The organism is uncultured Dysgonomonas sp., assembly GCF_900079725.1.
Taxonomy (GTDB): Bacteria; Bacteroidota; Bacteroidia; order Bacteroidales; family Dysgonomonadaceae; genus Dysgonomonas.
Genome location: NZ_LT599032.1, coordinates 4,754,098 through 4,869,440 on the forward strand (window position 1 = coordinate 4,754,098; position 115,343 = coordinate 4,869,440).

At 39.3% G+C, this 115,343-nt stretch carries 63 protein-coding genes (2 of these 63 only partly in view); 51 read left to right on the forward strand and 12 right to left on the reverse strand.

Annotated elements, in window-relative coordinates; translation table 11 throughout:
- The 6 genes from QZL88_RS19385 to QZL88_RS19410 all read left to right on the forward strand — a co-directional run.
- On the forward strand, positions 1 to 182 hold the end of the coding sequence (locus tag QZL88_RS19385; RefSeq protein ID WP_296944191.1) for a histidine kinase. Its footprint begins 502 nt before the window's first position; 182 of the gene's 684 nt are visible here — the last part of the coding sequence; its start codon lies beyond the left edge, outside the window; it ends in the stop codon at positions 180 to 182.
- Entirely contained in the window at positions 183 to 1,256 is a 1,074-nt protein-coding gene (locus QZL88_RS19390) for a histidine kinase (RefSeq protein WP_296944193.1), read from the forward strand.
- Positions 1,257 to 1,276: 20 nt separating this feature from the next.
- Entirely contained in the window at positions 1,277 to 1,990 is a 714-nt protein-coding gene (locus QZL88_RS19395; protein WP_296944195.1) for a LytTR family DNA-binding domain-containing protein, read from the forward strand.
- Positions 1,991 to 2,288: 298 nt separating this feature from the next.
- Positions 2,289 to 4,706: a TonB-dependent receptor gene (locus QZL88_RS19400; RefSeq protein ID WP_296944198.1), complete on the forward strand. Its 2,418-nt coding sequence runs from the start codon at positions 2,289 to 2,291 to the stop codon at positions 4,704 to 4,706.
- 34 nt (positions 4,707 to 4,740) lie between these two features.
- Entirely contained in the window at positions 4,741 to 5,964 is a 1,224-nt protein-coding gene (locus tag QZL88_RS19405; RefSeq protein WP_296944200.1) for a DUF4374 domain-containing protein, read from the forward strand.
- Between the two features lie 200 nt (positions 5,965 to 6,164).
- Positions 6,165 to 7,280 carry a DEAD/DEAH box helicase gene (locus QZL88_RS19410; RefSeq protein ID WP_296944202.1) on the forward strand — a complete coding sequence of 372 codons (1,116 nt, stop codon included), beginning with the start codon at positions 6,165 to 6,167 and terminating at the stop codon, positions 7,278 to 7,280.
- A gap of 76 nt (positions 7,281 to 7,356) precedes the next feature.
- Here QZL88_RS19410 and QZL88_RS19415 read toward each other — a convergent pair whose 3' ends face one another.
- Entirely contained in the window at positions 7,357 to 9,522 is a 2,166-nt protein-coding gene (locus QZL88_RS19415) for a bifunctional alpha,alpha-trehalose-phosphate synthase (UDP-forming)/trehalose-phosphatase (RefSeq protein WP_296944204.1), read from the reverse strand.
- A gap of 205 nt (positions 9,523 to 9,727) precedes the next feature.
- Between QZL88_RS19415 and QZL88_RS19420 the strand changes: the two genes are divergently transcribed.
- The 3 genes from QZL88_RS19420 (at position 9,728) to QZL88_RS19430 (ending at position 15,337) form a co-directional block, all read left to right on the forward strand.
- Positions 9,728 to 11,521 carry a glycoside hydrolase family 15 protein gene (locus tag QZL88_RS19420; protein WP_006797887.1) on the forward strand — a complete coding sequence of 598 codons (1,794 nt, stop codon included), beginning with the start codon at positions 9,728 to 9,730 and terminating at the stop codon, positions 11,519 to 11,521.
- 259 nt (positions 11,522 to 11,780) lie between these two features.
- On the forward strand, positions 11,781 to 14,162 hold the full coding sequence (locus QZL88_RS19425; RefSeq protein ID WP_296944207.1) for a TonB-dependent receptor: 2,382 nt from the start codon (positions 11,781 to 11,783) through the stop codon (positions 14,160 to 14,162).
- Positions 14,162 to 15,337, forward strand: coding sequence for a PepSY-associated TM helix domain-containing protein (locus tag QZL88_RS19430; RefSeq protein WP_296944210.1), 1,176 nt, complete (start codon positions 14,162 to 14,164; stop codon positions 15,335 to 15,337). Before QZL88_RS19425 ends, QZL88_RS19430 begins: the two co-directional genes overlap by 1 nt.
- Before the next feature lie 77 nt (positions 15,338 to 15,414).
- Here the strand turns inward: QZL88_RS19430 and QZL88_RS19435 are convergent, their stop codons facing one another.
- Positions 15,415 to 16,299, reverse strand: a complete 885-nt coding sequence (locus QZL88_RS19435) for a helix-turn-helix transcriptional regulator (protein WP_296944212.1) — start codon at positions 16,297 to 16,299, stop codon at positions 15,415 to 15,417.
- A 471-nt stretch (positions 16,300 to 16,770) separates the two neighbouring features.
- On the opposite strand from QZL88_RS19435, the gene QZL88_RS19440 reads away from it, so the two are divergent.
- From QZL88_RS19440 to QZL88_RS19495, 12 genes are all read left to right on the forward strand, one after another.
- Complete coding sequence (locus QZL88_RS19440; RefSeq protein WP_296944215.1) at positions 16,771 to 17,226, forward strand: MarR family transcriptional regulator; 456 nt, start codon at positions 16,771 to 16,773, stop codon at positions 17,224 to 17,226.
- 4 nt (positions 17,227 to 17,230) lie between these two features.
- Positions 17,231 to 18,337, forward strand: coding sequence for an efflux RND transporter periplasmic adaptor subunit (locus QZL88_RS19445; protein ID WP_296944218.1), 1,107 nt, complete (start codon positions 17,231 to 17,233; stop codon positions 18,335 to 18,337).
- Positions 18,338 to 18,378: 41 nt separating this feature from the next.
- Positions 18,379 to 21,549 (forward strand): efflux RND transporter permease subunit, encoded by a 3,171-nt coding sequence (locus QZL88_RS19450; RefSeq protein ID WP_296944221.1) that lies wholly within the window; start codon positions 18,379 to 18,381, stop codon positions 21,547 to 21,549.
- 2 nt (positions 21,550 to 21,551) lie between these two features.
- A complete protein-coding gene (locus QZL88_RS19455; RefSeq protein WP_296944226.1) occupies positions 21,552 to 22,976 on the forward strand; it encodes an efflux transporter outer membrane subunit in 1,425 nt (474 codons plus the stop codon).
- 693 nt (positions 22,977 to 23,669) lie between these two features.
- Positions 23,670 to 24,566 (forward strand): hypothetical protein, encoded by an 897-nt coding sequence (locus QZL88_RS19460; protein ID WP_296944229.1) that lies wholly within the window; start codon positions 23,670 to 23,672, stop codon positions 24,564 to 24,566.
- Complete coding sequence (locus tag QZL88_RS19465; protein WP_296944232.1) at positions 24,566 to 24,925, forward strand: DUF418 domain-containing protein; 360 nt, start codon at positions 24,566 to 24,568, stop codon at positions 24,923 to 24,925. The genes QZL88_RS19460 and QZL88_RS19465 overlap by 1 nt, the downstream gene beginning before the upstream one ends.
- A gap of 130 nt (positions 24,926 to 25,055) precedes the next feature.
- On the forward strand, positions 25,056 to 26,069 hold the full coding sequence (locus QZL88_RS19470) for a histidine kinase (protein WP_296944235.1): 1,014 nt from the start codon (positions 25,056 to 25,058) through the stop codon (positions 26,067 to 26,069).
- Between the two features lie 5 nt (positions 26,070 to 26,074).
- Entirely contained in the window at positions 26,075 to 26,827 is a 753-nt protein-coding gene (locus QZL88_RS19475; RefSeq protein WP_296944237.1) for a LytTR family DNA-binding domain-containing protein, read from the forward strand.
- A 302-nt stretch (positions 26,828 to 27,129) separates the two neighbouring features.
- Complete coding sequence (locus tag QZL88_RS19480; protein WP_296944239.1) at positions 27,130 to 27,771, forward strand: hypothetical protein; 642 nt, start codon at positions 27,130 to 27,132, stop codon at positions 27,769 to 27,771.
- 6 nt (positions 27,772 to 27,777) lie between these two features.
- Positions 27,778 to 29,652: a TonB-dependent receptor gene (locus QZL88_RS19485; RefSeq protein ID WP_296944242.1), complete on the forward strand. Its 1,875-nt coding sequence runs from the start codon at positions 27,778 to 27,780 to the stop codon at positions 29,650 to 29,652.
- Positions 29,653 to 29,672: 20 nt separating this feature from the next.
- Positions 29,673 to 30,665 carry a DUF362 domain-containing protein gene (locus QZL88_RS19490; RefSeq protein WP_296944245.1) on the forward strand — a complete coding sequence of 331 codons (993 nt, stop codon included), beginning with the start codon at positions 29,673 to 29,675 and terminating at the stop codon, positions 30,663 to 30,665.
- 245 nt (positions 30,666 to 30,910) lie between these two features.
- A complete protein-coding gene (locus QZL88_RS19495; RefSeq protein WP_296944247.1) occupies positions 30,911 to 31,855 on the forward strand; it encodes a DMT family transporter in 945 nt (314 codons plus the stop codon).
- Between the two features lie 55 nt (positions 31,856 to 31,910).
- On the opposite strand, the gene QZL88_RS19500 is transcribed toward QZL88_RS19495, so the two are convergent.
- From QZL88_RS19500 to QZL88_RS19530, 7 genes are all read right to left on the reverse strand, one after another.
- Complete coding sequence (locus QZL88_RS19500) at positions 31,911 to 33,296, reverse strand: family 16 glycoside hydrolase (RefSeq protein WP_296944250.1); 1,386 nt, start codon at positions 33,294 to 33,296, stop codon at positions 31,911 to 31,913.
- Between the two features lie 44 nt (positions 33,297 to 33,340).
- A complete protein-coding gene (locus tag QZL88_RS19505) occupies positions 33,341 to 34,255 on the reverse strand; it encodes a sugar phosphate isomerase/epimerase (protein ID WP_296944252.1) in 915 nt (304 codons plus the stop codon).
- Positions 34,256 to 34,348: 93 nt separating this feature from the next.
- Positions 34,349 to 35,236: a DUF1080 domain-containing protein gene (locus QZL88_RS19510; protein ID WP_296944255.1), complete on the reverse strand. Its 888-nt coding sequence runs from the start codon at positions 35,234 to 35,236 to the stop codon at positions 34,349 to 34,351.
- A 34-nt stretch (positions 35,237 to 35,270) separates the two neighbouring features.
- Positions 35,271 to 36,740, reverse strand: coding sequence for a Gfo/Idh/MocA family oxidoreductase (locus QZL88_RS19515; protein WP_296944258.1), 1,470 nt, complete (start codon positions 36,738 to 36,740; stop codon positions 35,271 to 35,273).
- 34 nt (positions 36,741 to 36,774) lie between these two features.
- Positions 36,775 to 37,848 carry a Gfo/Idh/MocA family oxidoreductase gene (locus tag QZL88_RS19520; RefSeq protein WP_296944260.1) on the reverse strand — a complete coding sequence of 358 codons (1,074 nt, stop codon included), beginning with the start codon at positions 37,846 to 37,848 and terminating at the stop codon, positions 36,775 to 36,777.
- A 244-nt stretch (positions 37,849 to 38,092) separates the two neighbouring features.
- Positions 38,093 to 39,766 (reverse strand): DUF6377 domain-containing protein, encoded by a 1,674-nt coding sequence (locus QZL88_RS19525; RefSeq protein ID WP_296944262.1) that lies wholly within the window; start codon positions 39,764 to 39,766, stop codon positions 38,093 to 38,095.
- Between the two features lie 149 nt (positions 39,767 to 39,915).
- The gene (locus tag QZL88_RS19530; RefSeq protein WP_296944265.1) at positions 39,916 to 40,305 is read right to left on the reverse strand and encodes a VOC family protein; all 390 of its coding nucleotides are present in this window, start codon (positions 40,303 to 40,305) and stop codon (positions 39,916 to 39,918) included.
- Between the two features lie 126 nt (positions 40,306 to 40,431).
- Between QZL88_RS19530 and QZL88_RS19535 the strand changes: the two genes are divergently transcribed.
- Positions 40,432 to 41,004 (forward strand): Crp/Fnr family transcriptional regulator, encoded by a 573-nt coding sequence (locus QZL88_RS19535; RefSeq protein ID WP_296944268.1) that lies wholly within the window; start codon positions 40,432 to 40,434, stop codon positions 41,002 to 41,004.
- A gap of 127 nt (positions 41,005 to 41,131) precedes the next feature.
- Here the strand turns inward: QZL88_RS19535 and QZL88_RS19540 are convergent, their stop codons facing one another.
- Positions 41,132 to 44,461: a sugar-binding domain-containing protein gene (locus QZL88_RS19540; protein ID WP_296944271.1), complete on the reverse strand. Its 3,330-nt coding sequence runs from the start codon at positions 44,459 to 44,461 to the stop codon at positions 41,132 to 41,134.
- Between the two features lie 237 nt (positions 44,462 to 44,698).
- A complete protein-coding gene (locus QZL88_RS19545) occupies positions 44,699 to 47,281 on the reverse strand; it encodes a hypothetical protein (RefSeq protein WP_296944273.1) in 2,583 nt (860 codons plus the stop codon).
- Positions 47,282 to 47,880: 599 nt separating this feature from the next.
- Here QZL88_RS19545 and QZL88_RS19550 point away from each other — a divergent pair.
- The 17 genes from QZL88_RS19550 to QZL88_RS19630 all read left to right on the forward strand — a co-directional run bounded on the left by QZL88_RS19550 (position 47,881) and on the right by QZL88_RS19630 (position 82,380).
- Positions 47,881 to 49,164 (forward strand): carbohydrate-binding protein, encoded by a 1,284-nt coding sequence (locus QZL88_RS19550; RefSeq protein WP_296944276.1) that lies wholly within the window; start codon positions 47,881 to 47,883, stop codon positions 49,162 to 49,164.
- 14 nt (positions 49,165 to 49,178) lie between these two features.
- Positions 49,179 to 52,184 (forward strand): TonB-dependent receptor, encoded by a 3,006-nt coding sequence (locus tag QZL88_RS19555; protein WP_296944278.1) that lies wholly within the window; start codon positions 49,179 to 49,181, stop codon positions 52,182 to 52,184.
- Between the two features lie 20 nt (positions 52,185 to 52,204).
- Complete coding sequence (locus tag QZL88_RS19560; protein WP_006797909.1) at positions 52,205 to 53,932, forward strand: RagB/SusD family nutrient uptake outer membrane protein; 1,728 nt, start codon at positions 52,205 to 52,207, stop codon at positions 53,930 to 53,932.
- Positions 53,933 to 53,949: 17 nt separating this feature from the next.
- Positions 53,950 to 54,333, forward strand: coding sequence for a hypothetical protein (locus tag QZL88_RS19565; protein WP_296944280.1), 384 nt, complete (start codon positions 53,950 to 53,952; stop codon positions 54,331 to 54,333).
- A 5-nt stretch (positions 54,334 to 54,338) separates the two neighbouring features.
- Positions 54,339 to 55,175, forward strand: coding sequence for a hypothetical protein (locus QZL88_RS19570; RefSeq protein ID WP_194223041.1), 837 nt, complete (start codon positions 54,339 to 54,341; stop codon positions 55,173 to 55,175).
- Between the two features lie 130 nt (positions 55,176 to 55,305).
- Complete coding sequence (locus tag QZL88_RS19575; RefSeq protein WP_296944286.1) at positions 55,306 to 59,817, forward strand: discoidin domain-containing protein; 4,512 nt, start codon at positions 55,306 to 55,308, stop codon at positions 59,815 to 59,817.
- Positions 59,818 to 59,909: 92 nt separating this feature from the next.
- Positions 59,910 to 62,423 carry a glycoside hydrolase family 3 C-terminal domain-containing protein gene (locus QZL88_RS19580; RefSeq protein ID WP_296945144.1) on the forward strand — a complete coding sequence of 838 codons (2,514 nt, stop codon included), beginning with the start codon at positions 59,910 to 59,912 and terminating at the stop codon, positions 62,421 to 62,423.
- 10 nt (positions 62,424 to 62,433) lie between these two features.
- A complete protein-coding gene (porV, locus tag QZL88_RS19585) occupies positions 62,434 to 63,600 on the forward strand; it encodes a type IX secretion system outer membrane channel protein PorV (protein ID WP_296944289.1) in 1,167 nt (388 codons plus the stop codon).
- Between the two features lie 473 nt (positions 63,601 to 64,073).
- The gene (locus QZL88_RS19590) at positions 64,074 to 66,947 is read left to right on the forward strand and encodes a glycoside hydrolase family 3 C-terminal domain-containing protein (protein WP_296944291.1); all 2,874 of its coding nucleotides are present in this window, start codon (positions 64,074 to 64,076) and stop codon (positions 66,945 to 66,947) included.
- 830 nt (positions 66,948 to 67,777) lie between these two features.
- Positions 67,778 to 68,797 carry a helix-turn-helix domain-containing protein gene (locus tag QZL88_RS19595; RefSeq protein ID WP_296944293.1) on the forward strand — a complete coding sequence of 340 codons (1,020 nt, stop codon included), beginning with the start codon at positions 67,778 to 67,780 and terminating at the stop codon, positions 68,795 to 68,797.
- Positions 68,798 to 70,294: 1,497 nt separating this feature from the next.
- Positions 70,295 to 70,882: a DUF3575 domain-containing protein gene (locus QZL88_RS19600; RefSeq protein WP_296944296.1), complete on the forward strand. Its 588-nt coding sequence runs from the start codon at positions 70,295 to 70,297 to the stop codon at positions 70,880 to 70,882.
- A 6-nt stretch (positions 70,883 to 70,888) separates the two neighbouring features.
- The gene (locus tag QZL88_RS19605; RefSeq protein ID WP_296944299.1) at positions 70,889 to 72,358 is read left to right on the forward strand and encodes a DUF3868 domain-containing protein; all 1,470 of its coding nucleotides are present in this window, start codon (positions 70,889 to 70,891) and stop codon (positions 72,356 to 72,358) included.
- A 50-nt stretch (positions 72,359 to 72,408) separates the two neighbouring features.
- Positions 72,409 to 73,992, forward strand: coding sequence for an Mfa1 family fimbria major subunit (locus QZL88_RS19610; RefSeq protein WP_296944302.1), 1,584 nt, complete (start codon positions 72,409 to 72,411; stop codon positions 73,990 to 73,992).
- A 99-nt stretch (positions 73,993 to 74,091) separates the two neighbouring features.
- Positions 74,092 to 75,072 (forward strand): FimB/Mfa2 family fimbrial subunit, encoded by a 981-nt coding sequence (locus QZL88_RS19615; protein ID WP_296944305.1) that lies wholly within the window; start codon positions 74,092 to 74,094, stop codon positions 75,070 to 75,072.
- Between the two features lie 35 nt (positions 75,073 to 75,107).
- Positions 75,108 to 76,409: a fimbrial protein gene (locus QZL88_RS19620; RefSeq protein ID WP_296944309.1), complete on the forward strand. Its 1,302-nt coding sequence runs from the start codon at positions 75,108 to 75,110 to the stop codon at positions 76,407 to 76,409.
- A 12-nt stretch (positions 76,410 to 76,421) separates the two neighbouring features.
- Positions 76,422 to 77,360, forward strand: coding sequence for a fimbrial protein (locus tag QZL88_RS19625; RefSeq protein ID WP_296944311.1), 939 nt, complete (start codon positions 76,422 to 76,424; stop codon positions 77,358 to 77,360).
- 82 nt (positions 77,361 to 77,442) lie between these two features.
- A complete protein-coding gene (locus QZL88_RS19630; protein WP_296944313.1) occupies positions 77,443 to 82,380 on the forward strand; it encodes a T9SS type A sorting domain-containing protein in 4,938 nt (1,645 codons plus the stop codon).
- Positions 82,381 to 82,575: 195 nt separating this feature from the next.
- Here the strand turns inward: QZL88_RS19630 and QZL88_RS19635 are convergent, their stop codons facing one another.
- Entirely contained in the window at positions 82,576 to 86,529 is a 3,954-nt protein-coding gene (locus QZL88_RS19635; RefSeq protein WP_296944316.1) for a hybrid sensor histidine kinase/response regulator transcription factor, read from the reverse strand.
- A gap of 426 nt (positions 86,530 to 86,955) precedes the next feature.
- On the opposite strand from QZL88_RS19635, the gene QZL88_RS19640 reads away from it, so the two are divergent.
- From QZL88_RS19640 to QZL88_RS19695, 12 genes are all read left to right on the forward strand, one after another.
- Positions 86,956 to 90,126: a TonB-dependent receptor gene (locus QZL88_RS19640; RefSeq protein WP_296944318.1), complete on the forward strand. Its 3,171-nt coding sequence runs from the start codon at positions 86,956 to 86,958 to the stop codon at positions 90,124 to 90,126.
- A gap of 147 nt (positions 90,127 to 90,273) precedes the next feature.
- Positions 90,274 to 92,181, forward strand: a complete 1,908-nt coding sequence (locus QZL88_RS19645; RefSeq protein ID WP_296944320.1) for a RagB/SusD family nutrient uptake outer membrane protein — start codon at positions 90,274 to 90,276, stop codon at positions 92,179 to 92,181.
- A 35-nt stretch (positions 92,182 to 92,216) separates the two neighbouring features.
- Positions 92,217 to 95,288, forward strand: coding sequence for a SusC/RagA family TonB-linked outer membrane protein (locus tag QZL88_RS19650; protein ID WP_296944324.1), 3,072 nt, complete (start codon positions 92,217 to 92,219; stop codon positions 95,286 to 95,288).
- Between the two features lie 17 nt (positions 95,289 to 95,305).
- Positions 95,306 to 97,534 (forward strand): RagB/SusD family nutrient uptake outer membrane protein, encoded by a 2,229-nt coding sequence (locus QZL88_RS19655; protein WP_296944327.1) that lies wholly within the window; start codon positions 95,306 to 95,308, stop codon positions 97,532 to 97,534.
- A 95-nt stretch (positions 97,535 to 97,629) separates the two neighbouring features.
- The gene (gene galB, locus QZL88_RS19660) at positions 97,630 to 100,113 is read left to right on the forward strand and encodes a beta-galactosidase GalB (RefSeq protein WP_296944332.1); all 2,484 of its coding nucleotides are present in this window, start codon (positions 97,630 to 97,632) and stop codon (positions 100,111 to 100,113) included.
- Between the two features lie 107 nt (positions 100,114 to 100,220).
- Positions 100,221 to 103,382: a glycosyl hydrolase gene (locus tag QZL88_RS19665; protein WP_296944335.1), complete on the forward strand. Its 3,162-nt coding sequence runs from the start codon at positions 100,221 to 100,223 to the stop codon at positions 103,380 to 103,382.
- Between the two features lie 29 nt (positions 103,383 to 103,411).
- A complete protein-coding gene (locus QZL88_RS19670) occupies positions 103,412 to 105,070 on the forward strand; it encodes a right-handed parallel beta-helix repeat-containing protein (protein WP_296944339.1) in 1,659 nt (552 codons plus the stop codon).
- 26 nt (positions 105,071 to 105,096) lie between these two features.
- Positions 105,097 to 107,406 carry a beta-glucosidase BglX gene (gene bglX, locus QZL88_RS19675; protein WP_296944341.1) on the forward strand — a complete coding sequence of 770 codons (2,310 nt, stop codon included), beginning with the start codon at positions 105,097 to 105,099 and terminating at the stop codon, positions 107,404 to 107,406.
- 17 nt (positions 107,407 to 107,423) lie between these two features.
- Positions 107,424 to 109,733, forward strand: coding sequence for an alpha-L-rhamnosidase C-terminal domain-containing protein (locus tag QZL88_RS19680; RefSeq protein ID WP_296944343.1), 2,310 nt, complete (start codon positions 107,424 to 107,426; stop codon positions 109,731 to 109,733).
- An 18-nt stretch (positions 109,734 to 109,751) separates the two neighbouring features.
- Positions 109,752 to 112,436, forward strand: a complete 2,685-nt coding sequence (locus QZL88_RS19685; RefSeq protein ID WP_296944345.1) for a hypothetical protein — start codon at positions 109,752 to 109,754, stop codon at positions 112,434 to 112,436.
- 58 nt (positions 112,437 to 112,494) lie between these two features.
- On the forward strand, positions 112,495 to 114,159 hold the full coding sequence (locus QZL88_RS19690; protein WP_296944348.1) for a DUF5722 domain-containing protein: 1,665 nt from the start codon (positions 112,495 to 112,497) through the stop codon (positions 114,157 to 114,159).
- A 29-nt stretch (positions 114,160 to 114,188) separates the two neighbouring features.
- Positions 114,189 to 115,343 carry the beginning of a hypothetical protein gene (locus tag QZL88_RS19695; protein WP_296944351.1) on the forward strand. Its footprint extends 2,295 nt past the window's final position, so 1,155 of the gene's 3,450 nt are visible here — the first part of the coding sequence; the start codon lies at positions 114,189 to 114,191; its stop codon lies beyond the right edge, outside the window.

Below are 115,343 nucleotides of genomic sequence, written 5' to 3' on the forward strand. Positions count from 1 at the left end.
AGGTAATTAATAATACTATTTACTTTTGGTGTAACAGTACTAATGAAGTATCAGTAAATAATCCTGATTTGTCAAATATCAGACAACGTCTGGATCTTTTATTCCCTGACAAATATTCTTTAAATATTATCGCCACCGGAAGCGAAAGTAGCATGATAAAACTAGAATTGAATTTAGAATAAATGAAGATATTCAAAATCACGAATGACATAGTGCCTGCACTTCTGGTAGATTCTCGTTTCAGAATTTGCAGGCATATATTATTATTCATTATCATATCGGTAATTACACTCAATTTTGTTTGGTATATACCTAAAGAGTATACAACTCATTTCAGCGTGTTCCAGGGTTGGATAATCTACATGCTGGTGTTTGCCTGTGCAATATATGCTAACTTATATATTTTTGTTCCTTATTTACTCTTGAAAAACAGGTTCCTATTATATCTGCTTTCGCTAATATTTATGGTATTCCTTACTTTATTTTGTATATTATTTGTGCAGCAATATTTTTTTAAAATAGACAACCTGGTGGAAACAGAAAATCAAGTGCTTTCTATTGATATACTTAATATTTCATCGGCAATAGTAGCTTTCGCTCTGTTATTTATGGGTACGACAGCATTTTATCTACTAAAAAATTGGATAATCTATAATAAGCATATAGATGAGCTGGAATCTGCCACTCTCGATTCTGAACTGAAAATACTCAAGAGTCAAATCAATCCGCATTTTTTGTTTAATATGCTTAATAATGCCAATATTATGGTGGATGAAGATCCCGATACGGCATCGGAAATACTAACAAAGCTAGAAGACATGTTACGTTACCAGATAGATGACAGTTCGAAAGATAAAGTGTCTCTGAGTGTTGATATCCAATTTCTTACACGATTTCTTGATTTGGAAAAAACACGTCGCGATTACTTTGATTATACAATATCGGAAGAAGGGGATATAGGTGCAATAGAAGTTCCGCCGTTATTATTTATCCCGTTTGTGGAAAATGCAGTGAAGCATAATTCGGATAGCGATAACGCTTCCTATGTGCATTTACACTTCAATGTAGATCATAACTATTTATACTTTATTTGTGAAAACTCAAAACCGAAGAAACCGGAGGAGAGGGCAGTCGGAGGATTGGGACTAATAAATATTCGCCGTCGCTTAGATCTTTTGTATGCTAAAAATTATACATTGGAAATAAACATTACAGACACAACATATACTGTAAACCTTCAACTGAATTTATTGTAAATATTAAAATTACACGGAATATGAAATGTATTATAGTCGATGATGAGCCGATAGCTCGCAAAGGAATGAAAAATCTGGTAGAGCAAGTCCCGCAACTGGAACTCCTGGATAGTTTCAATAGCGCTGAAGCTGCCTCTCTATTTTTGTTGAACAATCCGGTTGATTTGATTTTCCTTGATATACAGATGTCCGGAATTACCGGAATAGAATTTGCGAAGAATGTAAGTAAAAGTACATTAATTATTTTCACAACAGCCTATTCGGAATATGCGCTGGATAGTTATGAAGTCGAGGCCATTGATTACTTAGTTAAACCAATCGAGGGCGCGCGGTTCAGGAAAGCTGTTGATAAGGCTATTGCATATCACATACTATTAATTTCGGAAGAAAAGAAGAGTATGGAAAACGTTGAAGATGAATATATATTTGTGAAATCCGACAGGAAGTATTTTAAGGTAAATCTTTCGGATATTCTTTTTATAGAAGGATTGAAGGATTATGTAATCATCCAGCTTGACGGACAACGTATAATCACGAAACTTAACCTGAAGACTATGCATGAACTATTACCTAAAGCGATATTTCTGAGAGTGAACAGATCATATATCGTAAATATCAACAAAATTGACTCTTTTGATAATAACGATGTTTTCCTCAAAACATATGAAATTGCAATCGGAAATATTTACAGAGATTCTTTTTTTAACGATTTTATTTCAAAAAAGAGTAAGTAAAATTCCGTCAGAAGAATATTCAATGTAATAACTATTAATTAGTATAATATTTAGATAAATCCCCCAAATAGGTCTATTTTTTTTGATTGGAGTTAACTTATTATGAAATCAATGCTGGTGTTGTGACTTATTCATAATTAACACTCATACTATTTAGGTATTAAATTTACTATAAATACCTATTTATGGCGATTGTGCAGAGAGAGGCTGTATATTACTTTTACGCGTTCTAAAATGAGAGACAAGTTCTTTTAAGAATAATATTTGTACATAATTAAAACAGACTCTAAAAACGACAATGAGTAACAAACTGTCCGGAGCTAACCTTTTCTGCTCCTTGCTTTTATTGTTTTTGATAAGCAATACATTAAATATATCGGCCCAGCAATCAAAAAGTGGAACTATCATCGGACGTGTCGCGGACGCACAGAAAAAAGCTGCTTACTCAATAGCTGTATCAGTAGAAGGAACTTCTATTGGTGAATATACAGATGAGAAAGGAGAATTTAAGTTGGTCAATGTACCTTCAGGAAATCAAACTATTGTAGTATCTGGTGTGGGGGCTAAGACGACCAGAGTAAAGGTTTTGGTAGAGGTAAATAGAACAACCCGTATTCCTGATATCGAAATAGATAATTCTGTCGAATTAACAGAAGTGGCTATAGAAGGGAAAACCGAAGCCCGTCAGAAACAGGAGCAGGCTTATGCTATAACTGTGGTCGACCTGAAAAAATCGTACAATACTGTGGCTCCCTTGAGTAAGATGCTGAGTAATATCTCAAGTGTTCGTATCCGGGAAGATGGAGGTGTAGGATCTAACTACAATTTCAGTCTCAATGGTTTTTCAGGAAATCAAGTGAAATTCTTTTTGGATGGGGTTCCGATGGATAACTTCGGCTCATCATTCAATTTGAGTAATATCTCTGTGAATATGGCTGAGCGTATCGAGGTCTACAAAGGAGTTTTGCCTGTAAGCTTAGGCGCCGATGCCTTGGGTGGAGCGGTGAATATTATCAGTCGTAAAGATGCCAACTATCTGGACGCGTCATACTCTATCGGGTCATTTAATACGCACCGGATATCTCTGAATGGAGCTTATACTGACCTGAAAACAGGCTTTACTGTCCGCGCCAATACATTCTTCAATTACTCGGATAACGACTATAAGGTATTTGCACCTATTAAGGATTTGAGTAACGGAAAAACAATTGAAGAACGATGGGTGAAGCGTTTTCATGACGATTACCAGTCGATGGGAATAAAATTTGAAACAGGGATAACCAATAAATCATATGCTGATTATTTATTAGCAGGAGTAATACTTTCCAAGAACGATAAAGATGTACAAACCGGTGCTGTGATAGATGCTGTATATGGTGGTGTAAAATCGAAAAGTGAGTCGATGATACCGTCTATCCGCTACAAAAAGGATGATCTGTTTGTTGAAGGCTTATCCGCTTCATTCTATGGAGCATACAGTATGGTCAACTCATTAAGTATAGACACTCTGGCGCGCAACTATAATTGGCTGGGCGAATGGGAGCCTTCCGATACAAAGGGCGAACGGGGAACTAATTCCTATACCGATTCTAAAATAAGGAATAGGGAATGGGTAGCCAATGCCAATATCAGCTATATGATAGATAATCATCAGTCCGTTACGCTGAATCATGTGTTTTCTTCTTTAAATCGGAAAATTCATGACAAAGTGGATCCTGACAATGAATCGAACAAGATACCTCAAAAGTTGACGAAGAATATAACCGGTCTGGGCTGGCAGGTAAAATATGACAAATGGAATGCCAATGTCTTCACTAAACTATACAGTACAAACAGTTCTACTTATAAGATAGTGAATCAGTATATGACAGATGAAAGGCTTGATAAGGTAGATGATGATAAAACAAATGTTGGCTACGGAGCGGCATTTACTTATTTTATTTTACCCAAATTACAGGCTAAACTCTCTTATGAAAAGGCTTACCGCCTGCCGGAAAGTACCGAAATGTTTGGTGACGGACTTAATCAGTTGCGTAATCCCGATCTGAAACCGGAGAGTAGTAATAATGCGAATCTAGGTTTCATCTTCGAACAAAATCTAAAAGAACATACTATCTTCCTCGAAGGTAACTTTATATACAGGGATACAAAAGACTTTATATTAAAAGACCTGACAGAGGCTTCTGCCGTAACCGGTTATAAGAATATGGGAAAGGTGCTTACCAAAGGTATAGAGGGCGGAATAAAGTATCAATGGAAAAACCGCCTCCATGCAGGTGCTAATGTTACTTATCAGGACATAAAGGATAATCAGAAGTATGAAGAGAACACAGGTACTTATGTAGGAAACGGAAAATCCGAGAATCTCAATTATAAGCGCCGCCTGCCTAATATTCCGTATTTTTTCGGTCATGGAGATATAGGCGTGCAGTTTCAGAATATAGGGCTAAAAGATTCGGAGTTGTCATTAGACTATTCGATCAATTATGTATGGAAATATTATCTGTCTTTTCCCGGTCTTGGGGCAAAGTCGACCAAGGATGTGATCCCCGAACAGACTTCACATGATATTTCCCTGGGATATACTATGCAAAACGGACGTTATAGCGTTATGTTGGAGTGTACGAATTTCACGGATGAAAAATTATATGATAACTACAGATTGCAGAAGCCGGGTAGGGCATTTAATCTGAAATTCCGTTATTTCCTGAAATAAACTATACAATCAGATTTACTTAATGAAAACGAGGATGAAATATATAAATAAAATTACAGCATATATAATCGTAGGATGCATCGTCTTATTTACTTCGGCATGTGACGACGATGAATTTGGCACTGAAGAAATTCCTTTTGCTCCTTATGTCTTGAGTCTGGGTATTACATCCGGAGGGACAACCGCCTATTATCTTGTTACTGCAGAAGACCTTATGTCGGGGAACATCAATGCAGTAGGGAAAGGAATAGAGCAAAGCGGATTCCATGATTATGAGCAGGGTAACCAAACTATTTTTTGTGTAGGCGGTCTTGGTGTTACCAATACTACCGGAGTAGTGAGGGGAGGAGACGGCTACTTATTTGAAAAAGGTGAATTTACCTTCAATCAGTCTCTTGCTGCATTTACACAGATTGACAATAATAGTATGATGGGGGTAGAAATTCCCGGTAATGCTGAAGAAGGAAGTAATATAACGTTTTATAATGTTGATATTAACAGTGTTGCTATTACGAGCCGTAAGACTGCTTCGATAGCGCCCATATCACAATTCGAATGGCCGAGTATTACAGGACTGTGTATGACTGGTAATAAGATTTATATGACTTATTTCCATATGAATCCGAAGACCTATGAGACCAAATATACCGATACCACTTATGTTGCTGTATATTCTTATCCCGAAATGACCTTAGACAAGGTTATGAAAGATACGCGTACTGGCCCGGCCGGATCGTGGTATGCTCATAACGGTATATTCAAGGTAGAATCGGGTGACATGTACATCATGTCTAATTCTGCCATTGCCAACGGATATTCACAGAGCACGAAGAAAGCCGGATTCTTGCGTATACCGGAAGGTACGACAGAATTCGATGATTATTTCTTCGATTTCGAGACTAAGTCGGGAGGATTGAAACCAGCCCATGTAAAGTATATTGGCGAGGGTCTGGTATTTGCCGAGGTTAGTACTATCAATCCGCAGACTGCAAACGATAGATGGGGAGATAAATCGCTGGCATGCTATATAATAGATCTCAATAACCAGTCGTTTAAACAGATACCGGAAATCCCTGTGCATGATGGAGATGGAGGACGCCGTTTTTCTGTCTTGGTTGATGGCGGATACGTTTATTTCCCTGTAAAGATAAAGGATGAAGGCGTTTATATTTATCGTATTGATCCTAAAACGGCGACAGCGGAGCGGGGTGCTAAAGTATCTACTAATTTTGTTGGTGGTTTTTTCAAACTTAATTGAAATATTATTTAATTTTTTCTGATCCGGCAAGCCTGAGGTATTAGTGAATAAGTCAGGTTTATATTGCTAAATCGATTATTAGTCTTATCTTTGTGGCGCAAAAACAATTTTTGTGTTGGTTCTACCCTATAGTTATTTCCCCCACGATTTTGTAAATTATAAATTAAAGATGACTGCTAGAAGAGCAGACTGAATATTAGATGACATTTCAAGAATTAAATATCATAGAGCCGATATTAAGGGCTCTACAAGAAAAAGGATATACAAATCCTACTCCTATACAAGAAGATGCAATTCCCGTAGTTCTCAAAAATCAAGATATGCTTGGCCTGGCACAAACCGGAACGGGTAAAACGGCAGCATTCTCAATTCCGATTATACAACATTTGTATCAGAATAAAATAAGCGGCAGAAAAAGAGAAATAAGGGCATTGATTATCACCCCCACGCGTGAACTTGCAATTCAGATTAACGATTGCATCAAAGAATATACCCTGTATACAGGATTACGCCATTGTGTGATATTCGGCGGAGTGAAGCAAAAGGCTCAAACAGATGAACTGCATAAAGGAATTGATATCCTCGTTGCTACACCCGGACGATTACTGGACTTAATGAATCAGGGCTTTATTAGCCTGAATGCTATAACTCACTTTGTACTCGATGAAGCTGACCGTATGCTCGATATGGGTTTTATACATGATATAAAGCGTTTATTGCCCAAACTGCCAAAAGATAAGCAGACTTTATTTTTCTCGGCAACAATGCCTCCGGCCATAGCTGCACTTTCGCGTTCTATATTAAGAAATCCTGTAAGGGTGGAAGTTGCTCCGGTTTCGTCCGTAGTGGATGTGATCGAGCAAAGTGTTTACTTTGTAGAAAAGCAGGATAAGAAAGATTTGCTTATCAGTTTACTGAAAAAAGATAAGAAACAATCGGTTCTGGTATTTTCCCGTACGAAGCACGGAGCCGATAAGATAGCACGTTTGCTTTGTAAAGCGGGGATTGGCAGTGAAGCCATTCACGGGAACAAATCTCAGAATGCCCGTCAAAGAGCTTTGGCAAATTTCAAATCGCATAAGACCCGTGTACTTATTGCCACCGATATTGCTGCCCGCGGAATAGACGTCAATCAGTTAGAATTGGTTATCAATTACGATTTGCCGGATGTTCCTGAAACCTATGTGCACCGTATAGGACGTACAGGGAGGGCCGGTCATAGTGGTACGGCTCTTACATTTTGTGCTGAGGATGAGCGTCCGATGCTTAAAGATATTCAAAAGCTGACAGGTAAAGTATTGCCTGTAGCTATTTAAAATGGATTTCCGGACAGGAGTCCGAAGATAAAAAAAAGATCAGGGGGCGGATACTTAGATGTAGCCGGTCCTTTTTTTATTTCATCAGTTTATTCAAAAATAATACGGTTTGTTCTTGTGTCGGCAGGTTGTATAATGCTGCATTAGAACTCTGGCCAACTTTAATTGTTATCGCATCTTGCGGTAATGCCAGAAACATTTCTTCATCGGTGGTATCATCTCCTATAGCCATTATGAAATCGTAGCTTCCTTTCTCGATCAACCTTCTTGCCTCCGAACCTTTGCTGATATCTCCGTATTTTACTTCTACTATCTTATTTCCTTTCATTATCTGTAAATTGCGACGGGCGCAAGGGTTCAGTAAAGCATTAATGAGCTGGGTGACACGCAGGTCGGCAAGCCAGATGTCTACATTCCGGTAGTGCCACACCAGTGCCGTGTCTTTTACCTCCATTTTCGAACGTGGGGTCCTTTTTACAGTTTGTTTGATTATGTTTGGTATCTCCTCATCCCATTCTACTTTCTGGGCAGATTGATACCATACCCCGCCTTCTCGATAAAAGGCGCCATGTTCGGCAGCTAGTCCTATTGAGAGATGTCCAAGCCATTTATCGAGAGTTTGTTTGTCGCGTCCACTACTTATAACTACATGATTTCCCTGATAGGTACTTAATTCTTCCAATATTTTGAGCAAATCGGGTGTCGGATATGCTTGCATCGGCTCTTTTCTGAATGGCGATAATGTTCCGTCATAGTCAAGTATAATCAGCCTGTTTTGAGCTTTATCATATGCTTGTTTAATAATATCAAAGTTTGTTTTTTCAACTATCTTTTGTTGCAATGCGTCGTTTTTAGACTTTATGTCGGCCAGTTCTTCTATAAAATCCTTAGCCCATTGATTGACTGTTTGAGTAGATATGACTTCCTGCATAGATGCTATCGTTTCCAGCTGTTCATCCACAGGCATCTCCAAGGCTTGTACTATTGCATTCTCGATCTCTTTGGTATCTGTAGGGTTCACTATAATAGCATCTGACAATTCTATGGAAGCGCCTGCCATCTCACTCAGAATAAGAACGCCCGGCTCATTTCTTTTAGTCGCCAGGTATTCTTTGGCAACCAGGTTCATTCCATCCCGTAGCGGGGTCACCAGAGCTATGTCTGCTATATGATAAAGGGCAGCCAGTTCTTCGAAATTGAATGCCCGGTAAAAATAATAGACAGGAGTCCAGTCGATCGTTGAATGTTTCCCGTTGATTGCTCCCACTTTCATATCTATATCCTTCTTTAGTTCGGCATAAATATCCACATTGTCGCGGGAAGGGGCTACAATCATTACCAATGAAACTTTACCTGCATATTCAGGATGATTGTCCAGAAACTCTTCAAAGCTTTTGAGACGGATCATAATTCCCTTACTGTAGTCTAATCTGTCTACAGATAGGATTAGTTTGCCTGTGCCGAAGCTCGCCCTGAGCTCTTCTGCATTTTTGTTTATATCGGGATTCAATAGAGCATTGTGGAACATATCATAGTTGATACCCATTGGGAAAGCATCCACATCTACTACACGCCTGTCCATTTGTATTTCATCCAGATTACAATCCAGTTTCAATACCCGGTAAACAGCACTTATGAAGTGACGCATGTAACTGTGAGTATGGAACGCCACTAAATCTGCGCCTAATAGTCCGTTCAGTATTTCAGCTCTTTCGGGTAAACCACGAAACAGTTCGTAAGAGGGGAAAGGAATATGATGAAAATACCCGATGCTGATATCGGATACTTTATCCCGTATCATTTTGGGCAATAACATCAACTGATAATCCTGTATCCATACAATATCTCCAGGTTCTATAATATTCAGAGCTGCTTCACAAAATAAATTATTGACCTCTTTGTAAGCTTCCCAGTATTTGTTTTCGTAGTGCATATAGTTGGAGAAATAATGACAGAGCGGCCAAAGTACACTATTGCTGTATCCTTCGTAGTAGTTTTCTATTTGTTCCGGGGATAAATAGACCGGATGAAAGTTTTGCCCTTCTAGCTGGTTATCTATAATTTCTTTTTCTTTACAATCATCGAGGTACATTCCCGGCCAGCCGATCCAGTGTTTTTCCATCTTCATATTCAAAGAATCGAGGCCTGTAGACAATCCTCCCGGACTGGATATTACTTTATATATGTTATTTTTTTCAACTATTTTGAGTGGTAACCTGTTAGATATAATAATAAGCTTCATCTTTTTGATTTTTAATAATTAAAAGTTGCTGGAGTATCCGGAGATATTCCTGACAATGTATTTCTTCCGGAACAAGGGAAGAAATAGTAATAGCAAAAATGTGAATTAATACTAATTAGAACAGAAAAATAACGTATTTGGTTCAAACAAGGGCTATATTGTATCATAAAGAACGGCATAAACACTGAACAAAAAAAATAAAAACATGAATAATCTGAATTACGGAGTTATAGGAAATTGTAAATCGGCGGCATTAGTATCTGAAAACGGAAGCATAGATTGGTTATGCGTACCTAATTTTGATTCACCATCGGTATTTTCTAAAATTCTGGATGAAAAATCGGGAGGAAGTCTAGCTTTCATTGTATCAGAAGATTATAAATGTTCCCAGCAATATCTGAGAGGAACTAATATTCTTTGTACAAGATTCGTCTCCGAAGAAGGAAGTTTCGAAGTACTTGATTTCATGCCCAGGTACAGGACTATGCAAATGGATTACTTTTTTCCTGCTGAGGTTTACCGTTATATCCGCTTAATTGGAGGCAAGCCGCGTTTCCGAGTCAAATATGAACCTGTAATGAATTATGCAAAAGAAACAGCCGTTCATCGTAAATTTGAGGATTGCATAAAAACATCTTCATGCGAGAATGTAAAGGATAATATGTATCTGTATTCGAGTATTGATTTTGATACGATACTTAATGAAGAAGAAATGATACTCGAAAAAGAGGAGTTTCTGATGTTATCATACAGTCAAAAACTTGTCTCCATAGATATCGACCGGGTTTATCTCGAATACCAGCGGACCAAAGTCTACTGGCTCAACTGGAATAGCCGGTCCCGTAAATTTGTTCAGTACAATGATGTTATATCCCGTAGTTTATTGATATTGAAATTGATGTCTACTCAGGATTCAGGGGCGGTAATCGCCGCTCTGACGACCAGTATGCCCGAAACGATTGGTGAGGTGCGCAACTGGGACTATCGCTTTTGTTGGATAAGGGATGCTTCCATGTCGATAGAAACCTTGCTGAAAATGGGACATCAGGCTTCCGCAAAGCGATTTATGGGATTCATAAAAAGAATATTGAAATCCAAATCTGATTCTTTCCAGATTATGTACGCGATAGATGGCAACCGCATTCTCCGGGAAGAAATACTGGAGCATTTGTCAGGATATGAGAATTCTCAGCCTGTAAGGATAGGAAATGCGGCTTATAATCAGCGGCAAAACGATTCGTTAGGATATCTTATGGATGTTATCTACAACTATTATATCCATTTTCCGGGTACTTTGGACGAAATTGAGGAGATGTGGGAAGTCGTGAAAACTATCGTTAAAACGGTAACTGTAGAATGGCGGAATACCGACCAGAGTATCTGGGAATTCCGGAATACGGAAAAGCATTTCGTGTTTTCGAAAGTAATGTGCTGGGTAGCACTGGATAGGGCTGTTAGTATTGCCACCTTCCTGAATATGCCTGAGTATGAGATGGAATGGAAAGAGCAGGCTGAGCTGATAAAAAACGATGTTTTAACAAATGGATGGAATGAAGATATACAGAGTTTTACGCAGGCTTACGATAATTGTGATGTAGATTCTTCTCTTTTGCTAATGGAACAGTACGGATTTATTGAACCGGATAATGAGAAATTTATCAAAACCGTGAAGAAAATAAAAGAAGAGCTTTTTCACAACGGGTTGATGTACCGTTATAAGAATAAGGACGATTTTGGTTTACCGTCTTCTTCTTTCACTATTTGTACATTCTGGCTGATACGTGCATTGTATGTTACAGGAGAGAAAGATGAAGCGTTGAAGATATTCAATGAATTACTTACATATTCAAATCACTTGGGTTTATTCAGTGAAGATTTGGATTTTGATACGAAGAGGCAGTTGGGTAATTTTCCACAGGCTTATTCGCATCTGGCATTAATAAACACGGCATTGTTGTTCTCAGATGAGCGTCCATTCTCTAAATTTGTCAGGGCGTGATTTATAATAATTGTATAAGAGATAATTTCGTATGCGATAAGATCAGGTCAATGTTCTTGCTGTTATTATATACGCTATTTTCTTTGTTATATATGTTATTGCCACATTTATCCCTTTAATTTAATTTTTCGTTTTTGGTATCACTATAATTTGGTATTAAATGGTATATATATAATTATATATGGTGATTGTATGGAATGTGTCATTATCGTAGGTTTGTGTCAATTTTATTTCACAAATTGACATTTTAAATTAAGCGATGAAAACTTTGCGATTTTGTTTCATGGTTATGCTATTTATAACCAGTATATCTATACATGCCCAGAATATCCGTTCTACTGTATCGGGCACAGTTGTATCTCCTGATAAGATACCCTTGGAGAATGTATCCGTTTCGATTGAAGGTACTCATTATGGGGCTTTAAGTGATGAGAATGGAAAATTCCGTTTCAGCGGGCCAATAGGCCAATATATGCTTGTTGTATCTTCATTGGATCATAAGCCGTATAAATCGGCCGTAAACCTAAAACGGGGAGAAAATACGTTCAATATTGTATTGACCGAAAAGGCGCATGAATTAACCGAAGTAGTTGTTGAAGCTGCGGTGAACAGATTCTCGAACAAGGAATCTGAATACATAGCCAGACTCCCGCTCAAAAATCTGGAAAATCCGCAGGTATATTCTGCAATTGGTAAGGACCTGATAAAAGAGCAGATAATTGTCAATTTTGATGATGCTCTTAAAAATAGCTCGGGAATTGATAAGCTCTGGTCCTCTACAGGACGCGGTGGCGATGGCGCTGCCTATTTCTCGTTAAGGGGATTTGCTGTTCAGCCCACAATGGTAAATGGTCTGGGCGGACAAACAAACGGAGGGTTGGACCCTGCCAATATAGAACGTATAGAAGTCTTGAAAGGGCCTTCGGGTACACTGTTTGGCAGTAGCTTGGTTTCTTTTGGCGGATTAATAAATATTGTAACCAAAAAGCCATTTGAGAATTTTGCCGGTGATATATCATATACTATGGGCAGCTACGGGCTAAGCCGTATAGCAGCCGATATAAATACACCGATAGACAAGGACAAGAAATTGTTGTTAAGGACAAGTGCGGCCTATCAGACAGAAAATAGTTTTCAGGATGCCGGTTTTAAAAAGTCTGTATTTCTTGCTCCGTCTTTGCTGTATAAAGCAAGCGATAGATTGTCATTCACCGTCAATACTGAATTTTATACTTCGGAAAGTACAAATCCATTGATGGTATTCCTTAACAGAAGCCGGGAATTGGAATATAAGACACCTGATGAATTGGGGATGGATTATAAACGTTCATTTACAAGTAATGACATAACAATAAAAACACCTACCACTAAGTTGTTTGGTATGATGGAATATAAATTATCTGATAAATGGACGTCGCAAACATCTGTTTCATACAGCAACCGTCAGTCGAAAGGTTTATACTCGTATGTGATGTTTCTCCAACCTCTTAGAGACGATACATTGAGCAGGTATGTCGGTTCGCAGAATACAACAGGAACAACAGTCGATATCCAGCAAAATTTTATAGGAGACTTCAAAATAGGAAATATGAGAAACCGCCTGGTGGTTGGATTCGATTATTTCAACAGTAAATCGAAGGGTAGTAGCAACTATATATTGTTTGATAAAATAAGTAGTACCGGAGCCGATCCAAACTATACAAATCTGAGTGAGGCTGCTGTAAATGCCAAGCTATCAGGGAGCACCCCATCCAAATCAAATTCGAACGCAAATACATATAGCGTGTATTTCTCTGATGTATTGAATGTTACCGACCGGCTTCTATTGATGGCGAGTTTACGGCTCGATTATTTTGACGACAAAGGTTATTATGATGTTAGTAGCGGGGAAACATCAGGCGATTACAATCAGACAGCTTTCTCTCCTAAGTTTGGGGCCGTTTATCAGATATTACCGGAAAAACTTTCTATTTTTGCCAACTATATGAATGGTTTTGAAAATGTGGGTTCTTCGGTTCAGCCGGACGGTTCAGTCCGTACGTTCAAACCAAAACAGGCAAACCAAATAGAGGGAGGTATTAAAACATCATTGTTTGATGGAAAACTGGTAGGTACAGCGAGTTATTATGATATATATGTGACTAATGTAACTCGTCCTGACCCCGATCAAGTCGGTTTTACGATTCAGAACGGAGATGTTTATAGCCGTGGTGTGGAATTTGATCTTACAGTTAATCCCATAGCTGGTCTTAGTATTATCGCCGGATACAGTTACAACGAAAGCGTAAACAAAAAGACAAGTCCATCTGTTGATGGTCGCAGGGAGATAAGCGCAGGCCCCAGAAATTTAGTAAACGGATGGGTAAGTTACACAATACAAAATGGTGCAGCTAAAGGCCTTGGATTCGGATTCGGTGGTAATTATGCCAGTGAGAATGCAATAACTAATACTGCAGAAACAGGCAGATTCGTTATCCCTGCATATACGATATTGAATGCCACCGCTTTTTATGCGACAGGTGCATTCCGTTTTGGTTTGAAGGTGGATAACCTGACCGATAAAAAATATTGGAAGGGCTGGAGCACTGTTGAACCTCAAAAATTAAGACAGGTAATCGGAAATATTTCATTTCACTTTTAATGAACACAAAACAAAAGAAAAGATTTTCATTCCGTAAGGTATGCCATTGGGCGCACCTTTGGCTTGGTTTAATATCCGGAATCATTGTTTTTATTATAGCCATCACCGGCTGCATTTATACATTTCAGGAAGAACTTCGTGGCATATTTCAGCCACAGCAATCTGTAGTAAAGGAAGATAAGCCGTTTTTGTCACCCCATCAGCTCAAAGAGAAGGCAGAGCCATATGTTTTCAAAATCCCCGGAGATAGTCTTAATACAATCTACGGAGTAAGTTACAATAAAGGAGACAAGCCCGTTACAGTGGCATATAACCATAGCGAAAAAGGATATACCCTTCTGCTGTTAAACCCTTATTCGGGTGAATATATTGGAGAACAAACTTATAGTGGCGACTTTTTCGGTTTTATTCTTTCCGGTCACCGCAATCTTTGGCTACCTTATGCAATAGGGCATCAGATAGTGGGCTGGGCAGTTGTTGTATTTGCAATAGTGACAATAACCGGAATTGTGCTGTGGATTCCCCGCAAATGGAAGAAAAAGGCTGTAAAGGCGGGATTGGCTATAAAGCGGAAAAGCAGATCATTTATGTTATTCTACGAATTACATAAAGTATTGGGGTTTTATACGGTTCTGTTCGCTCTTATTTTCGCTCTAACAGGGCTGACATGGAGTTTCAAATGGTATTCAAATGCATATTATAATGTAATCTCCGGAGGAGAAGAACTCAAAGAGTGGACTCCGGCTTTGTCCGATACTACTTTGTTATCCTCATTTTCAAATCCGGACGAAGTATTATGGGAACGTGTTAAGCAGGAGTATAAAATAGGTGAACAGGGTATATTTATCTTTGATTTCCCTATCGGGGAAACAGGAGCTTACCGTATTTGTTTCAATTCGGCTGATAATAATGAGACTTATTATAAACGGTATTTCCGCTTTTTTGACCGTAACTCATTGCAGGAACTTGAAGGTGGCGGTATATATGGCATAAGTTATGAGGAGTCTTCCAATGCCGATAAGTTTTACCGTATGACTTATGATATCCATGTCGGTGCAATCGGCGGTTTACCGGGCAAAATAATCATGTTTCTGGCAAGTTTTATCATTGCCAGTTTGCCTGTAACCGGTTTTATAATATGGCTTAAGAAAAAGAAGCCGAAAGTGGAAAAATAAATTGGAATAACCAGTATTAAATATATAAATGAGGCTGTTTGCATTGTAGCAGGCAGCCTTTGTTTTTATATTTGAAGTTAGCTTTCACGGTATTGCAATGGTGTCATTCCCGTATGTTTCTTGAAATAACGTCCGAAGAACGAAGGATTCGGGAAATTCAGTTCTTCCGATATTTGAAGAATAGTCATTGTTGATGTTTTCAGCATTGCTTTAATGGTCACAATGGTAAGTTCATTTATCCATTCCATAATTGACCTGCCACTTATTTCTTTAATAAGTTGCGATAAATATTTGGCCGACAAGCACATTTTGTCTGCGTAGAATTGAACTGTTCTTTCACTTTTTATATGAACCAATAGAAGTTTTCCTAATTGCTGATATATCTCTCCTTTACGTCCTGTTATAGAAACTCCCTTGCTTTCCGATTCAATATAGATATAGCACATCTCGGTCAAAAAAGAGGATAACAGGTTTTTTGCAAGTAATTCTCTATAAAGGTGATTATCCCTTTTATATTGTTTTATCATGAATGAATGGAATTCCAGCAAACCTCTGAATTGATCATCCCTCAATTGCAGAATAGGGTACAGAGATATTTTTTCTATGATATCCATATCACTTGGAACGTGTAAATCGTATGTAAAATCAATAGAGAAGAATAAGAACTCGAAAAGTGCATTTTCACTATGTTCCACAACTTCGAAAATACTACCGGGCAGGATGGTTAATAACATGTTCTGACCCACATCATATCCTTTTGTATTTATCTTTATCTTACCTTCACCTCTTATGCAAAGCACAAAGACAATTCCATCTACAACCGTGGGATGGTCGAAAGAGACTATCGTATTCTCTATCATACCGTCAGAAATGATATAATTCTTGATAATCGAATAGTTTATAGCCTCCGAGGCACTATCGATAGAGAGAGTTGCAAGCTTATTGATCCTTTCACTTTCCATATCGTGAATATTAATAGCTTAAGATAACAAATTAAGAAAATCTGTAGTAAATCACCAAATAAAACCTGCAAAATAGAACATTTATCAGGTTGTTTTGATCTTTAGAATATTTATTCAGGATACAATCTTTGTATTTTATCGTGAAGACTTCTTTATGCCCGGGTGTCTTTACGAAAATAATTTAACTTTTAATCCACAGACTTATTAATGTAGGTATTTATAATAAGTATCTGTATACTATCATAACTTATATTATAAATGAATTATTTTTCGTCATTTAGTCCAAAACCTGTAATATGGGACATTTATAGAGAAAAATGGGAATAAACTTATCATTCTATTTATCAGATATTTGTAAGGTAAAATGAATCAGGAACGAAGCTATAGCTGAAAATGAATCATATAGTTTCGGATACGATGTCTTCCATTGTAAGCAAACTTATAGTATAAAATATAACAATAAGTAGTAGTATGGAACAAGTACCTATCCCTAATGACTCTCTAGTCAAAGTAAACAATCTGATGTGGCAGGTTATTAAACAATTAACCAAAAGCAAGAAACAGATTCTGGAACAATTCGGATTGACATGTTCACAGTTTGAAATTCTGTCTGCTTTATTTCATGTCTCACGAACCAAAGAGGAAATCATACAAATCGATCTGGCTGAGAAAACTCAAATCGATCCCATGACAACTTCCACTATCTTAAGAAACCTCCAAAAGAAAGGTTTAATAACAAGAGTACGCAGCCTGATAAATACAAGGACTGTCATTGTTCAACTAACCGATAAAGGCGAAGTCCTTTACCTGAAAACTATGCATGAAGTAAACCTGAAAACCAAGCTAATCTATCAGAATGTCAATGAAAAACTTCTCATGTCGCAACTATTAATATTATCTGATAAATTAAATAAACTAAATTCTTAAAAGTATGAAATTAAGTAAGATTGTTTTAGGAACAGCAGTTTTTGTGTTGTTCAATTTGTCATCGTGTGGGAAAAAGCAAGAAGCGGAACAAACTGAAAAGCAAATGTATCCGACAATGATTGTGAATGAACAGAGTACAGAATTGTTATCTGTATATCCGGCTACCATAAAGGGAAAAGAAGATATTGATATTCGTCCGCGTATCGATGGTTTTATCGATGCTATTTATGTGGACGAGGGTTCTATCGTAAGAAAAGGGCAGCAACTTTTCAAGATAAATTCTCCACAGGCGGAGCAAGCACTCACAACTGCCGAAGCAAATATAAGAAGCGCCAAAGCGCAGGTGAATACTGCAAAAATAAATGTAGACCGTATGCGTCCACTTGCCGAAAAAGAAATTGTGGGTAATGTGCAGTTGCTGACAGCAGAAGATTCTTATCAGTCTGCGATAGCAGTTTTGGCACAAGCTGAAGCCGCATTGAAAAATGCACAGGCAACAATAAGCTGGACGAATGTTGCTAGTCCTGTAGACGGTATTGTAGGGGCTATCCCTTTTCGTCTGGGAAGTCTTGTAAATTCAGCCAATGTATTGACTACCGTGGCCAATACCAGTAATGTGTTTGCTTATTTTTCCCTGAATGAAAAAGAACTCGCTGTGTTTCTGAATACAATAGACGGTAAGACACAGGCAGAGAAGATAAAAAATATGCCAGAGGTTATCCTTACCCTTGCCGATGGAACTGTATATACGGAAAAAGGACGTGTGGAAACAATAACAGGCACAATAAATGTAACTACCGGTTCGGCAAATTTCAGAGCTGAATTCCCGAATAAGCAGGGTCTGCTGAGAAGCGGAACAAGCGGAAAAGTCTCTATTCCAAGAAGCATGGAAAATGTATTCTTGATTCCTCAGAAAGCTACATTTGCACAGCAAGATAAGATACTTGTATTCTCTGTTCAAGGAGATTCTGTGATGCAAAAGGTAATTTCGGTGATATCTACTCCGGATGGGAAAAATTATGCTGTGACCGGAGGATTAAGTAATGGAGAACGTATTGTTCTTGATGGAGTTGCAACATTAAGCAATGGAAAGAAAATCAGCTTTGAATAAACCGGATAGTCGATTATTAAAACAACTAAAAGAGAAAAACGATGCTAAAAACTTTTATAGAAAGACCCGTTTTGTCTACCGTAATATCGATTATTATAGTAGTGCTCGGTATTATAGGAATTTCAACCTTGCCGATTGAACAGTATCCGGATATAGCCCCTCCAACAGTAATGGTTTCGGCCACTTATCCCGGAGCAAATGCGGATGTGGTAATGAATAGTGTGGTAATACCCATCGAAGAACAAGTAAATGGGGTAGAAGGAATGACATATATGACTTCATCTGCCGCCAATAATGGTATGGCAATGACTTTTATATATTTCAAACAAGGTACAAACCCCGATATTGCAGCTGTTAATGTACAAAACCTTGTAGCACGTGCAACCCCGTTGTTGCCTCAGGAGGTAACTCAGATAGGGGTTACAGTGCAAAAACAGCAGAATAGTACAATATTGGGGATTGCATTGTCTACGGATAATGATGAATACGACGGAGAGTTTTTGCAGAACTATGCAAACATTAATATGCTGCCACAGATCAAACGTGTATATGGTGTCGGTGATGCGACCGTATATGGGTCTAAAGACTACTCGATGCGTATATGGCTAAAACCGGATGTAATGGCTTCTTACAAATTATCGGCACAGGAGGTAATTGCTGCTTTGCAAGACCAGAATATAGAAGCGGCACCCGGAGAGTTGGGGCAAAACAGTGACCAGTCGTTCCAATATACGCTAAAATACACAGGAAGATTGAAAACGGCAGAAGAGTTTGGCGATATAATCATCCGCTCAGAAGATGGACATATATTAAAAATAAAGGATATTGCAGACGTAAAGTTAGGGTCTCTTAACTATACTGTAAACTCTATGACGAACAAGACCGAAGAATCAGTATTTATAGCTATCAGCCAAACTGCAGGATCGAATGCCCAGGAGGTAATTAACGGGGTGAAAGCCGTTTTAAATGAAGCTGAGAAATCTTTCCCGGAAGGAGTGAAAATCAATTACCTGATGGATTCCAGTGAATTTTTGGATGCATCAATCGAAAAAGTGATTCATACACTTTTAGAAGCATTTATCCTGGTGTTTATTGTTGTGTTTATATTCTTACAGGATTTCAGGTCTACATTGATACCTGCCATTGCAGTTCCGGTGGCTATCATTGGTACATTCTTCTTCTTGCAGGTATTGGGCTTCTCTATCAATTTGCTTACATTGTTTGCATTGGTTCTGGCTATCGGTATAGTTGTCGATGATGCTATTGTGGTTGTTGAAGCAGTACATGCCCAACTGGAAGCTGGCGAGAAAGATCCTAAGCAAGCCACGCTAAAAGCAATGAAGGAAATAGCTCCGGCTATCGTATCCATTACATTGGTTATGTCGGCCGTATTTATACCTGTGAGCTTTATTGGCGGTACATCCGGTGTTTTCTTCAGGCAATTCGGGCTGACACTGGCTATCGCGATATTGATATCAGCAGTAAATGCATTGACATTAAGTCCTGCATTATGTGCTATGTTTTTAAGATCTCACGAAGAGGGGCATCAGAAGAAAGGATTTGTACAACGTTTCTTTACCAACTTTAATATTGCTTTTAATGCAGCAACACAGAAATATAAATCGTCATTGCAGTTTTTAGGAAAAAAGAATCATCGTTGGATAACAATCGGGATAATAGGCGTGTTCTCTGCTATTCTGGTACTGTTGATGAAACTTATACCTACAGGTTTTGTGCCACAAGAAGATAGTGGTGTCGTTGTAGGATTCGTCACATTACCGCCATCCGCATCACTAGAAAGATCGGACAGTGTGGTTAACAAAGTGGTAGATCTCGCAATGGAAATAGAAGGTGTGAAAACCGTAACCAATATTACCGGAGCAAATTTTATGAGTGGAATAGGAAGTTCGTATGGAACTGTCGTTATCAAGATGGATTCGTGGAATGACCGGAAATTATCGACTAATGAAGTTGCTGCGATGCTGACCGAAAAAACAAATAAAATGCAGGAGGCTACATTCTTCTTTATGGCTACACCTACATTACAGGGATTCGGTATCGGTGCCGGGGTAGAAATGCAGTTGCAGGATAGGATGGGGGATGACATTCATAAATTCTATGATATCACCACCAGTTATGTTGCAAAGTTAAATGCACGGGAAGAGGTGATGATGGCTATGACCAATTTCAATCCTAATTTCCCCCAAAAGCAGATTGAAGCCGATATGCCTAAAATAAAAGCCGCCGGATTGACACTAAATCAGGTGATGGGCACATTGCAGGCGTATATTGGAAGTTATTATGCTTCTAATTTTAACCTGTATGGCAAGCAATTCCGCGTGATGGTTCAGGCCAGCCCGGAATATCGGACTAAACTCGAAGATCTTAGTGGTATGTTTGTGCAAACAGCTAGTGGTGAAATGGCTCCTATCACCGAGTTTATTTCAGTGACAGATGTGACCGCCCCTCAGACATTAACCCGTTTTAATATGTTCCAGGCAATGGATGTTACTATTATCCCTAACATGCTCGACGGCTATAGTACAGGGGATGTTATCCGCATAGTAGAAGAAATGGCTCTTGATAAAACGGTACTGCCCGAAGGTTATAGCCATGAATATGCCGGTATGACCCGTGAAGAGGCAAACAGTAGTGATCAGACTATAATCATATTTGGTATTTGCTTGATATTCGTATATCTTTTACTTGCCGCACTTTATGAAAGTTATATTCTGCCACTGGCTGTATTGTTTTCATTGCCTATCGGATTGGCGGGAGTATTTATCTTCCTGATGATTTTTGGTGTATCGCAAGGTATTGTGAACAATATTTATGTGCAGATATCTATGGTCATGCTGATCGGTTTGCTAGCGAAGAATGCTATTCTTATTGTAGAATACGCCATACAGCGTCGTCAGCAAGGACAGAGTATTGTTGAGGCTGCCATTAATGGAGCTGTAGCCCGTTTGCGTCCAATCCTGATGACATCATTCGCCTTCATCTTTGGATTGATGCCGCTGGCATTTGCAACGGGGGCGGGTGCTGTAGGTAATGCTTCTATCGGTATCAGTGCGATTGGCGGAATGTTGATCGGAACAATAATCGGGGTCTTGGTTATCCCTACACTTTATATAGTGTTCCAAAGCCTGCAAGAACGCTTTAGTGGTAAAGACCCGAGAATAAGTAATACACAACAACTAACTGAAGAATAATTATGAAGATCAATAATATAAAAGGAATCGCTCTATTGGGGCTTATAGCCTTGCTCGGACTTTCATCCTGCCAGATAATGAATAAATACCAGTCCCCTGATGCAGATAGTGAGAACCTCTTCAGAGACGAAAACCCTGCTGATACGACAACAATAGCTTCCATTCCGTGGCGGGACTATTTCAAAGATCCATTTCTGCAATCATATATAGATGAGGCATTAAACAATAATTTCGATATGCTGATTGTTCAGGAACGTATCAAACAAGCAGAAGCTGCTTTAGGTATGGCGCGTGCTGCTTATTTTCCTGATGTTGCATTAACAGCACAGGTAAACCAGACTCGTTTGAGCAATGCAGACCCGTTGACAGGAGTAGCCAAAGACAGGAATAATCTGGCTTATCATACCGAAAAATATACATTGGGTATTGTCGCTAGTTGGGAACTTGATCTGTGGGGCAAAATGAATCGCCAATCCAGGGCTAAGTACGCTCAGATGCTAAATAGTTATGCCGGACGAAATCTGATACAGACATCTTTGGTTTCTAATATGGCGAATACTTATTATTCTTTATTGGCCTTGGATGAGCAACTGAAGGTTACGAATGATATGATAGCATTAATGAGTGAAAACCTGATAACGATGGAGGCCTTAAAAGAAGCAGGTATGGCCAATGGCGCCGCCGTAGAGCAAACCAGAGCAGCCCTTGCCAGTGCCAGAACATCTGTCCCGGAACTGGAAAGCAGTATCCGCCAACTGGAAAATACGATTTGTACAATGCTCGGACGTAAGCCCGGCCCGATAACCCGCTCGTCGATTGAACTACAGAATGTACCGGCTAACTTAGCGCATGGTATTCCTGCTCAGATGCTTGCCAGACGTCCTGATGTAAATCAGGCGGAATTGGAGTTTCGTTCAGCTTTCGAATTGACTTATGCTGCTAAAGCCAGTTTTTATCCTTCTATTACATTAAGTTCTGGATTGATTGGCTATTCAACTACGAATGGATTGAGCCAGTTTTTCAAGCCGGAGAATCTGTTTGCCAGTATAGCAGGGGGATTGACTCAACCGATTTTTGCACGGAAGCAATTGATGACTCAATATAAAGTTGCTAAATCGGAACAACAGATAGCATTGCTGAACTTCGAAAAAACGGTTTTAAGTGCAGGCCAGGAAGTGTCGGACATTTTGTATACATATGAGTCTTCTCTCCGGAAGAACTATGATAGGGAAATCCAGGTGTTGTCACAGACCAAATCTGTTGAGTTTACCCGTGAATTGTTAAAAGCCGGAGAAGCTACTTATCTGGAAGTATTAAGTGCTCAACAAGGATTATTAGAGGCTCAGTTGAATCAGATAAGCGATAAACTCCAGCAACTTCAATCTACCTCCGATCTTTATCGTGCATTAGGAGGTGGGATAGAGTGATCAATCTTAGTTAAACGTGGCAGGAGGATAGGAATATTCTCCTGCTTTTTTTATAAATACGATATTAGTTGTGTAAATGAGCAGTTAAATCAGAATGCTTTATCTATATAATATGCTATTAACTCTTTGGTTATTAGCTTATAGATCTTTGACAGATTGGAATAAGTGGTAATTTTTAGGTAAATAGATAAGAGTAAACAAGATACGAGTTGTTCACTGATAACTGACGAGACGTTTCGCTCTACTCAGCATCGCTAATTATTAATTTTTCATTTTTAATTATTAATTGCTATCCGTGTTACTTTTGTTACCTTTTTTGAATCGGATGTTTAAAGTGTTTATTTACTGGTATAAGTGGCATATTATTTATTAACTGATCGTAATCGACTGTTTACTGCAAAATGTGTTACATCTGTTACTTTTTAACTTTTTATAGTGAATATAGGTTAATTAAAATTGCTTCCGATAAGTGTATTGTTAAGATTGGCTGTGTGTCGGATTTGAAGATGTTACTTTTCCATTCTGCTGGTCAGATATAATAATAGGTAAAACAAAGCCGCTATCATATTGAGAAAGAAAAGGAATTCGCCTTTACGGCTATATTTTTCGTCTTCCTGCAAAAAGGAATACTGTCAATGTTTTAACATCTTACTTTTATACTGGAAAAACAATATAGATAGTAAAACATTAGTCATGGAGCAACACAAATCTTTTTCTACATCCTTACAGAGAATTACAGTCATAGATGCATTAAGAGGATTTGCCCTGTTGGGAGTCATACTTACCCATATGTGGCAACATTATGGTATTTTTTCATTTTCAGGAATGGGCCAAAATGAACCATTATTCCCGCAATTGGATGAGGCGCTCCGGTGGCTATTGCAAAATGCCATAATGGGCAGGTTTATCAATATCTTTGCATTTCTGTTTGGGCTGAGCTTTTTCATTCAGATGGACAGAGCTTCAAAAAAAGGAATTGACTTTCGGAAACGCTTTTTGTGGCGCATGGCTATACTTTTTATTATCGGAATCATAGGTAACTGTTTCTATACCGGAGATATCTTATCTATTTATGCCGTATTCGGAGTGTTAATGGTTTTTCTTTATAAATGTAAGAACTGGATATTAATTGTTGTCATTACCCTTTTACTGATAGGCCTTCCCCGTATTTTAACGGTGAGTTATAACCAAATGGTAAAAGTAGAGCAAACAACCAATACGGGCACTGCGCAAACTCTGGAAAACCGGCCTGCTGTACGTCCGCAACCTTCAAATATGGAAAAACCATCCTTCCTTAATTCAGCAAAGAATAACCTGACAATAGGATTGGAGCGGAAATTAAATTATCAGTTTGGTTTATTTGGTCGTGGATATATTACGTTGGCTTTATTTATCCTGGGATTGATTATTGGACGTATGCGCTTCTTTGAACAGGTTGAAATACAGAAGAAAAGGAACTTTATTCTTTTTGCCGGATTTGTTCTTGCTGTTGTTGTTGTAAACTGGATTGTCGGACTATTCCCACCACAAGATACAAGGATATTTATGAGGCCGGATGCAGATATATCACCTGCTTTACTAGAGCTGTAATGGCTTTAGAAAACATTAGTACAGTGTTTTTTTCGGGGGCTTTGGTTATGGGATTTATAATCTTGTATCAGGTTAAGGGTATTGGAAAATGTCTGAGTGTGATGACTCCATATGGACGTATGGGACTCACTAATTATGAGATGCAAAGTGTTATCGGTTGTTTTATATTCTCTATGTGGGCATTTGGTTCCGTTTTCGGTAGCTGGGGGACTACAGAGTTGTTCGCTTTAGGATTGGTTATATATACAATGCAAGTCATATTTAGCAAATTTTGGCTGAAATACTTCTTATATGGGCCGCTGGAATGGTTTTGGCGTTCGGCTACTTATCTGAAACTGCAACCATTCAGAAGGAAGTAGAGAATAAAGTGTAATTTCTTTTTTTTAGCTGTTTTTCGTTATTATCTAATTTAATGTCAGACTTTAAAATAACATCTGTATTTTTATAATCCGGATTACATAAAATCTATTTGATTACGATATTACAAAAATGAATGTTTTAAATAAATATACAACTTTTAAACTGCTGCTGATCACATTAATCAGTGCAGTTTTTATTGTCTATCCCAATACTGCATGTCTACCTTGGGAACTGGATTTTATAAAGGGAGTTGATCGAACTTATCACCTGCTTTATTTTACTGTCCGCTATATTTATTTCTGTATATTAATTTTTACGTTACTCAAGGTTAATATACAAAAGATTAATACGCAATCATTTAAAAGGCGTTTTTTGATCAATTTTATTATCAGTTTGGTTTCTTATATTATTTTTATTGGGACTACTTTACTGGTTTACCCCAAAGGAACTCATTTTGGGAGCATATTAGTGTTTCAGTTTTTTGTGGTCTGCTTCCTGGTCACTTTTACCGGGCATACCTATCTGCTCTATTCTGTTCAGAGGAAAAAGGAGCAAGAGATAGAACAACTTAAAATGGAAAATTTGCAAAGCCGTTACGATGCATTGATGAATCAGATAAATCCGCATTTTTTCTTTAATTCATTGAATGGACTGACTGCCTTGATAAGAAAAAAGAATGATGAAAATACACTGACATATGTCAGCAAAATGTCGGATGTATTCAGGTATATATTGCAAAGTGATAAAAAAGGTCTGGTTACACTCGAGGAAGAATTAGAGTTTGTAGACGCATTTTTTTATATGATGGAGGTGCGTTTTGCCAATAAACTGGAATTCAAAGTCTGTGTAGATAAGGAAAAATTACCTTATAAATTACCCGTATTGTCAATTCTTCCTTTGATTGAAAATGTAGTGGTTCACAACAGGATCGACAGCGAGCATAAAATGGTGGTTACAATCCGGCTGGATGAACAAGATGAACTGGTCGTCTCCAACCCGGTATATCCTAAACTATCACCTGCCGAAACAAACGGAACAGGACTAAAGAATCTCGAAAACAGGTTCATGTTATTAATGAATAAGCAAATAAGAATAATAAATAAAGATGACATGTATTATGTCTATTTACCATTAATCATATAATCATTATGAAGGTATTGATTGTTGAAGATGAAACGGCAGCTTACGAAAATCTTGTTGACATACTCAATGAGATAGATCCGGCAATAGAAATTGTAGGGAATACCGAAAGTGTCAGTCAAACTGTAAAATGGTTGAATTCCAATCCTATACCCGGCCTCATCCTCATGGATATTCACTTATCGGATGGTTCGGCTTTTTCCATCTTTGATGCTATCGAAGTAGACACTCCGATAGTTTTCACTACTGCCTATGATGAATATGCTATCGAAGCATTCAAAGTAAACAGCGTAGATTATCTGCTTAAACCTATTAAACCGGAAGAACTGAAGCGTTCTTTACAAAAATTGAGCAAATGGACACGTACTGATATCACCGCATATCTGTCTAGGTTGGTGCAGCTTGCACCCAAGCCACGCTATAAGGATAAACTTCTGATTCCGGTAAATGACAAGTTGCTACCCATCGATTTACATGATGTAGCTTGTTTTTATACAACGGATAAGACGACCCGGATATACCTCAGAAATGGTAATTCGTATCCATATTCCAAAACGTTGGAGCAGATATCTTCATCGTTGAACCCGGCGGATTTTACCAGGGCTAATAAGCAATTTATTATTGCACGCAACAGTGTGCAGAATATTACAATCTGGTTCGATAATCGCCTGCTGATCACTTTGGATATAGAAGTTCCCGAACGCATTTATATCAGTAAGAATAGAGCTTCGGAATTTAAAGTCTGGCTAGTAAATGAATAAATTTTAATTGATATTACATAGAGCAAGCTGATGCCAAAATATGCAGTGGAAATAGACAAAGTAGTATTGATGTCTGCTCACTTTTCGTTTTCATTATGTAATATCAATTCAGCCTGAACGGTAGATTGGTTCAGGCTGTTTTCTGATAACTTTATTCCTTCAGATTTGCTATTATTCGCTTTTATGAATATTTTTTTCGCAATCGTCAAACGTATAGAATAATTTGAGAAAAAAAACAGATATTTGTATTAATATTCATTGGTTTAGATCTAAATAGATAGAATTAAAAATTCTATATAAATATGAAGAAGAAAATCAAACACTCTTTCTTACTATTCATTTTTACTTCTTTTGCCATGCCATTTTTTGCACAGGATAATAATTTTGAAAATACTGTACGGGAATCGGTTCGTCATCAGATGGAGAAATACCCCCAATCGACACTGAAAGACCTATACAAGCATTTCTTTCAGGACAGATACGGACCCGGTCATATCATAGATGATACGGTTGCTGCAGGAAAATACCTTCTGCGTGAACTGGATTCTTATACGACAATTACGGGAGAAATAGCAGAGCCGACAGGCTGGCAGCATAATTTTTATCGGGTAAATTTGTCCGTTATCAAGGATAAGCTCATTCCGTACGACGTATTTCTTAGTGCTTTCGTAAGAAGTGTGAGCGGGATAAGACCCATTCCTATTGAGGACTGGAAACAAGAGTGGGGCGAGATTGAAGATATCATAAAATCGATGGGACTTTCACTTCCCGATTATGAAAAAGACAATGAGGAGATAGACGCAAAACTGGAGAAAGGCAATTATGTGGGGCACCACAGCGATATATTCAATAAGGCATACTCGCCGCATTACCGTATTGTCAGCAGTCAGATTTATGAAGAAGAACTGCTACCATTATTAGAAAAACAAAAAGGAAATCAATAGAGAATAATGAAAAGAATACCAACCCTAATTATTTGCAGCATACTGTTGTCGACAGTAGCTCACGCTCAAAACCAACAAGCAACAGATACTGCATCGACAAGAAAATACGCCCTGAATGAAGTCGTGGTAACAGGATCTCGTGTACCTGTTCAGCGCAACATAATTCCGGTACCCGTAAGTATCGTGGACCGTAAAACAATAGAACAGAGTGAAGAGACTAACCTCCTTCCGGTTTTGATGAAACACGTTCCCAGCCTGTTCGTTACATCTCGTGGGATAGCAGGATATGGAGTGTCTACCGGTGCGGCAGGTGGTATCAGCCTGCGTGGTTTCGGCGGAGGGGCAGGCCGCGTGCTTATTCTGATAGACGGACATCCTCAATATGCTACTATTTACGGACATCCTGTGGCTGATGCTTATATTGCATCAGATGCGCAACGTGTGGAAGTTTCACGCGGTGCGGCATCTATTCTCTACGGTTCGAATGCGATGGGAGGTGCTATCAATATCATAACCCGTAAGGCAACTGATGACGGAAACAGACTTTCGGCAAGGTTGATGGGAGGTTCTTATGGTACACAACGCTATTCTATTACAGATAGTTATCGTAGCGGGCGGTTTACAGGTGTGGTAAGTGGTAATTACGAACGTACTGACGGGCATCGTATTAATTCTGATTTTGAATCTTTCAGTGGATTTACCAAGCTGGGTTATGAACTTACCGAGGAATGGAAAGTTACAGGTAATGTAAATATTGCCAAGTCCAAATCTCAAAATCCCGGAACAGAAAGCAGACCTATGCTGGACGGAACAGCCGATGTGCTGCGTGGAATGTCGGGTTTGTCTATTGAGAATAACTATGGTAAAACAACTGGTGCTGTAAATCTGTATTATAACTGGGGTGACCATGAAATAAATGACGGTTATTTTGCCGGAGGAACACCTCGTCCGTATCTTTTCAATTCGACAGACTATATGGGCGGCGCAAATATTTACCAGTCGGCAAGCCTGTTTAAAGGAAATACAATAACAGGAGGATTCGATGCAAAGATATATGGAGGAAACGCTTACCGAGATCCTCAGACTGAGGTATATGCCGATCATATTAAACTTCACGAAGTAGCCGGCTATCTTTTTGCACAACAAGAAGTGGATATATTTATGTTGAATGTTGGAATCCGTTTGGAAAACCATAAACTATATGGTACGGAATGGATACCGCAAGCAGGTTTTTCGGTAAAGGCATCTGAAAATACACACTTGAAATTTTCTGCGTCTAAAGGTTTTCGCACACCTAATTTGCGCGAATTGTATATGTATGCTTCTGCCAATGAAGATTTATTGCCCGAAAGTAGCTGGAGTTACGACTTGAGCATTGCTCAAAATTTGCTCGACAATCGTATGTCTGCAGAGTTGACCTTTTTCTATTCGGAAGGAGACAATATTGTAGAGGTAGTCCAGGTAGACGGTCGTCCGCAAAACCGGAATGTGGGTGAGTTTGCCAACAAAGGGATAGAATTCAGCCTCAATTATCAACTGCTGAAAAACCTCAGTTTGCATACTAATTACAGTTATCTCCATATGAATACGCCTATAACAGGTGCCCCGAGACATAAGCTATACGCAGGTATGTCATACGACCTTGGTAAATTTTCGTTCAGTGCAGGTGCACAACTTATAGATAAGCTATATCTTTCTACAGGGGACGATGCTAAAATGAGCAGCTATACATTAGTAGATGCCCGTGCATCTTATCGTGCAATGAAATGCCTCGAAATTTTTGCTAAAGGTGATAACTTGTTGGCCAGAAAATACGAGACAATGCTTGGTTTTCCTATGCCACGTGCTACATTCATGGGAGGAGTAAATTTAAATTTTTAACACAATAAAAAACAAAAGCAATGAAAAAAACACATTTTATTTTGTTTGTTCTATTCGCATTCTGTATCGTTTCTGTATACGGATGTTCCTCAAACAACAAAGAAAAGAAAAGCCAATCGGAAGAAGTAACAGAAGAAAACAGCTTACCTAAAGTTTATTTTACGAAAGAAATTACACCTGAAAGCCTTATGCGTATTTATAAAGCTTTAGGACGCGAAGCAAAGGGGAATAATGTAGCCATAAAAGTCAGTACGGGAGAACCCGGAGGGAAGAACTTTCTTAAACCAGCCTTGATTAAGGATTTTGTTCAGTCAGTGAATGGTACTATCATCGAATGTAATACTGCCTATGGAGGAAACCGATCCAGTACAGAACTTCACCTCAAAGCAGCACGCGATCATGGCTTTATGAATATTGCCAAAGTAGATATAATGGATGCTGACGGAGAAGTAGACCTACCTGTAACAGGAGGTTCGCATATTACCCGGGACATTGTAGGTAAGAACTTTCTCAATTATGACTTTACTGTTATACTCTCGCATTTCAAGGGGCATGCTATGGCCGGATTTGGTGGGGCTATCAAGAATATGTCTATCGGTATAGCTTCTGCTAACGGTAAACGCCTGATTCACTCAGGGGGAGCTAGTACCACCGATTGGGGAAGCCCTACGCAGGAAGAATTTCTGGAAACAATGTCGGAAGCAGCTAAAGCTGTTGCTGACCATGCCGCAGAAAAGATCATTTACATAAGCGTAATGAATAACCTATCAGTCGATTGTGATTGTGATTCAAATCCGGCTAACCCTGAAATGGGTAATGTGGGCATTTTGGCATCACTTGACCCAGTTGCATTGGATAAAGCCTGTGTAGATCAGGTATATGCCTCTACCGACCATGGGAAAATCCATCTGGTAGAACGAATGGAGTCGAAGAATGGAGCACATGCTTTGGTACATGCTGAGAAAATCGGTATGGGCAGCCAGAAATATGAACTGGTAAATCTTGATCAATAAATTACTTTTTCGTAATAAATTGTAGTTAAGCTATAGAGAAGAGTGTGTTAAATAAGTCCTATGGGTCTGTAAGGCCTGTAGGATTTATTGTATTGTAATGCACCATAGACCGTATTTTGATTTTCCGGCTCCATTATTTATGTTTCATCAGGCTGCTTTTCATAAGTCCCATTATTTCTCTTTTACTATAAAAGGAATTAACAGACTATTTATCTACTTTTGCATCCCATGGAAAAGTTGAAAAAATGAGCACAAAACTAAAAGGTACTATATACGGCGTTATCGCTGCTGTAAGCTATGGGACAAATCCTCTTGGCGCCTTGTTCCTGTATAAGGAAGGGCTAAATGTAAATTCTGTATTATTCTACAGGTTCTCTCTGGCTGCTATAATACTTGCAGGGATAATGCTTGTACAAAAGAAATCGTTCAGCGTAACTAGAAAGGAATTAGGACTATTGGGTATTTTAGGCATATTGTTTGCCACTTCGGCTTTGTCTTTATTCACCAGTTTTCACTATATGGATGCAGGGGTGGCGTCTACGATTCTTTTTGTTTATCCTGTGATGGTGGCTGTTATAATGGCTCTATTCTTTAAAGAGAAACTATCTTTGGTGACCATGTTGTCTATTTCATTGGCTTTGGGAGGAATAGCACTGCTTTATAAAGGAGAGGGTGGGAGTACATTAAGCTCAATAGGGGTATTACTGGTAATGTTGTCATCTCTGACATATGCAGTCTATATAATAGTTGTGAACAAATCAACTTTAATGATGTCAGCCGTAAAACTTACATTTTATGTTTTGGTTTTTTGTATGTTGGTAATTGTAGTACATTCATTCTCCGAGACAAACAATCATTTGCAACTACTTACAACGCCTACTATGTGGATGTGGGCTGCTATACTGGCATTGGTTCCCACCGTTATATCTTTGATTACAATGGTTAAAGCTGTGCATGCTATAGGCTCTACTCCGACTGCTATAATGGGCGCCTTGGAGCCGCTTACAGCCGTGGTTATCGGTATAGCGATTTTTGGAGAGGTTCTTACTGTAAGGTTAGCTACAGGTATTGTTTTGATTTTATCGGCTGTTATCATCATCATAGCCGGCAAATCTATTACACCGCTTAAACTTCATACAGCCGTAAATAACGTCGGACGGGTTCTGAAAAAGTATTTCAGATGGAAGTAAAATGTTCTCGGCAGGCCCTTATACCTGTGATTGAGGAAATATAGATTGCGAATATTCAAAGTTTGACTTTTGGCTTGTACATATCTAGTTGCATCAAGTTACATTCTTTTTTCATGCGTATGGAATATTCCAGTCTTCCCACTTCAGGGCTAATATTATTTGAGCCAAAAGTAAATTTTATTCCGGCTCTTTTGGCCTTCATTATGATCGCTTTGTTGGGAATGCTATATAGTTCATTTATTTCTAAAGCCATACCACTTTTAGCAAGCGCATCGATGACTTTATTGATTCTGTCTTCAGTCCAGAATGCATCGTAACGGTCATTCATCTGTTCAGGAAGGAAGAAGGGGTTGACATATACATCGGCCGGCTCTTGCAAAACCGAACATATCCGGTCAACAATCATGTCCATGTATTGCTGCTCATCATTGATCACAACTTCTTCATTTACCCATAAGTGTATCCGTTGCCCTCTCAGATCATTGAAGGTCAGGGCATCTGTAAACACAAAGTCAAATCCGCATCGGGCCTCTTCAGAGAAAGTTGTTACCCATTCCCGGCCTTCGCCTTGCATGGCAAGTATGAAGGGTTGGGTACGCATTGTATCCAGAAAGTTAAATACTTCTTTGTCGTTTGTAATCGGAAATCCAATTCCGCAATTAGGAGCAACGGCATAGTTAATACCTGTTTTTCGTGATTGTTTTGCCGCTGCTTCCTTCGTAAATCCTCCTTTTAAATGTACATGATAATCGAGAACAGGAAAATCTTCCTGATGGAGATGAAGTATATCGTCGTTTTGTTCGTCTTTAGCAATGGCCAGTTGTGCAGGAATGTTTATATCTTTTCTGTCGAGTGTCTCTATCGAAATATTTTTAAACTCTATAGCTCCGTCTCCATTGACTGCTAGCGAAATTGTGCCACTCGAAAGAATACATCTATCGTTTGGTGATATACGCAAGGGATGTGCGGGTTCTATATATTCTACAACAGGCTCTCCGTTGACTTTCACTACTATGGATTGACCTTCTACCCGGATATTCATAGTAAACCACTGGTTGTCCTTTACCATACTTTTGGTGAGATTGCGCACAGATAAGAGGCTGCCTGTCATTCTCCACCATATCGGGTCAGTAACGTCATTGTTAATCGCTATCCGGTAGCCTTTACCGGAATCATCAGTATGAAAACAGATAAAGCCTTTGCCATTTTGAGTGGTTCGTAATACCAACTTTAAGTCGAAATCTTTATATTCACCGTTTTTCAGGATGGCACGGGAGTTTGGCCCTGAGAGTATTAGTGCACTGTTATTTATAGAAACATTACCTACAGTTTGCCAATCTTTATTTTCATTACCATTAAATAATATCCTGCTTTTAGAATCGGTGCAGGAGCTTAACCAAATGGAACTTAAAACGAGTAGTAATATTATTGTCCGACTCATATGTCAAAGGCTTGTTTCAATTTTTATACAGATAGAAAACCTAACTATTTACTATAGCTGGCTTTCACAAATTGGGCATTTAAAAGATAATCCAGACTGGTTTTTATACTTTCCTCAATAGTCGTACTATATTTCTCTACTTCGACGATGATATGCTTTACACCGGCTGTTTCGGCATTCTTAAAGATGGCGTCAAATCCGACCATCCCGCTTTGTCCGATCTCACGATGGTCTTTTATATGCAGGACAGAGAATCTGCCCGGATATTTGTTAAAATAATCGACCGGACTATTTTTGCCTATTACGACCCAATATACGTCCATTTCGATAAATACAAATTCAGGATTTGTATTTTCAATCATAAAGTCCATCATCACCACTTTGTCTTCTACTTTCTGAAATTCATGAGCATGGTTATGATATCCGTATTTCAGCCCGTTAGCTTTACATCTTTTACCTATTTCGTTGTAATAATCACAATATGTCTTTAAGTCTTTAACTGTCTTCGGTACCTCCAACCAGGGGGTAACAATATAAGTCATTCCGGCATCTTTATGTGCTTTAATTGCTATATCCCACCATTTTAAAGATTCTGAAAAGTCACCGGAAGCCAGTTCTTCGGGTGTCAGCGGTTTAGTGCAATGCGAAGACAGGACTTTCAGTCCCGCTGTTTCTACGTCTTTTCTGAATTCCTGTGGTGTGCGGTTATAGAATTTACCATCATTATATCCGGCTGCTTCCACTGCGGTATATCCCATTTGTGCCAGTTCTTTCAGTATTGCTGTATAATCGGTATCATATTTCCCTGTTTGATTTACATAACTGCCAATTCTATCCCTGACTGAATATAATTGTATGGCTATATCCTTTTTTGCATTTCTTTTGTTTTGCGCAAGACTCGTTTGTGGTAATATTATTAATGAAGCTAATACCAACAGTAAATAGACCTTATTTTTCATGATATTTATTTCTGGATTGTTAATACTAAAAATACTCCATAGGAGAGTTCTTAAACTCCCCTACGGAGTTGATAACCAAACTCTAAAAAACTATTAATCTAAAACCTTTATACGTATATTGCGGAACCATACATCATCTCCATGATCCTGAAGTCCGATATATCCTTTTCGCTCCGGTCCTCCTACGTTATTTAATAATTCGAAAGCCAGCGGCCATTTTTCCTCACTGAATTTGCTAGCTTGCAGCATATCTGTCCATTGTGGAGTCCAAAGATGATATTCAACCACGTTTTCTCCGTTCTGTCCATGTACCACAGTTCCTTTAGAGACCATTATCTTAGCCTGGTTCCACTCTCCGAAAGGCTTCGCGTTTTGTGGTTTAGCCGGGATCATATCATATAATGACATCGACTTGCGGTTGTTATCCTTACCCAATTTTGCATCAGGATGATTTTCGTTATCTAAGACCTGTGCTTCGGGAGAAGAAATATAAATAGGCTCCATTCTCATCTCTCCTGTTTTAGGATCTTTGGATTCTATTTCTTGTGCCAAAATAAATATACCGGAATTACTTCCCTTGGCTACTTTATATTCCAGTTCGAGTTCGAAATTTTTGAACTTATGTGCAAAGATCAGGTCGCCTCCGTCTCCGTCTTGCGCTTCTCCACCACCCGAACCATTGAATTTAATAGCCCCATTATCTACTGTCCATTTTCCCGGAACATTATCTTTGCCGTATCCACGCCAGCCTTTCAGGTCTTTTCCGTCAAACAGGATAATGTAGCCATCTTTGTCTGTTTTAAACTCGGATAAGTTAACTTGCGACTTATCAAGTGCTCTATATTCAGGCAACTTGCTTTCTTCTGTTTTATTTTCGTCCATATTGGTATTGCTGCTTTCAGCCTTTTTTGAACTACCGCCGCATGCTGCCATAAAGCCTGATAACAGGATGCAACTGATTGTATATAAAGATTTATTCATGTCTCTATTTTTTATATTGTAATAATTATATGGTTTATCTCGGCATTTCAGGGAGTTTCCATCCTTCACGGTATGTATGTTTGATTAACTCCTGTGCATAAGCCTGCGCATTTACCGGGTCAGTCCATGTCTTGTCGAATGTCGGATGCCCGTCTTTAATCTGGAAGCCGTCTTTGATAACCGTGCGGATGGTTGCGTTCGGATCGATATTGGTAAATTTCATATTTGGTCCGTCCCAATGCAATTCCTGATTAAGGGATTGTAATCTCACAGCAAGTACGCCCATAACCACCATTTCGTTAAACGGTCCGGCTTCGCTGAAAGGTGATGCAGTCTCAATACGGTTCGAAGCATCTTCTTTACATGCACGTACCCAATCCATTTCGTGGGAAGTTGTCACTTCTCTTAATACTTTAGGCGCGCTTGGGGTTCTGCCTGAAAGCAACCATGGGCGTACACCATAGCAACCGCAGATGAGAGTGTCTTTTGTTCCGTGAAATATCACGCCACCCCCTTCATCATTCAGATCTTTATTGGCCGGGAATCCTTCAGGCAGCCTTGGTCTCAATCCTCCGTCGTACCAGATTACCTTAACCTCAGGCATTGCTACTTTAGGCATGTTTTCCCGGGCCGGGAATGTTAGTTCTACAGTTTGGGCACTAGGAGCACTATCGGTCAGAAGAAGAGTTGAGCTCGCCTGTGCCTTGGTCGGATAACTTAACTTTAAGCCCTTAAAAACAGGATGTAGGATATGGCAGGCCATATCTCCTAACGCGCCTGTTCCGAAATCCCACCAGCCGCGCCAGTTCCACGGTGTATAAATGGAGTTATACTCACGATATTTTGCAGGTCCGAGGAATAGATCCCAGTTGAGGGTATTCGGAGCTTTTTCTCCTTTTTCAGGACGGTTAAGTCCTTGTGGCCAGATAGGACGGTCGGTAAAGGCTTCCACTTTTGTTATTTCGCCTATCTCACCGTTCCATATCCATTCACACATTTTGCGCACGCCTTCACCGGATGCACCCTGATTACCCATTTGTGTTGCAACTTTATGTTTCTCTGCCAGTTTTGTGAGCAGGCGTGATTCATAGACTGTATGGGTCAATGGTTTTTCTACATACACGTGTTTTCCCATTGTCATAGCTTCGGCCGCTACAATAGCATGTGTATGGTCTGCCGTTGCAATCATTACCCCGTCGGCCTCTTTTCCCAGTTCCTCAAACATTTTACGATAATCGTAATATTTCTTTGCGTTGGGGTATTCTTTAAATACATTTGCGCTATATTTCCAGTCCACATCACATAGTCCTATGATATTCTGAGAATTCATACTCCTTAAGACGTGTGCCCCACGACCGCCTACACCCACACCTATGATGTTAAGCTTATCACTGGGAGCAACATGTCCGAATGATTTTCCCAGAACGGTATTGGGCACTACTGCTAGTCCGGCTAATGCTGTAGCTCCTGTTTTCAGGAACTTTCTTCTTGAAAAGTCTGACATAATTTAAAAATTGTATTTATTAGTAACTGAAATATTATATTTGTTGTAACAGGCCATACCCGTTTTTCATTGTTTTTCTTCTTTGCAGTATTTTTTCCAGAGTCTGTATTTCTCCTATAGCCGGCAAATCCTTACTCTTGGCATCTTCCAGAAACTCCCATGCATATTCTGAAGATATAGCCGAGTCTCGCAGTGTTGGCAAGTTGGGATGTCTGACGCCCGACTCTATCGAATCGGCAAACAGGTTACATAATACGTCAATGTTTTTGCCTCCGAATGGCCTTTCTTCCCGTATAGTCTGGGTTACTCCGTGTAGTTCGACCACAGCTGTTTTAAAGTCGTGCGTCATACGGGCAATACCTTCAGTCCCAATCATATCTATATATGAGTTGTGTGTTTGCTTGGCCGATAATTGTCCATATACGTGTCCTTGTGTAATATCGAAAACAACACCATTCTCAAATGTGCCGTGACATTGTAGCCACCACGGGTCTTTATAATTCCACATCCGTACAGCCTGTGCATTCCATGTTCTGAAATTGCAGTCGGTGTACCAGCGTGCGATATCGACATAGTGCATTCCGCAATCGTGAAATGAAGGGCCTTCGTATTCATGCCCTTCTCCCGGAGCGAGTCCCGGTGTAAGGTGGCATATACGTATGATGGCCAGTTCGCCGATTTCACCTTTTTGTATAAAGTCTTTGATTAATTTATGATACCACGAGTTGCGCAGATATAGATTTACGGTAGAGAACAAATCTGTGCTTTCCGCAACACTCACTGCGTTCCATTCTCTTGTAATGGTATCTGCTATCGGTTTTTCGGAGATGACATGTTTTCCGCTTTGAATAGCTCTCTCTATCTGCTCCTTTCTTGAGTTTGCCAGAGCAAACAGGCCAACAACCTGTACTGTCGGATCATCAAATATTTGCTGTTCGTTTTCTATAATTTCAGATTCCGGAGAAAGTTTTCTGGCCAACTCTCGTGAGCTTGGACTTACATCACATATATAAGCCACGTTCCACCGCCCACTCTTCTGCATTTCCTGAAGATAAAACCTTCCCATTCTGCCAAACCCTATGAGTCCGACTTTAATTTTAGTATTCATGCTATTAACGATAAAAGATCATTTGTTAATTTATAAAGGAAAAGCGTCAGGCAAAAAAAAAATCAATTGCCTTTCATGGTAAAAAAATACTTCGGATTTTCCTCTTGATTACAAAACTAACAGCAAATAATGTGGGGCGGCTTTTCTAAGTAGTATTATGTAGAAGTGGTGTGTATGTATATTGTTGATATATAGAGTTTAATCTTCTTTTTAAAGTTGAAAAATGTAGACTGATTAGAATAAATTATTCTGTTTTTCGGCTTATTGTCCCTATTTTCATAACCATTTCTTCAAACTCAACGCGATTGGACGCGGCTTTGTTTCTCATCTTTGTCCGGTAGTTGTAAATTGTACTCATAGAGCAGCGTAGAAAACTTGCAATTTTAGTACTGTCTGTTATGCCTAACCGTAAGAGGGCATAAATCCGTAATTCCTTATTTAGCAGATCTTCTGTTTTGAGTATAACCTGTTCTTCCTTTGCCAGAAGAGAATTGAAATCGGAAACAAATGTGGGATACAGACTTAAAAAGGTATTGTCAAAATGTGCATATAAGTCATCCAGTTCTTTATCAACTACTGTGGTCGATTTCAATTTTTTAATCAGTTCTTCATAGTGCCTGTTTATACCCAACTTGTAAAGGGTCTTACGATAATCCTCCATCTTGTCGATGTAAGTCGAGCAAAGATCCAGAAATTGAGCAATATACTGCTCCTTGATCTGGTTTGATTCCCATAGCTGCTCATTTTTTTCGTTCAACAGATTATTGGTACCGTTAATCTCTTCATTCAGAGTAATCAGCTTTTTATTGGTTCCGGACAATTCTTCTTTAATCCGGGATAATTTTTTCATCTGCTTATAGATATATATCACCAATAAAATGAGAAATAGAGATAATAGGCTTATCAATACCAAATAAGTTTTTAATTTACTGTTAGTCTTTGCTTCTTTTGCCTGATACGAAGCATTGATAATCGAATAGAATTTTGACATTTCTGCAGTACGGAATTGAACTCCCGAAAAAACAGCATCTTCGATGGCAGATTGTGTATACTTGAATGCTTTTGATATATCGTCACTGTTATAATATATAACTGCCAGACGTTGAAAAGAGGCATTTTCCTTTATTGAATTTTTTATATCAGCTATCGCCGACATAGTATAATATTTTTTTTCCAGTTCGGTATTGCCTTTCATGGCGTTTATTGTTCCCAGATAATGAGTAATCAAAGCGTATTCAGGCGTGTCAATATCTTCTGTGTTAAGCAGGTCGTTCAATAACTCGGATGCTTTTTCCGTATTGCGCAAAGTGATATATCTGTGGGCAATATTAATTTTGTATAAAAAAGAAGATTGATCCAAAACACCTAGCAATGAGTCTCTGTACATTTCCACCTGATGATAGTATTTACTCTGGTTGCTTGTAGCTCCGTAGTGTTCGTAAAAACGAGAATATGTTTCATAGTATGCTGCCAACAGATCTTTTGGAAGTTTACGTGAGTCCAGGCTTGTCAGTATTTTCTCCGATTCCAGTAATCTTCCGGCATAGGAATAAACTTTGGCAAGGTTGATATCTGAATTATATTTCAGATTCTCGTTATTCAGAAATTCTGCGATCTGCACATTTCTTTCGGCATAATGTATTGCTGAATCCAGTTTAAATTTCTTGTATTCGTTGTACAACCTGAGGTTTATCTCATATTCATATTCCGAGGAAGAAGGTTTCTTTTCCAACAGCTTTTTCAGGTTGCTGATTCCTTTTTCTTTCTGCTCTGTAAATTGTTCTTTATTATCAATTATATGATCCAGATAATCAGACATGGATTTCAGATCATCTTTTCCATATAATGAAATAGAAAAAATGAAAAAAATAAGAGGTATAATATAATACTTTTGACGTATACTTCTTTTGTTTCTCATGGTTCTTTATAACCTTGTCTTGGGGCACATCTGTTTGTTGAAATACAAATGTATCTGATTATATTCAGATGCGAAATGATACAGGTCAAATTTTGTATAAAATTCACAACTTAGGTATATCTTCGATTGTAAAGAATCCCTTCCATGCATTAAGCTATTATCTCAACTATATTGCCCTCAGGGTCTGATATTACGCTCTCATAATAACCGTCACCTGATGTTCTGGGCTCCCCTTCTATTGTATGTCCATCTTTACGAAGGAGTTCCGTTAGTTCATTGACAGCTTCTTTGCTACCTACCGTGATGGCAAAATGTGTATTTCCCATAATTAGTCCCCTGTTTCCGGGGTTACTTGAAATATCGGGACGGTTCATCAATTCTATCCGGCATCCTCCATCATTAAATTTTATAAAATATGAGGTGAAATTTTTTTTCGGATTAAAATATTTTTCATTGGATGTTGTGTCAAAGTATTTAAGATAAAATTCACGCATTCGTTCAATATCTTCGACCCATATAGCTAAATGTTCTATTCTCATAATATATTTACTGATGATTATTGTTACCCAAAGGTACATGATGAATTGATTTTATGAAATGACGAGCGTCAATTTCGTAAAGTGTACCGGGAATAGTTATCTTTAAGGTGTTTAATTGAAGTAAATATGATCGGTGTAGCAGAGAAGTTCGCAAAGAGCTATGACGTGGTTTTATCGCAAGAGGCCATGAGGGAGTTGGACTCAATACTTATTCGGAAAACATATCTGAAAGAAACGATTGTGTTGAACCTCCATATGGTCTGTACGGATATGTATATTGTTGAGGCAGGTATGGTCAGGCAGTTTTATTATAAAGACGGACGAGATATATCCGAACATTTCTCTAGCGAAGGGGATGTGGTGTTCTGTATAGAAAGCTTATTTTTGAAAGAGCCGACTACTTTACTGATGGAAACAATAGAGCCTTCTGTTATCTATCATTTGAATTATAGCCTGTTTCAGCAATTGTGCGATCGATATGCAGATATCAACAGATTGTATCGGCGTATCGTGGAACAAGACCTGATAGTATCGCAGCGTAAGGCTGATTCATGGAGGTTTGAGAGTGCACGGGAGCGGTATGAACGTTTCTGTCGTGAATATCCGGAAGCTGCCCGCAGGGCTTCTGTGGCACATATTGCTACTTATTTACTGATGACTCCGGAGACATTGAGCCGGGTCCGTTCCGGAACTTTATAAGTTTCTGATGTCTGTTAAGATATATACGGGAGGCATTGTTGTATTCATAATATAAAACAATCCTGCCTGTAATGGTGAGAGCAGGATTGTTTAAATAACATTGAAATTGTTCTTATTATAACTGAAATTATCTTACAACAGAAGATAATACTTGTTTCATAAAGTTTTTATCAGCAGAATTGAAGCGTATATTTGTCTTTATCTGGAAATCATTCTTTGGATTTACAAGTTTTATTATCATATGGTTCCAACCTTTGTCAAGCATAATGTTGGAGATTTTACTCTCTTCTTTTCCTGTAATTTCCATAGAAGCTATCTGCTGATTATTCAGATAAACCGTAATACCCCCCTCTAATCCTACATACATATCCATACTTGGCATATCCGGCTCAGCCAGCAGATTGCTTAAAGAACGGGGACTATATATCCAGAAACTCATATACGACACAGGTATTCTGTCTCTTTCGGGTTTGGCTAAAGTAAAGACTCCATCGTTATCACTGGTGGCAACTTTCCAACTCTCATTATCGGATATGGTGTTTAGTTGCGGCACAACAGACGATTCACCATCAATAAAATCGGTAGATAACAACTTGTCGATGCTCTGGGAATTTTTACTTAAAGGTCCAAGCAACAGTGTACGGTGCAATCGGGCATCATTACTGAGGGCTTGCATGTTCTTTATATTGTCATTTGATATGGTAGCCCCCAGGTTAGTCAATATCTTTGTCAGTAGAGAGGTTGTTTCCATTGAAATTTCGCTCAGGTCTAATGAGGAAATGATAATCTGGGCGCTTCCTGATTCTATAGAAGCAATTACGATATCAGAACCTTTAGCTTCGCGTTCGCTACGAAAAACATTTCCCGTCTTAGATGTTTCCGCTTGATAATTCCAACGCTGCCAATCTGTATTACAAGCTCTCAGGATAATGTTTGCTTTCATAACGAAATCACCCGACAAACCATAATGCATAGCTGTTTTTCCTCGTGGAATCAGTTCAGAGAAATAGAAATCGGAATGATTTAATCCTTGCAGAAGTAAAGGATTCCCTTCTTTCAGGAAAGATGTAGCCTGTCTGTCTTCTAAAGTCACAGGATATGGCACAAATTTATTAATAAAGTCTATTGATTGTCTGTTAATACCCATTACAAATATTTTTGCTCCGGCTTCGATCGCTTTCTGTATTTTAGACAACAGGTTATCGGTTAAATTATTGCCGTCGACTATAACAAGGCTCTTATTGGTCACTTTCCCGTCTGTAAGAATTTTTAACCCCATGTTTTCTAAATCTTCTTTTAGTTTAGAATTTGGAGAGGTGTATACTATGATTGCATCTGCCGGATTTACTGTCTTTTCATTATCAGTACTGTCTTTTATCTTTCCACTATATGGAAGCATAGGTGTAGCGTTTGCATTCCGTACAGCTTCGAATAATGGCCATGTACGGTATAGTGGTAGTGAGGCGTCGTACCCCGGATTCAGTGTTGTTGTATATGGCCCCAACCTTTCAGGCTGCATACCATATGCTCCTTCTTCGAATCCAAAGAAAATTCCATCTTCGGATACAGGTGGATGTTTTGTATTTTTTAGTCCCAGTTCGAGTGGTTGCAAAGCGTACCAGGCCATATTGAATATAGAGCTGTATGATGCATTCAACTCTCGTTGTGTTTTTATTAATCCATAACTCTCAATAGCAACGGCTTCCATTCGTCCCTGCATACTTTCGTATGCTCTGTTTCCATTATACTCAGAAGCTTGCTTGGGTGTTCCATAATATGCCATACTTTGTTCTCCTATGCCCCAGGGTTTACCTTCCGACGACCATTTCTTCATGCCATCTATGCCTCCATAATGTCCTATGGTTGTGGGCAGGATTGTTGGACGGTCGGTTTCTCCATCACCGGAAATCCAAGGGCGGGTAGGATCTGCTTCCATTGTAATCCGTACCCATCTGTTTATTTCATCCAGTTGCTTCTGAATAAGCGATTCCGGGGCTTTAAATACGTGCATCGCTACAGGTACAGTTTCATTACAAACACTCCAACCAAATACCGAAGCATGGTTTTTATCCCGTTTTATAAGACGACGGATATGCTCAGCGCAGCTTTCCCAATAGTTGTCACTATCAATTTTAGGGCCGCCGTCACTCGACCAAATGCCTGTTTCATCAAGTACGCATATTCCCATTTCGTCGGCAACATCCTGATAAAAACGGGGAAAGGGTTGGGCATGAAAACGTACTGCATTGGTATTGGCGTCTTTCAGCATGCTGAACCATGCCCATGCATAACGGCGGCTCATTTGAGGTACACCCATAAAGTGCCATGAGTCACCCCTTAATGAGATAGTAGTTCCATTCAGTAAAAGACGGTCGCCGGATATGGTAAACTGCCGCCAGCCGAATCTGTCTTGCTTTATGTCGATTGTCTTATTATTTTCTTTCAGGCTTACTACAGCGCCATACAGATTTGGTGAATCAGGTGTCCAATAATCTAATTCGCTAGAAACGGTTTTCTGTATGGTTATTTTAGTTACAGTATTTGCGGGTAATGTCATTTTCTTCTCTTCAGGAAAAGTAAGAGATGCTTTTGTTGCAAGCTCGCTCTTTTCTTCAGGGCTTTCATTTATTGAACGGCCGGCAAGATTATACCATTTTTTTATTTCCGTATTCAGGCTTATTGTTTTCTTTTGGGCAGAGGTATTATTAATTTCAAGTTCTATTTTTAAATTCTTGTTCTGCACATCGGGCTGAATAAAAATATCTTGTATATATACAGGATTGTATGCAAATAAATATACATCCTGCCAGATCCCGGCCATTTCTATACCCCACATGGAACCTCCTACATATGTCCGGCGTCCGTATTTTCCGGGCTCATCAAATAAACTTCCTTTAGCAACACCAACCATAATTTCATTTTCCTGTCCGATTTTGATATATGGTGTGATATCTGCTTCGAAGGGCAGGAATAGCTCGAAGTTATCCGCTACCTTTTGTCCATTCACATATACTTCGCTTTTTCCCATTACTCCTTCAAAATGGAGTATTATTTGTTTCCCGTTCCAGTCTGTCGGTATAGATATGCTTTTCTTCATCCAGCCTATCTGAGCTTTTTCCCATTTTTTAGGATAACTGGGATAGGTTATAAAATCACCGCCTTGCCCATCAGTGAAATTATTTACATTCCATGGGGACGGTATTTTTATTGGAACATCCTCTTTCTTGAATACGGTCGGGATTCGGAAATCTGCGGCTTTTGCATTATAAACGGGCATAAAATCCCATTTCCCGTTTAAACATAATTCCTGGCGATAAGGTCTTTCTTCATCATTTACTAATCCCTTTACCGGATTAAATGGAAATTTATAGTCTATCCGGGATTGTGCCAGTCCTTTATTTGTACATATCATACACAGAAGGATAGCTGCTATAAACTTTAAATAATTTTTTTTCATGAAACTGGTATTTATATAATAATTTAAGACATACAAATTCTGCAATCGGGAAAAGGCCGGACTTTTCCGGAAGGACTATACAAATAAAGCAGGAACAGATTAACGATCTGATTAACTTTTAGATAAAAAAAAGATTAAAATGAGAGGTCTTATCTATTATATATAAAAATGACATAATAAAAAAGGGCTTGTGTCTCACAAGCCCCTGAAGAAATTATATTTTATCAGAATAGTAAACTAATTTTCGAACTTTTTTTCTATCACATCTGTCAGAGAATATTTATATTGAACACCCAGTAGATTCAAATATTCTTTGCAGAAATTGTCATAAATACTTTTGGCAATCCCTTTTTTTCCCGAGTTAAACAGAATAGAGCATTTCAGATATAGAGCTTCCTCATTTATAAAATCATGTAAAAGAATTGTATCTGCAATATTAAGCTTCATATTATCATCCAGTTGATATTTTCCACTTTGCAATATATCAGTCAGAACATCTATCGTCAGATTAGAAAAATCACTTTTAAAATTATCAGTCCAGTCTGTTTCGGTATTGGGTAATAATACACCTCTCAATAGTAATTCGAGAAGGTGGTTTATCGAATCCCGGTCATCGGACTGATTTTCTTTTATTACAGAAAACAATTGCATCGCTTCAAAATAATCGCAAGTGATGCTTTTGTCAAATTTAATAGACCAAAAGCCATTCTGGCTTGCGATTTCAACTCCACCTACGCTTTCGAATATAGATCTGAGTTTACTAAAATACACATTCCTGTTTTTCTTTGCAGAAACTTCGTCCTTGTCGAACCATAGAAGCTGTATTATTTTCTTTCCGGATATACCTCTTGCATCTTTCTGTGTATATAATATGAGTAAAACGAGTAAATATTTCAGGGTAGGGGTAAACATTCCCGTGATATCATTTCCTTTATTATCTTTTACGGTAAATCCTCCGATCAGGCAGACCGATTGTTTTTCAAAATTGTAATGATTTTGTTTTTGAATAACAAACTCATCCGGAATTCTTTCTACGTCTGATTTTTTTTCCTGTACATTATCAGATGCGGTTATCTCCTTATCTCCTGTATTATCTTGTTTTTTATTTTTTATTCTGACTAACAGGACAAATACACCACAGATTATGGCAACGGATAGGATCGAAATAACAATAGGCAATATGTAATCGTTCTCACTATCGGTTTGTTTAACAACTGCCTGTTGTAAATCTGCTATATAAATCGGTGGAAAATCGAGGGAGTAAATAGAGAGTAAGGATTCCGTATCGGAGACCTTTCTGTAAAAAAGAGCAAATAGTTTTTGCTGAGAGGCTGAATAATATAGGTTAGTATATAAGAAAAAGGCTTCGAGGTCTTCATGGATAGGGTACGATATCTGTTCGAATCCTTTTTTATCAGCACTGATTTTAAACAGAGTTCCTCCGTCTTTTGTGGTAAACAGATAAAAACAGTCTCTCTCCTTATCATAAACCATGTTTTCTCCGGGCATGAAGTCTCCGTCGATATTTTCCTCTTCCCATAACTTATTAGCTTGTCCCATAATGAGATTGACAGAATAGAAGTCGTAATAATTGCGTGGAGAGAGCTCCTGTCTTCCGGATTTACTGCCACGCCCGCCAAATATATACATCTGATTGTCTACAATTGCTGAAGAGGCTGAAAATCTGGGTGAAATTTCAGATAGTTGAAACTTTTTCATGCTTCCCCCATCTGTATTCATTTTTACTAAGTCGTGGTTATATTTATAAAAACCATAGCCGCCGAAAGAATAAAGAGTAGACTCATTGGCCAGATAAACCGCAGTATTATTCATATAGCCCGGTTCTTTTACTGGTTTAGAAGAATAGCTCCAGCTGTTTGTTTCGAAAGAGAATGTCGAAGTTATATCTTCATCTAGATTATATGTAACTATGTGATTCCTAATGGTGTCGAAGTAGATCATATTTGCCACATTGGCAACCATATATCCACCTTTGGACATGATTTCTGTTTCTCCTCCGGATTTTGAGTCGAAGACAGATATATTTTTAGAATCCGGCGACACGATGTAAAACAGATGATCTTGATCGAATGTAAACTGGGAATTATCTTTGATTTTTTTCGAATATATTTTTTTCCATGACGAATAATCATCTATAATCCATTTTGGATTGGTTGCGATAGCCGGAACTTGTGAGATTGAATCAAGAGATATATTCTGATTATGTTCTTTGAGTTTCCAATAGCGGGCCAGAGTCCCGTTATGGAATATTTTAATATCCCTGATGTTAACCGAAGCAATGTCGGTAATTCCGAAATTTTCGATAGGGCAGATTCCATAAGAAATGTAGACATCTGAAGAGGATGATAGATCGTAAGGTTTAGTCAATGTCGTCGAGCCATATGACAATGTGATATCCTTGCGTTCTCTCGATAAAGTGATGCTGACAGGAACCCATTGTCCGCAGATAATTTCTTGTGATACAGTGTGGGCTACATCATTGATGGCTAAAAGAGGATATCGTTTGTCATCATCGCTGACTGTTATCATCAGATCTATGTTCTCCTTTTTATCCGTGATGATACGGAATACCACTCCAAATAAATATTCAGGGCGAATATACATCTCAAATGACATTGTAAGCTCTTTTCCCAATTTCAAGGAAGAACCATTCTCCAGAATAAATGCTGTTTTCTGAGAATCACTATCCGGATGCGATTTTATAAACAGCCCATAGTCCAATTTATTCAATTTATCTTGTGCATGTGCAGAACAAAGGCTAAATAGGAATAATAAAATCAGGAAACTTACTTTATTCATCGATTAGGTGGCTTTTCTGTATGACTAAGGAAAACTATAGTATATTGTAAAATTAAAATAATTCTTCATGTTTGCCAAAAAATAAAAAAACTAAATATAAATACATCGGTTATAAGAGTGATCCTCTATAATATTTATCTTTTTTTTATCTGTTTATTAATTATTTTATCAGCTAATGACACTTTATTTTATTTCAGGTTTCTGTTATTGATGTGTGAATTATTACTAAAATCAGAATAATGTTCTTAATTTAATAGGAGATAATGTATTTCGCAGCAACTTTTCAAAAATCAGGTTTTCTGTGTTTGAAAGTTTCTTTGATAAAAGATAATCTCAATATTTTAACCTTTTACAAAAACTATAAATCGAAAAAAAAGATTTTACAAGCCAACTTACCAGCCTTTATATGATTTTATCATAATTTTTATCTCGGCGTTGTCCTTTTTTTTATAACCTTATTAATACGCTGCGGCTATGTTTGCAGTATGATAATAATATCTGCTACACAAAATTTAAAATATGAAAAACCTGGAACTAAAGATATAACACTTGTATACTGATTGAAATTATTAATCATTTATTTAAACTTAAGTCTAACTATGAGAAAAAAGAAGATTCCTTTGATTTCGAGAATGTTTATGTTCTTGCTCATAATTCTATTGAGTTCATGTGAAGAACGTTCTTTTCCTGTATCTCCTATCGATGACCCTTATCCGTACATACCGCCAAGTGACGTAGGTATGTTAACGACAGAGTCCGGAGATGGTAGCATAAAACTAATATGGAGTGACCCGCCTGAAGATAATGTGTCGGATATAGAAATTACAAATCTGAATGACAATACATCCAAAGTGGTCTCTAAAGGGGATAAAGCTGTTGAATTTACCGGACTGGAGAACTTCGAAAAGTATTCATTCGAAGTTAAGGCTAAAAACTCAGAAAGCCTGTATTCAGTAGGAGTGGTTATATCTGCTTATCCGTTTAAACAGGACAATGTAGCACCCGGCAATGTAAAGGATGTTATTAGCTTTAAGGGAACAACCATAAAGGATGCTATACTTACATTTGCCCTTTCCGGAGACGTGGACTACTCTCATGCTGTCGCATACATTAATGGAAGTAATGAAGGTGTTGCTTCGGCGCTTCGCGGCAAGGTTATCAGGTTGAGAACTGAGGACGAAGCAGGCATCCAATCTGTTTTAATTAAGTCTTTCGACTTTTCAGGCAATGAATCTGCAGGTATCACAGTATTACCATCCGATATCCCGTTGGCGAATGTTGCCGGAGGTGATGAAGAGACTTCGGTAAGAGTTAAATGGACTCTGCATCCTAGTGTAGACTTTGTAGAAGGATATCGTGTTGCATGGGGCGACAATTTTGCAAACACCAGAACTTTAGAAAAGACCGCGACAGATTATTCTTTCCCGTTGGATGAACTGCAAAGCAACACTCAGGTGAATGTGTCTATGCTCGATGAAAATAATGCTGTATTAAGCACATATCCTCTTATTATAGACGGAAAGAGTATTCCTGGCACAGTAAGAGCGGATGCCGCAATTGCCTATAATGGATTGCAGATACGTGGCGATGGAGGCTTTGGTAATGTAGATAATAATTCGTGGGCAGAATATGAATTGAACGTAAAAGAAGACGGAGAATATCGCTTTAGTCCATATACGGGAGGGCCATCAGCGACTAAGGTGACAATATTTATAGACGGAACGGAAACTGCGATTGTAAATACTACACCTTCCGGAAATTGGGACGGTTTCATCAAGCAAACCCCATCTACGAGCTTCCATCTGACGGCCGGTAAGCATAGAGTGAAAATGGTATTCGGAGATGGTCAGAATATTCTTAAATATTACTTCAGTCAGGAATAATAAATCTAATAACAATGAGAAAAACAAAGAAAAAATATAGCAGGTTGTTGATGCTTGCCTTGATGATGATACCTATTTTCATACAAGCTCAAACAATAGATATAAAAGGCACGGTTGTAGATGAAACCGGAATTGGACTTACCGGGGCAACAATTATAGTACAAGGCAAAACCGGAGGAGTTTCGGCTGATGTAGACGGGAATTTTACAATAAAAGCTGCAATTGGTGAGCAACTGCAAATCTCTTTCATCGGATATGCAACAAAAGTTGTTGACATTAAGGATAACAAATTTCTTACTATCGCAATGGATCCCGATTCAAAGGCTTTGGAAGAGGTGGTGGTGGTAGGATATGGTCAACAAAAGAAAGCCTCGGTAGTAGGAGCTATATCTGTGGTGTCCACTAAGGAATTGAAGCAAAGTCCGACAGCGAATGTAACAAATGCCCTGGCAGGAAAGTTGCCCGGACTGGTAACGGTGCAAACAACAGGTGAACCGGGCGCGGATAATTCCGACCTCTACATTCGTGGTATCAGTACATTTACAGGAAGTCAAAAACCTCTGATACTTGTTGATGGTATCGAACGAGACTTTAAATATATGAGTGTACAGGAAATAGAGTCGATCTCTATCCTGAAAGATGCGTCAGCCACGGCAGTCTATGGAGTACGTGGAGCGAATGGCGTTGTTCTGGTAACTACAAAACGTGGGCAGGAGGGAAAGCCTCATGTCACGCTGAATGCCGATTTTGGTTTTCAAAGCCCGACACGGATGTTCGATATGGTAAATTCATATGAAATGGCCGTCCTGTCTAATGAATATCATGTCAATAATGGTAATAATCCTATATTCTCTCAGGAAGAATTAAATGCTTACCGTTATGGAACAGATCCGTATCATTATCCGAATATAAACTGGGCTGATGAACTAATAAAAAATACAGCGCCGCAACAACAATACAATCTTACAATATCGGGAGGAAATCAGACTGCGAAATATTTCGTAATGGTGGGTATGTTAAACCAGCGAGGGTTATATAAGTTCGAAAACTATAATGCTGATTTTAATACGAATATCAGCTATCAAAAATATAATTTCCGGACAAATGCTGACTTTAAAATCAGCCCTTACCTATCAGCAAAGGTCAATCTTGCAGGAGTGTTGGGTATGAAGCACCAGCCGAAAGAATCTGCAGAAACAGTGTTCGACAGAATCAGGGTGGCTAACCCGAACAGGGCTCCTATCAAAAACCCTGATGGAACATGGTCTACTCGCGAAAAGCAGAGTTTCAACCCCGTGGCTGAAATCCTGGATGGAGGTTACTCTGATCAGAAAGAAACAGCAATTACTGCAACCGTTGGTATGAAGGCTGATTTCTCAAAGATACTAAAAGGCTTATCTGCAAATATTGATTTTTCGTTCGACTTTAATAATACATTCGAGCAAAGAAGAACCAGGAGCAATGATTTCTTCCAGTTCAATGAAGACGGTACATATACAAGATTGTATGAAGGATCGAAACTTGGTTACGGCTGGGGACTCAATGTTTACGAAACCAGATATAACTTCGAACCATCTATCTCTTATGCAAATACATTTAATGATATTCACGAAGTTACCGGACTATTATTATACAACCAGTCCGAAAGGCTTATAAAAGATGATAATTCGCTCAAGCGGCTGCCATATCGCCGGATGGGGGTTGTCGGGCGTGTTACATATGGTTTTAAAAGTAAATACTTTGCAGAATTTAATGCCGGTTATAATGGGTCGGAAAACTTTGCTCCGGGCAACCGTTTCGGATTCTTCCCGGCTGGTTCCGTAGGATATCTTATATCTCAGGAAGACTTTTGGAAATCTGATATTGTAAGTTATCTCAAATTCCGTTTCTCATGCGGGCTGGTTGGTAATGATGCTATCGGTGATGTAGACCGTTTCTTATATATGAGTTTGTACAAAGATGCAGAAGGTCCTCAGTTCGGTTATCCTAACTCGGCAGGAACATCAGGCTTGGCCGAATTGAGAATGGGAAATGAGAATCTGACATGGGAAAAATCGACTAAATATAACTTTGGTATTGACTCTAAGTTCTTCAAAGATCAGCTTTCACTTACTGTAGATGCTTTTTATGAATACAGACGGGATATATTGACTTCACTAAGTACGATCCCGACCATATATGGCTTCTCCTCTATTGTTACAAATGACGGGGAAGTCAGTAATCGTGGGTTTGAAGTAGATGGTATGTGGCGCGGACGTATCGGAAAAGACTTTTACTATAATGTGGGAGGTAATATGTCGTTTGCCCGCAACAAAATAGAGAAAATACCGGAATCGCCGCAAAAATACGATTATAAGTACTCGCAGGGTAATCGTATCGGACAGCCATATGGACGGATTTCTCTCGGACTGTTCCAGTCGGAAGAAGAGATTTTAAGGCATGCCGACCAACAGAATCCGGTCAGTCCCGGAGATATAAAGTATCTGGATATAAACGGTGATGGTATCATTGACGATAATGACCAGTATCCGATTGGCCATCCGCAGGTACCTGAAATATTTTTTGGAGGAACACTGGGCTTTTCGTGGAAAGGATTCGATCTCGCTGCTTTATTCCAGGGCGCCGCAAATTCGTCTTACAATTTCCTTACAGGGCAGAATATGCCGTTCTGGAACGAAAACAATACACCTCTGGCTGTATGGATGGACAGATGGACACCCGAAAACAGGGATGCAAAATATCCCCGTATGGCAGAAAGCACTAACAACCGCCATACATCGTCTTTCTGGCAAATAGATAATAAGTATTTGCGCCTGAAGAGTTTGGAAGTAGGCTATACGATTCCAGAAAGACTAACCCGAAAAGTGGGAATAGATGTACTCAGGGTATATGCAAATGGAGTGAATCTGCTGACATGGGATAATATAAAGGTTTATGACCCTGAAAACTATGTAAAAGGTAGTGGACGTGCTTATCCGATGATGCGGGTTGTAAATTTTGGATTCAATCTTTCTTTCTAATAACTATAAAAGCAAAAATAATGAAATTCAGATATTTAATAATAGCAATTGGATTCTTCTGCACAATAAGTTGCAGTGACTTCCTTGACAAGCAAGCCAGTGAGGACATCACGGAAATGGATGCCTATAAGGATTTGGCTAATGCCCGGAAAGTATTGAATAATCTTTACTACGAGTCTACAACAGCCTTGTACAATCCCGTATCGCGCAGATTCGGGTACGATCTGGCCACAGACGACGGAGTGCAGGGATATGCCCCTATATGGCCTAAGTCATATAATCAGGGTACTATCACAGCCGACGATAATCCGAATGGTGACGACCGGGATGAGGGCACTCCTCCATCCACCAACTTTTGGAACAATTCATACAAGAAAATAAGGAAAGCAAATATCTTTATAAATAAGATCAATAGTGTTCCCGGGGATGAAAAGATAAAAAGGCGTTACCTGGCTGAGGCCCGGTTTTTAAGAGCATTCTTCTATACTCATCTGATTCGCAATTATGGTGGTGTTGTAAAATTAGACTATGTATTGGAAGATTATCAGGAAGCCCTGAATATGTCGCGTATTACATTCAAAGAGTCAGTAGACTGGGTAGTACAGGAACTAAATGAGATAGCACCTGATATACCTACATCCAATGAAATTCTTTCCACAGAATTCGGCCGTATAACCAGAGGTGGAGTTTACGCATTAAAAGCTCGCCTGCTACTCTATGCTGCCAGTCCTCTTTTTAATACATCTAGCCCTGTAATGCCGGAATATACAGATATTCAATACTACGGCAATTATGACAAAGAGCGTTGGCTGGCTGCGGCAAATGCAGCACAACAGGTAATAGAGCAAGGTTATGCTCTGTATAGGGGAGTACCAGATGAAAACGGACAGTATCCGACTAATTATACAGAACTGTTTATGAGTATATTCTGGACTGTAAACAGTGAATATGTATGGGGCTTTTATCCGAAGCAGGATAACGGATTTGTTGATGCATCCCATAACCGGAGCTGTGGAGGCTGGAACTGGACTAATCCTACGTTGGAACTGGCCGAAAGTTTTGAAATGCTGAATGGGAAATTACCGAATGAATCGGAAAGTGGCTATGAGTTCAGTAATCCCGGAAAAGACAGGGATCCACGTTTCAAAGCATCTATTCAGTATCCTAATGCCGAATATAAGACTTACAGTTTCAAACCATGGATAGGCGGGAGTGCATCACATCTTGAGAGCCAGCGCACAGGGATGTGCCGTCAGAAATGGATCGATGGCTCTACATATCCGGGCGACCCCAATAATCCGAACAGTGGTTTTATCTATCCGTATGTGCCTTATTTCCGTTTTGCTGAGATCTTGTTGATCCACGCTGAAGCATTAAATGAATATTATAATTCGCCTAACGATGTTGTATATAATGATATAAATCTTATAAGAAGACGCGTAGGCATGCCGGATTTACCCAAAGGTCTGACTCAGGCTCAGATGAGAGAACGTATCATGCGCGAACGCCGTGTCGAATTGGCGTTTGAAGACCATCGCTTCTTCGATTTACGCAGATGGGGCACGGCATATGATAAGCTGAATGGAGCGGTGCATGGCTATGATGTAACCAAAGGTCAGAATGATGGATTCTACAATAAAGTACAAATCGGGGATAAGCGGGTCTTTATGAAAAAGCATTATCTATCGCCTATTTCGACTTTCGACTTATTGTTGAATTCTAATTTACAACAGAATCCCGGTTATTAATAAAAAACAGAGATAAGATGAAAAAATTAATATATACCATATTCATCCTGGTTGGATGTATACTGCTTAACAATTGTTCTACACCGGATGACGATATTGATGCTGACCTGGCTTTGAATCAAGCTGATAAAATAACAAGATTCAGAGTTTACAAAAATATTAATGAGTTCTATGATGCGACTATATCGCATGATGACACCACCATCGTATTGTCTCTCCCTGCTAATATGGGGCTTGATAAATTACAACCTGAAGTAATCGTTTCTGAAAATGCCAAAGTTTCCCCTTCGTCGGGAGCTATACAGAGTTTTATCACACCTCCGGTTATTTATAAAGTTGTAGCACAAGATGGAACTCATATCAGGGAATATAAAGTTACAGTAAACAACAATCTTAATTAATTGCTATGAAAAAATTATTGACCATATTATTGTCACTTCTTGTATTAGCTGGTTGTAGCGACGAAGATTACCCGCTGCTGGAACCATATATATATTTTGCTGACAATGTAGATTATTATGTAGTAGATCCGGATGTGGAAGTGGCCTATACGATAACGGGAAGTTTCAGTGCCGAAGGTATGATCCAGTCTGTATCAATAGACGGAGTTCAGTACACTGAAGAAGAAATAGGAGCGGAACTCACTTCTACTTCAATATCCCATACCGTCGATCTTACGGGATTTACAGAATCCAGAACTATCCGGTTTACACTGACTGACAAAAGAGGAAAAACAACAACTCAGGATTTCCATTTTATCAAGGCGCAACCGGTTGAAACATTTGTTGTTGAACTTGGTGCTCAGAACAATAGTGTACAGGGATTCTTTCTATCGCTGACTGATTATAAGACATATTCGGTAACAGATTTCCTGAATACTCAGAAAGACGTTGAAGGTATCTGCTTCGGATATAATAAAGATAAGAAAGAGCCACTGTTGTTGTCTCCTACAGGACTGCAAATAGCTAATGTGTTGCAAGATAAAGGAAACAAGATGGTAAGTATAGGTTCTGTACCTAAAGTTGATGGGGCGGCCTTCACCAAGATGGAGAATGATGCCATCATGAAAAATCTGGTTGGAGCCTCTTTCCGCACATTCGAATATACTACTGCCCGCAACGAAACTTCGTATTTGTTTAAAACAGAATCGGGGCGATGGGGCATGTTATATGTACAGGAAATGTTGTCGGGACTTGCAGGCAACATGAAAGTGATAGTCAAAATAGAGAAAGTGGGTAATTAAATACATATCAGGAAAACAGGCTGGTACTTCGATTCTATCATACAGTATCAGCCTGTTTTTTACTTCTTATCTTACTGATTTGTATATCAGTAGTTCTTCCTATCAATAAATTAATTCGGAATCTGTACTTATGAAAAATTGGTTGTCATTAATAATAAAATTTAAAAGGAGATTCTTTTCTTTATCGATATTTCTTATATCAGGATTTTTTATCTCTCTCTACGGACAATCCTGGAAACTGATAGAATCTACTAAGTTTCCCAAGCAGGAAACGTTCGTTGCCACACTGTCTGTCCTCGATCATGGGGCTAAAGGAGATGGTGTAACAGATAATACTGAAACATTTCAGCGGTTGTTGGATCAGCTTGCTACATACAATGGCGGAACCCTTTATGTGCCCGAGGGCAAGTATGTCATAAAGGGAGCCTTAAATGTTCCCAAAGGAATAACCATTCGCGGAGATTGGAAAAAACCACAAAAAAACATGCCTATCGAGGGTACTATTATTATGGCTTACTCAGGTAAAGGTGATTCAGGCAGTGCGCCTCTTTTCACACTGGAACCCGGTGCCGGAATAATGGATATGGCTATTTGGTATCCCGAACAAACTCCGGACAATATCCAACAGTACCCGGCATCTATAATGTTCGGGAAGACAGGCTATTGGGGTAATGACTATTGCAATGCAAAGAATATTACATTCGTAAACTCATATATCGGATTAATGCTGTCCAGAGTAAACGGTGGTGGTTGTCCGATAATGAATCATCTATATGGAACACCGCTTTCCGTAGGAGTGGAAATAGATAATATTGCCGATGTAGGGCGGATTGAGAATGTTAATTTTTCTCCTGAATATTGGGCGTCGTCCGGCCTGCCTCATGCTCCTGTTTCTGGAGGTTCATATAAAAACTGGATATATAATAACGGTACAGGTATAGTTATGAGACGTAACGACTGGTCTTATACATGCTATGTCGATATTGAAGGTTATAGCAAAGGGATGCTGTCTGCTCATTCATTAGTGGCAGGTCAGGAAACATCCGTTCCCAACGGACATAACTATGCAATGACTTTTACGCGTTGCAAAACAGGTGTCTATAGCGCCGACGTTAACGAAGTAGGAGTTATGTATTCTAATATAAAGATGACAGATTGTGAAAACGGATTTGTAATAGGTCCCAACACAAGCGGAACGGTTCAGATTCAGGCATCTGAAATCAGTGCGACAGCCGAAGCTGTAAAAATAGATAAGTTGTCTAGTGTAAAAACTCTCGTAAATCAATGTGTTATAAATAAAGGAGTTGTTAATGCAGCCGGAGGTATATTAGTCGCAAATGATTGCGACTTTAAAAATCAGCAGCCTCAGATAGCGTTAGGCATCGGGGCACGTTCTGTTTTAACGGGAAATCGTTTTACTCAGGAAGCTAAAATTGATGACAGATCAATTATGGAATCAGTTATTGATCATAGTCCTCTATCCATAAAAAAGGTTCCGGATTTCAGCAAAGTGGAAGAGAAGACAAGAAAACCTTCCCGCAGTGTGATGTATCTGGCCACTGTAGCACCATATAACGCAAATGGTAACGGCGTGAAAGATAATACAACAGCTATACAATCGGCATTAGACAAAGCAGCTGCGGATGGAGGTGGTGTTGTCTTCCTGCCTCCGGGCAATTATAAAGTTACCGGAAATTTATCCGTGCCAACGGGAGTAGAGCTAAAGGGCGCAGTCGATTTAAGTTCGGCTCCTTTAGGTAAAGGTACAGTCATTGAAGTGTATACAGGCAAAGGAAATCCGAATGGCCAGCCCTTTATGAAACTTGCGAAAAACAGCGGTATACGGGGAATTGTATTTAACTACCCGGAGCAGAGAGCAGCATATCTGCCCAATATGTTTGCATATCCTTATACTGTGCAGGTTACAGGTTCTGATGCCTACATTATAAATGTGGGAATGCGTGCAGTAGATAAATTCGCCGATTTATTTACCTACAAATGTGACAATCACTTTATAGATTATGTAATGGGACATGTATTTAATGGAGGGATCAAAGTGGGAGCCAATACCGAAAACGGCGTAATACAGAATGTGCATGTCAATATTGGTTGTTATGCAACAGGAGGTGAATCGAAATGGGGAAGCTGGCCTAATTCACCGATACCCGGGATAGAAGAAAGTCTTGTACAGGCTTCATATAAATACGGATTGGAAAAACTGGACTTTATCGAATTGGGAGCATGTAAAAACCAATGTTTATATAATAACTTCATCTATGGAGCTCATAAAGGGCTTATACTAGGTGACAACAGTGGTAGTGGGCCGGAAGGTATCTCGATGGGTACCGGAATAGACGGGACAACAAGCGCTGTTTGTATTGAAAAGATAGGTGTAGGGGGATTCGATTTTATAAACACACAACTGGTTGCTATTGGCGACAATAACACATGGTATATAGAGACCGGAGCAGGATTCACAGGAAGTACTACATTCTTTAATTCCGATTACTGGGGTAATCCTAGCAGAGGAATGCAACTAAGAAATGGAACAATTGAATTGCAGTCTGCCAACTTCCATCATCCGGGACAGAGTGGGTTGGCAACACTAAATCATCCTGCTAAATTAAGTCTTGTAGCTTCTACTGTTGCCCCTACAGATGCAATTTTAACAGATCCGGCAGAAGCTCAGTTGTCAGTTCAGTCATCCGTATTAAATTCATCCGGTATCAAACCCGAGAAATGTGCATTGTGGAAAAACAATCTGGATTATGCAATCAGATATACAACCGAATATGTATACGACAGGGCAGGGTGGACTGCAACTGCATCTCACAACAACAATAACGCATACATGGCCATTGACAGCAAACCCGAAACCAGATGGGATACAGGGGCATCGCAGGCTTCCGGGCAATGGTTTATTGTTGATATGAAGAAAGCACAAAAGCTCGATGCCATTATTCTGGATGTGGCCGCGAGCGCAGGCGATTCGCCCATTTCTTATAAAATGTACCTTTCCGATGATGGTCAGACATGGACAAGTGCTGTGGCTTCCGGTAAAGGTACCAGAGATGTTTCTTTCATCTACCTAGATGAAACCGCAAAAGCAAGATATATAAAAATAGAGCAGACGGGACAGGCCGGGAATTACTGGTCTATACATGAGTTTTATGTATACAGCGCCGATTTGAAGAAACAAGAAATACCATTGGACAGGACAGGCTGGATTGCTTCGGCTTCTAAAAATAATGACGGAGCGCAGAGGACTCTCGACGACGACCTTTCTACACGATGGGATACTGAAGCTGTGCAGGAATCGGGTGAGTGGTTTCAGGTGGATATGTTGCAATCACAAAAGTTTAACAAAATTCATCTCGATTATACAGAAAGCCCAAATGATGGACCTGACAAATATGAAATCTATGTGTCTGATGATGGAGAATCGTGGGGAGAACCTATCGCTTCCGGCAATGGAACTAAAAGCGCATTGAAAGTTGAACTAAATGACCAGGAGGCGAGATATATACGCATTTTGCAAACAGGCACAAACGAAGGAGGTTATTGGTCGATACATGAATTCTGGGCTTATAATAATGAAAAAGAAATTGAAGCTGTCAAATTTGAGATTATACCGACTCCGTCGAATGCCACAGTTTATATAAATGAGATAGAGCAAAGTTTTGTGACTATAGAAAAGGGCAAAGATGTAACTTATAAAGTTTCGGCAGAAGGGTATGTTACAGTGGAAGATACCCGCTCAAACCTTCAATCGGATACTCGTCTCGAAGTAAAGCTTGAAGTTATACCTGTACCAAAAATCAGATTTGAAATAGTGCCTACTCCATCAAATGCGACTGTAACAATAAATGGTATTGAACAGAAAATAGCAGAGATAAAGAAAGGCATGGATATAACCTACAAGGTATCTGCTGCGGGCTATATTACAGTTGAGGAGTCTTTGACAGATGTTCAAACGGATATGCAGTTAGAAGTAAATCTCACACCGGCTCCATCTACCAAAGTCAAATTCGAAATAGTGCCTACTCCTTCGAGTGCTATAGTGATAATTAATGGAATCGAACAGAAGGTTACAGAAATTGAAAAAGGAAAAAGCGTTATTTATAAGGTTAGTGCAGAGGGATACATAGCCGAAGAGAAAACAATGACTGATATTCAATCGGATACTCGCCTAGAAGTTAATCTCGATCCAATTCCTGTAATCAGATTCGAAATTATACCTACTCCTTCGGATGCTATAGTGATAATAAACGGTTCGGAACAAAAAACTATAGAAATTCAAAAAGGACAGGATGTAACTTATAAAGTTTCGGCAGAAGGATATATCCCTGAAGAGAAAACAGTAACTAACATTCAGTCAGATACACAGCTAATGATTAATCTGAATCCTATAGTTTCAGATCCGGACAAAGAAATAAGCTTCTCATATGACGGACATCACATAAAGGTAAGAGGAACGACGGGTGAATTCAGACTAAGAGTTTACTCTGTATCCGGCAAATGCCTGATTGACAATACAACGAAAGGCGATATTCCTTTCATCTGTCCTGCGAGCGGAGTATATATTTTGAGACTGGATTATGAAGGGAGTAAGCATGAAAAGAAAGTATTCCTCAACAAGTAGTTGAAGAAGCAGTTTTTAACTTATAATAAAAAAGCAGAATAATGTTTAGAAAGTTTTTAGTATGTGGATTACTCACATTGCTGTTGGTTTCCATGTCAGCCGGTTTAAAAGCCCAACAGAAAGATGTATATCTGGATGAAAAAGCGCCGACACATGATCGTATAATGGATTTGTTATCGAGGCTTACCATAGAAGAAAAAATAAGCCTTCTCAGGGCTACTTCTCCGGGAATTCCCCGTTTGCAAATACCGAAGTATTATCATGGAAACGAATCATTGCACGGAGTTGTCCGTCCTGGTCGTTTTACGGTTTTCCCACAGGCAATAGGTCTGGCAAGTATGTGGAATACTGAGTTGCATTACAAAATAGCAACAGCCATATCCGATGAAGCCCGTGGCCGGTGGAATGAACTGGAACAGGGTAAATTACAGACTCAGCGTTTTACCGACCTGCTTACATTCTGGTCGCCTACCGTGAATATGGCCCGTGATCCGCGATGGGGGCGTACGCCTGAGACTTATGGGGAAGATCCCTATCTGTCTGGTGTATTGGGTACTGCATTTGTAAAAGGATTGCAGGGCGACGATCCTCGTTATCTTAAAATCGTTTCCACTCCTAAACATTTCGCTGCTAATAACGAGGAACACAACCGGTTTGTTTGCAATCCCCAAATATCGGAGAGGCAACTGCGCGAGTATTATTTTCCGGCCTTCGAAATGTGTGTGAAAGATGGTCAATCTGCATCTATCATGTCTGCATATAATGCCATAAATGATGTTCCTTGTACGGCCAATCCATGGCTATTGACGAAGGTTCTGCGCCACGATTGGGGCTTTAATGGTTATGTTGTTTCCGATTGCGGAGGACCGAGTTTATTGGTGTCGGCAATGAAATATGTAAAAACAAAGGAAGCTACCGCTACCCTGTCCATTAAGGCAGGACTCGATCTCGAATGCGGCGATGATGTGTATATGCAGCCGTTGCTGAATGCATACAATCAGTATATGGTAAGCAAGGCAGATATAGATACGGCTGCATACCGCGTACTGAGGGCAAGAATGCATCTGGGATTATTCGATGATCCTGATCTTAATCCTTATAACAAAATATCGCCATCGGTTGTTGGTTCGGCAGAGCATAAACAACTGGCTCTTGAGGCGGCTCGCCAGAGTATTGTTTTATTAAAAAATGACAAGCGGACTTTACCATTGAATCCTAAAAAAGTAAAATCTATAGCTGTAGTTGGTATTAATGCAGGAAACTCCGAATTTGGAGATTATAGCGGCATTCCGGCCAATGCTCCGATTTCTATCTTGCAGGGAATTAAAGACAAGGTAGGGGATAATGCGAAAATAGTATATGCGCCGTGGAAATCAGCGATGGACGGTAAAGAGATGATTTCAGCCCCTTATTTTCCCGGAGGCCTGAAAACGGAATATTTCAGTAATATGGAACTCTCGGGTACCCCAAAAGTGCGCACTGAAGAATGGGTAAACTTCGAACCTGCCAATCAGGCACCCGATCCGTTTATTCCTGCGTTTCCGGTATCTATCCGCTGGTCGGGTAAATTACATCCTGAAGTATCAGGAAATTATACGATATATTATACCGCCGATGATGGTAGCCGACTGTTTATCAATGGAGAGAAATTAATCGACGCATGGGTTGAGCGTAGCATCGCTACTGATTCGGTGTCTTTATATCTTGAAGGAGGTAAAGAATATGATATCAGGGCCGAATATTTCAATAACCGCGACAATGCTGTAGCCAAGCTATATTGGAAGGTACCGGATGTTGGGACAAAGCAGCGTCTGGATATGTACGGTGAGGCCGGAAAAGCCGTCAGGGAATGTGAGCAGGTAGTAGCTGTTTTAGGGATAAATAAAACCATCGAGCGCGAAGGGCAAGACAGGTATGATATCCATTTACCTGCCGATCAGGAGGAATTTATCAGGGAAATATATAAAGTCAATCCTAATATTGTAGTAGTGCTGGTTGCCGGAAGTTCTCTGGCTATCAATTGGATGGACGAGCATGTCCCTGCCATCGTGAACGCATGGTATCCGGGAGAGCAGGGCGGAACAGCCGTTGCAGAAGTATTGTTCGGAGAATATAACCCGGGAGGACGATTGCCAATTACATATTATAACAGTCTGGAAGAAATCCCGGCTTTCGACGACTACGATATTACCAAAGGACGTACTTATCAATACTTTAAAGGGAAGCCGTTGTATCCGTTCGGCTATGGATTAAGTTATACAACATTCGCTTACAAAAACTTACAAATAAATGACAACCGGGATAATGTCAAAGTCTCCTTTGAATTGAAAAATACCGGAAGCATGAATGGCGATGAGGTTTCTCAGGTATATGTAAAAATCCCTTCTTCGGGAATCGTTATGCCAATAAAAGAATTGAAAGGTTTTCAGCGCAGCACGCTGAAAAAAGGCGGGACGAAAAACGTAGAGATAAATATAAGGAAAGATCTGTTGAGATATTGGGACGATGCAACTGAAACATTCATTACACCTAAAGGCGAATACGAGTTTATGGTTGGAAGTTCGTCTCAGGATATAAAATTGACAAAGAAATTTACATTGAACTAAAAACTATTAAATGAGAAATATTGTAACTAAAATACTGATTTTGATATGCTTATTCATTTCAGTTGCAGGATTTTCACAAAACAAAGAATATAATCCGATAGAAACAGCAGTTCCCTCATTAACTATTGCGCCCGATGCACGTTCGGGCGGGATGGGCGATGTTGGAGCAGCGACAATGCCTGATGCTTATTCTCAATACTGGAATCCGGCAAAATATGCTTTTGCAACCAGTAAAGCCTCTTTCGCCTTGTCATATACTCCATGGATGCGGAGTGTAGTGAATGGAATATCTCTGCTCAACGCTGTAGGTTATTACAAACTGGGAATAGAAAATAATCAGGCATTGAGTGCATCTCTACGATATTTTTCGATAGGAGATGTATACCTGGCCGATGCACAAGGTGAGTTTATAAGCACTGTCGCTCCATCAGAACTGGCTGTGGATATCGGATATTCACGTAAATTGACGGAGACATTTTCCGGGTCGGTAGTTATCCGTTATCTACGAGCCAACTATTCCGGCATAGAGGACGAAGGAACTTCCGACGGTACATTTGCCGCAGATATTGCGGGTTATAACGAATCTTATATTAATATCGGAAAGTCTGAAAGTCTTTTGGGAATTGGATTTAATATATCTAATGTAGGAGGAAAAATATCTAACGGCGGGTATAATAGAGAAAGTTTTATTCCTGCGAATCTTAGAGTGGGCGCATCGTTAATATATCCTTTGGATGAAAAGAATTCATTAACTATTGCCGCCGATCTGAATAAGTTGTTGGTACCTACCCCCCCTGTTCTAAAAGATGGTGAATCGATAGAAGATTATAGAGTAAGAGTTCTCGAATACGAAAAGATGAGTTCTTTCAAGGGGATATTCAAGTCTTTTGGAGATGCTCCCGGTGGATTTTCGGAAGAGATGAAAGAAATAACATGGGCGTTGGGGCTTGAGTATGATTATGATAGTAAATTCAGGCTGAGAACAGGTTATGCGAATGAGAGCGCAATGAAAGGGAACCGAAAATATCTGACATTTGGAACAGGCCTTAAAATAAATGCATTCCAATTAGATGCTGCTTATATACTGGCAACTAATAGCTCAAATCCGTTGGACCAGACATTACGTTTTTCTCTGGCATTCGATTTTGAGGCTATTATGAAATTACTGAATAAATAGTTTACAGATTGACCGAAAACTTTATCTATAGTATGTTGATGATAGCCGTTAGCTAATAGTTCTTTGATAGATTAATACAAAATTGAAAGATGATAGGTAAAATAGTGTAAAAAGTGTCAGATTTGTCAACTTTTTGGGAAAAGTTAGGAGTACAAAAGGTGTTACTTTTATTACCTTTTAACAAGTAATAAGTAATAAGTAATAAGTAATAAGTAATAAGATGAAAGAGCCATATTTCTGTTTACTATAAAGTCTCTTGTGCGATAGCCTGGGCTAATGGCTATCAGCTAAAAGCTGAAATATGTGTTACTTTTGTTACCTTTTCTTCCAATATACCTACTAATACTCATTATTAATTGAATTTTTATCTATCTGTTAATCTTACATCAGACTATTTATTAATGCCATACTGTTTTCTTTGTGCTATATGAAAAATACACAAGAATAAAATATCATAAAAAACTAAGAGTATAATGAAAAAAAAAACGAAAGCATTTATTAGCCTGCTATGTGTCCTGTTTTTCTCCACCATAGCAGTGGCGCAGAATAATATTGCGGGAATTTCTACATCAGTCAATGAAAAAACGGTCAACGCCATTGCTGATAATAATCTGAAAACGAATTGGAAACTAACCTCAAAAGACTTACAACAATCGCAATGGTTGATGTTTTCGTTACAGAATGCAGGAGATGTAAATGCAATTGCCATAGACTGTGAGGGAATAACACCTCAGGAATTGCAAAAACTACTGTCGGTATATATAACATACGATCCTATGAATCTGGGGATTCCTGTTAGTTATACAGTGTCGGTGAAGGATAAGGCATCAGTATTGTCATTTACTCCGAAATATGGAGCGCATGTCCGTTTTGTATTTAAGGAAGGTGTACTGAAGAAAGACTTATTAATAAAAGAGGTATCAGTATCCATCCTTGATAAAAAAGCGGAAATAGCAAACGTGGCTTTAGAAGACAGGGCTTATATGAACCCTGACCTGCCACTGGAGCTTCGTGTAGAGAATTTATTGTCCGTAATGACTGTAGAAGATAAAATGGAACTGCTTCGCGAGGGATGGGGAATACCCGGTATACCGCATTTGGGAGTTCCTGCCATACAAAAAGTGGAAGCGATACACGGCTTTTCTTATGGCAGCGGTGCAACTATATTTCCTCAGTCGATAGGTATGAGTGCTACATGGAATAAGCGGCTGATAGAAGAAGCCGCTATGGCTATCGGAGACGAAACCGTAAGTGCTAATGCGGTACAGGCATGGTCGCCGGTATTGGATGTTGCACAGGATGCCCGTTGGGGGAGGTGTGAAGAAACTTACGGCGAAGACCCTGTTCTGGTTACGGAAATAGGAGGCGCATGGATAAAGGGATACCAGTCGAAAGGCTTGATGACGACTCCTAAGCATTTCGCAGCACACGGAGCACCTCTGGGAGGAAGGGATTCTCACGATATAGGACTTTCTGAGAGGGAAATGCGGGAAATACACCTTGTACCTTTCAGGGATATCTATAAAAAATATAAGTATCAATCGATAATGATGTCGTATTCCGATTATCTGGGAGTTCCGGTAGCCAAAAGTAAAGAGCTCCTGAAAGGAATTCTGCGTGACGAATGGGGCTTTGACGGGTTCATTGTCAGTGATTGCGGAGCCTTGGGTAATCTTACTGCCCGCAAGCATTATACAGCAATAGATAAGGTGGAAGCTGCAAGACAGGCTCTTGCCGCAGGCATTGCCACTAATTGCGGAGATACCTATAATGACCCTGATGTAATTGCGGCAGCTAAAAGAGGGGTACTGAATATGGACGATTTGGATTTCACTTGTAAAACTCTCCTGCGTACATTATTCAGAAACGGATTGTTCGAGAATAATCCTTGTAAACCTCTCGACTGGAATAAAATATATCCCGGATGGAATTCACCGGAGCATCAGGCATTAGCCCGCAAAACAGCTCAGGAGTCTATTGTGTTGTTGGAAAATAAAGGAAATACTCTACCATTATCAAAGTCGCTTAAAACAATTGCAGTAATCGGCCCGGGAGCGGATAACCTGCAACCAGGAGATTATACATCCAAACCTCAGCCGGGACAGCTAAAATCTGTGCTTACAGGTATTAAGGCAGTAGTAAGTAGCAGTACAAAAGTATTGTATGAGGAAGGATGCCGTTTTATCGGCACAGAAGGAACTGATATAGCAAAGGCTGTGAAAGCAGCGGAAAGTGCAGATGTGGCGGTACTTGTGTTGGGGGACTGCTCTACTAGTGAAGCACTGAAAGGGATAACCAACACTTCGGGAGAAAACCACGATCTTGCCACATTGATATTACCGGGAGAACAGCAGAAATTGTTGGAAGCTGTGTGCAAAACAGGAAAACCGGTTGTCCTGATATTACAGGCCGGACGTCCTTACAATCTGTCTTATGCTGCCGAAAATTGCCAGGCTGTACTTGTAAACTGGTTGCCGGGTCAGGAAGGAGGCTATGCGACCGCAGATGTGCTTTTCGGAGATTATAATCCTGCCGGACGCTTGCCTATGACATTTCCAAGAGATGTGGCCCAGCTACCATTGTATTACAATTTTAAAACATCGGGACGGGTATATGATTATGTAGATATGGCATATTATCCTTTATATCAGTTCGGTTATGGGATGAGCTATACATCATTCAGCTATTCGGATTTGAATGTATCATTAGAAAAGGATGGAAGTGTGTCGGTGAATACTACGGTGACAAATACGGGAAAGATAGCCGGAGACGAAGTTGTACAGTTATATATAACCGATATGTATGCCAGTGTAAAAACACGTGTGATGGAACTGAAAGACTTTGATCGGATTCATCTCAACCCGGGAGAGTCGAAGAAAGTGTCCTTCGTTCTTACTCCCTACCAGCTATCATTACTTAATGATGAGATGGACAGGGTGGTAGAAAAAGGGCTGTTCAAGATAATGGTCGGAGGAAAGAGTCCATCCTATGTAGCCAAAGACCGTATTAAAGATAGTGTTGGTTTTATAGAAGCTAAGGATGGAGTAAACGGGGAAATAGATTATCCTCTGGACTTTAGTGCAGATTTTGCGATAACAGTCGTAAGCGTTGAAGACCTCCCCGGAAAAGATGCAAAAGTGGCTAATGTGCTGGTTACCAATAAAGGAACCCTCACTGATATAGGTAAGCTGATGATGTATATCGACGGAAAGAGAGTAGGGGATACACGCCATTATGATTTGGAACCCGGTGAAGAAAAGCAATTCAGGATTGAGATATCACAGGATGAATTCAAGACCTTACAATTTACATCGAAATATAAAAGCACAACCTATACAAATAGATAAGGGGCGTCAACCGGTATATAATCCCGAAATAAAGAACTACAAGGCTAGCCTTGTAGTTCTTTATTGTATACTACACTTTATAGCATGATTGCTTTTTATAGCATTATACGGAACGGCGATCGATACCAAAGCCAATAGTAAAGCTGTTTCCCCCGAGTAAAATTGTCCATTAGGATTCTATGAGGTAAATGGATTTTACATTTATCTATATAGGGAAAAGGATAGCTTATACTAAAACATACTATTATAAGATGACATAAATAGAAGAAGGTATAAGTTTTAATATGATGTATAATCCCTAAAGCCTTTTAGCATAAAATAACAATTGATTTAACTCTGTAGAAGTATAATGTCTTAGTGATATTTTAAATATTGTATATCTTGCCAAAAAAGAAAGTTATATAGATCAACATTTGTCAATAGATTTGCTTAGTAGACCTGATATTCGATTTTGAGCCGAATTGTTTAAGAAAAAAGATTAATAATTGATTATAATTATTTATCAATGTCAAAAAAAGTAAAGAAATAATATTTTCGGCTCGCTATTTGCATTATTGGACTCTTGGATTCATTTACTGACATTTAAAAATCCTTAAATGTCATAAATGAAATATATAACATGCTAAATGCTATAAAAGAAAATTATACTTTGATAATAATCACAAAATGTACGCTTCGAAAGTATCTGTATCTATAATTTTGCGACAAAATTAAGATTGCTGTATTATAATGAATTTACAGGGTTTAAAGATTGTGTAAATGAGGGGTGTTGTTAAGTAAATAGTCTTTTCTATAGTTTATTTATAAACAGATTAAAAGGAAATTAAATCATGAATGTAGGAATAAATTCGATGAAAGAGACAAGTGCGCATGATAGATTGATCAGGACGATACGGACTGCTATTACAGAAAAGGAAAATCTAACAAAATCGGAAAAGGAAAAAGTAGCTTCGGTATTAGGTGATATCTTATGTTTGGGGAAAGAATCAGTTTATAGAAGACTCCGGGGAGAAGTAAGGTTTTCGTTTGAAGAAGTGGCGCAAATTTCCCAGGCATTGGGTTTTTCTGTCGATAATATCATAGGTTCGCAAGTCGATAAGAAAGCAATATTTGAGTTGAATCTGGTGGATATGACTCATATAAATATAAACTATGCCAAAAGAATAGAGGAATATGTATCATTAGCTTCCAGGTTTGGGGCGTTAGAAAACTCAACATTTAAATGTGCGTTTAACAGCCTGCCTTTTATATTTTTTCTGCACTACGATAGTCTTGCCAAATTTCGCTTGTTTAAATGGTCTTATCAGATTATAAGGATTCAGTCATTGCCGTATAAGGATTTTACTATAGAAAAAGAATTGACGAATGCTCACCGTGCATTTGTATCTGAAATCCGGAAAGTGAAAAATTCCCAGATAATAATTAATCACGATATGTTTGCTTCAGTAATAAGGGAGTTAAACTATTTCTATGATTTGAATCTCCTCGATGCGGAAGATATGGAGCTGATCAAATCTGAACTGAATGAAGTGATATCAGAAATAGAAAATATATCTATTTCGGGGATTTATAATAATACCGATTCGAATATTGCAGTGTATTTATGTAATATAGATATCGATGCAACTTATTTACTCCTAGAGAGCAATAATACATCACGTTCACATATTGCATTATATGGTATAGGTGGGATCAATTCCATCGACCCAAGTATCTGTAAAAGTCACGCATTGTGGATTGAATCTCTGAAGCGATATTCTACACTTATAACATTCGGAGGAGAGATTCAAAGGCATAAATTTTTTCAAGAGCAACGAAAATTGATAAACACGAAATTGTCTACGATTTAAAGCATTTGTATACAATTATATTAATATATCAATTGTGAAAATGCAAAATAATGGAATATTTGAAAGGTGAATGCAATATCTGCCCGTAAACGCCTTTGAAATATTAAAAAAGAAAATCAAAAAGATCTCATTGCTCATATTTTGTACCTTTTATGAATAGTGTATTATATATTTTTGTACATATAAGTGAAAGAAGAATAGAATAAAAGTTTATAAGGAGAAAATAGCTAGTTTATATTAGCTACTGTGTAGTTTTGTAAAGTTTGTGTTAAGGTGAAATCCGTGGGTCGGGATGGTTCGCGGATTTTCAATTGTATAAATTAAAAAAAATAAGAATATTTATTATGTATTTATAGAAAAGAAAAGCCTTTGATCACATATCTTTTATTGCACCGTACTGCTTATGTAAATTTGAAATTTATTTGACAAGGTTTTGCCTGAAGATGCCGAAATGTTTGAAATGAAAAATAACAAAAAATATACTTTATTAAATTAATAAATAAAGATCTATCAACCCATCGGGGTATGCCCATCATTAATTATCCGGGTATTTGAGATATACACCTATTATATAGTTTATGACGTGGAGAATTTAATGGTCGCGATGACCGTAAGATTTGTTTTTATGTATATACATTCGTATATACTTATTGTCTTCCAAAACCTGTGAGTCGGGATGATTCGTGGGTTTTTTTATTCTTAACTTATTGACTGATGTATTATAAAAAAGATAAATATCTGATAACTACTTCTAACTGTAATTAACCTTAAGTTATAGCCGACAGAAAGCTTTTATCTTCTGCTTTTTTATGAAAAATCATGACGTGATTTTTACATTTGATAATCCGATCTTTTAATTGAAAACCATATATATAGTATCTATGTCTTATAAATGTGATCTATAAGTATTTGATTTATAATACACTAAAAGATTTTGAAGTGTAAACCTCTATTTCTGCATTCTGCATTTGTTAAATTCATTATTGTATGTTTTTCGCAGTTGAAAAAACATATAATGGAAATGTGTGACCGTGAAATTGTATCAATAATAATTATTTAATATTAAGATTTAAAAATAGAAAATCACAGTCTTAAAATACTATAAAAATGTACCATAAATAAAGTTATATAGATAGATATTTGTAGAAAGAAATACGGTGTGGAGACATTGCCTTAATAATTGATTATAAATATATAATAAAAGAATAATATGATATTTTTTTAATCATATAATATATATAATCTGCTAACAAATAGATTTTGTCAATATTTTGTATTAGATTTTTTTTTACAAAAGTTACATATAAATCATGTAGCTTAAGTTGATATGTGTTATTCCGGCTCAGCCCTCTTGTAGCTTTTTATTGGAAAATATAAGATTGATATAAATTAATATAAAACGTAGTGTTGTAAAACAAATATATAAATAAGAATGTAGAGCTTCTTTTCATAACGTAAGGAGTAATGAACCTGATAATTATTATATAATATAAGAAAATGAATAATAGTCAAACATTAAGAAAAATTTGTCTGGTTGTTTTGATTTTTACGAGCTTTTATTCTGTAAGTAGATCACAGGAAATAGGCGTAAAAACCAATCTGGCTTATTGGGCTACTACTACGCCCAATTTAGGCCTGGAATTTGGGTTGGGTAAGAAAAGTACACTGGAGATTGCCGGGGGATTAAACGTTTTTGAGTTTTCTGATAACAAGAGTTTTAAGCACTGGCTTATCCAACCCGAATATCGATGGTGGTTTTGCGAGGCATTTAATGGGCACTTTTTAGGAGTGCATGCACATGGTGCACAATTCAATGTCGGAGGGTGGGATATCCCTGTTGGGCGATTGGATGTCTTTAAGGATAAACGTTACGAAGGATACCTTTATGGCGGAGGCATAAGCTATGGCTATCAGTGGGTACTGTCTAATCGATGGAATTTTGAATTCAATATAGGTGCGGGGTATGCTCGTATTCATTACGACGAGTATCCATGTCAAAGTTGTGGAACCAAATTAGATGAAGGCAATTACAATTATTGGGGTATTACCAAAGTGGGCCTTTCTTTTATTTATTTCTTAAAATAGGAAGCAATGAAGAAGAAAATTATATTAAAGTCATCCCTGTACATATTATTAACAATATTCTTTACACCTGCTTATTCGCAGGTCAGGACCGAAAAAATACAAGTGTCGGCAGAACATTTTGTCAGACAGGGTAATCAGGTTCAGATTTCTATGGATATAGTTATACCTGATGAAATGGATGTTAAGAGGAATGACATGGTAATCCTCACACCTGTTCTCAAATCCAATGAAAATAATATGGATTACCTAAATCTTCCACCTGTAGCTATAACAGGAGGTTTGCGTAATAAGATTATAAACCGTAAAAATAAACTTGGCGGTGATCTACCTTTCGAAACACAACCGGAAACAATTCTTAAGAGAAAGAATAAAACAGAACAGTCTGTCAGTTATAGTGTAGGTATTCCTTATAAATCTTGGATGGATGATGCATCTCTGGTGATTGAAAAGAATGTATCGGGGTGTGCAAACTGTTCTGAACCTGCAGGTGAGCAACTGATTGTACATAATATATTGCCGAAAAAAGATCCGGAGTTGTATAAACTTACATTCATAGTACCAGAGGTAGAGCCTGTTAAAGCTCGCAGCGATCGTCATACAGCTACTTTTAACTATATCGTAGACCGGTACGAACTATTACGCGACTACAAGAATAACTCAGCAGAATTTGCTCAGGTAGATAGTGTAATCGGTGAAATAAGAGATAACAAAGATTTGGAGATTACAGAATTTAGCATCGCTGGATATGCATCGCCGGAAGGAGGATTTGAGCATAACCGAAAATTGGCGGAGAATAGAGCCAACTCATTTGCAGACTATTTAGTGTCCAAATTTGGTGTGCCACGTAATAAGTTTACAGTTGAGGGCATGGGAGAGGACTGGCCCGGATTGCGGAAAGCTGTAGCATCATCCTCATTGGCAGATAGACAAGCTGTACTGGATATTATTGATAAAGTTTCAAATCCGGATGCACGCGACGGGGAACTTTTAAAACTTTCGGGTGGCGATACTTACCGTACATTGCTCAACAACTATTATCCGGCATTGCGACGTACCGAATATTCTATTGCATATGTAGTACGTGCATTTAATGTGGAGGAGGCTCGCCAGATAATCAAAACGAATCCGAAACTGCTTAGTCTGAACGAAATGTATCTTGTCGCAGAGAGCTATCCATCTAGTAGTAAGGAATTCAGAGAAGTATTTGATATAGCTGTAAGGCTATATCCGGAAAGTGAAATAGCCATAATGAATTCGGCCGCAGCAGACATTGAAAGTAAGAATCTGGATGCAGCTATCGAACGGTTGAAAAAAATAGAAGATAAACCCCAATCTTGGAATAATCTTGGAGTTGCATATATTCTCAAAGGTGACACGGAGATAGCTATAGATTATTTTAGAAAATCAGCAGACTACAAGGATGCGAATGGAAAAGCAAATTTAGAGATAATAGAAAAATCAGTTAACACAAAATAAAAAGTGCATAATAAATCTTAACGAGAATAATTCTTTAAAATGAATAGAAAATGACGATTAGTAAATTATTTATGATTGGTGCTGTGGCCCTGGCTCTAGGATTTACAGCATGTAGCAGTGACGATGATATTACATCATCGACAGGGGAAAAGGAAGCCAACACAAACGTGAGTGTTGCATTGAGTATGTCTTTGAGTGGAAACCAGAATTCAACTAAAGCGGCTGGTTTACCGGAGGATTATAATTATCTTGATGAATGGGCTGGAAAAGATAAAATTGAGAAAATAGCAATTTATCTGGTAGATGGAACTACGGTGACAATGAAGCCTTTCACAGTAGGTACTGATTATTTATTGACAAAGAGTGGAAATCAGATTGTTTTAACACCGCAGACATCAGCAGCTATTAAAACATCAGCAGGTATTAAAAAAGTTTATGTACTGGTGAATGGAACATCGGATGTTGAAGCAGCTTTGGCGGCGACTCCTGCCGATGCATTCGAAAATGCGTATAAAACACTGGCCTTAACTCTTGCCAACTCAGGTGCAGATCTAGCGGTAAGCACATCAGCCGAAAAACTGGCTAAGAAAAACGGTATTGTTGATGAAACGATTGTAATGACTAATACAGCTGAAATTACAATCAATGTTGCGCCTAATATAACAGAAGTTCAGACAATTTCAGGAGGTCAGAACCGTGCAAGTGTGAATGTGGAAAGAGCTGTTGCACGTGTAATGGTGACTACCGAAAATGACACTTATGATATAAAATCCGGAGCAACTACTTTGGGTACTGTTTCTGATATAACATGGGTACTGGCTCAGGGTGAAAATTCTTTGTTCGTTCAGCGCAAAGCAGATTTCGCTACACCTAATTTCGGATGGTCTCCTGCTACAGATGCAGCATATATAAGTGATGCAGGTAGTAAGTATGACTACTCAGGTTTGTTCGAAGCATACGATCCGGCAACTCAGTTTGGGGGAACAATAGTACCAACAATGGCAGATTATAATACTGATCCAAAAGGAACTGTAACTGCTGATCTGGATGCACAACTTTCGGGTAAATTCATTTTGCCAAATACACATACTATTGGTATTGCAGAAGCATCAAACTACAAAAAAGGAAATACCGCCTATGTGCTTGTAAGAGCTAAATTTACACCTAACGTATTTATCGATGGTGGTTCTTATACAGCTGGAGATGACTTCTATGTGGGTGCAAACGGAAGATTCTACATATCTTCAGATAATGCTGTAGATCCCGCCAAAGGTGGTGTTGTGGGACAAACTGTAGCTAAGTATGTTGGTGGTAAAATACTATACTATGCATGGGTAAATCCGGATAATGTGCCAAATTGGTATAATTCACCGGTAGTGAGAAACAATGTTTACCATGTTCATATTACTGGCTTTAAAAATTTAGGAACTAACTGGAACCCGCTTTATCCGGAAGATCCTAATAGCCCTACTCCAACAAATCCCGATCCAAAACCAAATGTACCGGGAGTAACCGAACCGGAAAATCCAATTGATCCGACTGATCCGTTGACTACCCCTGAAACATGGATGAGTGTAGATGTAACTGTTCTTCCTTGGACACTACATTCTTATAAAGTAGATCTGGGTATTTAATAATATAGACATATCTGATATGTAAAAATACAGCCGGAGGGGGTATTTAAACTTCCTCCGGTTATTAAAACAAACATCAATTAATTAAAAATGAAACAGATGAAGAATTTGCGAATCAGGATTATGATGACATTGTTCGCGCTGGGAACAATTTTATGGAGTTGTGATTCCATTATCTACAATGATCTGGCGGATTGCCCCCAGGGTGTTTATGTAAAGTTCTATTCCATGACTCCATGTGCGACAGACTCTGCTTTCATTGGTAATGTTTCATCGCTTACAGTGTTTGCATTCGATGAAGAAGGAAAACTTGTGACTTCAGTAAACCAGCAAAATGTCACTCTCGACCGTGATTTCGAAGTTCTTATGCCGGTTTCCAATGGTAACTATTCATTTATAGCATGGGCTGGTGTCAATGAAAAATTCAGCAGAAGTGCCTTTACTCAGAAGATAACGACCAAAAAGGATGTGATGTTAGCTATCAACTCCACAAATAGTATAGCAGCCCGTTTAGCTGCTACAGAACGTATCTGGCATGGAGAAAGCCCAATTGTTTTTCTCCCGGATCCTGAAGAATATGGTTCATTATATAAGCATACAGCTGTTAATCTGCATGAACTGACCAACAGGGTAAATATTATTGTAGAATTCGATGAGGCTACAATGAAAGGCTATGATCCGCAAAAGCTGCAGGTAGCCGTTTCTTCTGCTAACGGAACAGTACGTATAGATGGTACTATGCCTCTTAATACTCCGGTGTTAACATATCCGGCAGTTGAAACTAAATTCGCCGATAATTCGGCAACATGGAATTATTCTATGCTCGGACTTGTAACTGGATACAATAACAAACTTAAAATAACTTATACAGGTAACGATAAAGAAGAACTTGTTTTTGACGGAGACCTCATTGCTAGTATTCTGTTGAGAACTGTAGAGGGTGGGATTAATCTGAATTGTGAAAATGATTTCACTGTCAAATTTGTGATAAAAGATTATTGTTCAGAATGCTGGACACATTTTAGCTGTGCTATTTATGTAAATAACTGGCTTGTACACAGCTATAGTACAGAATTGTAAATCTAAGCTGTTGGGCTTAAATAATCGATATGATTATGAGATTGAATTTATTATATGTAGCACTTATTGGTATGCTGGTTTCTTTTTCAGCTTGCGAATCACAGATCTACGACAATCATCAGGGTATAGATAATGGAACCGATAAAGAACCTCAGGTTTACCTGTCGATAACTAAAGCACAGGCTGCAGGGTTGGAATCTTTCAATGCTGATGATGTGGACTATGAAGACCGGGTACATGATCTTGCCATGTTGGTTTTTGACTCATCAACTGGAGTGAAAATCTGTGAATTCTTTGATGAAGGGATACCGTTTACTGATAAGGAAAAAACTTTTACGGTTCAGATGACTCCGGGGCTGCGTGATTTTTACTTTGTGGCCAATATGCCAATGGATGACCTGAAAAGCATTACTACCAAATCGGCAATGGACGCTTATATGAATGCCTTCAGCGAACTGGATGCCGATTTATACCTGAACGCACAAGAAGCCAAAGGCTTTCCTATGTCGAGAGTATATATGAACCAGACTATTACTGAGGGGGGAAATATTTATTCTCCAAAACCTTTCTATCCCGATGGGGAAGAAAGGGTAAAACTTATCCGTGTAGTTGCAAAGCTGGAAGTACAGATCGAAGGGACTGAAATTGGTTCCGGCGTAAAAAATATATATTACAAAAATGCAAACAGGGAATTTAGTCTTCTATCCCCGGTTGCTACTGTTGCCCCGGTTTATTATGAAGATAAGCCCTTGAAAAAAGTAGGAAATACATACATTTATTATATGCCTGAAACTTTGATGACGGCACCTGATTGGTCGGCTTTGACAAATCATAAACCTATCAATTATTTTTTGATTGAGACTCTCGATGGAGCTTTCTATGAAATACCGATCATAACGGATAATCGTACGATAACCGATACTGATTATTTATCTTTTGCTACCGGGCAGCAGCCCGACAAGCCGGATTACAATATTTATCGTAACCGTCATTATTCCTACATCATCAGTAAACTACATACTATAGAAGTCATCTATAGTCTCGATCCATGGCAGGTTAAACAAAGCTCTGCCTATATGGGATACGGATATAATGTTACTGTGGATGAGAATGGAAAGGTTACAATCAGCAATACGGTAGAAGCATGTACCCCTCATGCTGTCAGATTAAAGACTATAACTCCTTTTAAGTTTTCTGACGGTACGGATGAAAAGGATTTTGATAGTTTGGACACTACAGCGTCAGTAGAATATCTGTTGGGGACTGTGCCTACTGCAGGTCAATCATATCTGGAGGTGTGGTACAATGATAATCTTGTTAAAACCTTTACGAAATAAGAGAAAAGAAGTATGAAAAGAATAGTATATATATCATTGCTTTTAAGTTTATTCTTTGTTGCCTGCTCAAATGAGGAAACAACGGATACTGCCTTAGAAAATAATAAGATTGAGTTATCCTTCAGCATAGATAACTACATCACAAAACAGACAAAGGCGGTTGATGCTGGAACTGTGGAAGAACAACGTATAGATGATTTATACTTGTTTCTGTTCCCTTCGACAGGTTCACAAACTTTGAAAAAATATTATATCAATACTTCAACTTTTACCGGAGGCTCATGGAATAGTAGTGATAGTAAAGTGTCTTTAAACCTAACTCAGGCCGAAGCCGGTAGCAGACAGGTTTATATCATAGCTAACTGTTCTTCGATCAAATCGGATCTCGATGCCGTAGTTTCATTAACGGGATTACAATCGGTTTTGAAGGAAACGTCCCTGCCTTGGTCGGATAATATAACTACACCTATATTAATGTCTGGGAACAAAACTCACGATTTTTATTCTAATTTTCAACTGAATAATATCCCGTTAATCCGTGCCGTAGCTAAGGTACAACTTAATGTAAAACTTTCGGCAGAGCATCAAAGTAGTCCCCTGTTCAACAGTATTGCGCAGTATAATTATAAATTCATAGACTTTGACAAGAATACATATGCGTTAAAGCAAGCATCTAAATCGGATAATTTAGTAAGTTCTTCCGATTGGGTAGCATGGCAGGCTAACGGAACTGTATCATCATACAATCTGGAGAACGGGAAGGTTACCGAGTTGATCGTTACCACTTATATCAATGAGCGTGATAATGCAGGAAGTGCAATAGAAATAAGTATTCCTTATCTGGGGGCAGGTCCATTGCCTCCGCCTGAATTCGGAAATGAAACCTATAAGTTGCTTTTGCCTGCGAAGATAGAACGCAACCATTGGTATATATACGATATGGAAATCTGAGAATAATATCTGAGTAATAGTTTAAATCTTGATATAACAGGCTTTGGCCTGTCATTTTTCAAGTACAAAAAATATCAACAATATGAATTATATTAGCAATCGCTTTTTATACTTTATTCTTCTGTTTATAAGTCTCTTGCCATTGGTTCAAATGCATGCGGACGGATCAAAAGATCTTTATCCAAGCGGCGCAACTGGCAATAGGGCATATTTAAGGTCTAATACAGGAGTTACTGCAAACTGGCCATTTCCTAACAAAGGAACGCATTATGTATATGCGGCGGCTGGCGAGACCATTACTTTAGCTTCAAGTGCACAATCTGGTACCACTAGGCGTATCAGACTATATGCTCCGAATGGTAATGAAGTTTCACCAACTATTGCTAATAATCAAGGAAATATAGCTGATAGAAATGCCGAACTTGCCGGACCTCGTAAAGTGGGACAAATTGCAGGGGGAAATAGATATTTGCCTATCTATTATACAGTACCTGCGGGGGGGGCAGGTATTTATAGAGTTGAATTTGAGGGAACTGGGTCGGATAGTGGAGACGTAACAGGAACAGCTAACACACTGTCTCAACCATCCGGTTCGAGTTATGTCGCTGGATGGGATATATCTGTAATCAATACAGCTAATACAGACTTTATAAAAGGGCGAGTGTATACTAATGTTCTGAATATGTCAATAGCATCATCTACTTCAACAGGATTTTACGGATTGGTATATGTTCTGACAAAGGATGGATACACTTATCGGGTAAATAACAACGGAAATAACGGTATTTATTTTACTTTTTTTGTAAATAACAATGGTTTTGTAAATGCGACAACAAAAGTTCCCATATATAAAAGTCTGAATACTACTACAGGTATTGGAAATCAGGTGCACGACCCGAATCTGGCAGATACAGATGTTAGTATTACACATAAATTATTCTATACTCAGCCTAGCGCCGACCTGCCTTTAGATGTAGAAGTCAGCGGAGCTGTCCCGGGAGGGAAAACCTGGCTGAGGAATACGATTGTTGTGCCTAAAGTTGAAGAGGTTAAGGTTCTGGGGACAGATAATACAGAGGGACAGATATCGTCGAAAGGTGGATATATAAGATTTAAGACCGAATCTCAGGGAACGTTTACGATAAAGATAGAAAGTACAGGCACTCCCGCCTTTACTACCCGGCATATGTATGGGGCAGCCAAAATAGGTGAAAATAGTGTATATTGGGATGGAAAAGACGGGGATAACATTCCTATTCCGGCAGGGCGTGTACCTGCAAAAATAACAGTGCAATTGCAAGGTGCAGAGGTGCATTTTCCCTTCTTCGATATGGAGATGAATCTGAGAGGAACAATCATCGAATTATTAGATCACAATAATTTGAATAATGTATTATCCGATATTGTTTATTGGGACGATTCCAATATAACAATTAACAGTAATAATAATAGTGGCAGTAGTCCCAGTCCGGTAAATAACACTCATCTTCCACCCACTAACAGTAGTGGTATCTCCAGTAACAGTAATGGGCATAAATGGGCAGTAGGTATTTCGAACGCATCCTATGGATTTGGAAACCAAAAGTCTATCGATACATGGACATTTATAAAAGGAGAGGAGAAAACGATAGAAACGGCCGTTACTATAAAAGAAGCCGATCTTCAGGTGTCATCTGTTACCGTTGATAAAAGCTCTGTCCGACTGGAAGAGGAAGATATAAACGGAGATTATAATCCGACAATATTATCCTACACTGTAAAAGTTAAGAATGATGGGCCCAGTGATGTCTTGGGTGCACCTTTTACATTTACTCTTCCAACAGGATTTGACGGAACGGGTTATACAGCTGTTTTCAATGGCAATGGTTGTGGAACAGAATTGGTGGCAATAGTTTACGATGCTGTTAAACGCCAGTATTCATCTTCACTTAATCTGCCCAATGGTTGTGAAATAACATATACATTCCAAGCCGAAGTTACATTAGATGCAGATCCCGGGAATAATAATGCAGTAGCAACTATTCTGCGTCCGAATGATGTTACAGACCCGGATGCAACCAATACGAGCGATCCAGCCAATCCGGTTGCTCCGGCAAATGCCGATAATCCATACGATCTTACTCTGTGGTATGTACTCCCTACTGATCCATATTTCGAATGTGCAAATAATGGAAAGGGTGGAAATTGTAACAATATCAAAGGGGTGATGGTAAATCTGATACGTGAGACTGATCTTGCTATTGAAAAAACAGTAAATGAATCCAACCCGGAGGTCGGTGATTTTGTAACTTTTACTCTAAAGATTACAAATCATGGGCCACATAGTGCTTCCAATATAATAATTAACGACATTCTTCCCGATGGATATACAATTGGTGTGATAAATAATGGAGGAACAAGTGTTGGGAATACTATAACATGGAATATTATATCTCTGGCTAAGGACGCAAATACTTCTGTTACTTTTACAGCAGAGATCAATCCATCCGGAAGCTATTTAAATACGGCCTCTGTCTCTGCCGACGGAGTAGATCCCGAACCGGATAACAACACGGATACGGAAACAGTTGTTCCATGCCGGGAAGAAAACATATTTTCTGAAAATTTCGGAGATAGTGAATTTCCGGAAGCATCAAATAATTTTGGACGGGTGACTTCTCCTTATATGCCATCCAACAGTTTTAAGTTTGGCACGCCATATCCTCTTTCAGAAGAATATGATAAATTCGCGATTGATAATAATCATTATGCCGTAGTAGCCCCCGGATATATAAAAATGGGACATAAAGCGAATGATTATTATTTTTGGACACCGGCTTACAATGAGTCTAATACCATACAAGATCGTTCGAATACCGTAGCTGGTGCTGTTATGGTTGTAAATGCCGGACAAGTTCTCAATTCATTCTACAAAAGGACTCAATTATTACAGGTCGGTGCTTCATACAGGGCTTCATTTTGGTTGTATCTTGTAAATGGGCCTTCACAAGTTGCTATTGACATCTTGAATCCGAAAACGAATGAAGTATTGGCTACAATAGAGTCTCATGTTCTGAATGATTGGGATGCTAGCGTTAAAAATAAATGGACATATCTGGAACTATATTTTTCTGTACCTATACCGGATGATGAAGAAAATTGTAAAGTGGATAATGTTATTATTTCTTTCCGGAATAACCTCGCAGAGAATAGTGGAAACGATTATTATGTAGATGATATAAGCCTCGATAAAGTATGTTCTGTCCCTTCTGGTACAATTATAATAAGATGTCCAGACCCTAATTATAAGAAAAATTATTGGCACGGTACGGTTAGCAATCAATGGGCAGATACTGATAACTGGACTGCCGAGTTTGTTCCTGCATCAGGAGATAACATTGAGTTTGCAACAGAGAACAATAATGGTTCTTCAGGAAATGGCAATGGTCTTGGAACTGCAATTCGTGATTTGCATCTTGATGTCGATCGTGTGATCGGAGATCTCATTAATAATTCGGATGTAGATTTACTGGTAACCACCGAAAACCAGCTTACTATAAATGGAGTGGTGATAGATGACAACCCGGACAAAGGGACTATTGTAGTAAAGACTTCAACAGATAAACCGACAGGGACATTGCTCTTTGCCAATCCTGATGACAATCGGAATGTAAATGCTACGGTAGAATTCTATAACAAAGCATATGAATGCTCAACTTGTGGATTTTATAAAAAACAATGGCAATATTTTGGTATTCCGGTTCAAGCATCCGATTTTCCATATCTTACTCCTAGAGTGGAAACAGTAAACCAATGGGTAGAAACATTCAATGGCAATAAATGGCAGCTCGCTCCATATACGCCGGATACAGGTCTAAAAGCATTCAAAGGTTACGAAATGACTAATAGTAGTAATGCTTTGCCGACTCATATCTACAGTTTCCCTGGAATTTTAAATGTCGGTAATGCTATTGTCCCGCTTACCCGAACATCTAATGTTAATTATTCGGGGATGAACCTTGTAGGTAATTCCTTTACTGCTGCTATACCAATTACTTCCGCAGCTATCGAACTTGGAAGTGTGGAGTTGACCGAAAATACAGTTTATCTGTTCAATACGGGAACTCGCGACCAATGGCGAAAACTGAATGGAGGAACAGTCAGCGGTGTTGCCGGCGGACAGTATCAGGCTGTACCATTTAACCTTGCAGGACAAGCCGGAATACCGGACAGGATATTGTCTATGCATACATTCATGTTGGATGTAAAAACTCCCGGTAATATAACATTGAAGTATGGCGAACTGATGAAAAATGAGTTAAATACGTCGACTACAAAACCATGGAAGTCGACCTATACTAAAAATAGTACGGCACAATACCCTTATATTGTTATGGAGGTTGTTGGCAATACATCAGCTGACCGTGTATGGCTATTCGAAAATCCAGGTACTACTAAGGGTTTTGATAATGGATGGGATGCATACAAACTTCAGGAAGAAGGGCTGGCTCAGGTATATGTTTCAGGTGAAGCAGAGTCTAAGTATCAGATAGCTACTGTTCCTGAATTTGTGGGAACTACTTTTGGTGTGAATACAGTGAAAGATGAGAAGTTTTTGATAACGCTTTCCGTTGCTTCTGATGTAGAAATGCGCAAATTATATTTACACGATATACATACAGGCCGTAGTTATCCCATCGAAAATAATGTAGAATACACTCTTCCCGGAGTAAATAGCATAGCTAAGGGTAGATTTAAAATTACAGAAAGTTCGTCCCCGTTAAACGGAGTCGGACAAGAATCTTCTCTTGTTAATATTTATGTCAGAAATAATCAGATCGTGGTCGATAACCAGTCTGATAAGAATTGCATAGCTACTGTTTATGATATTTTAGGCCGGTTACTTGACGAGAAGAAGGTTTTCAGCAATTCCAACGAATATTTTGTAGGGAATCAGTTAATCAACAAGGGTATATATATTGTAAAAATAGTAAGTGAAGATAAATCTATCAACAAATCTGAACGGGTTCTGTTAAAGTAGAGTGTTCAGATTTAATGTGTAAAGTAAAGCGCGACCATTTAAAGTTAGTCGTGGTGTAGTTTTGTAAAGATTTTTATAAAACCCATGAGTCGGGATGATTCGTGGGTTTAGTTTTTATATTATATGCATACTAGATTTTGAAAGAGACTTATACCCTGTCCACATACTTAAGCAGATTCAGGTTTTAATGGGTGCTTATAGAGACAAACTCGATTTATAGTTTTTAGGAACCACGCCGAAGTGCTTTTTAAACGCCACTGAGAAATGGGTGTAATTACCGAATCCTGTTCTTTCAGATACTTCACTTAATATCCATGACCCTTCCAGAATCATCTCTGCTGCTCGTTTGAGGCGATAGTTCCGGATAAAGTCGGCTGGAGCCATATCGGTAAGGCCCTTTAATTTTCGATAGAAACTGGTACGGCTAAAAGCCATTTCACTAGCTATATCATCAACATTCAGATTCGAATTAGAGAGCTCTTTATCCAGTAATCCGGTTAGTTTATCCATAAATTGACGGTCAAGTGTATTTAATCCCGTAAGCATGTCATCTGCTTGCAACTCCTGCTGTGGAGTAGAATAGTACATGCAAAGTCTTTCCCTGTTCTTCAGCCTGTTCTCTATTGTCAGCAGTAAATAGTTTACATTAAATGGTTTACATATGTATGCGTCTGCACCATACGAAAGCCCTTCCAGTTGCTCCGGCATTGAAGTTTTAGCCGTTAGTAGTATTACAGGGATATGACTCAAAACCGGGTGCTGTTTTATCCTCTTGCATAGTTCGTAACCCGAAAGTCTCGGCATGATTACATCACTGAGTACAATGTCGGGATACTCTGTCTGCATCGTTTCCCACGCTTGTTCACCGTCAAGTGCTTCAATAATATTATGTTTTTCACCTAACATTTGTCTGAAATACATCATCAAGTCTATATTATCTTCGGCAATAAGTACGGTATATCTGTGTGTATTTGGGGATGCTTTCGTGTCCTTATCTATAGAGTCGGACAGAGTTACATAATCTTCTGTTGTATAATCCGGTTTTCGTTGGTTCTGAATTTTATCCGATATAGTGTATACATCGTCCAGAGGTAGTATAAATGAGAATTTCATACCTCCTTCCGAAGGGATTTCAGCAATAATCTCTCCATGATGATGTTCTACTAATCTTTTCGTATAATGCAATCCTATTCCTGTACCCGCATAGTCCAACCTTAAACCTATAGGAGACTCAATTTGGCGGTAACGTAGAAAAATTTCATCCAGTTTATCTGGAGGCACTCCCGGTCCGTCATCTAAGACTGAGATTTCTATATATCGATCATCGTGAGAATAGATTCTTTTATATTTTTCCTGAACTTCAAAAAATGCAAATTCATAAGTTGTTATCCATATTCTACCATTACTGGATGTGTGTTTCATTGCATTAGACAATAAGTTATTCATTATTTTGTCTATTTTATCGATGTCATACCACATTTCCAGATCGGAAATATGAGGCAAGAATTGTATAGAAATCCCTTTGTAAGAAGCTGTCGACTTATAATTGTCGACAATAGAAGCAAGCTCTTCTATAATATTACCTTGTTTGACTTTCAGGGCCAGTACTCCATCTTCCATCTTCCTGAAATCGAGCAATTGGTCCATTAGTTTATATAGTCGCTGGCAGTTGTTATAAACAGTTTGCAGCAGCTGTCCTTCTGTACTTTCGTGATCGATCTTTCCTATAAGTTGCTGAATAGGAGCAGATATTAAGGTCAGCGGTGTGCGCAGTTCATGAGATATATTTGTGAAAAATGTCATCTTCATCTCCGTTACTTCCTGTTCTCTTTCCCGTTCATAACTCTTCATTTCCAGGCTCTGCTTTTGTAATTTTATTTTAGTCCATAGGCGCATAAAGAGATATATAGCTCCACAAAATAATGCTATATAGATTAACCATGCCCACCATGTGGCCCATGGAGCAGGTTTAACTGTGATTTTAAGTTTAGCAGGAGTTACACTTGTTAGGCCGTCACTATTGACGGCTGTTACCACAAACGTATAATTTCCCGGAATAAGATTCGAGTAAGTGGCTCTCCTAAAATTCCCTACATTATTCCATTGCTGGTCAAGCCCTTCTAATTTGAATGAATAAGTCAATTTCTGAGGTGTGAGAAAGTCTATACCTGAATAATCTATTGTGATAACCGAATGTTTATGATTCAGGATAATTTCATCTGTAAATGAAATATTCTTATCCAGAATTGAACTCTTATTGCCCGGACGCACACTTTCATTATGTATCTTAAGGTCTTCTATCACAATTGGAGCCTGAGTACTGTTTTGCATAATCATGCGGGGGTCAAAGAAGGTAAGTCCATGATTACCTGTGAAATATATTTTTCCATCCGAACCTATCAGATTTGATTTTTCGTGATATAAATCACCTAATGTGCCATCATATTCAAAATAATTTTTAATCGTAAAATCGGGACTTACACAAGAAAGTCCATGCGCAGTACTCATCCAGATATTTCCCTCCATATCAGCACTTATACAGGTTATATCATTACAAGGCAAGCCATCGCTCATATTGAATATGCGGCACTCTTTCCCTTTTATATATGCTGTTCCCTCATTATAACTTCCAAACCAAATCCGGTTTTGTGCATCTTCGAATATATCGACACAATGTTGTGCAATGATGGTTGAACCGGCAGATGGCATCTCCAGTGGAGTAATACTCAGATCGTTATTATTAACTCTAAAGACTCCTTTGCCATATGCAGAAAAAATCAGTTCCCCGGAAGATAATAAATATACTTTTGGGGCATTTCCTGTATATACCTGATCTAAATGGGCGTCAACCTCACCGCCTTTAACAACAAAAAGTCCATTCGACAATCCGAACCATACATTACCATTACGATCTTCGGCTATGGAGGCAGAGCCTGTTATACCTGTTTGTGTAATGATTCGCTCCACGGAGAGTTTTCCCGATTTGTCAAAGGTACAAGCTGCAATCTGGTCTGCACACGCTATCCATAATTGGTCTCTGGAATCAATGAATAATCCTTCTACCAGGTTATTATTGTCTTTGAATATCCGCGAATTGGAAGAATTGTAGATTTTGATATCCCCATCTTTTGCATAACGGTATAGACCTTTATATCGGGTTCCCAGCCAAAGATTGTTGTATTTATCTTCAATAATGCGTGTAGTGAAAATACCTTTGAATGTATTGCTTAACTTCGAATCCTGATTAAAGAATCTATGTTTCGTATTGTATACACCTATGCCTTTATCAAACGAGCCTATCCATACATTTCCCTGATTATCTACATCACAAGACATTGGCTGTTGAGAATCCAATGGTTCGGTGTATTCAACCGGATTTTGTTCCAGTGTCTGTCGCAAAGCATCATATAAAAATAGGCCATTGGCTGCGGTTCCGATCAAATATTTAAGAGGCTCTATTTCTTTAATAAAATGGATATACGCAGTGTTCAATGATTCGTTTGAAGAAATTGCCTGCGGCGAATTAATGAAACTATTTGTATATGGATCAAAGAAAGCAATACCTGTATTTGTTCCTATAATAAAACCTCCCTGCGGATCCATACAGATGCAGCTGACACTTCTGTTTCCATTTATAGGCATTATGTCCCATTGAGAATTTTGGGTGTAATATGCAAGCCCTTTGTCAGTTCCTGCCCAGAATTTCCCTATTTTATCATTCAGCAGAGTACTTACTGTTCCTGACAATTTGTTTGAGAATATCTCTACACTCAGCTTATCCTGATCTACTTTACCTACACCCATACTGGTCCCCACCCATATGTATCCCTCCGCATCTTCATAAAAAGTATGGATGAATGCAAACGGCATTTTATATCTTACAAATTTGTCATTTATAAAATCGTAACGGTTTACTCCGGCACTGGTTCCCACCCACAGCCTATGCTGTGAATCCAAGAACAGGGAATAGATCATATCATTGTCGAGCGACGAATCATCTTCCTTGTTATGAAAAAACTGTTTGTAATCATAGCCATTATAACGATTGAGCCCACGTGCTGTGGCTATCCACATATAGCCAAGACTATCTTGACAGAAACCTTTGACGTGCAGATGAGACAAGCTCGGAGATATAATTGCTGTATTCATTTCATTTTTATTTTTTGACCGTATTTTATCTTTTCGCTGTAAATTCAGAAAGAAGAAAAGAAGAACGGACAAAATGAAAAATGAAAATAATATAATATATATATTTTTCCGGCGCATAAGGTTACAACTAAATTTAGACAGACTAATATAAGTATTTTAGCCCAAGTAAATACAAGGATGAACAGAAATATAAAGTTTTTGAACAGAAATCGAAAACGGCAGGAGAGCCGTAATACTTTGACCCAAAATCGAAAAAAAATAAACAACAGGCTTTTTCTGATAAATATTCTTTGTACATATCTTTAGGCAATGTTAATCTAACCTTAAAATAAGTAAGCCTATGAATCAAACAAAAAAACTAATGAATCTTTTACTTCTAGTTATCTACTATGAAAAACAGAATTGTTAATTAATCTTTTACAAATTATGCTAAATTTTTTTAATACCAGAGTAATCATTCTAATAATTATGGCATTGTCTGTCATACTGCCAGAGAGGGCTTACTCTCAGGGGCGGCAGTTTACTCTATCGGGTGTAGTATGGGACACCAATGGTGAAACATTACCCGGAGTGTCGGTGCGAATCAAAGGAACATTAATCGGAACTATTTCCGATAGCGACGGGAAATATTCTATTTCGGTTCCTAATGAAGAAAGTGTACTCGTAGCCTCTTTTATTGGATATAAGACCATCGAAATGGCGATAGGTAAACAGTCGAAGCTCGATTTTACGATGAGCGAAGATATATCCGAAATGAAGGAGGTTATAGTTGTCGGTTATGGAGTACAAAAGAAAGAATCTTTAACAGGAGCAATCTCTTCAGTAGGAACAAAAGAACTATTGAAAAGTTCATCTACAAGTCTGGCCAACTCTTTAGCCGGCCGTATTTCCGGATTATCCTCAACACAAAGTATGGGAGGCCAACCGGGAGTAGACAACGCAAAATTATATCTACGCGGTGCGGGTACAATGAATACAACAGACCCTCTGATATTGATAGACGGAATTCCCCGCGACAATATTCGCACCATAGATCCGAATGAAGTAGAATCGGTTTCTGTACTTAAAGATGCATCAGCTACTGCTGTATTCGGAGTTAGAGGTGCTAATGGAGTTATCCTTATTACCACCAAGCGAGGTGAGAGTGGTAAGGCTAAACTCTCATTAAGTATTAATCAGAGCTATGCAGCCTTCACAAGAAAACCGGATCGGTTGCATTCGGTAGAGTATCTGAATATGCGAAGTGAAGCAAGGGTTAACGATGGTATATCTCCTATCGACCCTAACGTGATTGCTCTATATGAGAATCCTTTGCTGGGACTTGACCCCAATGATCCTGACTATGCATCTAAAGCTGCAGCCCGCAAGTATCTCTACCCGGATAACGATTACTATGGTATGGTATTCAAAGATCTGGCTGCACAAACAACTATAAACGCAAACATATCGGGCGGTACAAAGAATCTTTCCTATTTCCTTAATGCCGGTTTTATTAAACAAGGGGGGCATCTGGAAACCGAATCTAAGTCGAAATTGGGATACGATCCTTCGTCCCGTATGGAACGTTGGAGTTTCAGGGCAAATCTCGATTATAAAATATCCAATTCTCTCAAAGCATTTTTGAACCTCGGGTCTTATATCGAGAAAGTAGGGATGCCTTCTGCATGGCAGTATGGAGATGATACTTACCTGATGATGCGCGGTACTTTCTTTTACACAACACTGATGCTTCCGATATCACCGGGACCGACAACTATAAGCGGGCACGGAGCTCCTACCGGAGAACCTGTTATACCGGCCGGGCTGGAGGGAGAAAGATATATGCCTTACAGCAGCTACGAAACAGTAAACCGATTTGGTTATTGGGAGACCGTAAATTCTAACTTAAATTCAACTCTGGGATTCGACTTTGACCTCAAAGCCATCACCCCCGGGCTTTCTGTAAGAGGTATGCTGTCGTACGACTCTTTTTCAGGTTCTTCTACAAGTGGTGTTAAACGCGACAAACAATATGAAATTGTACGTGCAGGAGATAACGATTCATTCAGTTATTCGACAGATGGTTCGGAAATAAGATTCAACACGTATAAAGGTGTGAATACACAATACAAGATAAACGCTCAGGCCATAATCAATTATAACAGAACCTTCAATTCCCTGCATAATGTGGGAGCAACATTCGTTGCACAGCGCGATTCGTGGGAGTCTACCGGTTCAGAGTTGCCATATAATATGCTTGGTATTGCATCGCGTATGATGTATAATTACGACAATCGTTATTTTGCCGAGTTCAATATGGGATACAATGGTTCTGAACAATTCTCACCTAAAAAACGCTTCGGCTTTTTCCCTGCCGCTTCATTAGGATGGGTGATAAGTAATGAAGGATTCCTGAAAGATAATAAAATTGTTCCGTTTTTGAAATTAAGGGGTTCTTATGGTAAGGTAGGAAATGACAAACAAGGTGACCAACGCTTTCTATATGTTGATCAGACAACATTAGCCGGTGGTGGCGGCCATACTAGTCTTGGACAAGGGAGTCATATTATCGAGGGCCTGGTTGGTAATTATAATGTTACCTGGGAAACAGCATCTAAATATAATATAGGCATAGATTTCAACCTATTCAATGACCTGACAGGCTCTGTGGATATTTTCAACGAAAAAAGAAAAGATATCCTTATCCGGAGGGAAACAGTTCCGGGATTTGTAGGAATTGCAGCAGGGAATATTCCTAGGGTCAACATGGGAGAAGTAGATAACAAGGGGGGTGAGTTCGAAATATCTTATAACAAAAAAGTAAATCAAGACCTTCTGATATCCATAAAAGGGAATTTAGGGTTCAACAAAAATACAGTGAAATATGCTGATGAAATCAAGTACAATGATGAATATGCTTACACTTACAGAAAAACAGGCTACTCATTAGGTCAAAATTTCGGATACCTTATAGATAAAAGTAATAATGGAGGCTATTGGACAAAAGAGGCTCTAGCGAACACCGACCTTATTTATGATTTTACCGCACCGAGACCGGGGGACTTTGTTTATCAGGATCTTAATGGTGATGGTCATATCAATGAAGAAGATATGGCTCCTATAGGAAATGGTTCCGTTCCCCGCCGTACTTACGGTATTACACTGGGGGCTGAATATAAAGGTTTCGATTTTTCTGTTTTCTTCCAGGGATTAGGTGGCTATAATGCTTTGTATGCGGGTAATCTTGTCTTTGAAAACATCGGTCAAGGCTCATATTACAACTATCACCGGAATGCATGGACAGAAGAACGTTGGCTGAATGGAGATAAAATAGAGTATCCGGCATTGAGCACCCGTGAAAGCTCAAGCCACCAGTCGAACTCATTTTTTATCCAGGATAAATCGTTCATAAGATTAAAAAATATTGAACTGGGTTATACTTTTCCTCCGCACTTGCTTCGTAAAATAGGGATTAGCAATCTCAGGGTATTTGTAGGAGGACAAAATCTGATAACATGGACTAAACTGAAAATGGATCATCTCGATCCGGAACCTAACGATCCAATGTCTTATCCGGTAACAAAAACATTTAGTTTTGGAACGAATATTTCCTTCTAAATAAAAGAAAGTATTTAATCCACTATTATTTAATCATAACTGGCTATTGTTGTTGCAGATACCAAAGCAATAAAAAGGTCTGAGACCTTAAATGTAATAAAAACAGTTGAAAAATTCTTTAATAGAAATTTTAAACAAATCAAACACATGAAGTTATTAAAAATATATATAGTATTATCCGGACTTATTACCCTGTTGGTAATGAATTCATGCTCGGACGTGCTCGATATGTCTCCCGATGGCTATCTCACCCTTGATGATATATTTCAGGACAATGATAAAACAGGTGCCTATCTAAGTACTTGCTATGAGTATATACCCGAAATGGGAGGTAAATTTCATTACTGGTCACGTGGAATTGTCAATTGGAGCGATGAAGCATGGGATTCCGATTCAGAGGCAGGCCTCATATCAGGACGCTTGTATAATGGAAATGCATCGGCATCCAATCATCCTATACTCAACGTGAGCGACTGGTGTGGAAATGGGAATTACTGGGAAAGATATTGGGCAGCTATTCGTAAATGCACTTTATTTCTTACCCGCATCGATGGTGCAAATGTAACATTACCGGCAGATAAAAAGCGATGGAAGGCCGAAGCGCATGTACTCCGGGCTTTTTATTATAGTGAATTATTGCGTTGGTTTGGGACAGGGCTTCCTATCATACGTGAAGTTTATTCCCTGGATGAAGATTTCAGTAATGTGCAAAAACCGAGCTATTACGAAACTATAAAATTTATCATGGAAGATTGTGACGAGGCTCTGAAAACATCAGATTTACCTTGGCGAATCACGACTCAAGCCGAAGCTTTCCGTGTTCCTAAAGCCATGGCTGCAGCTATAAAATCACGCATGATACTATATGCTGCCAGCCCTTTATACAATGATGGACAAAACTATTGGGAAGAAGCATATACAATAAATAAACAACTGGTAAAAAGCCTGAAAGATAATGGTTATGAACTATACTCAAAGGTTAATTATCCGGATGTATATAAGAGTCCTGAAGCACACTTGCCTAACGATTATGCGGCACTTTATAATGAATATTTCACTCAGAGCATGCAATATAGTGCAACCCCTGCCGACCGCGAAACAATATACCAAAACAGTGGAGGCCAGGGAGCTATCTTCGATTACGACGGGATTGGCATCAATGGGATGAAAAGCGGAACTTGCCCTTCTCAAGAATTGGTTGATGCTTATGAAACCGTAGAGGGGGCAAATGCCATGCCTGTACTCAATCTGGATAAACCTTATCTGGATGAGGAAAAGCATCTTCAGCCGAATTACAATTCTAATAACAATACTTACGACCCGGTTAATCCATACGAAAATCGTGACCCTCGTTTTTATGGAACAATGTATTATAATGGCTCTCAGAGAACATGCTACTGGAGAGTAAACGAAGTACCTGGCTGCTACGAAAATTATCCTGCAAATAAAGGTTACAGAACAAGAATAATCGCTACTTATCCGGAAGAGCCATATACAGGAGTTGCCTTAGAGCATAGAAACGGAACAAGAACCGGGTATTACGAACGAAAGTTTCTGCATCCTAACGCCGGAGCCGATAATAGTATTGCTGGAGCACAATTTAAGATGTTCCGTTTGGGTGAGGTGATACTCAATTATGCCGAAGCTGCCGCCGAGGCCGGACATCTGGCTGATGCACATAGCGCGGTCAACGAAATTAGAAAACGTGTTGGCATGCCCGATCTGCCATCCAATCTCACACAAAAGGAACTGATTCTTCGTATACATAACGAGCGCCGGATAGAGTTGGCTCTCGAAGGTTTCAGATATTTTGATGTAAGACGTTGGTCTGGCCCTCAGGAAAATCTTGCCAAAACAGATAGATACCTTACGGCTATAATAGCAAAAAGAGAAGTAGACAGCAATGGCGATTTTACCCATTATTCATATACTCGTCAATCTCTTAGAGAGCGTTTATGTTATCAGAACAAATACCTCTGGGTACCAATTCCGGCCAATGATGTTAATCTTATGGAACAACTTACTGGTAATAAATGGCAAAATCCCGGATGGTAAACAGGCGATCTAATATCAAATATGAAAAATGAATTATGAGACAATTAATTAAGATTATAACAACAATCAGTATATGCCTGCTATTTTCTGCTTATGTTCTTGCGCAGCAAAGCGGATCGATTATAAGCGGAAAGGTTACTGATGTGGAAGGCGAGCCCCTTGCAGGTATTAAGGTATCTTCCGATTATGATAAAGATGTGACAATGACAGACAAGGATGGTAAATATACACTTACCCTATCCCTCGCAAGTGAAAGGCTGCTGTTCTCATCTTTAGGATACAAAAGTGTTTATGGCAAAATTGCAGGAGCACAATTAGACATGACTTTAAATCGGGCCGAATCCAATGATAAGGACGAGATAATCTATTTGGGACATTCTGCACAACGGAAAAAAGACATCTCCGGAGCTATCTCCACAGTCACCGGAGAAGAATTAGCCAAGTCGCCTGTAGCAAATTTGTCGATGGCTCTGGCAGGAAGACTTCCGGGAATATTTAGCCATGAAACAAATTCAGAACTCTCTCGTGCATCGACTTCAATTAACGTAAGAGGCGCATCATCCGTAAGAGGCGGTCAGCCAATCGTAGTTGTAGACGGAATGGTGATTGGTCATAATACGATTGAAACATTCGATTATATCACAGCTGATGAAATAGAAACGGTTACTCTGCTAAAAGATGCGGCTTCACTGGCTATATATGGGATACAGGGTGCAGATGGTGTATTGGTAATCACCACTAAGCGGGGTGTACAAGGCAAACTGAAAATAGGAGTGAAATTAGATCAGACATTTCAACAAATGTCAACCACACCTTCATTTATCAATTCTGCCGACTATGTTAAAATGAGAAATCAGGCAGCTGACAACGATGGATTAGGATCTAATTATTACTTTAATGACAATCAGATAGCAGGCTTTGATTCTGGTACGGACGGGAATCTTTATCCGAACAATAATTGGCGGAAAGAATTTATGAAAGATATTACCAGTATGCAACGTGTAGGGGTTAATCTGTCTGGAGGTGGGGAAAATGTACTCTACTATTCTAATGTTAATATGATGCATCAGGATAATTTCTACAACACTGATCAGACAGCATATAATCCGAGCAATCATTATCTATGGGTAAACTTCAGGTCTAATGTTGACGCTAAGATAAATAAGTATTTAAGCGCATCATTGCGACTGGCTGGAAATATCAAAAGGGAAAAAACTCCCGGAGGAGGTTTTTTAGGCAATATTTATCCTACCCTGTTTCAGATACCATCGTCTATATATGGACCCACAACGCCCGAAGGAGGAGTTGTTGTAACTGATAAAGTTCAGGCTACACCATACGGATTGATAAACCGTTCCGGATTTTCCCGCCATACGGTAACGAATATTTATGCACAGTTTGCACTTAACTTAGATCTCGGATTTTGGATCAAAGGTTTGAGTATGAGTGGCTCTTATTCCTATCAGACAAATTCTGTTAATAGTCTGAATACACGGCAGGAATATGAAAAGTGGATACGGAAAAATGATGATACGAACCTCAGTTTCAATAAATACGGAACTGATGTGGATACTCCATTGAGATATGAAAAAGCGTCATCGATGTACTATCAATTGACTTATCATGGAATGATGAATTACAAAAGAGATTTTGGCAAACATCAGATAGGCGCTATGGCATATGCTTACTATCAAGACCTGATAAAAGGAGATGTAACCATGCCCTTATTATTGCCTTATATGAAAATAGTCAGTGGCGCAGAAGTAACTTATGGCTTTGACAACAGATACTTATTGAAACTCGATATGGGATATTCCGGCTCGGAACAATATGCCCCCGGCAATCGTTTTGTATTCACTCCGGCGGTTTCTGCAGCATGGACGGCTTCGAACGAAGCATTTTTAGAGGATGCGACCTGGCTTAGTAATCTGAAGGTGAGAGCTGCATATGGAAAGACAGCAACTGAGAATTCTGGATTAGGCAGATTCTCTTATCTGGATAATATTGTGCTGGGAAATGGAGGTACTATCCCATCCCTTGGTTATTTAGTAACAGAGGCTCAGGTTGCTAATCCGGATATCAGGCCCGAGATTTCCAAGAAGCTAAATATTGGTGCAGACATAGGGCTTTTCGATAACCTGTCACTTTCTTTCGATTATTTCAAAGATAAAATGGATAATATGGTCATACATTCTGGCGGTAGCTTACCTGCTTATCAGGGAGTTCCTCTCGATTATCTCCCCGCATCGAACAGTGGAGTTTTCGAAAACAAAGGCTATGAGTTAACACTGGCTTATACAAAAGACCTTAATCGTGACCTGAGTTTCAGTGTCGGCGGTTCTGTACTACATGCCAAAAACAAAGTAATAAACGGTGGCGAAGCAATAAAAGATGATGATTATGCTTACCGCAAATGGCAAGAAGGTTATTCCTTAGGACAAGAATTCGGATACCTGATAAATAAAGATAATGGCAATGGATTCTATAATTCCAGAGAAGAAATAGACCGAGATAACCTCCAGTATGAGATAGGGACTCCAAGAATCGGAGATTTGAGATATAAAGACCTGAACAATGATGGTATTATTAATGAAAAGGACAAAGCTCCGATCGGCACGGGGAGTCTTCCAAGATACTATTATTCGATATTTGGACAAGCTAAATATAAGTCGTTCGACTTTAGTGTCCTTTTTCAGGGAGTCGGCAAATACTCTACAACATTTAGCGGTGCGGGCGTATTCGAATATGATTTGGATGGTGTATTCGGTTCTTTGCATAGAAATGCGTGGACACAAGAACGCTATCAGAACGGAGAAACTATTGATTATCCGGCACTCTCTACTCAAAAGAATATAAATCATGAAACGAATGACTTTTTTCTCTACAATCGTTCGTATCTGAGATTGAAAAATATTGAGATAGGTTATACATTCCCTGCAAAATGGAGTAATGCTATTTTTATTGAAAATCTACGATTAAGTGTTAGTGCACAAAATTTGCTCACGTGGGATAGTATGAAAAGCAGTGACTTCGGTCCTGAAGGCGGAGGTTATCTTTCCATCCCCGTATATAGATTTTATAATGTAAAATTGAATTTAAGCTTCTGAAATTAACGAATACAATTATGAAAAAATATATTTTATATATTATTATTCCATTGATGGTTTCATGTTCCAATTTATTGGATATGCAATCGGACGGGCGCACCTCTCTCGACGAAATATTTTCGGAGCGTAATGGAATCAGAGGATACCTGAATTCGTGTTATGGTTATTGCCCTGCTCCATATATGGACCGTGCTTCTATGACAGATGAGGCGCAGGATGCTGATGATATTACGGCAGGATCGAAATTTTCGATGTGGTATGCTGATAATGTAAATGCTCAGAATTATGCTTCTTATTCCAGCGATGGCAGCCCTTGGACAAGTCTTTATCAGGGGATACGCAAATGCAATGTTTTTCTGGACAGAATACGCAATGTGGATGCAGCAACCATAGGTGTAAGCGGAAACGAAATTGCCAACTGGACGGCTCAGGTACATACCCTGCGTGCATTATATTATCTGCAACTGGCTAAGCGCTATGGGGATATTCCAGTATTAACTGCATCGTATGAAATAGGCCATGATTATTCATCCGATAAACGAGAACCGTTTTCTAAAGTAGTAAAATTGATTATGGAAGATTGCGATGCTGCTCTTTCAGCGTCTGATGCTGCTTTTGGATGGGGAGTCCCGTCAAATTCTTTTGGAATCATGACCCGTGCCATCCCTTATGCAATCAAGTCGCAGGCTATAACATATGCAGCTAGTCCGCAGTGGTCGGATGGTACTTATACATGGGCTGATGCAACAGCTGTCAATAAAGAAGCTCTAGGTGCTTTGCTGGCAAATAATTATCAACTGTTCGACGTAGATCCTCCTGCAGAAATAGCCCAAAACCCTTATGCTTTGTATTTTATAACCAATTCGGACGATCAACGCTCTGTGGACAAAGAAACCATTTACCAATGCGGTACTAAAATGGAAATTTGGCGAAATGCAGGCTTGCCTTCTACTGCCGGTATGTTAAAATCTGGGCCATGTCCTACACAGGAACTGGTAGATAGCTATGAAATGCAGGCTACCGGACAGATTCCAATTACAGGTTATTCCGATGAACTGCACCTGGTTCCTATCATCAACTCTATTTCGGGTTATAACCCGGCAAATCCATATGAAGGGCGCGACCCACGTTTCTATGCTTCCATATATTACAATGAAGCACAAAGGACATTGGGGGCTTCTGTAGGTGGGCGCAATGATAGCTATCCTATGAGTTTTAATTTAGCTGCAGTGAATGATCTTTCGGGTGGTTATAATGAGGCCGAGCAATGTTATAATATAGAAACTATCGGAGGTGACCCATACATCTATTTCGACCCTTTAGACCTACAGATAAATTGGGCGATGGAAAACAAAATAACTTTCACTTTCGAGTATAGAACAAACGACAACACTTTTCTTGATGCAGGAATGTATTTTGTAGTTAACGGAGGTATCGATCCAAGCAAACATTTTGCAATAGGTGATATTCCTGCAAGCAGTGGCTGGACTACTTTTACGGTCGACCTTAGCGAACACTTAAAAAATAACTACAGCGACAGTTGGAATGCAGGTTCTTATATTCGTTTCGATTTAATGGAGCAGCAGCCTGCTTCCAGAATGGACATCAGGAATTTCAGAATGAATATCGAAATAGAAGGAGAAGCGATAGAGAGCACACCTGTTTACACGTATGTTGGTGCTCCGGATGGTATTTCGGTGAACGATCGAAGAAGTACCCGAACAGGCTACTATATGCGTAAATTTAATAATTGGCAGTCGAACAACAGCAATAATGCCGATGGTGCTATTCGTCTCTTTCGCTTGGCAGAAGTATACTTGAATTTTGCTGAATCAGCCTATCAATCAGATGGCCCTGATACTCCAATTAATTTAGGTAATGGCATAACAATGAGTGCGCGTGATGCAGTAAATGCTGTACGAAAAAGAGCCCAGATGCCGGATTTTCCGGTTGGTATGTCTGTTAATGATTTTGAGAAAAAATACAGAAATGAACGTCGTGTGGAACTGGCTTTTGAAGAGCATCGTTACTTTGATGTCCGCCGATGGAAAATCTTAGAGAAGACAGACCGATACCTTACGGGCATGAGAATAACCAAAGATGGCAATGCTTATACCTATACAAGGATTAGCTTTCCACGTAATAGCTGGAAAGATAAGTATATGCTTTATGCCATCGACCAGGACGAAGTAAACAAAATGCTTGAGTTTACGGGAAGTAACTGGCAAAATACGGGATGGAACTAAGCGGACAGACCGAATGAATTCACAATCCGGCATGATGCCAGATGACTTGTCATCGTGCCGGATACTATTAGCAATATAAAAGATATATATCAGAAATGAAACGATTGTTACTTGCCATAACCATTATCTTATTAATGGCATGTTCTATACATGCCCGAACGAAAACCACATTGACCAAAGGGTGGAAATTTTCGCGGACAGATAATATAGAAGCTATCAAGCAGGATTTTGATGATGCTCATTGGCAGTCAGTATCTGTTCCTCACGACTGGGCGATATATGGCCCGTTCGACATCAACAATGATCCTCAGTTTGTTGCCATAGAACAAGACGGAGAAACACATGCCTCTTTGAAACCCGGACGTACAGGCGCACTGCCCTTTGTAGGTGTTGGTTGGTACAGACTAAAATTCGATGCTAAAGACTTTGTGGCAGGCAAAAAAGCGAATATACTGTTCGATGGGGCAATGAGCAATGCAAAAGTTTATCTGAATGGAAAAGAGATAGGATATTGGCCTTATGGTTACAACAGTTTCCATTTCGATATCACTCCCTATCTGAAAGAAAAAGATAATTTACTGGCTGTCCGATTAGAAAATTATCCTGAATCGTCACGATGGTATCCGGGGGCAGGGCTTTACAGGAATGTACATCTGATAGTTACAGATGAGGTTCATATACCCGTATGGGGTACATATCTGACAACTCCTGTTGTAGAGAAAGAGTATGCTAAAGTGAAACTGTTCACTTCTGTCGAATATCCGGGCAAAGCCTATTCCAGATTAGTATTAAAAACCGTAATTAAAGATATGTCAGGAAAAATTGTGACAGAAAATAATGCACAATTAACAAAGACTGACCTCAATACCTTTGAACAAAACTTTACAATAAAATCTCCATCTCTTTGGACTCCGGATACGCCGGTTCTCTATTGGGCTGAGTCTGAAATCTATGTCGATGGTGTTTTAAAAGATACTTATGCTACTCGTTTTGGTATTCGAAAATTAGAGATAATACCCAATAAGGGTATGCTCTTAAATGGCGAATTTTTAAAATTCAAAGGGGTATGCCTTCATCACGATCTGGGACCTCTTGGTGCTGCCGTCAATACAAGCGCTATTCGCCGTCAACTGCTAATAATGAAAGAGATGGGAGTTAACGCAGTAAGGACGTCGCACAATATGCCGGCACCTGAACTTATAGAGCTGTGCGACGAATTAGGTTTGATGGTAATGGTAGAAACATTTGATGAATGGCAGACTCCTAAAATGAAAAATGGGTACAATATCTATTTCAATGAGTGGGCAGAACGTGACTTAATAAATGTTCTTCACCATTTCCGAAACAATCCGTCTGTAGTTATGTGGTGCATAGGGAATGAAGTTCCTGACCAAGCAAACTATGAAGGGGCAAAAATAGCCCGTTGGCTACAAGATATATGTCATAGGGAAGACCCTACGCGATTGGTAACAATGGGTATCGACCAGGTGCAGAATGCAATAAAAACTCATTCAGCTTCCATCCTCGACGTAGTAGGATTCAATTATAGAACTCATTTGTATAAGAAGGCTTATGAAGAACTTCCTCAGCAAATATTAATGGGTAGTGAGACCGCATCTACTTTCAGTTCGCGTGGAACATATCACTTTCCGGTCGAGCGTACAATAAATAGAGTAAGAGAAGATAATCAGTCGTCAGGCTACGACCTGGATTGTGGGAGTTGGTCTAACCTCCCCGAAGATGATTTTGTTCTCCATGACGACTATGACTGGTGTATCGGAGAATTTGTATGGACGGGTTTCGATTATCTTGGTGAGCCTACGCCTTATCATGAAGTCTGGCCCAATCACAGTTCCCTGTTTGGTATAGTAGATTTAGCCGGACTACCCAAGGACAGATATTATCTTTACCGTAGCCACTGGAGGCCAACCGAAGAGACTTTGCATATACTGCCTCACTGGACATGGCCCGGACGTGAAGGGAAAGTAACCCCTGTATTTGTGTATACCAATCATCCTGCGGCCGAATTGTTTATCAATGGCAAAAGTCAGGGGCGTATTTCCAAAGATTTGTCTATGACCGAGAAAGAAACAGATAATGAGCAAGCCGCCCGGAAATTGAAGCGTCAAAAGCGTTATCGCCTGATGTGGATGGATGTTAAATACGAACCGGGTGCAATAAAAGTAATAGCATATGATAAGGATGGGAACGCAGTATCAGAAAAAGAAGTTCATACAGCCGGAAGGCCCCATAAAATAGAACTCTCGGCAGATAAGACTGTTATCGATGCTAATGGACAAGATCTAGCGTTCATCACGGTTAAAGTGGTTGATAAAGATGGAAACCTATGTCCCGAAGCTAGCCATAGCGTATTGTTTGAGGTGTCCGGAGCAGGTACTTTCCGCGCAGCATCTAATGGCGACCCTACAAATTTAGAACAATTTCATCTACCGCGAATGAGTTTGTTCAAAGGTCAATTAGTCGCTATTGTTCAATCAGATGAGGATACAGGTAATATTGTGTTTGAAGCCTCAGTCAAAGGTATAGGAAAAGCAAAATTGGAACTTAATTCTAAATAGAAAAAGGGCCGAAACCTAAAAAAAGTACACTGGGAAGGGGTATAAATTCAATAATAAATTGTATTTTATCGATTAAACCTATGAATTGAATAAAAATAATATATTCCATGAAAAAAACAATTCAACTATTCTTAATTACGGTCATTTCGTTATTCCTTTCCTGTAAGGGTAATGACAATGCAGAACCCTCACTGGCTGAAATACGGGATGCTTTCCGGGAAGTACCCCAAAACACCCAGATAGCAGTCTATTGGTATTGGATTTCAGATAATATTTCGGAAGAAGGAGTTATTAAAGACCTGGAAGCGATGAAAAAAGCCGGAATCAACCGTGCTTTCATTGGAAATATCGGATTAGATGATATCACCTATGGAGAACATAAACTTTTTTCGGAAGGCTGGTGGAAAATAATGCACACAGCGTTGAAAAAAGCTTCGGAACTTAATATCGAAATAGGTATTTTCAATAGCCCGGGCTGGAGCCAGTCCGGAGGTCCTTGGGTAAAACCTGAAGAAAGTATGCGCTATCTCGCCTCATCAGAACTTGTGGTGGAAGGGCCTGTAGAATTGAATGATAAATTACCCGAAGTAGGGGAAAGGGCTCAGGATGTAAGAGTAATAGCATATCCTTTACCCGATACCGAAGAAAGTAAAAAATGGCAGGCGGCAAAGAAACATGGAGCCAGTCTCAATCTCGATATGCATATGTCGGGCAAACATCCTGTACGCAGCCTTATTATTCAGGTAGACAGACCGATTCTTACCCCGGCATCATTGTATTGCAAAGAGAATGGAGAATATAAGTTACTGAAAGATTTTACAATAGATAGAAGCAATATGCAAATGAATGTGGGTTTTGATCCTTTAGCTCCAATTGTAATTTCTCTACCAGAAATTAAAGCTACGGACTATCGTCTGGTATTGCCCGAAGATGGTAATGTCGGTTTTGAAGCAACCCTTTCATCTTTACCTATGGTCGAGCGTTATCCCGAAAAAACTCTTGCAAAGATGTTCCAGACTCCGCTTCCGTTGTGGCATGATTATCTGTGGGAAAAACAACCTATGGTAACAGAAGAATCTATATTGGTTGATCCAAGTAGGGTAGTAGATATAACTTCTAATTTCAATGATGGAAAACTAAAATGGAATGTACCTGAAGGAAAATGGAAAATACTGAGAACCGCAATGCGCTCTACAACAACGACTAACGGACCGGCCAGCCCCGAAGGACTTGGTTTGGAGATAGATAAAATGAGTAAGACGCACGTAGCAACTCATTTCGATGCTTTTATCGGAGAGATATTGCGCCGTATTCCGGCCGAAGACCGTACATCCTTTAAAGTTGTGGTTCAGGATAGTTACGAAACCGGAGGACAAAATTGGACTGATGACATGGCTGAACGTTTCTTGGAAGTTTATGGCTATGATCCTATACCGTTTTTACCTGTATTAAGAGGTACTGTAGTTGGCAGTCCGGATTTATCGGATCGCTTTTTATGGGATCTTCGTCGCCTGATTGCCGACAGGGTTTCGTATGATTATGTGGGCGGACTTCGGGACGAGAGCCACAAGCATGGATTGGTGACATGGCTCGAAAATTACGGACACTGGGGATTCCCCGGAGAGTTTCTCCAATATGGAGGACAATCCGATGAAGTTGCCGGAGAGTATTGGAGCGAAGGTTCTTTGGGTGATATAGAAAATCGTGCGGCTTCATCCTGTGCTCATATCTATGGTAAGCGTAATGTCTGGGCAGAGTCATTTACGGCTGCAGGCGCCGGCTTCAGCCGATACCCGTATCTGATGAAGCAGCGAGGTGACCGTTTCTTTACGGAGGGTATAAATAGTACACTTTTGCATGTTTATATACAGCAACCATACGAAGATCGCAATCCGGGCATGAGTGCATGGTTTGGAAACGAATTTAATCGTAAAAATACATGGTTTGAACATATCGATCTATTTACAAATTACCTCAAGCGGACAAACTTTATGCTTCAGCAAGGACAGTATATTGCCGATGTAGCTTACTTTATAGGAGAGGATGCTCCTAAAATGACCGGGATATGCGATCCGGCACTTCCTTCCGGCTATTCGTTCGACTATATCAATGGAGAAGTTCTGATGACCCGTTCAACGGTGCGGGATGGCAAACTTATACTGGAAAGTGGCATGGAATATAAGGTACTTGTATTACCTAAACTGAATACAATGCGTCCCGAATTACTCGTAAAAATAGAAGAGATGGTTCGTCAGGGACTTGTAATTCTTGGGCCGGCACCAGAGTCTTCCCCTAGTATGAAAGACTATCCCGAAGCAGATAAGAAAGTGAAAGAACTTGCAACCGGATTATGGGCTGATTTAATCTCGGGAAGCCACCGCCAATATGGAAAAGGATATGTTTTCAATGATGGCAACTCTTTGGAAAATGTATTCTCGACCCTCTCAGTTACACCCGATTTTAGTGTATCGGGAGATGGCAAGCAGATACTTTTCATTCATCGCAAACTGAAAGATGCGGATATATATTTTGTCTCAAATCAACGGGAACAAAAAGTCTCTTTCGATGCTACATTCCGTGCAACAAACAGTTCTCCCGAATTATGGGATGCCCTGACAGGAGAAACTCGATTACTTCCCGAATACTCAGTTGATGGGGCAACAACCACGATGCCATTGGAACTGGAAGCCTACGGCAGTGCATTTATTATTTTCAATAGAGAGAATAGTGAAAAATCCGTTTCAGGCAAAAACTTCCCTCCCGAGAAAATTATAACCACTATTGAAACTCCATGGGAAGTGACATTCAACGGAATTGTAGCACCTGAGTCGTCTGTAATTTTCGAGAAATTATATGACTGGAAAGAATCGTCTGACCCTCAAATTAAATATTTCTCTGGTACAGCCCGCTACAAAACGACTATCGACATGAAATCCATCCCTGATAACCAGTTGTATATCGACCTCGGGAAAGTAATGGTAATGGGTAAAGTTTTCATCAATGGAAACTATGCCGGCGGTGTATGGACTTACCCGTACAGAGTAAATATCTCGAAATGGATAAAGGAAGGTGAGAATACAATCGAAGTCGAAGTCTCAAATAACTGGATAAACCGCCTTATAGGCGATCAGCAGTTACCTACTGAGCAACGTAAGACATGGACTCCGGTGAATCCATGGAATAGCTCTTCCGAATTACAATCTTCGGGTCTGTTAGGGCCTGTGACCGTACAGTCATTCGACTATTTTATGGATTCAAGTAAAGAATAATCAGAAGAAAATTAAATAAAGAAAATATTATGCAAATTAAATATATTTTGAGCATCATGACCTGCTTATTACTTATGAGCGGCTCTTGCGATGGCAATAATGATAATGAAGATATCACTGTTCCTATTCCAAACAATGGAGAACCAACTACTTATTATATAAGTAGCTCTATTGGAGCTGATACGAATCCGGGAACTTCAGCAGCTCCCTGGAGAACATTGGATAAGATTAATCAAGTAACTTTTAATCCGGGAGATAAAATTCTTCTTAAATCAGGAGATTCGTGGAACGGGCCTATCACTATATCTTCAAAATTTACAGGAACGGAGATTCTACCGATAGTAATTTCTTCATATGGAGAAGGTAATAAGCCTAATATAAAAGCTAGTACAGGAACTGCAATACTTACAATAAACAATTCGGATTATCTGCAAGTAGAAAATATAGATATAGGCAACGGCCCCGGTTATGGGCTGATATTTGGAGTCACAGATAATAAAAAACATGGTAATATCAAGGTAAAAAACGTTCATGTACATGATGTGCCTATTGCCGGAATATTCTTCAATGATGGTAAATTTAATAATTATAATATAGACATAGTTTCATGTACAGCCGATAATGTAGAAATGCTGTTTGCCATATCCAGTGGTGAGAATGTAAATATATCTGACTGTGTGGCAAACAATTGTATATATGGTGGATTCTCCATTATTTCCGTCAAAGGAGGGACTATCGATAATTGCAAAGTACTGAATTGTGGTACAGGTAATTACCCGAATGGTGCTTGTGGTATTTTCCTTGGCATTAATGACGGTTTTGTAATCAGCAATACAGAAATAGCCTATCAAAAACGGCAGGCGGATAATCCCGATGCTGAGGCTATTGATTTCGAAAGAGACAATAAAAATGTTACTGTAAAAAATTGCTATATGCACGACAACGATGGTTGTGCCATCATGTTCTTTGATAATATGAAGGGATTGGTCAATGAAGACTGTATTATTGAAGACTGTGTATTTGAAAACAATAGCCTGAACGCTTCCTCTCCCCGTGGATTTGAAATCAGCTTCTCCCGGCTCGATTGCAATAATAATGGAACCATTCGTAACAACACATTTAAACTCAATCCCGGTATACAGTTTATCACCACAGTAGACCCGTCTGTAACTGTTACAGGAAATAAGAACGATAAAGGTGAACCGTTGGAACTGGCATATGAAGCTGGTATACTTATATTTAACAATGCAGGATTCGAAGTTCCTGCTTTAGCCGAAGAATATCAATATCAGCCAAGTGGAGGTTATTGGACATTCAGGAAGAACTCCGGAATTTCGGTCAATGGCGGGGCATTTAATCCTCCTGCAATCAAGGAAGGCAAACAAATCGCCTTTTTACAGGGAGATGGTGAGATTTCAAACTATATCTACCTTTCAGCAGGCTCTTACAAATTATCTTTCTCGGCTGCATATCGCAATAGTTCGGGTATAGGACAGGGTGTTGCCATTTATATAAACAACAATAAAATTGGCGGTGATATATCCCTGACATCAGGAACAAATTTTGAAAATTACGAAAGCGATTCATTCTCTGTAGAAACAGGTATAAACCTTATTGAAATACGTGGAACTTATACCGGAGATAAAACTGCATTTCTGGATAATATTAATGTGAAAAAACTCCCTTAAAATCAAAATTGAAAATTAACTAACTAATGAAATTCTTATTTTGTATTATATTATCTGTCTTCGCTATGGGAATGACAGCAGGCCATCCTCATACCGGTTCTAAGAAAGACAAGGAACCTGAAATGAACAAATATATCAATAACCTTATCCGCCAAATGACTGTAGAAGAAAAGATTGGGCAGTTGAATCTGATAAGTATCGACGGGTCTGTCATGACCGGGCCGGTAACAGAATCAGCTACAGGTGAACGGATAGCAAAGGGCGAAGTGGGAGCTTTGTTAAATATTATGTCTCCTCCTAAAATACGCGAATTGCAGGATGCTGCGGTAAAAAACAGCCGTCTGGGCATTCCCCTTCTTTTCGGTATGGATGTTATTCACGGCTATAATACGGTTTTCCCTATTTCATTGGGACTGTCCGCTACATGGAATCCCGAATCGATAGAAAAAGCAGCACGTATATCGGCTATAGAAGCGAGTGCACAAGGGGTATGCTGGACATTTAGTCCCATGGTGGATATTTCATACGATGCCCGATGGGGACGTGTAGCCGAGGGTAACGGGGAAGACCCTTATCTATCGAGCGAAATAACGAAAGCCTACATCAGAGGTTATCAGGGCGACCTTACACAAAACGACCAGATTATGGCTTGCGTAAAACATTTTGCTCTCTACGGTGCGCCCGAAGCCGGTAAAGATTACAATACAGTAGACATGAGCCGTATGCGTATGTTCAATGAATATTTTCCACCTTTCGAGGCTGCTGTTAAGGCTGGAGTAGGTAGCATTATGACAGCTTTCAATGACGTGGAAGGCGTACCGGCTGCTGCAAATGAATGGCTTCTTAAAGATATTCTGCAACAACGATGGAGTTTTAACGGGCTGATAGTCTCAGACTGGGATGCTGTACGGGAGATGACGGTGCATGGTATCGGAGATCTGCAAGAAGTCTCGGCTCGTGCCCTTAATGCAGGCTTGGATATGGATATGGCTAGTCAGGGTTTATCAGGAACACTGAAGAAATCACTGGCAGAAGGCAAAGTTAAAATATCGGATATAGACAATGCTTGCCGTCGGGTGTTGGAAGCAAAATACAAGCTGGGACTGTTTAATAACCCCTATAAATATTGTGATACAACCCGTGTAAGCACCGATATTTTTACAGCAGCTCACAGAGAGGAAGCCCGCAGAATTGCAGCGGAAAGTTTCGTATTATTGAAAAATGACAAAGAACTTTTACCTCTCGGCAAAAAAGGAACGATTGCAGTTATCGGTCCTTTAGCCGACAACAAACCCAATATGTTGGGAACATGGTCGTTCGGAGCGAATTTGTATTCTCCGGTTTCTATTCTCGAAGGTTTGCAACAGCAGGTTGGAAATCATGTGACTATATTGCATGCGAAAGGCAGCAATCTTACGTATGATAAAGAACTGGAAGATAGAGTCTCTCTAAACTGGGGAACACTATATAAACACTTTGACCGGGACAACAGGACTGACGAACAACTCGAAGCCGAAGCATTGGAGATAGCTGGTCGTGCCGATGTAATTGTAGCTGTTATGGGTGAAGCGGCCGAAATGGCGGGAGAAGGCGCATCCCGTACAAATCTGGACATTCCCGATGCACAGAAAGACTTGTTAAAGAAATTGAAAGCCACAGGAAAACCTGTTGTACTACTATTGTGTGCAGGTCGCCCTATGACCCTTACATGGGAGAATGAAAATATAGATGCTATTCTGAATATATGGTTTCCCGGTACCGAAGCCGGACTCGCCGTAGCTGATGTCCTGTTTGGCGATAAAGAGCCGGAAGGCCGCTTAACCATGACTTTTCCGCGAAGTGTAGGGCAAGTTCCTATGAGATATAATTACAGACAGACTGGACGCCCGCCACATGCCGATGGCAGGATAGTGCCTTATGTTACGGGATATATAGATGAAACTCATCTGCCGCTCTATCATTTCGGATATGGCCTGGGATATACTTCTTTCAAATATGGAGAAGTGATGCTCGACAAGAAAGAAATAGACGCGAAAGGAACTGTAACGGCTAGTATAGAGATTACGAATACAGGCAACCGGAGCGGAAGCGAAGTCGTACAATTGTATATACGCGATATTGTAGGAACGGTTACCCGCCCCCTGAAAGAATTGAAAGGATTTAAAAAAATCCGTCTTGAAGCAGGGGAAAGAAAGGTGGTAAGTTTTACTATCGATGCTGAAATGCTGAAATTCTACAATAATAGACTCGAACATATCTTCGAACCTGGAGAGTTTGAAGTGATGATAGGAGCTAATAGTAATAGCGTGAGCAGCAGTATATTCAGATTATTATAATTTATAATTAGAAAATAATGAGTAGGAAAGCAGGAATATTACTATTATTATGCCTTTTCTCGTATTTCAATCCAATCAGTTGTGCAGCAGATATTACGGCTGCACGTTGGATTACATGTGCAGCAGATAGCGTAAATAAGCCGAATACATGGATTGCTTTCAGGCATGATATATCCTTGGATAAAGTTCCTCAGGAAGCGATAATCCGTATCGGAGCAGATACAAAGTATTGGCTTTGGCTAAACGGCCAATTAGTCGTTTTTGAAGGGGGGCTGAAACGTGGGCCTACACCTCACGATACTTACTATGACGAAATAGACCTTGCTCCTTTCCTGCATAAAGGAAACAATAAGATAGCTTTGCTTCTATGGTATTTTGGTAAAGAAGGATTTTCTCATAAAGATAGTGGACAGCCGGGAATTATCCTCTCATCGGCAAATAATGGCTTCACACTGGCCAGTAACTCAGACTGGCTCTGCCGTATACATCCCGCATTTGGAGATACAGGCGAACCTCATCCCAACTTCAGGCTTGCTGAATCAAATATTCGTTTCGATGCCCGAAAGGATATTGAAGGGTGGCAAACTGCCGAAATTCGAAACCTTAATGGTTTTTTGCCTGCTCAGGAAATTGGCAGTTGGGGAGATACACCTTGGAACAATCTGATAAAACGCCCTATTCCTCAGTGGAAAGATTTCGGAATAAAAGATATTGCCTTTAAACGCTATCGTGGTAGGGATACAGACAGTATCGTGGTAGTACCCTACAATATGCAAATGACCCCGATAATAACCATTGCAGATTCTGCCGGAGATAATCTTATTGGAATATCCACAGATCATTCCTTTGCAGGAAGTACATTTAATGTGAGAGCCGAGTACATTACCAAAAAAGGAGAGCAGGTGCACGAGTCTCTTGGATGGATGAATGGTGAGAAAATTATTCTGAATGTGCCTAAAGGCGTATCAGTAAAAAATATAGCATATAGAGAAACGGGCTATGATGCCTATCCGGAGGGACGTTTCACTTGTAATAATGATTTCTATAATCGCTTTTGGCAAAAGGCATTACGCACGCTTTACGTAAATATGAGAGATATATATTTCGATTGTCCCGACCGGGAAAGGGCTCAATGGTGGGGCGACGTAGTGGTACTGATGGGAGAAAGTTTTTACAGTTATTCCACATCGGCTCACGCGCTTATGCGCAAGGCGATACTAGAGCTTGCTTCATGGCAAAAACCCGATGGAGTCCTCTTTTCGCCTATCCCTGCCGGAAACTATGATAGTGAACTACCTAGTCAGATGCTTGCCAGCATAGGACGTTACGGCTTCTGGAATTATTATATGAATACAGGTGACAGGGCAACGATTGCAGAGGTTTACCCTGCTGTGAAGAAATACCTTTCGCTATGGGAGTTGGACAAAACAGGATTGACCCAATTCCGCGAAGGAGGTTGGCCATGGGGCGACTGGGGCGAAAATCGTGACATGCGCCTCATATTCGCAGGATGGCACTATCTGGCTCTTGAAGGTGCTGCGAATATGGCTAATTTGCTGGGATATGATACAGATGCTGTAGCATATCAGATGACGATGGAGAAAGTAAAGAAAGGATATAACCAATGTTGGAATGGTTCTGCTTATCGTCACCCTGATTACAACAAAGAAACAGACGATAGGGTGCAGGCATTGGCGGTAATTTCCGGGATTGCTCCCAACGAATATTATCGGCCGATATTAAACGTATTGCAAACAGAGTACCATGCCAGTCCTTATATGGAAAAATATGTGATGGAAGCATTATTCTGTATGCAGCAGAGCCGCTATGCATTGGAAAGAACCGAAAAACGATTTAGTGATATGGTGAATACCACTGACTACTCCACCCTGTTCGAAGGCTGGGGAATAGGCAATGAAGGCTACGGCGGAGGCACTACCAATCATGCATGGAGTGGGGGTACGCTAACTATAATAGCCCGGTACCTCTGTGGAATATATCCATTGGAAGCCGGATATAAAACTTTTGCAATAGAACCGGATATAACTACTTCTTTGAACGATGTACAAATAACTATTCCGACAGTAATAGGAGAAATCGGCTCTTCGTTCCACGTAGATTCGAAGAAGTTAGACATGGAAATATCTGTTCCGAAACAGTCGAAAGCAATTGTTTATTTACCAATAGGTGATAATGATGAGGTATTGATTAACGGTGTAAAACCGGATATGGAATATTATGAAGTAAGCACTGATTATCAAAAAGATAACAAAACAGCTTTTTTGATAAAAGAAGGGAAACATACTATAACCTGTACATATAAATAAATATCTATCGAAAATATTATGAAATATAAGCAAGTCAAAGCATTATTATTCCTGCTATGTATAAATGTGCATATTTGGGCAGCGGTTTCCCAAAAGCATTCAGATATAAAAATCTTGTGGAAAGAAGGAGATATTAAAGGGAAAATCGAAGTCACCAATGGGAAGCTGAACCAAATGAAAGTTTCTGATGGAAAAAATGAACTATCCAAAGGGACATTCCAGATATCCAATCCGGAAAAGAAACAGCTTCAGTTATCTTTTTCAGATATCCATACTTCTCCCGGCCCGGAGCCGACATTGGTAACTGTAAGGACCGAACATCACACGTTCTCTTTTTTTCTGAGAGATGTAAACAGTGCAAACCCCATTTACATTCCCGAATATGGTGTGGCCGTTGTTCCTGAAGAAGACGAACGCTCATTCAATCAGATAGAAACAGAAATTCTTTCGCGTTCGCTCCTCACCAAAGTGCAGCAAATAGAAAAAGAGCCTGAAACCTCGTTCGAAAAAGTAGCGCCATACACACGCAGTATGAGTGCGCCTATATGGCTTGGTTTAGGAAGAGATATAAGAATGTTTGAAATACAGGAAGAAATGCCAGACGTGTTCAATGGCGAAGATAAGATGGTAAAACCAATAGTGTCCTCGTTATCTTTCCCTATACCGGAGACAAATAACCATCACTTGTTTTACCGCTACGCATTAGGAAGAGGTGTGGGAGCGCTGAACAATATCCACCGCTGGCTCGAAAACGGTGCTTTGCCTATATACCATTCCGAAATGAAAGATGAAGACGTGGTGTACCATTCTGTCTCGTTCGCCTCCTTAGAAACCAATCCGCTAACAGCCGAAAATGTAAAAGGAATAGACTATTATATATCAGACTGTTATAGCCCGGGGCGTGTATTTACTCCCGAACAACAGCAGGAACTGGAAAGAAGACGTTCGGGAATGAAGCATCCCGATGAAGAGATAGTACTGTATTGCCGGACTGAAATAAAAAATACAGGACAAGTACCCCGCTATGCATGGGTGAAAACCCCTACGCTGGGTGTACCTGTATCTTATACGTTTGACCCGGAAAGCGGTTTCTCTAAATTTTCAGACAACCGCGTGTTCTGTATTTCTACACTCGATGGCAAACCTATGTATAATGAAGAACTTGCAGTTTTGATACAACCTAATGAGACGGTCAGTTTTGAGTTTCGCTTGTCACATAATCCCATTGATAATAAACGGGCTGAAATGCTGAGTGAAAAATCATTCGATAACCAATATGTTGCATGCCGGAAATATTGGCAAGCCAAACTGGATAAAGCAGCTAAGATAGATGTTCCCGAAAAACGAATATCGGAAATGATTGCAGCCGGACTACTGCATCTGGATATAAATACAATGGGAATAGAACCCGACCAACCTTTGGCCGCAAAAGCCGGAGTTTACTCTCCCATAGGAACTGAAAGTGCACCTATTATTCAATTCTACTGTTCTATGGGACTTTATGATATTGCACGCCGGTCGCTCGATTATTTCATAGAAACTCAGCAGGAGAATGGGCAAATTATGAATTATCATGGATATACAATCGAGACCGGGGCTGTGTTGTGGTGTATCAGTGAATATTTTAGATATAGCCAGGATGAAGCATGGATACGCAGAATAAAACCTCAACTGATGAAAGCCTGCGAATTCCTTATCAAGTGGCGAAACTCGGAAAAAGATAATAAATATGGAATGATAAGCGGCAAGGTTGCCGACCCGGAAGACAGTTATCATCAATTCATGTTGAATGCTTACAGCTATCTCGGATTAAGCCGTATGGCAGAATTAATGAACATCTTAAATGAACCTGAGGCTGCAACACTATCGACCGAAGCAAGGGCATGGAAAACAGCTATCCGAATGAATGCCCGGGAAGCAATGGAGAAATCCCCCGTAGTACCTCTTGGTGATGGTAGCTGGAGTCCAACATTGCCTCCATGGGTAGAAGCACCGGGGCCACGTTCACTATATCAGAAAAGGGAGAAATTCCGTTCGCATGGAACATTTACCGGTCCTGACGCCGGATTAGGTCCTGCATACCTTGTTTTCTGTGAAGTTTTTGGGTCGAAAGAGCCTATCTCAAAAACAATAATGACCTATATTGCGGAACTTATGTGTCAGGGTAATGCCGGATTCAGTCAGCCTTATTACGGCCGTCTCAACTGGTGGCAAATCCAGATGGGAATGGTTAAGCCGTTTCTGAATGCTTATTATACTACGATATCGGCTCATGCTGACCGTGAAACGTATACATTCTGGGAACATTTTTTCCGTCTTAGCACGCATAAAACGCATGAGGAAGCCGGATTCTTGATGGAAACCCGTTGGATGCTTTATATGGAACAAGGAGACAGTCTGCATCTTCTTTCCGCAATTCCCCGTGCTTGGATGGAAGAAGGTAAGATAATCCGGCTGGATGGTGTGAAAAGTTATTTCGGGGAGTTGAAAGTTACTGTTAATGGTGTAAAGAATGGAACGATTGAAGCTATAGTGGAATGCCATAGCGATAAAAGGCCTCGTACAATAAGCATAAGACTACCTCATCCCGAAGGTAAAAAGGCAAAGGCTTTGACAGGAACTAAAGGCAAATATCTGCTGGAGAAAGAAACGGTTATATTAGAGGATTTTAATGGCCATGCAACTGTGAAACTGGAATTTTAATTTCCTGTTAAGGTTCTCAAGTCTTGGAACATATTGTTAACACCTAAACCTCAATCATATGAAAAATATAGCAATAGACCGAATGTGCCTTATTCTATTCGCCGTGCTGTGCGGGGGTACTTTATTTGCGCAAAGCACTTGTTATGAAAACCCCGAACAGGTAAGAAAGCTAAGTCAGTATCTTTCTCGGGAGTATACGTCTTCAATAACAAGTGTAAATGCAGGGGTGGACGCTATCACAATAAAAGGAAGTGCTATTGGGGGCGAAAATATAAGTCTCTGCGAAGTAACGCCTTATGAAGATATTGTAGGAACGAGAGTATTTAAAAACCGGATACCAGTTAATGCCGGAACATTTAGCAAGACACTGGACCGATATATAGTAAAAGACGGATTCAGATATGACCGTACTCTTTCTCGCTGGCTAATAGTAAAGAACAATGGAGACACCGATAGTATAATTTCTCATGCACGCTATGCTGGTAATATAGAAGCTATTCAAAAGACTGTTGCAGAAAAACCATCGTCAAAGAAAGGGATTGGCGACTGCCAGGCAACAGAAACAATGCTCCGCGATTTGGATGATTTAAGAATTACCAGTGCAACGGTTAATATAAGAATTACGACAATGATGTATTCGCAATCCGGGACTGACCGATTGGAACATAGCTATGGAGGACAAAAATATTATTTCGACAAAAGGCAATTACAAACGTTGGACGAGTCTCTGATTGCTTGCCGCGACAGGGGAATTATTGTTGCTGCCATTATTCTCATCAATCGTAAAGCAGATAGTGTAGACCCTGTTATCGGGGAACTTTTCCAACACCCTGACTTCACAGATGCAGGCCGTTATTCCATGCCTGATATGACTACACCCGAAAGTATCAACGCTTATGCTGCGGCACTTGATTTCTTTGCACAAAGATATTGCAGGACGGATAAGAAATATGGGCGTATTCACCATTGGATTATGCACAATGAGGTCGATTCAGGTCGGGAATGGACTAATATGGGAGATGGTAAACCTGTTGAGGTTTATATGGATACTTATGTGAAATCGATGAGAATGTGTCATAATATCGTTCGCCGTTACGATAGATATTCACAAGTTATGGCTTCTCATACCCATGCCTGGGCAGTGGCAGACAATAAAGATACTTATGCCTCATTGGATATGCTTAACATATTAAATTCATATTGCCGTGCAGAAGGTGACTTTAAGTGGGGACTCGCTTTTCATTGTTATCCGCACGACTTACGTGAACCTAAAACATGGCTCGATACAATTGCGCTTTACAACCATTCAACACCTATTATCACTTACAAAAATCTGGAAGTCCTTGACCATTGGATTAAATTGCCTGTTAATAAATATCAGGGGAAAGATAAGCGTACATTATGGCTGTCGGAGAATGGTACTAATTCTCCTACCTATTCCGATGAAGATTTAGCAGAGCAGGCAGCAGGCTTTGCGTGGGGATGGACTAAGATAGCTGCACTGGATGGAATAGATGCGCATCAGTGGCACAACTGGGCCGACCATGAAGAAGAATTCGGATTGCGTATCGGATTGCGTAAATATCCAAAAGATGATTATGTCCGGAAGCCTGTATGGTATGCTTATCAGGCAGCAGGAACCGAAAATCAGGATAAAGTATTTCAGCAATATCTCCCTGTAATCGGCATAGATAGCTGGAATATAATTCAGCCCGTAGAGTAGATTTGTCACGTATAAAAAATATGTTATTTATGTCGTTTATTAAAAGAATATCATACCTCCTTTTATTTGGCCTGGTATTTAATTTCGGATATGCTTCAACTATAAAAAAAAGCTCAAAAGAGGAAAAATGTCTGAATATCACAGAATTCGGGACATTGTGTTATTGGAATTCCACAAATAATGCTTTGGGAAATGAGGTATCAGAACTCCGTTCATTACATAAATATGATGGAATTGATAATGTTGGTGTGCGATGGTGGGATGCACGTGACATTCATAGCTTCGAGGTCTTATGTAATTCTCAGGTGAGTGAAGATATAGCCGCTTCGATGCAAGTAGAGTACTGGCATAATACATGGCCCGACAATCCCCCACAAATGCCTTCGTACGAAGACGAAGAAGATGATATGTGGCAGGGAAAATGGATTACTGCTAAGACTGACACGGAGATACAGGGCAACAGGATTATATATAAGTTCAAACCTCTCGAAAAAGATGAGATACCAACGGCGGATCATCTGCCCGGACAAATCACTTATCGCAGAACTCTTAAAATGCGAGTAAAATACCCACAACAATATCAGAGCCTGATCAAAAATATTGCAGTCTATTCTATGGCTACATTAAAGGAAGAGAATATCCGAATCGAGTTTTTACAAGAAGAAAAGAGTGTAAAAAATATATCAGGAGAGATAGAGGTTTTTAATGGCTCTCTTGTCGGTTTGTCGGGATGGAATTGGAAAGACGGAGATGAGAAAAAAGGTAAAAACGGATGGGACATTACTACAATAGGTAATGGCAAAGGTATTAATATAAAGGCATTGACAGCTAATGCCTTGTTGCCTGGTTCGAATGAAGAAACAGTAATTACTGTCAGGTCAAATAATGGAACTTTTTCTTTTTCTACGGCAGATCTATTAACGGCTCCTATGTATATTCCTGATTTTAACGTGTATATCGCACCGGCCGACAATCCGGTTAACTTCAATAAAAATATTGTAAAAGGGGCAAATATCCGTAAGCAAATTATGCTTGAACCTGAACAATCCTATGAAAGGGCAAGTAAAGAAATACCGGCTAAAGACCCGATTTGGGATCAGTCAGGTAGGCGTATTTATCTCCCATTAGCCTGCGATGCAAGCTGGCAAAAGTTTGCCGTAGAATGGGGAGGAAACCTTATAATA

Excerpts from the sequence above, each read along its gene's own strand:
- QZL88_RS19390 (WP_296944193.1), top strand. The coding sequence starts at position 183 with ATGAAGATATTCAAAATCACGAATGACATAGTGCCTGCACTTCTGGTA.
- QZL88_RS19395 (WP_296944195.1), top strand. The coding sequence starts at position 1,277 with ATGAAATGTATTATAGTCGATGATGAGCCGATAGCTCGCAAAGGAATG.
- QZL88_RS19400 (WP_296944198.1), top strand. The coding sequence starts at position 2,289 with ATGAGTAACAAACTGTCCGGAGCTAACCTTTTCTGCTCCTTGCTTTTA.
- QZL88_RS19405 (WP_296944200.1), top strand. The coding sequence starts at position 4,741 with ATGAAATATATAAATAAAATTACAGCATATATAATCGTAGGATGCATC.
- QZL88_RS19410 (WP_296944202.1), top strand. The coding sequence starts at position 6,165 with ATGACATTTCAAGAATTAAATATCATAGAGCCGATATTAAGGGCTCTA.
- QZL88_RS19415 (WP_296944204.1), bottom strand. The coding sequence starts at position 9,522 with ATGAAGCTTATTATTATATCTAACAGGTTACCACTCAAAATAGTTGAA.
- QZL88_RS19420 (WP_006797887.1), top strand. The coding sequence starts at position 9,728 with ATGAATAATCTGAATTACGGAGTTATAGGAAATTGTAAATCGGCGGCA.
- QZL88_RS19425 (WP_296944207.1), top strand. The coding sequence starts at position 11,781 with ATGAAAACTTTGCGATTTTGTTTCATGGTTATGCTATTTATAACCAGT.
- QZL88_RS19430 (WP_296944210.1), top strand. The coding sequence starts at position 14,162 with ATGAACACAAAACAAAAGAAAAGATTTTCATTCCGTAAGGTATGCCAT.
- QZL88_RS19435 (WP_296944212.1), bottom strand. The coding sequence starts at position 16,299 with ATGGAAAGTGAAAGGATCAATAAGCTTGCAACTCTCTCTATCGATAGT.
- QZL88_RS19440 (WP_296944215.1), top strand. The coding sequence starts at position 16,771 with ATGGAACAAGTACCTATCCCTAATGACTCTCTAGTCAAAGTAAACAAT.
- QZL88_RS19445 (WP_296944218.1), top strand. The coding sequence starts at position 17,231 with ATGAAATTAAGTAAGATTGTTTTAGGAACAGCAGTTTTTGTGTTGTTC.
- QZL88_RS19450 (WP_296944221.1), top strand. The coding sequence starts at position 18,379 with ATGCTAAAAACTTTTATAGAAAGACCCGTTTTGTCTACCGTAATATCG.
- QZL88_RS19455 (WP_296944226.1), top strand. The coding sequence starts at position 21,552 with ATGAAGATCAATAATATAAAAGGAATCGCTCTATTGGGGCTTATAGCC.
- QZL88_RS19460 (WP_296944229.1), top strand. The coding sequence starts at position 23,670 with ATGGAGCAACACAAATCTTTTTCTACATCCTTACAGAGAATTACAGTC.
- QZL88_RS19465 (WP_296944232.1), top strand. The coding sequence starts at position 24,566 with ATGGCTTTAGAAAACATTAGTACAGTGTTTTTTTCGGGGGCTTTGGTT.
- QZL88_RS19470 (WP_296944235.1), top strand. The coding sequence starts at position 25,056 with ATGAATGTTTTAAATAAATATACAACTTTTAAACTGCTGCTGATCACA.
- QZL88_RS19475 (WP_296944237.1), top strand. The coding sequence starts at position 26,075 with ATGAAGGTATTGATTGTTGAAGATGAAACGGCAGCTTACGAAAATCTT.
- QZL88_RS19480 (WP_296944239.1), top strand. The coding sequence starts at position 27,130 with ATGAAGAAGAAAATCAAACACTCTTTCTTACTATTCATTTTTACTTCT.
- QZL88_RS19485 (WP_296944242.1), top strand. The coding sequence starts at position 27,778 with ATGAAAAGAATACCAACCCTAATTATTTGCAGCATACTGTTGTCGACA.
- QZL88_RS19490 (WP_296944245.1), top strand. The coding sequence starts at position 29,673 with ATGAAAAAAACACATTTTATTTTGTTTGTTCTATTCGCATTCTGTATC.
- QZL88_RS19495 (WP_296944247.1), top strand. The coding sequence starts at position 30,911 with ATGAGCACAAAACTAAAAGGTACTATATACGGCGTTATCGCTGCTGTA.
- QZL88_RS19500 (WP_296944250.1), bottom strand. The coding sequence starts at position 33,296 with ATGAGTCGGACAATAATATTACTACTCGTTTTAAGTTCCATTTGGTTA.
- QZL88_RS19505 (WP_296944252.1), bottom strand. The coding sequence starts at position 34,255 with ATGAAAAATAAGGTCTATTTACTGTTGGTATTAGCTTCATTAATAATA.
- QZL88_RS19510 (WP_296944255.1), bottom strand. The coding sequence starts at position 35,236 with ATGAATAAATCTTTATATACAATCAGTTGCATCCTGTTATCAGGCTTT.
- QZL88_RS19515 (WP_296944258.1), bottom strand. The coding sequence starts at position 36,740 with ATGTCAGACTTTTCAAGAAGAAAGTTCCTGAAAACAGGAGCTACAGCA.
- QZL88_RS19520 (WP_296944260.1), bottom strand. The coding sequence starts at position 37,848 with ATGAATACTAAAATTAAAGTCGGACTCATAGGGTTTGGCAGAATGGGA.
- QZL88_RS19525 (WP_296944262.1), bottom strand. The coding sequence starts at position 39,766 with ATGAGAAACAAAAGAAGTATACGTCAAAAGTATTATATTATACCTCTT.
- QZL88_RS19530 (WP_296944265.1), bottom strand. The coding sequence starts at position 40,305 with ATGAGAATAGAACATTTAGCTATATGGGTCGAAGATATTGAACGAATG.
- QZL88_RS19535 (WP_296944268.1), top strand. The coding sequence starts at position 40,432 with ATGATCGGTGTAGCAGAGAAGTTCGCAAAGAGCTATGACGTGGTTTTA.
- QZL88_RS19540 (WP_296944271.1), bottom strand. The coding sequence starts at position 44,461 with ATGAAAAAAAATTATTTAAAGTTTATAGCAGCTATCCTTCTGTGTATG.
- QZL88_RS19545 (WP_296944273.1), bottom strand. The coding sequence starts at position 47,281 with ATGAATAAAGTAAGTTTCCTGATTTTATTATTCCTATTTAGCCTTTGT.
- QZL88_RS19550 (WP_296944276.1), top strand. The coding sequence starts at position 47,881 with ATGAGAAAAAAGAAGATTCCTTTGATTTCGAGAATGTTTATGTTCTTG.
- QZL88_RS19555 (WP_296944278.1), top strand. The coding sequence starts at position 49,179 with ATGAGAAAAACAAAGAAAAAATATAGCAGGTTGTTGATGCTTGCCTTG.
- QZL88_RS19560 (WP_006797909.1), top strand. The coding sequence starts at position 52,205 with ATGAAATTCAGATATTTAATAATAGCAATTGGATTCTTCTGCACAATA.
- QZL88_RS19565 (WP_296944280.1), top strand. The coding sequence starts at position 53,950 with ATGAAAAAATTAATATATACCATATTCATCCTGGTTGGATGTATACTG.
- QZL88_RS19570 (WP_194223041.1), top strand. The coding sequence starts at position 54,339 with ATGAAAAAATTATTGACCATATTATTGTCACTTCTTGTATTAGCTGGT.
- QZL88_RS19575 (WP_296944286.1), top strand. The coding sequence starts at position 55,306 with ATGAAAAATTGGTTGTCATTAATAATAAAATTTAAAAGGAGATTCTTT.
- QZL88_RS19580 (WP_296945144.1), top strand. The coding sequence starts at position 59,910 with ATGTCAGCCGGTTTAAAAGCCCAACAGAAAGATGTATATCTGGATGAA.
- porV (WP_296944289.1), top strand. The coding sequence starts at position 62,434 with ATGAGAAATATTGTAACTAAAATACTGATTTTGATATGCTTATTCATT.
- QZL88_RS19590 (WP_296944291.1), top strand. The coding sequence starts at position 64,074 with ATGAAAAAAAAAACGAAAGCATTTATTAGCCTGCTATGTGTCCTGTTT.
- QZL88_RS19595 (WP_296944293.1), top strand. The coding sequence starts at position 67,778 with ATGAATGTAGGAATAAATTCGATGAAAGAGACAAGTGCGCATGATAGA.
- QZL88_RS19600 (WP_296944296.1), top strand. The coding sequence starts at position 70,295 with ATGAATAATAGTCAAACATTAAGAAAAATTTGTCTGGTTGTTTTGATT.
- QZL88_RS19605 (WP_296944299.1), top strand. The coding sequence starts at position 70,889 with ATGAAGAAGAAAATTATATTAAAGTCATCCCTGTACATATTATTAACA.
- QZL88_RS19610 (WP_296944302.1), top strand. The coding sequence starts at position 72,409 with ATGACGATTAGTAAATTATTTATGATTGGTGCTGTGGCCCTGGCTCTA.
- QZL88_RS19615 (WP_296944305.1), top strand. The coding sequence starts at position 74,092 with ATGAAGAATTTGCGAATCAGGATTATGATGACATTGTTCGCGCTGGGA.
- QZL88_RS19620 (WP_296944309.1), top strand. The coding sequence starts at position 75,108 with ATGAGATTGAATTTATTATATGTAGCACTTATTGGTATGCTGGTTTCT.
- QZL88_RS19625 (WP_296944311.1), top strand. The coding sequence starts at position 76,422 with ATGAAAAGAATAGTATATATATCATTGCTTTTAAGTTTATTCTTTGTT.
- QZL88_RS19630 (WP_296944313.1), top strand. The coding sequence starts at position 77,443 with ATGAATTATATTAGCAATCGCTTTTTATACTTTATTCTTCTGTTTATA.
- QZL88_RS19635 (WP_296944316.1), bottom strand. The coding sequence starts at position 86,529 with ATGAATACAGCAATTATATCTCCGAGCTTGTCTCATCTGCACGTCAAA.
- QZL88_RS19640 (WP_296944318.1), top strand. The coding sequence starts at position 86,956 with ATGCTAAATTTTTTTAATACCAGAGTAATCATTCTAATAATTATGGCA.
- QZL88_RS19645 (WP_296944320.1), top strand. The coding sequence starts at position 90,274 with ATGAAGTTATTAAAAATATATATAGTATTATCCGGACTTATTACCCTG.
- QZL88_RS19650 (WP_296944324.1), top strand. The coding sequence starts at position 92,217 with ATGAGACAATTAATTAAGATTATAACAACAATCAGTATATGCCTGCTA.
- QZL88_RS19655 (WP_296944327.1), top strand. The coding sequence starts at position 95,306 with ATGAAAAAATATATTTTATATATTATTATTCCATTGATGGTTTCATGT.
- galB (WP_296944332.1), top strand. The coding sequence starts at position 97,630 with ATGAAACGATTGTTACTTGCCATAACCATTATCTTATTAATGGCATGT.
- QZL88_RS19665 (WP_296944335.1), top strand. The coding sequence starts at position 100,221 with ATGAAAAAAACAATTCAACTATTCTTAATTACGGTCATTTCGTTATTC.
- QZL88_RS19670 (WP_296944339.1), top strand. The coding sequence starts at position 103,412 with ATGCAAATTAAATATATTTTGAGCATCATGACCTGCTTATTACTTATG.
- bglX (WP_296944341.1), top strand. The coding sequence starts at position 105,097 with ATGAAATTCTTATTTTGTATTATATTATCTGTCTTCGCTATGGGAATG.
- QZL88_RS19680 (WP_296944343.1), top strand. The coding sequence starts at position 107,424 with ATGAGTAGGAAAGCAGGAATATTACTATTATTATGCCTTTTCTCGTAT.
- QZL88_RS19685 (WP_296944345.1), top strand. The coding sequence starts at position 109,752 with ATGAAATATAAGCAAGTCAAAGCATTATTATTCCTGCTATGTATAAAT.
- QZL88_RS19690 (WP_296944348.1), top strand. The coding sequence starts at position 112,495 with ATGAAAAATATAGCAATAGACCGAATGTGCCTTATTCTATTCGCCGTG.